Below are 109,793 nucleotides of genomic sequence, written 5' to 3' on the forward strand. Positions count from 1 at the left end.
CAGCGCCTTGGTGTAGGGGTGCCGCGGGTCCTGGAAAAGGAGGGTCGCGGGCCCCTGCTCGACGATCCGGCCGCGGCGCATCACCGCCACCCGGTCCGCGAGATCGGCCACCACCGTCAGGTCGTGGCTGATGAAGAGGTAGCTCAGCCCCAGCTCGTCGCGCAGGTCCTTGAGCAGCGCCAGCACCTGCGCCTGCACCGAGACGTCGAGCGCCGAGGTCGGCTCGTCGCAGACCAGCAGTTCGGGCTGCAAGGCCAGCGCGCGGGCGATCGAGATGCGCTGCCGCTGGCCGCCGGAGAAGGCGTGGGGGAAGCGGGAGAGATGTTCGGGGGAAAGCCCCACCTGGCGCATCAGCTCGGCCGCGCGCTCGCGCCGTTCGCGGTCGGCGCCGCGGTGGTGGACGCGCAGGGGCTCGGTCAGGATGTCCATCACCGCCATGCGCGGGCTGAGCGAGGCGTACGGGTCCTGGAAGACGATCTGCACCTTGGAGCGGAAGTTCTTCAGCGCCTCGCCCGACAGCTGGGTGACGTCGACGGTCTTGCCGTCGGCGCCCTTGAAGCCGACCTCGGCGCCGGGATCGGGCTCCTCCGCGCGCAGCATCAACTTGGCGATGGTCGACTTGCCCGAGCCGCTCTCGCCCACGATGGCCAACGTCTCGCCGCGGCCGACCGCGAGCTCGACGTCCTGCACCGCCTTCACGTCGGGGGGCGGGGCGCCGAAGCCCTTGCGGCGGCCGGGGTAGGTCTTGGAGAGGTTCTTGGCCCAGAAGATCGGGTCGTTCACCCCGCCGCGGCGCACCGGCTTGCCCTCGGGCAGTTCCGGCGCAGCGGCGATCAGGGCCTTGGTGTAGCCGTGGCCCGGACGCTCGAGGATGTCCTTGACGGGCCCCGCCTCGACCACCCGGCCCTTGCGCATCACCGTCACCCGGTCGGCCATGTTGGCGACCACGCCCAGGTCATGCGTGACCAGGATCACAGACAGGCCCATCTCTTTCTGCAATTGCTTGATCAGGTCGAGGACCTGGGCCTGGGTGGTGACGTCGAGCGCGGTGGTCGGCTCGTCGGCGATCATCAGGTCGGGCTTGCAGACCATGGCCATGGCGATCATCGCGCGCTGGCGCAGGCCGCCGGAGAGTTCGAACGGATAGGCCGACCAGGCGCGGTTGGGGTCGGGGAATCCGACCTGGTCGAAGATCTCGAGGCAGCGCTCCTTCGCCGCCGCGCCGCGCAGCGAGGAGTGGAGGCGCACCACCTCCTCGGTCTGGGCGCCGACGGTGTGGAGCGGGGAGAGGGAGCTCATCGGCTCCTGGAAGATCATCGAGATGCGCCCGCCGCGGATGGCGCGCAGCTCGGGGCCGGGAAGGGAGAGCAGGTCCACCGGCGCGCGGTCGGGCAGGTGGAAGCGCGCCTCGCCGCCGGTGACCCAGGCGCCCTTGGGCAGGATGCGCAGCAGCGCCTTGCCCGACACGGTCTTGCCCGAGCCGCTCTCGCCCACGATGGCCAGCGTCTCGCCCCGGCGGACCGAGAAGGCGACGTCGGAGACGACCTCCATCGCCATGCGGCCGTGGCCGAAGGAGACGGAGAGGCCGGACACCTCGAGCAGGGGGGGACGCGGGGACGGCGCGGCGCCGCTGGACGCGGGCGCGCGATCAGGCTCGGCGGCGGCCATGGCCGGCCGGCCGTCGGGCGTCTCGGGCGGTTCGCTCCCCACTTGTCCTCCCTCTCGCCTTTCCGCTGCGCCCGCGGAGAATGGCCGGGCGGGGACGATAGGGCAACAGGTTTGGTGAACAAGACCCTGCGGCGGCGCGCGTCCGTCGCGCCGCCGCGACGCCCGCCGGGCGCCCCGACGGCGGACGCATGCGGCGCCGCGGACCGCGTCGCGAAGGCCGGGAGCCTGCGCAGGGCGGCTCCGCGCGCCCCGAAAGCCCGCGGCCGCGCGCCGCGCCGGACGATTTCGCCGCCGGCTCAAGCGGCTGCGCGGCGCCGCAACGGCGGGGAGGGGGTGCGCAGAGGTCGCAGGGGAGACCGCGGCCCGGGCGGCCTCGAGGGCCGCGGCGACCCTCAGTCCGCGGCGGCGTGCAGGGCCAGCACCTCGTCGAGCGCGGCCTCGATCAGCGCCAGCTCGGCAGGGCCGGAGAAGCGGTGGTCGGCGTCCTTGACCAGCGTCAGGCGGATGTCGGGCCCGTCGGCGTGGTCGAGCAGGCGCAGCGCCCAGTCGACCGGCACGTCCTCGTCCGCCGTCCCCTGCAGCAGGCGCACCGGGAAGGGCAGGGAGAGGGGCGTGCGCAGCACCAGCTGGGCGCGCCCGTCCTCGATCAGCTTCTGGGTGATGACGTAGGGCTCGTCGGAATATTCCGAGGGCAGCTCGACGCGGCCGGTCTTCGCCATCTCCGCCTTCTGGTCGTCGGTGAAGGCCGCCCACATCCCGTCCTCGGTGAAGTCGGGGGCGGCGGCGATGGTGACCAGGGCGGCCAGCCGCTCGGGCCGGGCGCGGGCGGTCAGCAGGCTGATCCAGCCGCCCATGGAGGAGCCGATCAGCACCTGCGGCCCCTCGGTCAGCGCGTCGAGCGCATCGAGCGCGTCGCGCGCCCAGTCGCCGATGCAGCCGTCCTCGAAGTCGCCGGAGCTCTGGCCGTGGCCCGTGTAGTCGAAGCGCAGGAAGGCGAGGCCCCGGGCGCGGCAGGCGTCCTCGAGGAAGGTGGCCTTGGTGCCGGTCATGTCGGACTTGAAGCCGCCCAGGAACACCACGCCGGGGCGCGCGGCGCCTTCGGCCGACTCGTCGCTCGCGCGGGTCCTGTGGTATGCGATCCTGCGGCCGTCCTCGAGCGCGAGGAAATCCGGGAGGTCAGACGGTTTGGTCATGGATGGAACGGGCTCCGCTTCCAATGCGCGCGCCGGCGGGGCGTCCGGCGATGCGCCCTCCGGCGCGGGGGCGCAGACTACCGCCCCGCGGGGCGATGTCGACCCCGCGGCGGGCGTCGGCGCGGGGAGCGGGACGGCGTCCGCGGCCGGCCGGGGCCCGGTCGTGCTGCAGCTGACGCCGGCGCTCGATGGCGGCGGGGTGGAGCGCGGCACGGTCGAGATCGCGCAGGCGGTGGCGCGCGCCGGCGGCGTGGCGCTCGTCGCCTCGAAGGGCGGTCGGATGGAAAGCGCGCTCGCCCGCGCCGGCGGCCGCCTGATCCGGATGGAGGTGGGGCGCAAGGCCCCCTGGGCGATCCGGGCGAACGCCAAGGCGCTGGCCGAGCTGATCCGGGCCGAGGGGGTGGAGGTGGTTCACGCCCGCTCCCGCGCCCCCGCCTGGGCGGGCTGGTTCGCGGCGAAGGCGACGGGCGTGCCGTTCGTGACCACCTGGCACGGCGTCTACAAGGAGAACTTCCCCGGCAAGTCGCTGTGGAACGGGATCATGGCCCGCGGCCGCCCGGTGATCGCGGTGTCGGAGTTCATCGCGGAGATGATTCGGGTCCGCCATCCCTCGGCCGAGGTGGTGACGATCCCCCGCGGCGCCGACGTGGCGGCCTTCGATCCGGCCGCGATCTCGGGCGCGCGCACGGCGGAGCTGGCCGAGCGCTGGGGCCTGGTCGAGGATCCGCGCCCGGTGGTGATGCTGCCCGGCCGCCTGACCCGCTGGAAGGGCCAGGCGCATTTCATCGACGCCTGCGCGACGCTGCGGGAGCGGCGGGGCGCGGACGACTTCCTGTTCCTGATGGTCGGGGGCGAGCCCGACTCCCCCTACGGCCGCGAGATGGCCGCCCGGATCCGGGAGCGCGGGGTCGAGGGCTGCTGCGCGCTGGCGGGGCATTGCGACGACATGGCCGCGGGGCTGAAGCTGGCCTCGGTGGTGGTGTCGGCCTCGTTGGAGCCGGAGGCCTTCGGGCGCGTGGCGGTCGAGGCGCAGGCCATGGGCCGCCCGGTGATCGCCACCGACCACGGCGGCGCGCGCGAGACGGTCGAGGACGGGCTGACCGGCTGGCGCTATCCGCCCGGCGACGCGCAGGCGCTGGCCGACGCGGTGCAGGCGGCCCTGTCGATGGACGAGAGCGCGCGCGAGCACATGGGTCTGGCGGGACGCACCCGCGTCATGCAGCGCTTCTCGACCGAGGGGATGCAGCGGGCGACGCTGGAGATCTACGACCGGGTGACGGGGCGCGGCTGAGCGGGCGCGCCGCGGTTCTGCGCGCGTCCCCGCCGGCGGCCGGCGGCGGGGGAGGCCCCGGGTCGAGCCCGGGGCGCCTTGCGGCTGGGCGGACGCCCAGTGGACCGCAGGGCGCGCCGGGATGGGGCGCACGCGGCACGCCGCCGGCGTCGTTCCTCAGGCGGCGAGGTCCTCGAGGTCCAGGCGCAGCGTGGCCATGCCGCGGCGGCGGGACAGCTCCTCGTAGCCTGCGGCGCGGTAGGCGTTCAGCGCCGGGGCGTTGTCGAGCTCGACCTTCAGGGTGACGGTGAGGGCGTCGAGCGCCTCGGCGGCCTCGCGCACCAGCTCGGTCATCCGCCGCCCGGCGCCGCCGCGATAGGCGGGGTCGAGGCACAGGTAGGCCAGGTGGCGCACCTCCGGCCCCACGCCCACGCGCAGCGCGAAGAAGCCGACCTCGCGGCCCTGCGGGTCGGTCACGTAGAAGGCGGCGTCGTCGGGATCGCCCAGCCACTTCTCCTGCCATTCGACCGGGTCGAACGGATGGGCGGCGTTGGGGTTCGCCAGCGTCAGGTCGTCGGGGTCGGCCAGCAGGCGGCCCAGCGGCCCGGGATCGGGCGGCAGGCTGCGGCGCAGCGACAGGTCGGGTCCGGCCTCGGCCGGGCGAGGGGCGTGAACGTCGGTCATCGGGGCCTCCGCGGGGTCCGGTTTTAGCGACGGGAGCGGCGCTCGGGCGCCGCGCGCCTCCCATGCCGGGCGGGCGGGACGCAACCGGGCCTGCCGCGGCGTCCCGCATTCCCGAAGCGCTTTCCGCATCGTGGAACCGCGCCCTGCGACGTCGCCCCGCGGACCCGCCTGGCGGCGAAGCGCCCCCGCGGCCCAGCCCTTCCTTGACAGGAAGCCCGCCCCCCATATGGTGCGCGCCACGCGACGCGGGACGGTCCCGCGGCGCCGAAGATCCTTTGGAGACACCCCATGTCCGACGCGCACGCCGCCCGTCCCGAGTCCTCCTCGGTCGAGGCCCGGCAGGTCACCGTGACCCTGCCGGACGGCGCCACGCGGACTATGCCGGCGGGGGCCTCCTCCGCCGACCTCGCCGCCGACATCTCCAAGTCGCTCGCCAAGGCCGCCATCGCGGCCAAGGTCGACGGCAAGCTGACGGACCTGTCGGCGCCGCTTGAGGACGGCGCCCAGGTCGCGCTGGTGACGATGAAGGACGAGGCCGAGGCGCTCGAGCTGGTGCGCCACGACTGCGCGCACATCATGGCGCGCGCGGTGCAGGAGCTGTGGCCGGACGTGAAGGTCACCATCGGCCCGGTGATCGAGAACGGCTGGTACTACGACTTCGACCGCGAGGAGGCGTTCTCGACGGAAGATCTCGAGGCCATCGAGAAGAAGATGCGCGAGATCATCGCCAAGCGCGATCCGGTGCGCACCGAGGTCTGGGAGCGCGAGCGCGCCATCGCCCACTACGAGGGCAATGGCGAGCCTTACAAGGTCGAGCTCGTCGGCATGATCCCCGAGGGGCAGCCGATCCGCATGTACTGGCACGGCGACTGGCAGGACCTCTGCCGCGGCCCGCACCTGGTGCATACGGGGCAGGTGCCCCCCGATGCGTTCAAGCTGATGTCGGTGGCCGGCGCCTACTGGCGCGGCGACCACCGCAACAAGATGCTCCAGCGCATCTACGGCGTGGCCTTCCGCAACCGCCAGGACCTCGACGCCTACCTCCACCAGCTGGAGGAGGCCAAGCGCCGCGACCACCGCAAGATCGGCAAGGAGATGGACCTGTTCCACCTCCAGGACGAGGCGCCGGGCATGGTGTTCTGGCACCCCGACGGGTGGACGGTCTACCGCGCGCTCGAGGACTACATGCGCCGTCGCCTGACCAAGGCGAACTACAAGGAGATCAGGACGCCGCAGGTCGTGGATCGGAAGCTCTGGGAGGCCTCGGGCCACTGGGAGAACTACCACGAGAACATGTTCATCACCGAGATCGACGAGACCTCGGAGGCCGGCGCCCACGCGAACGAGAAGCGCGTGAACGCGCTGAAGCCGATGAACTGCCCCTGCCACGTCCAGGTCTACAACCAAGGCCAGAAGAGCTATCGCGACCTGCCGCTGCGGCTGGCCGAGTTCGGCTCGTGCCATCGCTACGAGTCCTCTGGCTCGATGCACGGGCTTATGCGCGTGCGCGGCTTCACCCAGGACGACGCCCACATCTTCTGCACCGAAGACCAGATCGAGAGCGAGTGCGCCGACTTCATCCAGCTGCTGAGCTCGGTCTACGCCGACCTCGGGTTCGAGAAGTTCGACATCAAGCTCTCGACCCGGCCGGAGCAGCGGGTGGGCTCGGACGAGGTCTGGGACAAGGCCGAGGCGGCGCTGGAGAAGGCGATCCAGGCGCTGGGCCTGCCCTATGAGGTGGACCCGGGCGAGGGCGCCTTCTACGGGCCGAAGCTGGACTTCAAGCTGACCGACGCCATCGGGCGCGAATGGCAGTGCGGCACCTTCCAGGCCGACTTCAACCTGCCGGTGCGGCTGGATGCGGAGTACGTGAACGACGCGGGCGAGAAGGTCCGCCCCGTCATGATGCACCGCGCCATCCTGGGCAGCTTCGAGCGGTTCCTCGGCATCCTGATCGAGAACCACGCCGGCCGCTTCCCGCTGTGGCTCGCCCCCCAGCAGGTGGTGATCGCCACGATCACCTCCGACGCCGACGACTACGCGCAGGAGGCCGCGGCCGCCCTGCGCGCCGTGGGTCTGCGCGCGGTGGCGGACGTCCGCAACGAGAAGATCAACTACAAGGTCCGCGAGCACTCGCTCGCCCACGTGCCCCTGATCCTCGCGGTCGGGCGCAAGGAGGTCGAGGAGCGCACCGTCTCGATCCGCCGCCTGGGCGAGAAGGGGCAGTCGGTGATGCCGCTCGAGGAAGCCGCGGCGATGATCGTCGACGAGGCGACCCCGCCGGACCTGCGCTGACAAGGCCGGGCGCCCGCCGCAGGGCGCCCGCGACCGGACGGCCGAAGCGACCTGCGCCGCCGCGCAGCGGGCATCACGTTCCCGTTGCGCGGCGGCGCTTTTCGTATCCGCGCGTTGAATCCCCGCCGCCCGCCCCCGATCTGCTTCGGGTGCGCTGCGGGGGGACCATCCGCGGACGCGGATGGGACCAGACCGGCGGCGCCCCGCTGCAAGGAGAGGTTCCATGTCCACCCTCAGCCCCGCCCGAGAGCCCTCCGCCCCGGACGCCCGACCTGCCGCCGACCACCCTGCGCCGGAGCCCGACGGCTCCGACCGAAGCGCGCGGGAGACCGCGGCCTTCCGCAAGGCGCTCGAGGACCAGCGCGCCGCCGAGCTTCTGTCCCGCGCCGCCGCCTCCAGCCAGACGCATCCCCACCGCGGCGGCATCGCCCATCCCCACGACGCGGCGGAGGCCGTGGCGGAGGACGAGGACGAGGCCGCGCTGCTGCGCGAGCAGGCCGCCCGCATCGGCGACGGCCGCGCCAGCGCCGGGATGATCGTGTTCGACCGCTCCGGTCACGCCCGCTGGCTGGCGGCCTCCGGCCTCGCCATGGCGGTTCTGGTGGGCGTGTTCCTCGTCCTCGGCTGACGCCCGCGGACCCTCCCGCCGACCCTCCGCTTCGCCCGTCCCGGAAACGATCCTGGAGACCCGAATGACGCGCATCGACCCCCCTCTGCACGCCCCGTCCGCCGCCGCGGCCGCATCGCCGAGAAGCTTCGCGCCCGAGGAGGCGCGCCGCCCGCGCGAACCCGCGCCGAAGGGCGCGCCGGGCGCCGTCTCGGCCCCGGCGGCCGCGAGCGGCCTCGCCGCCGCCGTCGGCGGCGCCCTGGGGCGCGGCCTGTGGCGCGCGACGAAGGTGGCGCTGGGGCTGGCCCTGGGCGCCGCCTCGGCCGTCGCGGCCGCGGCCGCGGCGTTCTCCGCGCTCGCCTGAGCGGCGCGTTGTAGACTGGGGCGCCGGCAGGTCCGGCGCCCCCCTCGCCTGACCCGCCCAGCGGCTCTGCGCCCTGCGGGCGATGGCGGAGGATGCTCCGTCCCGAGGGCGAGGCCCCCGACGACCCTCCTCATTCGTCCGGAGAGCGGGGCTAAGCGCCGGGCCTTCCCCGCGGACTCGACGCGCAACGCGCCCCTGCCTGACTTATCGTCAGGATGTTGGAGCGGCGCGGTCCATTCTCCCTCCCATCCCGGTCGTTTTACTCGAGCGCTACGGCCAGAGCGCGGCCGCGAGGGCGCGCCGGGGGGCGATTTCGCACGCCGGACAGGCCCGGTTGATTGACTTTTCGCGCACTTTGCCCGATGCAGCCCGTTCCGCCCCGCCCGGCCCGGCCGCCCACGCGGGGCGATTTCCATTCTGCGGCCGAATACATACGAGGAGTCCTCGAGTGATCACGCCGGTCCTGCCGACCTATGCGCGGGCCCCCCTTTCCTTCGTGGAAGGGTCCGGTCCCTGGCTGATCGACGACAAGGGTGAACGTTATCTGGATCTCGGCGCCGGGATCGCGGTCAACGTTCTGGGCCATGCCAACCCGCGTCTCGTCGCTGCGCTGGAGTCCCAGGCCCGACGTCTGTGGCACACCTCGAACCTCTACCGAATTCCCAACCAGGAGAAGCTCGCGCAGCTCCTGACCGACAACACCTTCGCCGACACCGTGTTCTTCACGAACTCGGGCACCGAGGCGATCGAGTGCGCGGTCAAGATGGCGCGCAAGCACTTCCACCATAACGGGAAGCCGGAGAAGGTGCGGATCATCACCTTCGAGGGGGCCTTCCACGGCCGCTCCTCGGCGGGCATCGCGGCCTCGGGCGGCGAGAAGATGACCAAGGGCTTCGGCCCGATCCTCGAAGGGTTCGACAAGGTCCCGATGGGCGACGAGGCGGCGCTGCGCGCGGCCATCGGCCCGGAGACGGCCGCGATCCTGATCGAGCCGATCCAGGGCGAGGGCGGCATCCGGATGGTCGACGCGGCCTTCCTGAAGCTGCTGCGCAAGCTCTGCGACGAGCATGACCTGCTGCTGATCCTCGACGAGATCCAGTGCGGCGTGGCGCGGACCGGCAAGCTCTTCGCCTACGAGTGGGCGGGGATCGAGCCGGACATCATGACCATCGCCAAGGGCATCGGCGGCGGCTTCCCGCTGGGAGGGTGCCTGGCCACGGAATCCGCGGCCGACGGCATGGTCGCGGGCACCCACGGCTCGACCTACGGAGGCAACCCGCTGGGCTGCGCGGTGGGCGTCGCGGTGATGGAGGCGGTGCTCGAGGACGGGTTCCTGGCCGAGGTCAACCGCAAGGCCGGCGCGCTTCGCCAGAAGCTCGAAGGCCTGATCGCCGCCCATCCCGACGTCTACGAGGGCGTGCGGGGCGAGGGGCTGATGCTGGGCCTCAAGTGCAAGGCCCCCAACACCGACGTCGTGGCCGCCGGCTACGGCGCCCATGTGCTGGTGGTTCCCGCCGCCGACAACGTGGTGCGCCTGCTGCCGCCGCTGAACATCACCGACGAAGAGATGGCCGAGGCCGTCGAGCGCCTCGACGCGACGGCGGTCGCGGTGGAGGGCAAGCTGAAGGAGGCGACCGGATGACCCGGCACTTCCTCGACCTGGACAAGGTCCCCGCCAAGACCCTGCGCGCGATCATCGAGGACGCCCGCGCCGTGAAGGACGCCCGCGCCGGCCGCCCCAAGGGCACGCCGGACGACGACCTGGCGCTGGCCGGCAAGATGGTCGCCCTGGTGTTCGAGAAGCCCTCGACCCGGACCCGCGTCTCCTTCGACGTGGGCATCCGCCAGATGGGCGGCGAGACGATGATGCTGACCGGCGCCGAGATGCAGCTGGGCCACGGCGAGACGGTGGCCGACACCGCCCGCGTGCTGAGCCGCTACGTCGACGCGATCATGATCCGCACGTTCGAGGAGCATACGCTGCTGGAGCTTGCGGAGCATGCCACGGTCCCCGTCATCAACGGGCTGACCAACCGCTCGCACCCCTGCCAGATCATGGCCGACGTGATGACCTACGAGGAGCATCGCGGCTCGATCGCGGGGCGCAAGGTGGTGTGGTCGGGCGACGGCAACAACGTCTGCGCGTCGTTCCTGCACGCCGCCGGCCGCTTCGGCTTCGACATGACCTTCACGGGTCCCGAGACGCTGGACCCCGACCCCAAGGTGGTCGACTGGGCCCGCGGCGAGGGCGCCGAGGTGGTGATCGAGCGCGACGCGCTGAAGGCGGCCGAGGGGGCGGACCTGGTGGTCACGGACACGTGGCTGTCGATGCACGACGACGCCTCGGCCCGCGACCGCCGCCACAACCAGCTGCGCCCCTACCAGGTGAACGGGGCGCTGATGGCGAAGGCCAAGCCCGACGCGCTGTTCATGCACTGCCTGCCCGCCCACCGGGAGGAGGAGGCGACCTCCGAGGTCATGGATGGACCCCATTCGGTGATCTTCGACGAGGCCGAGAACCGCCTGCACGCCCAGAAGGCGATCCTGCGCTGGTGCCTGGCCGGCTGAGGGCGCAGCGCGCCTGACGGATCCAGAGAGCGGGCCCCACGGCCCGCTCTTTTCGTTCTAGGGGGCCTCGCCGGCCCGGCGCCCGCTCCGCCAACCCGGTCCTCGTGCCGCTGGCGCTCGGCCCTCGGGCCTCCGCCGCGTCCCGGCCCGCTCTGGGCGCGGGCGGTCGGGGACCGTGGCGCCGAATCCCGGGCCTTCCGACGATTCTCTCCGGCGGCGCCGGCCGCGTCGGAACCGCGGGGCAGGGCGCCCGGAACGGAGCCGAGGCGCCCGGCGGAGGCGCTCCGGGCGGGCGTCGCGGCCCGCGGGGCCGCTTGCGGGCGGGGCGTGCGGCCGCGGACGCTGCGGAACTTGCACGCCGCCGCTTGACCTCCCATCTGACGAGCGGTAGAGACCGCCTCCGCTGGAGGGGTGTAGCTCAGTTGGTAGAGCATCGGTCTCCAAAACCGAGGGCCGGGGGTTCGAGTCCCTCCGCCCCTGCCAGCGAATTCTCCGCGCGCCGCCGGCGCCGGAGGCCAGGGTCCCGCCGACGGGCGGGCGACCGGATCGAGGAGACCTCCGAATGGCCCGCGCGAATCCCCTGCAGTTCATCCAGCAGGTGCGTTCCGAGGCCGCCAAGGTGGTCTGGCCCACCCGCCGCGAGACCGTCGTGACCACCATCATGGTGTTCGTGATGGCGGCGCTGGCCGCGGCCTTCTTCTTCGGCGTCGACACGCTGATCGGCTTCGGGATCGACCAGATCCTGCACCTGGGCGCGACCAGCCTCTGACCTCGCGGGCCCGCCCGCCGGTCCCGCTCCTCTCCCCTGTCTCGCGGACGCGGCGCCGCCTCTCGCGCAGGCCGGCCCGTCCGTCCCGGATCGGAGCGAACCGCCTCGGGCCGACGCAACGGCCTCGGGGCTTGCCATAGAGCGTCGCCGCCTGTAGTGGGGGCGCTCCCATCAGGAAGTACGGCGCGCAGCGATTCGGGGAACGTCCCCCGAGGCCGCGCGCCTGATGCTTTGAGAGAAGACGGCGTCCGGCAAGGACGCGAAGGGCGAGGTTCGGCAGGCGGCATGGCGAAGCGCTGGTATACGGTCCACGTGCTCTCCAACTTCGAGAAGAAGGTCGCCGAGGCGATCAAGGAGGGCGCTCGTCAGAACGGGCTCGAGGACGAGATCGAGGACGTGCTGGTCCCGACCGAGGAAGTCGTCGAGCTGCGTCGCGGCAAGAAGGTGCAGACCGAGCGCCGATTCATGCCGGGCTACGTTCTGGTGAAGATGCAGATGACGGACGAGGCCTATCACCTCGTCATGGGCACGAACCGGGTGACCGGCTTCCTCGGCCCGATGGGGCGCCCGACGCCCCTGCGGGACTCCGAGGTCGAGCGCCTGATCAGCCAGGTCGCCGAAGGGGTGGAGCGTCCGCGCCCCGCCATCACCTTCGAGATCGGCGAGCAGGTGAAGGTCACCGACGGCCCGTTCGAGAGCTTCACCGGCATGGTCGAGGAAGTGGACGAGGCGAACGCCCGCCTGAAGGTGGCGGTCTCGATCTTCGGCCGCTCGACCCCGGTCGAGCTGGAATACGCCCAGGTCCAGAAAGAGGCCTGAGCGAAAGGCGCGGGAGGCGAGGGCGACGCGTCGTCCGGACCGCACCGCTAACCGAAAGCCGCCGGATCGCGTTCCGGGGGCGGGATGAAGGAGAGGCCATATGGCCAAGAAGATCATCGGCAGCCTGAAGCTGCAGGTGCCGGCGGGCAAGGCGAACCCCTCGCCGCCGATCGGCCCGGCGCTGGGTCAGCGCGGCATCAACATCATGGCGTTCTGCAAGGAATTCAATGCGGCGACGCAGGGGATGGAAGTCGGCGCCCCGTGCCCGACCATCATCACCTACTACCAGGACAAGTCCTTCACCTTCGAGATCAAGACGCCCCCGGCGTCGTTCTTCCTCAAGAAGGCCGCGGGCCTGAAGTCGGGCGCCAACAAGCCCGGCCGCGACACCGCCGGCTCGGTCACCGCCAAGCAGGTGCGCGAGATCGCGGAAGCGAAGATGAAGGATCTGAACGCCAACGACATCGACGCGGCGATGCAGATCATCCTCGGTTCCGCCCGGTCGATGGGCATCGAGGTGAAGGGCTGAAACGATGGCTAAGCTGAGCAAGCGCGCGAAAGCGAACCGGGCCGCCGTCGACGGCAAGGAGAACCTCGGTCTCGAAGAGGCCGTGGCCCTGATCAAGGCCAACGCCAAGGCGAAGTTCGACGAGTCCGTCGAGATCGCGATGAACCTGGGCGTCGACCCCCGTCACGCGGACCAGATGGTGCGCGGCGTGGTGACCCTGCCCAACGGCACCGGCAAGACCGTGCGCGTCGCCGTCTTCGCCCGCGGCCCGAAGGCCGACGAGGCGCAGGCCGCCGGCGCGGACATCGTCGGCGCCGAGGACCTGATGGAGACGATCCAGGGCGGCACGATCGACTTCGATCGCTGCATCGCGACCCCGGACATGATGCCGCTCGTCGGCCGTCTCGGGAAGGTGCTGGGCCCCCGCGGCCTGATGCCGAACCCCAAGGTCGGCACCGTGACCATGGACGTGGCCCAGGCGGTGAAGAACGCCAAGGGCGGCGAGGTGCAGTTCCGCGTCGAGAAGGCCGGCATCATCCACGGCGGCGTGGGCAAGGCCAGCTTCGACGCCGACGCGCTGGCGCAGAACGTGCGGGCCTTCGTGGCCGCCGTCGCGCGCTCCAAGCCGACCGGCGCCAAGGGCACCTACCTGAAGAAGATCTCGCTCTCCTCGACGATGGGGCCGGGCGTGTCGGTGGACGTGGCTTCGGCCTCCGCCGAGTGATTTCGGGGGCGTCTCCCGCAGGGGGGGCGCCGTCGAGCAGAGGTTCGCCGGAGGGTCCTCGGACCCGAAGGCGGCAGCCGGGCCTCCGGGGGCATCCCCGGGCGCCCATCTCGTCCGAGACGGCGGGTGAGGATCACCTTCGGGGGGTCTTCTTAATTGCCCGCCATAGACGGGGAACGAGTTCCGGAACCGCTCCGCAAGGCGCGGTCTTGGCTCGGGACCCGGACGGGACCTGAACGTCGTCGGGGGCAACCCTGGCGGCCATGGAGCCGGGGGGCGCAAGCCTCCCAAACTTGGAGTGCACCTGTGGACAGAGCGCAAAAAGAGGCCGTGATCGCGGACCTCGACAAAGCTTTCGCCGAGTCCGGGTCGGTCGTGGTGTGTCACTACGCCGGTCTCACGGTCGCGCAGATGTCGGACCTCCGCATTCAGATGAAGAATGCGGGCGGACAGGTCCGGGTCGCCAAGAACACGCTCGCCAAGATCGCCCTGGAAGGCAAGCCGTGCGAGGGGCTCAAGGAGCACCTCGTCGGTCAGACCGTCCTCGCCTATTCCGAAGATCCCGTCGCCCCGGCGAAGGTGATCGAGGCCTATGCCAAGAAGAACGAGAAGCTCGTTATCATTGGCGGGGCCATGGGTGCGGAGGTCTTCGACGCCGAAGGCGTGAAGCAGCTGGCCAAGATGCCGAGCCGCGAGGAGGTTCTCGCCTCCATCGTCGGCGCGCTGCTCGCTCCTGCGTCGAACCTTGCCGGCGCGATCACGGCCCCCGCGAGCAACATCGCGGGCATCCTCAAGACCATCACGGAAAAAGAGGACGCGTGATCGAGGCATCTGCCATCGAGAGATCGACCGCGGATACGCGACGATCGCCTGAACGCAAACTTACGGAAACGGAACTGAAAAATGGCTGACATCAAGTCCCTCGCCGAGCAGCTGGTGAACCTGACCCTGCTCGAGGCCAACGAGCTGAAGAACCTCCTCAAGGACGAGTACGGCATCGAGCCCGCCGCCGGCGGCGCCGTCATGATGGCCGCTCCCGCCGGGGAGGCCGCGGCCGCCGAGGAAGAGAAGACCGAGTTCGACGTGATCCTCGTCGAAGCCGGCGACAAGAAGATCAACGTGATCAAGGAAGTCCGCGCCATCACCGGCCTGGGCCTCAAAGAGGCCAAGGAGCTGGTCGAGGCCGGCGGCAAGGCCGTGAAGGAGCAGGCTCCGAAGGCCGAGGCCGAGGAGATCAAGAAGAAGCTCGAGGAAGCCGGCGCGAAGGTCGAGCTTAAGTGAGCTTGCGCGCGGCCGCGGCTGCGCCTTACTGAAACAAGGGCTGGCCCCGCGTGCGCGCGGGGCCGGCTCGTCCGTTTCCGAACGACGGGGCAGGGCCCCGTTCCAGGAGGCGGGGGTCCCGATCGCCGCTCCGGCGCCCCATATGATGGGGCTCGCTCCGGAAAAGACGAGGGGGACCAGACGATGACCGAGCGTCCTCCGGGACGCCCGCGGGAAGGGCAGGGACCTTTTCCGCAGGCGCCCCGGAGGGCGCGCGGGATCCGGGACGCGGGCCGTGGGACGCCCGCACGAATATGGATCCGCGCCCATTGCGGACGCGTCGCGGCCGGACCGCCCCGCCGGACCGACGACGCCGAAGGCCGAGGTTGAGCATGACTCAGACGCATTCCGTTCGCAAACGCATCCGCAGGAGCTACGGCAAGATCCGTGAAGTCGCGAAGATGCCGAACCTGATCGAGGTTCAGAAATCTTCGTACGACCTGTTCCTGGATTCGGGCGACGGCGCGGTCCCCATGGACGGGGAGGGCCTCCAGGGGGTCTTCCAGTCCGTCTTCCCCGTCAAGGACTTCAACGAGACCGCGGTGCTGGAGTTCGTGAAGTACGAGCTCGAGGCGCCGAAGTACGACGTCGAAGAGTGCCAGCAGCGCGACATGACCTATGCCGCGCCGCTGAAGGTCACCCTGCGCCTGATCGTGTTCGAGGTGGACCCCGACACCGAGGCGAAGTCCGTCAAGGACATCAAGGAGCAGGACGTCTACATGGGCGACATGCCCCTGATGACGAAGCACGGCACCTTCGTCGTCAACGGGACCGAGCGGGTCATCGTCTCCCAGATGCACCGCTCCCCGGGCGTGTTCTTCGACCATGACAAGGGCAAGACTCACTCCTCGGGCAAGCTCCTGTTCGCCTCGCGCGTGATCCCCTACCGCGGCTCCTGGCTCGACTTCGAGTTCGACGCCAAGGACATCGTCTTCGCGCGCATCGACCGGCGCCGGAAGCTGCCGGTGACGACGCTGCTCTATGCCCTGGGCCTGACGCAGGACCAGATCATGGAGGAGTTCTACGGCATGGTGCCGTATCGCCGGGTCAAGGACGGCTGGGCGGTGCCGTTCCGCGGCGAGCGTCTGAAGGCCACCAAGCCCGACTTCGACATCATCGACGCCGCCTCCGGCGAGGTGCTGTTCGAGGCCAACAAGAAGATCACCCCGCGCAAGATCAACCAGCTGCTCGAGCGCGGCGACGTCGCCGAGACGCTGGCGCCGTTCGAGACGCTGTACGGCCGCTACGTCGCGCAGGACCTGATCAACGAGAAGACCGGCGCGATCTACGTCGAGGCCGGCGACGAGCTGAACGAAGAGAACGTCCAGGAGCTGCTCGACGCGGGCTTCGACGAGATCCCGACGCTGGACGTCGACATCTCGATCGGCCCGTGGATGCGCAACACCATGGCCGCCGACAAGAACATGAACCGGGAGCAGGCGCTTCTGGACATCTACCGCGTCATGCGCCCCGGCGAGCCGCCGACCGTCGACGCGGCCGAGACCATGTTCAACGGCCTGTTCTTCGATAGCGAGCGCTACGATCTTTCCGCGGTCGGCCGCGTGAAGATGAACATGCGCCTCGACCTCGACGCCGATCCCTCGATGCGCACCCTGCGCACCAAGGACATCGTCGCGGTCATCAAGGCCCTGGTCGAGCTGCGCGACGGCCGCGGCGAGGTGGACGACATCGACCACCTCGGCAACCGTCGCGTGCGCTCCGTCGGCGAGCTGATGGAGAACCAGTACCGCGTCGGCCTGCTGCGCATGGAGCGCGCGATCAAGGAGCGCATGTCCTCGGTCGACATCGACACGGTCATGCCGCAGGACCTGATCAACGCCAAGCCCGCGGCCGCCGCGGTGCGGGAGTTCTTCGGCTCCTCGCAGCTGTCGCAGTTCATGGACCAGACCAACCCGCTGTCGGAAGTGACCCACAAGCGGCGTCTCTCGGCCCTCGGGCCGGGCGGTCTGACCCGTGAGCGCGCCGGCTTCGAGGTGCGCGACGTGCACCCGACGCACTACGGCCGCATGTGCCCGATCGAGACGCCGGAAGGGCCGAACATCGGCCTGATCAACTCGCTGGCCTCGTTCGCGCGCGTGAACCGCTACGGCTTCATCGAGACGCCCTACCGCAAGGTCATCGACGGCAAGGTCTCGGACGAGGTGGTCTATCTCTCGGCCACCGAGGAGATGCGCTACACCGTCGCCCAGGCGAACGCGAACCTCACCGAGGACTACGAGTTCGTCAACGACCTGGTCTCCACCCGCAAGGGCGGCGAGTTCATGCTCAGCCCGCGCGAGAACATCGACCTGATCGACGTCTCGCCCAAGCAGCTGGTGTCGGTCGCGGCCTCGCTGATCCCGTTCCTCGAGAACGACGACGCGAACCGCGCGCTGATGGGCTCGAACATGCAGCGCCAGGCGGTGCCGCTGGTGAAGGCCGAGGCCCCCTTCGTGGGCACCGGCATCGAGGAGATCGTGGCGCGCGACTCCGGCGCGGCGATCACCGCGCGGCGCGGCGGCATCATCGACCAGGTCGATGCGGTCCGCATCGTCGTGCGCGTCACCGACGACATGGACCCGGGCGATCCGGGCGTGGACATCTACCGTCTGCGCAAGTTCCAGCGCTCGAACCAGAACACCTGCATCAACCAGCGTCCGCTGGTGAAGGTGGGCGATCGGGTCGCGGCGGGCGACGTGGTGGCCGACGGCCCGTCCACGGACCTCGGCGAGCTGGCGCTCGGCAAGAACGTGCTCGTCGCGTTCATGCCGTGGAACGGCTACAACTACGAGGACTCGATCCTGATCTCCGAGCGCATCGTGAAGGACGATGTGTTCACCTCGATCCACATCGAGGAATTCGAAGTCATGGCCCGCGACACCAAGCTCGGGCCGGAAGAGATCACGCGGGACATCCCCAACGTCGGTGAAGAAGCGCTGCGCAACCTCGACGAGGCGGGCATCGTCTACATCGGGGCCGAGGTCGGGCCGGCGGACATCCTCGTCGGCAAGATCACGCCGAAGGGCGAAAGCCCGATGACGCCGGAGGAGAAGCTGCTCCGCGCCATCTTCGGCGAGAAGGCCTCCGACGTGCGCGACACCTCGCTGCGCCTGCCGCCGGGCGACCACGGCACCGTCGTCGAGGTGCGCGTGTTCAACCGGCACGGCGTCGAGAAGGACGAGCGCGCCCTGCAGATCGAGCGTGAAGAGATCGAGCGTCTGGCCCGCGACCGCGAGGACGAGACGGCGATCCTGGAGCGCAACATCTACGCGCGCCTCAAGGACCTGATCCTCGGCAAGACCGCGGTGAAGGGGCCCAAGGGCGTCAAGGCCGGCTCGGAGATCACCGAGGAGCTGCTGGGCACGCTGTCGCGCGGCCAGTGGTGGCAGCTGGCGCTCGCCGAGGAGGCCTACGCCTCCGAGATGGAAGCCCTCAACAAGCAGTTCGACGCGCAGAAGAAGAACCTCGAGCGCCGCTTCGACGACAAGGTCGAGAAGGTGCGTCGCGGGGACGACCTGCCGCCGGGCGTGATGAAGATGGTCAAGGTGTTCGTCGCGGTGAAGCGCAAGCTGCAGCCGGGCGACAAGATGGCCGGCCGTCACGGCAACAAGGGCGTCATCAGCCGCGTGGTTCCCGAGGAGGACATGCCCTTCCTCGAGGACGGCACGCCGGTCGACTTCGTGCTCAACCCGCTGGGCGTGCCCTCGCGCATGAACGTCGGACAGATCCTCGAGACGCATATGGGCTGGGCCGCGCGCGGCCTGGGCGCCCAGATCGGCGAGGCGCTGGACAACTACAAGCGCTCGGGCGAGTTCGCCGAGGTCGAGGCCAAGATGCGCCACGCCTACTCCGACGAGGTGTACGAGGCCGAGACCTCGCACATGACGCAGGAGGAGATCCTGGAGGCCGCCGAGAACGTCCGTCGCGGCGTTCCCATCGGCACCCCGGTCTTCGACGGCGCCAAGGAGCCGGACGTCAACGACGCGCTGGAGCGGGCGGGCTTCCACGTCTCGGGCCAGTCGACCCTCTACGACGGCCGCACGGGCGAGGCGTTCGCCCGTCCGGTGACCGTGGGCGTGAAGTACCTGCTGAAGCTGCACCACCTGGTGGACGACAAGATCCACGCGCGCTCCACGGGCCCGTACTCGCTCGTCACGCAGCAGCCCCTGGGCGGCAAGGCCCAGTTCGGCGGCCAGCGGTTCGGCGAGATGGAGGTCTGGGCGCTGGAGGCGTACGGCGCGGCCTACACGCTGCAGGAGATGCTGACGGTCAAGTCGGACGACGTGGCCGGGCGCACCAAGGTCTACGAGTCCATCGTCAAGGGCGAGGACGACTTCGAGGCCGGCGTGCCCGAGAGCTTCAACGTTCTGGTCAAGGAGATCCGTTCTCTGGGCCTGAACATGGAGCTGCTCGACAGCGAAGGCTCCGAGTGAGCGCGATCCGGATTTCTGGCGCGGCGGGTCGACCCCGCCGCGCCGACCGGGCCGCCATTGAATTCGAGCTCTATGGGAGCTGACGCATGAACCAGGAAGTCTCCAACGTCTTCGCGCCGGTGCAGGCCCCCCGCACCTTCGACGAGATCAAGATCACCCTGGCCTCGCCCGAGCGGATCCTCAGCTGGTCCTTCGGCGAGATCAAGAAGCCCGAGACCATCAACTACCGCACGTTCAAGCCGGAGCGGGACGGTCTCTTCTGCGCGCGCATCTTCGGTCCGATCAAGGACTACGAGTGCCTGTGCGGCAAGTACAAGCGCATGAAGTATCGCGGGATCACCTGCGAGAAGTGCGGCGTCGAGGTCACCCTCCAGAAGGTGCGCCGCGAGCGGATGGGCCATATCGAGCTGGCCTCCCCCGTCGCGCACATCTGGTTCCTCAAGTCGCTGCCCTCCCGCATCGGCCTGATGCTGGACATGACGCTGCGCGACCTCGAGCGGATCCTCTACTTCGAGAACTACGTCGTCATCGAGCCGGGCCTGACGGACCTCAAGCACGGCCAGCTGATGTCGGAGGAGGACTACCTCGACGCGCAGGACCAGTACGGCGAGGACGCCTTCCGCGCCGGCATCGGCGCCGAGGCCATCCGTGAGATGCTGGCCGAGATCGACCTCGAGCGCGAGGCCGAGCAGCTGCGCGTGGACCTCTCCGAGGCCACCGGCGAGCTGAAGCCCAAGAAGATCATCAAGCGCCTGAAGCTGGTCGAGAACTTCATCGAGTCGGGCAACCGGCCCGAGTGGATGGTGATGACCGTGGTGCCGGTGATCCCGCCCGAGCTGCGCCCGCTGGTGCCGCTGGACGGGGGCCGCTTCGCGACCTCGGACCTCAACGACCTGTATCGCCGCGTCATCAACCGCAACAACCGCCTGAAGCGGCTGATCGAGCTGCGCGCGCCCGACATCATCATCCGCAACGAGAAGCGGATGCTGCAGGAGTCGGTGGACGCGCTGTTCGACAACGGCCGTCGCGGCCGCGTCATCACCGGCGCCAACAAGCGCCCGCTGAAGTCGCTCGCCGACATGCTCAAGGGCAAGCAGGGCCGGTTCCGTCAGAACCTGCTCGGCAAGCGCGTCGACTTCTCGGGGCGTTCGGTGATCGTGACCGGTCCCGAGCTGAAGCTGCACCAGTGCGGCCTGCCCAAGAAGATGGCGCTGGAACTGTTCAAGCCCTTCATCTACGCGCGCCTCGACGCCAAGGGCCTCAGCTCCACCGTCAAGCAGGCGAAAAAGCTGGTCGAGAAGGAGCGTCCCGAGGTCTGGGACATCCTCGACGAGGTGATCCGCGAGCATCCGGTTCTGCTGAACCGCGCGCCCACGCTGCACCGCCTCGGCATCCAGGCCTTCGAGCCGGTGCTGATCGAGGGCAAGGCGATCCAGCTGCATCCGCTGGTCTGCTCGGCCTTCAACGCGGACTTCGACGGCGACCAGATGGCCGTGCACGTTCCCCTGAGCCTCGAGGCCCAGCTGGAAGCGCGCGTCCTGATGATGTCGACGAACAACGTCCTGTCGCCCGCCAACGGCAAGCCGATCATCGTTCCCTCGCAGGACATGATCCTCGGCCTCTACTACATCTCGATCGCGCGTGACGGCCTGCCCGGCGAGGGCATGGTCTTCGGCTCGATGGACGAGGTCGAGCATGCGCTGGCCGCCGGGATCGTGCAGATGCACACCAAGATCCAGGCCCGCGTGCGCCAGATCAACCCGGAGACGGGCGAGCCCGAGGTGAAGCGGTTCGAGACGACCCCGGGCCGCATGCGGCTGGGCCAGCTCCTGCCGATGAACGCCAAGACCCCGTTCGACCTGGTCAACCGCCTTCTGCGCAAGAAGGAGGTCGGCGAGGTCATCGACACCGTCTACCGCCACTGCGGTCAGAAGGAGTCGGTGATCTTCTGCGACCGGATCATGGGCCTGGGCTTCACCGAGGCGTTCAAGGCCGGCATCTCGTTCGGCAAGGACGACATGGTGATCCCCGACACCAAGTGGCCGATCGTCAACGAGACGCGCGAGCTGGTGAAGGAGTTCGAGCAGCAGTACCTCGACGGCCTGATCACCCAGGGCGAGAAGTACAACAAGGTGGTCGACACCTGGGCCAAGTGCACCGACCGCGTCGCGGCCGAGATGATGGCCGAGATCTCGTCGGTCAAGAAGGACGACGCGGGCATGGAGCTGGAGCCCAACTCCATCTACATGATGTCCCACTCGGGCGCCCGTGGCTCGCCGACCCAGATGCGTCAGCTGGCGGCCATGCGCGGCCTGATGGCCAAGCCCTCGGGCGAGATCATCGAGACGCCGATCACCTCGAACTTCAAGGAAGGCCTGACCGTGCTCGAGTACTTCAACTCGACCCACGGCGCCCGCAAGGGCCTGGCCGACACCGCGCTGAAGACCGCCAACTCGGGCTACCTGACCCGTCGTCTCGTCGACGTGGCGCAGGACTGCATCGTGCGCGAGTTCGACTGCGGCACCGACAAGGGCATCCAGGCCTCGGCGGTGGTGGACGGCGGCGAGACCATCGCCTCGCTCGCCGAGCGCATCCTGGGCCGCGTGCCGGTCGAGGACGTGGTCGAGCCGATCTCGGGCGAGGTGATCCACCCCGCCGGGACCATGATCGAGGAGCATCACGCCGACGCCATCGAAGAGGCCGGCGTGCAGACGGTGCACATCCGCTCGCCCCTGACCTGCGAGCTGCAGGACGGCGTCTGCGTGCAGTGCTACGGCCGCGACCTGGCCCGCGGCACGCAGGTGAACGAGGGCGAAGCGGTGGGCATCATCGCGGCGCAGTCGATCGGCGAGCCCGGCACCCAGCTGACGATGCGGACCTTCCACATCGGCGGCGCGGCGAACGTGGCCGACAACTCCTTCATGGAGTCCTCGCATGAGGGCACCCTGGAGTTCCGCAACCGCAACCTGATCACCGATCAGGACGGCAACATCATCGTGCTGGGCCGCAACATGACCCTGGCGGTGATGGACAACCGCGGCGCGGCGCCGATCGAGCGGGCGACCTTCAAGCTGCCCTACGGCGCCCGTCTGCTGGTCTCGGAAGGGGATCAGATCGCGCGCGGCCAGAAGCTGGCCGAGTGGGATCCCTACACCCTGCCGATCATCGCCGAGAAGGCGGGCCGCGCGCGGTTCGTCGACCTCAACCTCGGGGTCTCGGTGCGCGAGGTGACGGACGATGCGACCGGCATCTCCCAGCGCATCGTGATCGACTGGCGCTCGGCCCCCAAGGGGAACGAGCTGAAGCCCGAGATCCTGGTGCTGAACCCCGAGACCGGCGAGCCGGTGCGGCTGGAGAACGGCAACCCGGCGCACTACCCGATGTCGGTGGACGCGATCCTCTCGATCGAGGACGGCCAGGACATCCGGGTCGGCGACGTGCTCGCCCGTATCCCGCGCGAGGGCGCGAAGACCAAGGACATCACCGGCGGTCTGCCGCGGGTGGCGGAGCTGTTCGAGGCCCGGCGTCCGAAGGATCACGCGATCATCGCCGAGGTGGACGGCACGGTGAAGTTCGGCCGCGACTACAAGAACAAGCGGCGGATCACCATCGAGCCGGCGGACGAGAGCCTCGACCCCGTCGAGTACCTCGTGCCCAAGGGCAAGCACATCGGCGTCCAGGAGGGCGACTTCATCCAGAAGGGCGAGTACCTGCTGGACGGTCACCCGGCCCCGCACGACATCCTCCGCATCATGGGGATCGAGGCGCTGGCCGACTACCTGGTCAACGAGGTGCAGGACGTCTACCGACTGCAGGGCGTGAAGATCAACGACAAGCACATCGAGGTGATCGTTCGCCAGATGCTGCAGAAGATCGAGATCCTGGACGGCGGCGAGACGACCTTCCTGGCGGGCGAGCAGGTGGACCGCGTCGAGTTCGACGAGATGAACGAGAAGGCGCACGCCAAGGGCCTGAAGCCCGCGACGGGCGAGCCGGTCCTGCTGGGCATCACCAAGGCCTCGCTGTCGACCCGGTCCTTCATCTCGGCCGCCTCCTTCCAGGAGACGACCCGGGTGCTGACCGAGGCGGCCGTGCAGGGCAAGCGCGACAAGCTGGTGGGCCTGAAGGAGAACGTCATCGTCGGCCGCCTGATCCCGGCCGGCACCGGCGGGGCCACCGCGCGGGTGAAGAAGGTCGCCGCGGATCGCGACGCCAAGATCATCGCGGCCAAGGAGGCGGAAGCCGCCGCCGCCGCGGTGGAGATGGGCGCCGAGATGGCGGTGGAGACCGGCGCCGGCGGCTCGTCCATGGACATCCTGGACGTGACCCCGGAGGACGACTCCGACCTGAGCTGAGCGGCAGGCGCCGGGGGCCCCCTCCGGCGCGGGACCGCCTGAAGACGACCGCGGCCCGCCTCCCCTCGAGGCGGGCCGTTCTCGTTCGCCGCGTCGGTCGGCCGCGCGGACTGGACGTCGAGACGTCACTATTTCGAGCGCCAGTTTCATATTTGTACTAGCGTATTCTTCGCCTTGAAGTTTCAATTCAAATCCAAAAACGTTTTTTGTCTTGAGATAGATCAAGGGAGCGCGCCGGCGAAACGTTATTTTGCCGGAATCGCGGCCCCTTTGCCGTTCCCCAACGCACGGAATCGCCCGGATGATGCAGGAGACGAACGACGCCTCTTTCTCGAACGCGCATATCGAGTTCGACATCGGGGAACGGAATTCATCGGAAGACGCCTCGCGTCTGCCCAAGATCCGCAGCGCGGCCGAGGACCTCGCCCTGGCGCTCGAGGGGCTGGCGGGGCTCCGGCGGCGAATCCGGCCGTCCAGGGGGCGGCCGCACGCGCTCGAGGATCTGGCCCAGGCGCTGAGCCGGGTCGACGAGGCGCTTGCGGAAGCCGTGCGCGAACTCTATGAAGCGGAACCCGAAAACGGGGGAGATTGACCCCGTCGCGCCGCGCTTGAGGCGCGGCGCGGTCCCCCGGTCCGGCAGGCCTCGCGGCATTCGCCGCCGCCTGTTGACACCGTCGGGGACCCTGCGTAGGTTCCGCGCACTTCCGGTACGGCGAGTCGCCGTCATCCGGAGGGAAGCCGACCACTGGCGGTCATGATCCGGGCCTCTTCGGGGCGCCCCGATCCTCTGCAAGGCGCCGCAGGCGGCCCGGACACGGGGCGTCGCGGTGTTTCGCGCATTCGCGGGGTCTCCCGCGAATCGTGATGAATAAGTTTTTGCGTCGTCGAGCCATGGGGGCCGCGGCGCGTACGAGGGAAGCAGCGAAAGGGTCTGGGCCTGATGCCGACCATTCAGCAGCTGATCCGGAACCCCCGGCAGCCGAAAGTCAAACGCCAGAAGGCGATGCACCTGCAGGCCTGCCCGCAGAAGCGGGGCGTCTGCACGCGCGTCTACACCACCACCCCGAAGAAGCCGAACTCCGCGCTCCGCAAGGTCGCCAAGGTTCGTCTGACCAACGGGTTCGAGGTGATCTCCTACATCCCCGGCGAGGGGCACAACCTGCAGGAGCACTCGGTGGTGCTGATCCGCGGCGGCCGCGTGAAGGACCTTCCCGGCGTGCGCTACCACATCCTGCGCGGCGTGCTCGACACGCAGGGCGTGAAGGACCGCAAGCAGCGCCGCTCCAAATACGGCGCCAAGCGGCCTAAGTGAGGAACTGAGAGATGTCGCGACGTCACCGCGCGGAGAAGCGTGAGATCCTGCCCGACGCCAAGTATGGCGACAAGATCCTCACGAAGTTCATGAACAACCTCATGTACGACGGCAAGAAGTCCGTCGCCGAGGGCATCGTCTACGGCGCGCTGGAGCGGGTTGAGACCCGCCTTCGCCGCGAGCCGGTCGAGGCCTTCCACGAGGCCCTGGACAACGTGAAGCCCTCGGTCGAGGTCCGCTCCCGCCGCGTCGGCGGCGCGACCTACCAGGTCCCCGTCGAGGTGCGCCCCGAGCGCCGCGAGGCGCTGGCCATCCGCTGGCTGATCGACTCGTCGCGCAAGCGCAACGAGAACACCATGGAAGAGCGGCTCGCCGCCGAGCTCATGGACGCCTGTCAGGGCCGCGGCACCGCCGTGAAGAAGCGGGAAGACACCCACAAGATGGCCGACGCCAACAAGGCGTTCAGCCACTACCGCTGGTAACAGACTGCAGGACGCCTCCGACACCGGTCGGGGGCGTCCGTCGCCCTCCGCACCTCCTCGGACCCAAGGACGAGACCGATGGCCCGCGAATATTCGCTCGAGCGCTACCGTAACTTCGGGATCATGGCGCACATCGACGCCGGCAAGACGACGACGACCGAGCGCATCCTCTACTACACCGGCAAGTCCCATAAGATCGGCGAAGTCCACGACGGCGCCGCGACCATGGACTGGATGGAGCAGGAGCAGGAGCGCGGCATCACCATCACGTCGGCCGCGACGACCACGTTCTGGTTCCGCACCGAGGATGGCAAGAACCCGACCGGCATCTACGGCGACACGCCGGACGAGGCCCGCTTCCGGTTCAACATCATCGACACCCCCGGCCACGTCGACTTCACCATCGAGGTGGAGCGGTCTCTGGCCGTGCTCGACGGCGCGGTGTGCGTGCTGGACGCCAACGCCGGCGTCGAGCCCCAGACCGAGACCGTCTGGCGCCAGGCCGACCGCTACAAGGTCCCGCGGATCGTGTTCGTCAACAAGATGGACAAGATCGGCGCCGACTTCTTCAACTGCGTGCACATGATCAAGGACCGCACCGGCGCCCAGCCGCTGCCGATCCAGTGCCCCATCGGCTCGGAGACCGAGCTGGAGGGTCACGTCGATCTGATCACCATGAAGGAGTGGGTCTGGAAGGGCGAGGACCTCGGCGCCTCCTGGGTCGTCACGGAGATCCGTGACGAGCTGAAGGACAAGGCCGAGGAAATGCGCGCCGAGATGATCGAGCTCGCCGTCGAGATGGACGACGAGGTCATGGAGAAGTACCTGGAGGGCGAGGAGCCCGACCAGGCGACCCTGCGTCGCCTGATCCGCAAGGGCACGCTCTCGATGGCCTTCGTTCCGGTCCTCTGCGGCTCGGCCTTCAAGAACAAGGGCGTGCAGCCGATGCTGAACGCCGTGATCGACTTCCTGCCGGGCCCCCTCGACGTTCCGCCGTACATGGGCTTCCTGCCCGACGACGAGTCCGAGACCCGCAACATCGCGCGTCACGCCGACGACTCCGAGCCGTTCTGCGGCCTGGCCTTCAAGATCATGAACGACCCGTTCGTCGGTTCGCTCACCTTCACCCGCGTCTACTCGGGCATCATCTCCAAGGGCGACTCCGTGCTCAACTCGACCAAGGGTCGGAAAGAGCGCATCGGCCGCATGATGATGATGCACTCGAACAACCGCGAGGAGATCGACTGGGCCGGCGCCGGCGACATCATCGCGCTCGCGGGCCTCAAGGAGACCACGACCGGCGACACGCTCTGCGACCCCTCCAAGCCGGTGGTCATGGAGACGATGACCTTCCCCGATCCGGTGATCGAGCTGGCCATCGAGCCCAAGACCAAGGCCGACCAGGAGAAGATGTCTCAGGGTCTGCAGCGTCTGGCGGCCGAGGATCCCTCCTTCCAGGTCTCGACCGACATCGAGTCCGGCCAGACCATCATGAAGGGCATGGGCGAGCTTCACCTCGACATCCTGGTCGACCGCCTGAAGCGGGAGTTCAAGGTCGAGGCGAACATCGGCGCCCCGCAGGTGGCCTACCGCGAGACGATCTCGCACGACGCCGAGATCGACTACACGCACAAGAAGCAGTCCGGCGGTTCGGGCCAGTTCGCGCGCGTGAAGATGGTGATCAAACCGACCGAGCCGGGCGAGGGCTACTCGTTCGAGTCCAAGATCGTCGGCGGCTCGATCCCCAAGGAGTACGTGCCCGGCGTCGAGAAGGGCATCAAGTCGGTGATGGACTCCGGTCCGCTGGCGGGCTTCCCGGTCATCGACTTCAAGGTCGAGCTGATCGACGGCGCCTTCCACGACGTCGACTCCTCGGTGCTGGCGTTCGAGATCGCGGCCCGCGCCGCGATGCGCGAGGGCCTGCGCAAGGCCGGCGCGAAGCTGCTCGAGCCGGTGATGAAGGTCGAGGTCGTGACGCCGGAGGAGTACACCGGCGGCATCATCGGCGACCTGACCTCGCGTCGGGGCCAGGTGACCGGCCAGGACAGCCGCGGCAACGCGGTGGCGATCAACGCCTTCGTGCCGCTGGCCAACATGTTCGGCTACATCAACAACCTGCGCTCCATGTCCTCGGGCCGCGCGCAGTTCACCATGCAGTTCGACCACTACGAGCCGGTGCCGTCGAACATCAGCCAGGAGATCCAGGCGAAATACGCCTGATCCGCGACACGCAAAATCGCCGCCGGGCGCCCAACGGGGCGTCCGCGCTGGCTTGACGATTTACGGAGAAGACCCATGGCCAAGGCCAAGTTCGAGCGCAACAAGCCGCACGTCAACATCGGGACCATCGGTCACGTCGACCACGGCAAGACGACGCTGACGGCTGCGATCACCAAGTACTTCGGCGAGTTCCGCGCCTACGACCAGATCGACGGCGCGCCGGAGGAGAAGGCGCGCGGCATCACGATCTCGACCGCGCACGTGGAGTACGAGACCGAGGCGCGCCACTACGCCCACGTCGACTGCCCCGGCCACGCCGACTACGTGAAGAACATGATCACCGGCGCGGCGCAGATGGACGGCGCGATCCTGGTGGTGAACGCCGCCGACGGCCCGATGCCGCAGACCCGCGAGCACATCCTGCTCGCGCGCCAGGTCGGCGTGCCCGCGCTGGTGGTGTTCATGAACAAGGTCGACCAGGTCGACGACGAGGAGCTGCTGGAGCTCGTCGAGATGGAGGTGCGCGAGCTCCTCTCGTCCTACGAGTTCCCCGGCGACGACATTCCGATCGTGGCGGGCTCGGCGCTCGCCGCGATGGAGGGCCGCGACCCCGAGATCGGCGAGAACAAGATCCGCGAGCTGATGGCCGCCGTGGACGAGTACATCCCGACCCCTGAGCGTCCCATCGACCAGCCGTTCCTGATGCCGATCGAGGACGTGTTCTCGATCTCGGGCCGCGGCACCGTGGTGACCGGCCGCGTCGAGCGCGGCATCGTGACCGTGGGCGAGGAGATCGAGATCGTCGGCATCCGTCCGACGAAGAAGACCACCGTCACCGGCGTCGAGATGTTCCGCAAGCTGCTGGACCGCGGAGAGGCGGGCGACAACATCGGCGCGCTGCTGCGCGGCGTGGGTCGCGACGACGTCGAGCGCGGCCAGGTGCTGTGCAAGCCCGGTTCGGTCACCCCGCACACGGACTTCGAGGCCGAGGCCTACATCCTCACGAAGGAAGAGGGCGGCCGTCACACCCCGTTCTTCACCAACTACCGCCCGCAGTTCTACTTCCGGACCACCGACGTGACCGGGACCGTGGCGCTGCCCGAGGGCACCGAGATGGTGATGCCGGGCGACAACCTGAAGTTCACCGTCCAGCTGATCGCCCCGATCGCGATGGAAGAGAAGCTCCGCTTCGCCATCCGTGAAGGCGGCCGCACCGTCGGCGCGGGCGTCGTCTCGAAAATTCTGAAGTAAAACCCGGCAGTTCTGCTCCTTGGCGGCCGGGGCCCAAACCCCGGCCGCCTACGTTGAGTTCCCTGCCTTTCGGAGAGCCAGAGCCATGCAAGGCCAGAACATCAGGATCCGCCTGAAGGCGTTCGACTACCGGGTGCTGGATGCCAGCACCCAGGAGATCGTCGACACCGCCAAGCGGACCGGCGCGCAGGTGCGGGGGCCCATTCCCCTGCCCAACAAGATCGAGAAATTCACGGTCCTGCGCGGCCCGCACATCGACAAGAAGTCTCGCGAGCAGTTCGAGATCCGCACCCACAAGCGGCTCCTGGACATCGTGGACCCCACGCCGCAGACGGTGGACGCGCTGATGAAGCTCGACCTCGCCGCCGGCGTGGACGTCGAGATCAAGCTCTGAGGGGGTTGAGATGCGCTCCGGAGTGATCGCCAAGAAGCTGGGCATGACCCGGCTGTTCATGGAAGACGGCCGCCAGATCCCGGTGACCGTTCTCCAGATGGAAAACGTTCAGGTCGTGGCTCAGCGCACGTCCGAGAAGGACGGCTATTCGGCCGTTCAGCTCGGCGCCGGCGCCGCCAAGGCCAAGAACACGCCCGCCCCGATGCGCGGCCACTTCGCCAAGGCGAACGTGGCGCCCAAGCGCAAGCTGGCGGAGTTCCGCGTGGCCCCCGAGAACCTGATCGGGGTCGGCGAAGAGATCACGGCCGACCACTACTTCGAGGGTCAGTTCGTGGACGTCGCCGGCACCTCGATCGGCAAGGGCTTCGCGGGCGCGATGAAGCGGCACAACTTCGGCGGCCTGCGGGCGTCGCACGGCGTGTCGATCTCGCACCGCTCGCACGGCTCCACCGGCCAGTGCCAGGACCCGGGCCGCGTGTTCAAGGGCAAGAAGATGGCCGGTCACATGGGCGCCGCCCGCGTGACCGTTCAGAACCTGCAGGTGGTCAAGACCGACTCCGAGCGCGGTCTGATCATGGTCAAGGGCGCGGTTCCCGGTTCGCGCGGCGGTTGGGTCACCATCCGCGACGCGGTCAAGAAGCCGACCCCTGAGAACGTGATCCTGCCGGCCGCCCTGCGGTCCGCCGCCGAGGAGGCCCGCAAGGCCGCCGAAGCCGCCGCCGCCGAAGCCGCCGCCGCCGAGGCCGCGGCCGAGGAAGAGCGGCTCGCCGCCGAGGCCGCCGCTCAGGAGGCCGCGCTGAAGGAAGCCCAGGCGTCCACCGATGAGGGCGACGCCGAGGGTCAGGCCCCCGAAGGAGGCGATGAGAAATGAAGACCGAAGTGGTCACTCTCGACGCCGGCGCCGCGGGCGAGATCGAGCTCGACGACGCGATCTTCGGGCTCGAGCCGCGCGCCGACATCCTGCACCGCGTGGTGCGCTGGCAGCTCGCCAAGCGCCAGGCGGGCACGCACAAGACCAAGACCCGGGGCGAGGTCTCCTACTCGACGAAGAAGATCTATCGTCAGAAGGGCACCGGCGGCGCGCGTCACGGCGACAAGGCCGTCTCGCAGTTCCGTCACGGCGGCACCGTCAAGGGCCCGGTCGTGCGCTCCCACGCGCATGACCTGCCCAAGAAGGTCCGCAAGCTGGGTCTGAAGATGGCGCTGTCCGCGAAGGCGCGCGACGGCAAGATCATCGTCGTGGACAAGGCGGAGCTCGACGAGGGCAAGACCAAGTCGCTGAAGGCGAGCTTCGAGAAGCTCGGCCTGAAGCGGGTCCTGATCCTCGACGGGGCGGAGATCCAGGAGAACTTCTCCCGGGCTGCGCGCAACATCGCCGACGTGGACGTGCTGCCCACCGCGGGCGCGAACGTCTACGACATCCTGCGGCGCGACACGCTGGTTCTGACCAAGGCCGGCGTCGAGGCTCTGGAGGCTCGACTGAAATGACCGCGAAGCACGAGCTCTACGACGTGATCCGCAAGCCGATCATCACCGAGAAGTCCACGATGGCGTCCGAGCAGAACGCCGTGGTCTTCGAGGTGGCGATCGACACGACGAAGCCGAAGATCAAGGAAGCCGTCGAGACGCTGTTCGGCGTGAAGGTGAAGGCCGTGAACACGACCGTCACCAAGGGCAAGACCAAGAAGTTCAAGGGCGTGCCCGGTCGCCGCAAGGACGTCAAGAAGGCGTACGTCACCCTCGAAGAGGGCAACACGATCGACGTGACGACCGGGCTCTGAGCCCGGTCATCACGCTGAACCCCATCCCCAGGCGCAAGCCTGGACGGCAACGGAAGACAGCAAGATGGCGTTGAAAACTTACAACCCCACGACGCCGGGCCAGCGCGGGCTGGTTCTGATCGACCGTTCGGAGCTGTACAAAGGCCGCCCCGAGAAGAAGCTCACCCACGGGCTTACGAAAAAGGGCGGTCGCAACAACACCGGACGGATCACGGCGCGTCGGATCGGCGGCGGGGCCAAGCGGCTCTACCGCATCGTCGACTTCAAGCGTCGCAAGTGGGACGTCCCCGCGACGGTCGAGCGGATCGAGTACGATCCCAACCGGACCGCGTTCATCGCCCTGGTGCGCTACCAGGACGGCGAGGTGGCCTACATCCTGGCCCCGCAGCGCCTGGCGGTCGGCGACACCGTCGTCGCCGGCTCGAAGGTCGACGTGAAGCCCGGCAACGCGATGCCCTTCTCGGGCATGCCGGTCGGCACGATCGTGCACAACATCGAGCTGAAGGCGGGCAAGGGCGGGCAGATCGCGCGCTCGGCCGGCGCCTACGCCCAGTTCGTGGGTCGTGACGGCGGCTACGCCCAGATCCGTCTGAGCTCGGGCGAGCTGCGTATGGTCCGCCAGGAGTGCATGGCCACGGTGGGCGCGGTGTCGAACCCCGACCACTCGAACCAGGACTTCGGCAAGGCCGGCCGCACGCGGCACAAGGGCAAGCGTCCCTCGGTCCGCGGCGTCGCGATGAACCCGATCGACCACCCCCATGGCGGCGGCGAAGGCCGCACCTCGGGCGGCCGCACGCCGGTCACCCCCTGGGGCAAGGACACGAAGGGCCGCCGGACCCGCAAGAACAAGGCGACCCAGAAGTACATCATTCGCTCGCGGCATGCCCGCAAGAGCGGCCGCTGAGGAGGGACGATAGATGGCACGTTCCGTCTGGAAAGGTCCGTTCGTCGACTCCTACGTCCTGAAGAAGGCGGAGAAGGCGCGGGAATCCACGCGAGCCGAGGTGATCAAGATCTGGTCGCGTCGCTCCACCATCCTGCCGCAGTTCGTGGGCCTCACGTTCGGCGTCTACAACGGCCAGAAGCATATCCCGGTGAACGTCACCGAGGACATGATCGGCCACAAGTTCGGCGAGTTCTCGCCGACGCGCACGTACTACGGCCACGCCGCCGATAAAAAAGCGAAGCGGAGGTAACGGGCGATGAGCAAGTCTTCCAACCCCCGCCGCGTGGCGGACAACGAGGCGATGGCGGTCTCCCGCATGCTTCGCATCAGCCCGCAGAAGCTGAACCTGGTTGCGGGCCTGATCCGCAAGAAGCCGGTCGGCAAGGCGCTGAACGAGCTGGCGTTCTCGAAGAAGCGGATCGCGCATGACGTGCGCAAGACGCTGCAGTCGGCGATCGCCAACGCGGAGAACAACCACGGGCTCGACGTCGACGAGCTGATCGTGGCCGAGGCCTGGGTGGGCAAGAACCTGGTCCTGAAGCGCGGGCGTCCCCGGGCGCGCGGCCGCTTCGGGCGGATCGAAAAGCCGTTCAGCCAGATCACCATCAAGGTCCGGCAGGTCGAGGAGAGCGCCTGATGGGCAACAAGGTCAATCCGATCGGGCTGCGCCTGCAGGTCAACCGCACCTGGGACAGCCGCTGGTACGCGAACGCCAAGGACTACGGCGCGCTGCTTCACGAGGACATCCGTATCCGGGAGTTCATCAAGAAGAAGTGCGCCAACGCCGGCGTGTCGCGCGTCGTGATCGAGCGCCCGCACCGCAAGTGCCGGGTGACGATCCACACCGCGCGTCCGGGCGTGATCATCGGCAAGAAGGGCGCCGACATCGAGAAGCTTCGCAAGGACGTCGCGAAGCTGACCTCGTCGGAGCTGCACCTCAACATCGTCGAGGTCCGCAAGCCCGAGATCGACGCGCAGCTGGTCGGCGAGAACATCGCCCAGCAGCTCGAGCGTCGCGTCGCCTTCCGTCGCGCCATCAAGCGTGCGGTGCAGAACGCCATGCGCATGGGCGCGCTGGGCATCCGCATCAACGCCGGCGGCCGTCTCGGCGGCGCCGAGATCGCGCGCACCGAGTGGTACCGCGAGGGCCGCGTGCCCCTGCACACCCTGCGGGCCGACATCGACTACGCGCATGTCGAGGCGAAGACCGCCTACGGCATCATCGGGATCAAGGTCTGGATCTTCAAAGGCGAGATCATGGAGCACGATCCCCAGGCGCGCGACCGTCGCCAGCAGGAGCTGCAGGAGGGCGCGGCGCGCCCGGCCCGCGCCTGAGCCTGAGGAGCTAAGAAGATGCTTTCTCCGAAACGCACGAAGTTCCGCAAGCAGCACAAGGGCCGCATCCACGGCCTGGCGAAGGGCGGCACGGAGCTGAACTTCGGGTCTTACGGGCTGAAGGCCATCGAGCCGGAGCGCATCACCGCGCGCCAGATCGAGGCCGCCCGCCGCGCCATGACGCGTCACATGAAGCGTCAGGGCCGCGTGTGGATCCGGATCTTCCCGGACGTCCCCGTGACCCAGAAGCCCACCGAAGTCCGCATGGGCAAGGGCAAGGGTTCGGTCGAATACTGGGCCGCGAAAGTGAAGCCCGGCCGCGTCATGTTCGAGATTGACGGGGTGTCCGAACCTGTGGCACGGGAGGCCCTCCGGTTGGCGGCGATGAAGCTGCCGATCAAGAGCCGATTCGTGCAGAAAGAAGACTGGTGATCCCGGGTCCGCTCCGGCGGACCACGGCGGTCGCCTGACTGCTGCGAACAGGCGCCCGACGAGGGGCTGGCTATGCCGGCCCCCCGTCGTCGTCAGATGAGATCGCCGGGGCGGATCCGGCAGGTGAATTCAGGGCTCGACGCCGCCCGAAGAGGGAACGGTCGAGACCCATTGGGATGCGAGAGGACGTAGGCTCATGAAAGCCGCCGATCTGCGCGAGAAGACGCCCGACCAGCTGCGCGACGAGCTCGCGGCGCTGAAGAAGGAGCAGTTCAACCTGCGCTTCCGGGCCGCCACCGGCCAGAACGAGAACACCGCGCGGATGAAGACCGTGCGCCGTGATGTGGCGCGCGTTCTCACCGTGCTGAACCAGAAGGCCGCCGCCGCGGTCTCGCAGGAGGCCTGACATGCCCCGTCGCATTCTCCAGGGCACCGTCGTCTCGAACAAGAACGACAAGACCATCACCGTGCTGGTGGAGCGCCGCTTCACCCACCCGCTGATGAAGAAGACCGTGCGCATGACCAAGCGGTACCATGCGCATGACGAGACCAACGCGTGCCAGGTGGGCGAGACCGTCCGCATCGCCGAGTGCCCGCCGCGTTCGAAATCGAAATCTTGGGAAGTCCTGACCGGCGAAGCCGGAGTCTCTCGGGACTGACGACCCAATTGTCGAAACCGCAGGGCCTCGGAACACCGAGTGAGGTCCCTGCAGGTCGGGAGAAACTGCCATGATCCAGATGCAGACCAACCTGACGGTGGCCGATAATTCGGGCGCCCGTCGGGTCCAGTGCATCAAGGTGCTCGGCGGCGCGAAGCGCAAGTACGCTTCGGTCGGCGACATCATCGTGGTCTCCGTGAAGGAGGCCATTCCGCGCGGCCGCGTGAAGAAGGGCGATGTCCGCAAGGCCGTCGTCGTGCGCACCGCCAAGGAAGTTCGTCGTGCCGACGGCACCGCGATCCGCTTCGACGACAACGCCGCCGTCCTGCTGAACAACCAGGGCGAGCCGATCGGCACCCGCATCTTCGGCCCGGTCGTGCGCGAGCTGCGCTCGAAGAACTTCATGAAGATCATCTCGCTGGCGCCGGAGGTGCTGTGATGGCCGCGAAGCTCAAGAAGGGCGACAAGGTCGTCGTGCTCGCCGGTCGTGACAAGGGCAACGAGGGCGAGATCCTCAAGGTCATGCCGACCGAGAACAAGGCGCTGGTCTCCGGCGTCAACATGGTCGTGCGCCACCAGCGCCAGACCGCGCAGTCGCAGGGCGGCCGCATCTCGAAAGAGGCCGCGATCGACCTGTCGAACCTGGCGCTGATCGACCCCAAGACCGGCGGCGCCACCCGCGTCGGGTTCAAGATGGTCGACGGCAAGAAGGTCCGCTTCGCCAAGAAGTCGGGGGAGGTGATCGATGCTTGACGCCGCCGCTTACACGCCGCGCCTTCGCGCCCACTACCGCGAGGTGGTGCGTCCCGCGCTGAAGGAAGAGTTCGGCTACAAGAACGACATGCAGATCCCCCGCCTGGACAAGATCGTCCTGAACATGGGCGTGGGCGAGGCCGTGTCGGACTCGAAGAAGATCAAGGCCGCCCATGACGACCTGATGGCGATCGCCGGCCAGAAGCCCGTGATCACCAAGGCGCGCAACTCCATCGCCGGCTTCAAGGTCCGCGAGGGGATGCCGCTGGGCGTCAAGGTGACCCTCCGCCAGGATCGCATGTACGACTTCCTGGACCGCCTGATCACCGTTGCGCTGCCCCGCGTCCGCGACTTCCGCGGCGTGAAGGGCTCGGGCTTCGACGGCCGCGGCAACTTCGCCATGGGCCTGAAGGAGCACATCGTGTTCCCCGAGATCGCCTACGACAAGATCGATCAGATGTGGGGCATGGATATCGTGATCGCCACGACCGCGCCGACCAACGCGGAAGCGAAGAGCATGTTGAAGCTGTTCAACATGCCCTTCATGAGCTGAGCGCGGGAAAGGATTTCGACATGGCCAAGACGAGCATGATCGAGCGCCAGAAAAAGCGCGAGAAGCTGGTGGAGCAGTACGCCGCCAAGCGCGCCGCGCTCAAGGAGCAGATGAAGGACGAGAATCTTTCGCTCTCCGATCGCGTGAAGCTCTCGATGAAGCTGGCGAAGCTGCCGCGGAACTCTTCCGCCACTCGCCTGCACAACCGCTGCGAAGTGTCCGGGCGTCCCCGGGCCTACTACCGCAAACTGAAGATGTCGCGCATCGCGCTGCGGGATTACGCCTCCGTGGGCCAGATCCCCGGCATGGTGAAGTCGAGCTGGTGAGGAGCGCACTATGAACGTGAACGATCCCATCGGCGACATGCTGACCCGCATCCGCAACGCGCAGATGCGTTTCAAGTCGACCGTCCGCACGCCCGCCTCGAAGCTTCGGGGTCGCGTCCTCGAGGTTCTGGTGGCCGAGGGTTACATCCGCGGCTACGAGACCGTGACCGTGGACAACCACGCCGAGTTCGAGATCTCGCTGAAGTACTTCGACGGCATGCCGGCCATCAAGGAGATCAAGCGGGTCTCCAAGCCGGGCCGCCGCGTGTACTCGCCGGTCGAGACGCTCCCCTCGGTCCGTCAGGGCCTGGGCGTGGCGATCGTCTCGACCTCCAAGGGCGTCATGTCCGATGCGCAGGCCCGCGCCGACAAGGTCGGCGGCGAAGTCCTGTGCACGGTGTTCTGAGGAGGCTGGAATGTCCCGCATCGGAAAGAAGCCGATCGAGCTTCCCAAGGGCGTGACCGCGTCGGTCTCCGGGCAGACGGTCGAGGTCAAGGGCCCCAAGGGCGCGCGCAGCTTCACGGCGACGGACGACGTCGACGTGAAGGTCGAGAACGACGCCATCTCGGTCACCCCCCGCGGCCTGTCCAAACGGGCTCGCCAGCAGTGGGGCATGTCCCGCACCCAGGTCGCGAACCTGGTGACGGGCGTGACCGAGGGCTTCAAGAAAGAGCTCGAGATCCAGGGCGTCGGTTACCGCGCCCAGGTCCAGGGCAAGGTCCTGAAGCTGGCGCTCGGCTATTCGCATGACGTGGAGTACGCGATCCCCGAGGGGATCGACATCGTCTGCGCCAAGCCCACGGAGATCGCGATCACCGGCATCGACCAGCAGCAGGTCGGCCAGGTGGCGGCGAACATCCGCGATTGGCGGCGGCCGGAGCCCTACAAGGGCAAGGGCATCCGCTACAAGGGCGAGTACATCTTCCGCAAGGAAGGCAAGAAGAAGTAAGGAGGCGTCGAAATGGCTTCGACCAAGCGCGAACTGTTTCAGCGGCGGCGCCTTCGCGTGCGCAACCGTCTGAAGAAAGTGGCGAACGGCCGGCCCCGGCTGTGCGTTCACCGCTCGAACAAGAACATCTCGGTCCAGGTGATCGACGACGTGCAGGGCAAGACCCTGTGCGCCGCCTCGAGCCTCGAGTCCGCTCTGGGCGTGATCGGGAAGAACAACAAGGACGCCGCCGCCAAGATCGGCGCCGCGATCGCCGAGCGCGCCAAGGCCGCCGGCATCGAGGAGGTCGTGTTCGACCGCGGCGGCTACCTCTTTCACGGGAAGGTCAAGGCGCTCGCCGACGCCGCCCGTGAAGGCGGCCTGAAGTTCTGAGGAGGCGATAATGGCCAGGGAAGACAACCGGCGTGATCGTCGCCGCGACCGCGACGAGGATCCTGAGTTCCAGGATCGTCTCGTCGCCATCAACCGCGTCTCGAAGACCGTGAAGGGCGGCAAGCGCTTCGGCTTTGCGGCGCTCGTGGTCGTCGGCGACCAGAAGGGCCGCGTGGGCTTCGGCAAGGGCAAGGCCCGCGAAGTCCCCGAGGCGATCCGCAAGGCGACGGAGCAGGCCAAGCGCGGTCTGATCCGCGTGCCGCTGCGCGAGGGCCGCACCCTGCATCATGACGTCAATGGTCGTCATGGCGCCGGCAAGGTGGTGATGCGCACGGCCGAGGCCGGCACCGGGATCATCGCGGGCGGCCCGATGCGCGCCGTCTTCGAGATGCTGGGCGTTCAGGACGTGGTGGCGAAGTCCATCGGGTCCCAGAACCCCTACAACATGATCCGCGCCACCATCGACGGGCTGAAGAACGAGGCGTCTCCGCGCCAGGTCGCGTCCCGTCGCGGCAAGAAGGTCGCCGACATCCTGCCCAAGCGTGAGAACGCGCCGGCGGATGCCGAGGCCGCCGAGGCCTGAGGAGCGAGATCATGGGCAAGACCATCGTGGTGAAGCAGATCGGTTCGCCGATCCGCCGTCCGAAGGTTCAGCGCGAGACCCTCAAGGGTCTCGGTCTGAACAAGATGCACAAGACCCGCGAGCTGGAGGACACCCCCTCCGTGCGCGGCATGGTGAACTCGATCCCGCACCTCGCGGTGATCGTCGAGGAGAAGGGCGAGTAATCGCCCGCTCCGCCCGGACGCGTCCCGCGCGTCCGGGCCTCATTTCCCCCAGGTCGATGGTCCGCCGCGGATGACGCCGCAGGACGGATCCGACACAAGGAACAAGCGTCATGAAGCTCAACGAACTCCGCGACAATCCCGGCGCCACGAAGCCGCGCAAGCGCGTCGGCCGGGGCCCCGGCTCGGGCATCGGCAAGACCGGCGGCCGCGGCATCAAGGGTCAGAAATCCCGCTCCGGCGTGGCCATCAACGGCTACGAGGGCGGCCAGATGCCGATCTACCGGCGTCTGCCCAAGCGCGGCTTCACCAAGCCGTTCCGCGACGAATTCGTGGTGATCAACCTCGACGGCCTGGCCAAGTTCATCGAGGCCGGCAAGATCGACGCCTCGGCGAAGATCGACGAGGACGTGCTGGTCGCCTCGGGCCTGGTGCGCCGCAAGCGCGACGGCGTCCGCCTGCTGGGCCGCGGCGAAGTCACGCAGGCCCTCACGATCGAGGTCACCGGCGCGTCGAAATCCGCCGTGGCGGCCATCGAGAAGGCCGGCGGCACGGTCACCGTCCTCGCCCCGGCCAAGGCCGCGGCCGAGAGCGACGCCGAATGACATTGCGGGCCTCCAGCCCCTCCTTTAACTAAACCGCGACGCCGCCGCGGGGCCTCGTCCCCCGGCGGCGTATGCATGACAGCCTGCGGGAGAGAAGCATGGCGTCCGCCGCCGAGCAGATGGCCCAGAACCTGAGCTGGAGCGCCTTTGGCAAAGCCAAGGAGCTCAAGAGCCGGATCCTCTTCGCGTTGGGCCTGCTGGTGATCTACCGGCTCGGGACCTACATCCCGATGCCGGGCATCGACCCGGTTCAGCTCGCGCGATTCATCGAACAGACGCAGTCCGGCATCCTGGGCATCTTCAACATGTTCGCCGGCGGCGCCGTGAGCCGCATGGCGATCTTCGCCCTGGGGATCATGCCCTACATCTCCGCGTCGATCATCATGCAGCTGATGAGCTCCATGATCCCGTCGCTGGAGGCCCTCAAGAAGGAGGGCGAGGCCGGACGTCGCAAGATCAACCAGTACACGCGCTACGGGACGGTGATCCTGGCCGCGGTGCAGGCCTACGGCATCGCCGTGGGGCTGGAGGGGCAGGGCCTCGCGCTCGATCCCGGCTGGTATTTCCGCGCATCCACCGTGATCACCCTGGTGGGCGGCACGATGTTCCTGATGTGGCTGGGCGAGCAGATCACCGCCCGCGGCATCGGCAACGGCATCTCGCTGATCATCTACGTGGGCATCGTCGCCACCATGCCGAGCGCGCTGGCGCAGCTGTTCGAGCTGGGCCGCACCGGGCAGCTGGCGGCGGGGATCATCATCGCGGTGATCGTCGGCGCCGTCGCGGTGATCGCGGCCGTGGTCTACATCGAGCGCGCGCAGCGCCGGATCCTGGTGCAGTATCCCAAGCGCCAGGTCGGCCAGAAGATGTACGGGGGCGAGAACTCGTTCCTGCCGCTGAAGGTCAACACCGCGGGCGTGATCCCGCCGATCTTCGCCTCGTCGCTGCTGCTGCTGCCCGCCACCGTGGCCGGCTTCTCGGCCGACGGCGGCGCGGGCGGGGTGATGAGCTACGTCTCGGCCTACCTGGGACGCGGCCAGCCGCTGTACCTGGTGACCTTCGTGGCGCTGATCGTCTTCTTCGCCTTCTTCTACACCTCGGTCGTCTTCAATCCCGACGACGTGGCCGACAACCTGAAGAAGAACGGCGGCTATGTTCCGGGCATTCGTCCGGGCGCCAAGACGTCCCAGTACCTCGACTATGTGCTGACTCGACTCACCCTGGTCGGCGCGATCTACCTGTCCATCATCTGCGTCATGCCCGAGATCCTGATCTCGAACGTGGGCATACCGTTCTACTTCGGCGGCACCTCGTTGCTGATCGTGGTCTCGGTGACGATGGACACCGTCACGCAGGTGCAGAGCCATCTGCTGGCGCACCAGTACGAAGGACTGATCGAACGGTCCCGTCTTGGACGGCGAGGGAAGAGGAAGAAATGAACATCATTCTGCTCGGGCCGCCGGGCGCCGGGAAAGGCACCCAAGCGAAGCGCCTGGTCGACGAGCTGGGCATGGTCCAGCTCTCCACCGGCGACATGCTGCGGGCGGCCCAGGCCTCCGGCTCCGAGATGGGCAAGGTGGTGGCCGACGTGATGGCCCGCGGCGACCTCGTGACGGACGAGATCGTCATCGGCCTGATCAAGGAGCAGCTCGAGTCGGGCGCGGCCTCCAAGGGCGCGATCTTCGACGGCTTCCCCCGCACGCTGGCCCAGGCCGACGCGCTGGGCGAGCTGCTCGCCTCCGAGGGCCTGGCCCTCGACCGGGTGATCGAGCTGCAGGTGGACGACGAGACGCTGGTCAAGCGCGTGGTGAACCGCGCGAAGGAGGCCGAGGCCGCCGGCGAGAAGGTTCGGGCCGACGACAACGCGGACGCCATGCGCACGCGGCTGCTGAACTACTACAAGGACACCTCGCCGCTGATCGGCTACTACCATGCGCAGGGCAAGCTCGCGCGCATCGACGGCATGGCCTCCCAGGAGGAGGTCGCGGCCCAACTGAAGGCCGCGATGAACGGCTGACGGGCTCTTGGCGGCGCGGAGACGGAAAAAGGACGCGACTCCCGGCCCGGCTGGGTTGACGCGGGACCTTCCCTTCATATACTCCGCGCCTCCGAACAAGGGGAGTCGTCGGACGGCGCTTCGGACAGGATCCGGAGAATCGCCGGGCCGGCGCTCGTTCGCAGGCCGGGCCTGGCGCGACGCGCCGGGGCTCGGTCCGACCCGCGGACAGGATTTCAGCCCGACGGCGCCGCCGGGGGCGACGACAGGACAGTGGAACCTTCGGCCCCCCGGGCGGCGGACCGGATCGAGATACGGAGCAGGACCTTGGCGCGCATCGCTGGCGTGAACATCCCCACGAACAAGAGGACGCACATCGCCCTCACCTACATCCACGGCATCGGGCATCACTCCGCGAAGGAGATCTGCTCGGCCGTCGGCATCGCAGACGAGCGTCGCGTCAATGAGCTTTCCGACGCCGAAGTTCTGGCGATCCGCGAGTTCATCGACGGCAACCTGACGGTCGAGGGCGACCTCCGCCGCGAGGTGGCCGTGAACATCAAGCGGCTGATGGACCTGGGCTGCTACCGCGGCCTGCGTCACCGTCGCCAGCTGCCCGTCCGCGGCCAGCGCACCCATACGAACGCCCGCACCCGCAAGGGCAAGGCGAAGCCGATCGCCGGCAAGAAGAAGTAAGGAGTAGGCGGAATGGCTCGCGACAAGCAGCGCGTGAAGCGCAAAGAGCGGAAGAACATCACGTCGGGCGTCGCTCACGTGAACTCTTCGTTCAACAACACCAAGATCCTGATCGCCGACGCGCAGGGCAACGCCATCGCGTGGTCCTCCTCCGGCGCCATGGGCTTCAAGGGTTCGCGCAAGTCGACCCCCTACGCGGCCCAGGTCGCCGCGGAGGACGCCGGCAAGAAGGCCGCCGAGCACGGCATGCGCACCCTCGAGGTCGAGGTTCAGGGCCCGGGTTCGGGGCGCGAGAGCGCGCTGCGCGCCCTGCAGGCCGTCGGCTTCACGATCACCTCGATCCGTGACGTGACCCCGATCGCCCACAACGGCTGCCGTCCGCCGAAGCGCCGGCGCGTCTGACGCGCCGCCTTTCGATGGCCCCCGGCCCGCGCCCGCCGCGCGGGCCTTCGGCCGTTTACGTGGACGGAAATCAATTCCTCGGGACGCCAGGACGGTCTGCGGATCCCGCCCCGGCACGGATGGAGGACCATCGCATGATCCACAAGAACTGGCAGGAGCTGATCCGGCCGACCGCCCTGGACATCCGTCCGGGCGCCGACGCCCAGCGCCAGGCCACCGTGATCGCCGAGCCGCTCGAGCGGGGCTTCGGCCTGACGCTCGGCAACGCCCTGCGTCGCGTCCTTCTGTCGTCGCTCCAGGGCGCCGCGATCACCTCGATCCAGATCGACGGCGTGCTGCACGAGTTCTCGTCCGTCGCCGGCGTCCGTGAGGACGTGACCGACATCGTCCTGAACATCAAGGGCGTCGCGGTCAAGATGGACGTCGAGGGACCCAAGCGCCTGACGCTGCGCGGCGAGGGCCCCGGCCTGGTCGTCGCCGGCGACATCCAGGAGACGGCGGGGATCGAGATCCTGAACCCGGATCACGTGATCTGCCACCTCGACGAGGGCGCCTCGTTCCACGTCGAGCTCGTGGTGGACACCGGCAAGGGCTACGTCCCCGCGGACCGCAACAAGTCCGAGGACAGCCCCATCGGCCTGATCCCGGTCGACGCGCTGTTCAGCCCGGTCAAGAAGGTCAGCTACAAGGTCGAGCCCACCCGCGAGGGCCAGGTGCTGGACTACGACAAGCTGACCCTCCAGATCGAGACCGACGGCTCTCTGACCCCGGACGACGCCGTGGCCTACGCCGCGCGCATCCTCCAGGACCAGCTGTCGATCTTCGTGAACTTCGACGAGCCCGAGGCCGCCGGCCGGTCGGACGACGAAGAGCTGCCGGGCGGCATCAACCCGATCCTCCTCAAGAAGGTGGACGAGCTGGAGCTGTCGGTGCGTTCGGCGAACTGCCTGAAGAACGACAACATCGTCTACATCGGCGATCTCGTTCAGAAGACCGAGGCCGAGATGCTGCGCACGCCGAACTTCGGCCGCAAGTCGCTGAACGAGATCAAGGAGGTCCTCACCCAGATGGGCCTCCACCTCGGGATGGACGTGCCGGACTGGCCACCGGACAACATCGAGGACCTGGCCCGCAAGTACGAGGACCAGTTCTGAGATCCGGCCCCCGGGCCTCTCGAACCACATCCGCGACCGGCGCCCAGGCGCCGGTCGTTTTCGTTTCCGGCGCGCTTGCCTCGCGTCGGGGGGCGCCTAGGCTTGCCCGCGCCGGCCGCCGCTCGGGCCGCCGCGCGCAGGAGCCGCCCATGCCCGTCGCCGTCCGGCCCGCCCGCCCGTCCGACATCCCCGCGATGACGGGGCTGCTCGCGCGCGACGCCGACCGTCGCCACGCCTGCGATCCAGCCCTCTGGGCGCTGGCCGAGGACGTGGCCGCGCGCATCGTCCAGGCGCTCGCCGCCGCGCTCTCCGATGCGCCGCAACCCGTCCGCCAGACCTGGCTGCTGGCCGAGGCGCAGGGGCGGCCCGTTGGGCTCACCCATGTCCTGCACGTCCCGGTGCCGCCGATCTACCTGGGCGCCGAGGGCCCGCCGGGCCTGGTGATGCCGGAGATCGCGCTGGCCGAGGACGCGCCGGCCGGGACCCGCGCGGCGCTGGCCGACGCGGCCGAGGCGGCCCTGCGCGCCGACGGCGCGCGGATCCTGCTGGCCTCCCAGGTCGGCGATCCGCCCTGCGAGCCGGCCTGGGCGGAGGCCTTCGCCGCCCGCGGCCATGCGCCCCTCACCCTGTATCTTGCGAAGACGGGCCTCGCCCCGGCGGTCCCCGACGGCCCGCGCCCGGCCGAGCCGGCCGACATCGCCGGCCTCGTCGCCTGCAGCGCCGAGCATCAGGCGACGCTCGAGGCCCTGGACCCGTTCTGGCGCCGCCACCCCGACGCCGACGCCCGGTTCGAGGCCTGGATGCGCCGCAGCCTGACGCTGGAGGACCGCGACATGCGCGTCGCCGGCCCGCCGGAGGCGCTGGAGGGCTACCTGGTCGCGCAGCCTGCCTCGCGCCTGCATGTCCCGCCGGCCCATGACATTTCGCGCATCGGGGTGATCGACGACTTCCACCACCGCGACTTCGCCGATCCCGGGACCCTCGCCGACGAGGGGCAGGGCGCCCTCGCGCTCCTGCAGGCCGGCGAGGCCGCCTTCGCCGCGCGCGGCGTCGACACGGCCTTCGCGGTCTGCCCGGCCGCGTGGCGCTCGAAGGCGGATCTGTTCGCGGCGGCGGGCTACCGCACGGCGATGGTCTGGACGATCCGACGCGAGCCGTCCTGAGCCGCCGGGGCGCCGCAGGGTTGCGTCCGCCCGCCCGATCCTGTATCGCGCGCGGGCTCGGGCCGCTTCGGCCCCAAGGAGGGAGACGCCATGGACGTCTCCCGGACAAAGCATAACGCGAAAGGATCTACCCCATGCGCCACGGTCACGGTTACCGCAAGCTCAACCGCACCCATGAGCATCGCAAGGCGATGTTCGCCAACATGGCCTCGTCGCTGATCGAGCACGAGCAGATCAAGACGACCCTGCCCAAGGCCAAGGAGCTGAAGCGGATCATCGACAAGCTGATCACGCTCGGCAAGCGCGGCGACCTCCACGCCCGCCGTCTGGCCCATGCCGAGATCAAGCAGGACGCCGCCGTCAAGAAGCTCTTCGACGTGCTCGGCCCCCGCTACAAGGAGCGCCAGGGCGGCTACTGCCGCGTGCTCAAGGCCGGCTTCCGCTATGGCGACATGGCCCCGATGGCCTTCATCGAGCTGGTCGAGCGCGACGTGACCGCCAAGGGCAAGGGCGACAAGGAGCGTGTCGCCGCCGAAGAGGCCGCCGCCGAGTGATTTTCGCGCGGGCCCGGTCCTGACGGACCGCCGCCCGCCGCGACGCCCGCCCGTCGGGCCAGGAAGCCGCTCCCTCGGGGGCGGCTTTCTCGTTCCCGCCAGGCGCCCCGGCGCGACGCCGGCGGCCCTCGCGAAGCGCCTGTTCTCCGGAGCCGTCTCTCGCTGATGCCGATCAGAGCGACTCGGCCCCCGGGGTCAGGGATCGCGAAGCGACCCCGCGCAAGCGGGGCTTGTCCTTGACCCCGGGGGCCGAGTCGCTCAGGCATCTTCAGCGAGAGACGGATCCGGAGAACAGGCGCGGGCCTCTGTTCTTGGGTGAGTCAGGAGCGTCCTGCCCCTCGTTCCCATTCCCGCGACCCTGCTTCTCTTTCCCGCGCGGCGCGCCTAGGTTCGCACCCGCGCGGCGTCCGCTCCGGCGCCGTCCCCCGACCCATCCTTCGCCAGGAGGCGTCCAGATGCCGTTCGTCCGACCCGTCCTCGTCCCCGCGCTCGCCCTCGCGCTCGTGCTCGCGGCGCCGCCGGGACGGGCGCAGACGACGGGGTCGGAGGCGAAGGTTCCCGAGACGACGGCCGAGATCCAGCTCTCCTTCGCGCCGGTGGTGAAGGCCGCCGCGCCCTCGGTGGTGAACATCTACGCCAAGCGCGTGGTGGAGCGGCCCGGCGGGCTCGCCGGGCCCTTCGCGCAGGATCCGTTCTTCCGCCGCTTCTTCCAGGGCATGGGCCGGCCCACCCAGCAGGTGCAGAACTCGCTGGGCTCGGGCGTGATCGTGCGCGAGGACGGGCTGGTGGTCACCAACCTGCACGTCGTCGGCCAGGCGACCGAGATCCGCGCCGTGCTGACCGACGGGCGCGAGTTCGAGGCCGAGATCCTGCTCGCCGACAAGGACAGCGACCTGGTGGTGCTGAAGCTTCAGGAGGCCGAGGGCCTGCCCGCCCTGCCGCTGCGCGACACCGCCGAGGTCGAGGTCGGGGACCTGGTGCTCGCCATCGGCAACCCGTTCGGGGTGGGGCAGACGGTGACCTCGGGGATCGTCTCGGCGCTCGCCCGCACGCGCGAGGCGCCGACGGGCGGCTCGGGCTACTACCTGCAGACGGACGCGGCGATCAACCCGGGCAACTCCGGCGGCGCGCTGGTGGACATGCGCGGGCGGCTGCTGGGGATCAACACCGCGATCCTGTCGCGCTCGGGCGGCTCGATCGGGATCGGCTTCGCGGTGCCCTCGGACCTGGTGGCGCAGGTGGTGGCGCAGGCCGAGGCCGGCCGCTCCACCCTGACGCGGCCCTGGGCCGGGCTCTCGGGCCAGCCGGTCGACGGGGCGCTGGCCGAGGCGCTGGGGCTCGACCGGGTGCAGGGGCTCGCGGTCTCGGAGCTTCATCCGCTGTCGCCCTTCGCCCGGGCCGGGCTCGCGCGCGGGGACGTGCTGCTCAGCGTCGACGGCCGCCCGGTGAGCGCGGAGACCGAGCTCGAGTTCCGCCTCGCGACCCTGGGCGTGGGGCGGGAGGCGGAGATCGCCTGGATCTCGAACGGGGAGGAGCGCCGCGCCACCCTGCGCCTGACCGCCGCCCCCGACGAGCCCGCGCGCGACGAGCGCGAGCTGCCGGGCCCCTCGCCGCTGGGCGGGCTGACGATCTCCAACCTCAACCCGGCCGTGGCGATGGAGACGGGGCTGCCCGACGACGCGCTGGGCGTGGTGGTGCTGGACGTGGCGGAGGAGTCCGCGCGGGCGGGCTTCCGCAAGGGGGACCGGATCCTCGAGATCAACGGCGCCGAGATCGCCGACACCGAGGCGCTCGACGCCATCGCCGCGAAACCGCCCCGGGTCCTGGAACTGACCGTCGAGCGCGCCGGGCGCCGCGGCAAGATGCGCTTCTCGCGCTGATCCGATGGCGGACCTGTTCGACAGGGGCGGCGACGAGACGCCGAAAAGCGGCGGGACCGAGCGCGCGCCTGCGCGCTCCGCCGCCCGCCCGCTCGCCGACCGTCTGCGCCCCGCCGCGCTCGACGAGGTGATCGGCCAGCCGCAGCTTCTGGACGAGGGCGCGCCGCTGGCCGCCATGGTCGCGGCCCGCGAGCTGCCGAGCCTGATCCTCTGGGGGCCGCCGGGCGTGGGCAAGACCACCATCGCCCGCCTGCTGGCCGAGGCGACGGACCTCGCCTTCGTGCAGATCTCGGCGATCTTCACCGGGGTCGCGGACCTGCGGAAGGTCTTCGACGCGGCGCGGGTGCGGGCCGGAAACGGGCAGGGCACGCTGCTCTTCGTCGACGAGATCCACCGCTTCAACAAGGCCCAGCAGGACGGGTTCCTCCCGCACATGGAGGACGGGACCATCACCCTGGTCGGGGCCACGACCGAGAACCCGTCCTTCGAGCTGAACCGCGCGTTGCTCTCGCGCGCGCAGGTGCTGGTGCTCAACCGGCTGGAGGACGACGCGCTGGAGGCGATGCTGGCCCGGGCCGAGGCGCTGGAGGGGCCGCTGCCGCTGACGCCGGATGCGCGCCGGGCGCTGGTGAACCTCGCCGACGGCGACGGGCGCGCGCTCCTGAACCTCGCCGAACAGGCCTACCGCATGGGGCCGGGGCCGGTCGACGCCGACGCGCTGGCGAAGCGCCTGACCCGGCGGGCGGCGCAGTACGACAAGACCGGCGACGGGCACTACAACCTGATCTCGGCGCTGCACAAGTCGGTGCGTGGCTCCGACCCCGACGCCTCGCTCTACTGGCTGGCGCGGATGATCGAGGGGGGCGAGGACCCGCGCTTCCTCGCCCGGCGGATCACCCGCATGGCGGTCGAGGACATCGGCCTCGCCGATCCGCAGGCGATGACGCTGTGCCTCGACGCCTGGGAGACCTACGAGCGGCTCGGCTCCCCCGAGGGGGAGCTGGCGCTGGCCCAGGCGGTGGTGCATCTCGCGCTCGCGCCCAAGTCGAACGCGGTCTATTCGGCCTGGAAGCAGGCGGTGTCGCTGGCCAAGAAGTCGGGGTCGAGCGCGCCGCCCGCCCATATCCTCAACGCGCCGACGAAGCTGATGAAGGAGCAGGGCTACGGCGCGGGCTACGCCTACGACCACGACGCGCAGGACGGATTTTCGGGCCAGAACTATTTCCCCGAAGGCATGGAACGCCCGACCTTCTACCGCCCCGTCGAGCGCGGCTTCGAGCGGGAGCTGGGCAAGCGGGTGGAGTATTTCGCCCGCCTGCGCGCGAAGCGCCGCGGCGAGGACTGAGCGCGCGGCCGGACGGGACTCGCCGCCGCTGCGCGCCGGCCTCGCCCGCCCCGGCCGCCCGCCTTCAGGCGCCGGACGGAGGGGCGGCGACTGGCGGGCGGGGCGGCCGCGAGGCTCCCGCAAACGCGCGAAGCCGACGCCGCGGGTCCTCCGCCGCATCGCGGCGCCTTGACCGCGCGGGCCGCCCGGCGCAGAAGCGGGGCCATGACGATCCTCTACGTTGCGCTCGGCGGGGCCTGCGGCGCCTCGCTTCGGTGGCTGTTCGGCCGCTGGACGCTGCGCGTGCTGGGCGCCGACTTTCCCTGGGGCACCTTCGGGGTGAACGTGATCGGCTCCTTCGTGATGGGGATCGCCGCGGTCCTGCTGATGGAGCGGATGGAGGGCGGATGGGCGCGGTTCGCGCCCTTCGTGATGACCGGGCTGCTGGGCGGGTTCACCACCTTCTCGGCCTTCTCGCTGGACGCGCTCTACCTGGTCGAGCGCGGGCGGATGGCGGCGGCGGCGGTCTACGTGGCGGGCTCGGTGGCGCTGTCGGTGGCCGCCCTGTTCGCGGGGCTGGCGCTGGCGCGGGCGGCCTGGGGCCAGGGCTGAGGACGCCCGGCGAGACGACGTGGCGGGCGCGGCCCGCAGGCTGAAGGAGGATCGGGCGATGCCCGGCGTGCAGACCGTGACCGTGGCCCCGGACGAGGCCGACAGCCGGATCGACCGCTGGCTGCGCCGCCGCTTTCCGCAGCTGACCCAGGGCCGCATCGAGAAGATGCTGCGCAAGGGCGAGCTGCGCGTGGACGGGGCGCGGGCCAAGGCCTCGACCCGGCTCGAGGCGGGGCAGAGCGTGCGCGTGCCCCCGATCCCCGACGAGATCCTCGAGAACGAGAAGCCCGCGCCGCGCCCCGAGATCTCGGCGGCCGACGCGCGGATGATCCAGGACTGCGTGATCTATCGCGACGACCACCTGATCGCGCTGAACAAGCCTGCCGGCCTGCCGGTGCAGGGCGGCACGGGGCAGGGGAACCGGCACGTGGTGGGCCTTTCCTCGGCGCTGCGCTTCGGGCGGGACGACGATCCTCACCTCGTGCACCGGCTGGACCGCGACACCTCGGGCGTGATGGTCCTGGCGCGCTCGGCCAACGCGGCCAAGGCGCTGGCGGGCGCCTTCCGGGCGCGGGCGACGCGCAAGATCTACTGGGCGGTCTGCGCCGGCGTGCCGGAGCCGCGCGCCGGCACCATCAAGTGGGGGTTGGTCAAGGCCGGCGGCCACGGCAAGGGCGGCGAGGGCGAGAAGATGCGCATCGTCCACCCCGACGAGATCGAGGCGACCGAGGGCGCCAAGCGCGCCGTGACCGACTACATGACCATCGACGCCGCCGCCAAGCGCGCCGCCTGGGTCGCCCTGAGCCCGATCACCGGGCGCACCCACCAGCTGCGCGCCCACATGGCCGCGCTCGGCAACCCGATCGCGGGCGACGGCAAGTACGGCGGCTCGGGCCAGACCAACGAGGGCGAGGGCTGGGGCGCGCAGCTGGGCGGCGTGATCAGCCGCAAGCTGCACCTGCACGCCCGCTCGCTGACCATCGCCCACCCGGCCTCGGGCAAGCCCCTGCGCCTGGTGGCGCCGCTGCCCGAGCACATGGCCCGCACCTGGGAGGTGTTCGGCTGGCGGCCGGAGGATGCGTCGGACGATCCGTTCCTCGACGAGGAGTGATCGGGGGCGCGGGGGCGCCCTGCTGGCGGGCTTGGGCCTGCGCCTTCGGGCGCGACCGGTTCTGAGAGTGCGGGAGCTTCCGGCGGGCTCCTGACTCACCAAAGAACAGGGCCGCGCCTGTCCTCCGGATCCGTCTCTCGCTGACGATGCCTGAGCGACTCGTCGGGAGGGGTCAAGGACAAGCCCCGCGCAAGCGCGGGGTCGCTTCGCGATCCTGGACCCCTCCCGCCGAGTCGCTCTTCACGGCATCAGCGAGAGACGGCTCCGGAGAACAGGCGCTTTGCGTCCGGGTTCGGGCGTCGCGCCGGGGCGCCTGGACGGGGCGGGGGCGCGCCGGCTGGACAGAGGGGGCGGGGGGGGCTACGCCTCCCCGGTCCGTCACGACCCTCCGGAGCCCGCCCTTGGCCACCTCGCTGCGTCCCGACCGGCTCAAGCTCGCCGTCTTCGACATGGACGGGACCATCATCGACAGCCAGCGCATGATCGTGGCGGCCATGGTCGACGGCTTCGCCGACGCCGGCCTGCCGCCGCCCACGCGGGAGGAGACGCTCTCGATCGTGGGCCTTTCGCTGCCCGTCGCGGTGGCGCGCCTCGCGCCCGGGCTGACGGCGGCGGAAGTCGAGCACGTGGTCGAGCGCTACAAGCAGGCCTTCATCCGCCTGCGCAAGGAGACGGGGGGCGAGGCGGCCTCGCCGCTCTATCCCGGCGCGAAGGCGGCGCTGCACAGGCTGGCGGCGCGCGACGAGGTGCTGATGGGCGTCGCCACCGGCAAGGCCATGCGCGGGCTGACCCATGCGCTGGCGGCCCATGAGCTCGCGCCCCTGTTCCAGACCCTGCAGACCGCCGACGGACACCCCTCCAAGCCCCATCCCGCCATGCTGCTCGACGCGCTGGCCGAGACCGGGGCCGAGGCGGAGGACGCGGTGATGATCGGCGACACCGAGTTCGACGTCGAGATGGCCCGCGCCGCCGGCATGACCGCCATCGCCGTCACCTGGGGCTACCATCCCGAGGCGCGCCTGCGCGACGCGGGCGCCCACCATGTCATCCACGGCTGGGACGAGCTCGACGCCGCCCTGGCGCTGGTCTGGGGAGAGGTCTGATGGCCGCGCCCAAGCGTTTCTGGAAGCAGGCCGCCGCGGCCGAGACCCCCGAGGGCTGGGGCGTGACGCTCGACGGCCGCCCCCTGCGCACGCCCGGGCGGACCGCGCTGCTGGCCCCGACGCGCGCGCTGGCCGAGGCGCTGGCCGCCGAATGGGACGCGCAGGTGGAGGTGGTCGACCCCTCGACCATGCCGCTGACCCGCAGCCTCAACACCGCCATCGACCGCGTCGCCGACAAGCACGCCGAGGTGGTGGACGCGGTGGCGGCCTACGGGGGCTCGGACCTGCTGTGCTATCGCGCGCCGCACCCGCAGGGGCTGGCCCGCCGCCAGGCCGAGGCCTGGGATCCGCTGCTCGACTGGGCCGCCCGCGCCCATGGCGCGCGGCTCCTCTGCGCCGAGGGCGTGATGCACGTGGCCCAGCCGGAGGAGGCGCTGGCCCGCCTGCGCGCCGCCGTCGGCGCCCACGACCCGCTGGCGCTGGTCGCGCTGCATGAGCTGACCGTGCTGTCCGGCAGCCTGGTCATCGCGCTCGCCGTCTCGGCGGGCGAGATCGGGGCCGAGGACGGCTGGGCCCGCTCGCGCGTGGACGAGACCTGGCAGGCCGAGCAGTGGGGCGAGGACGCGGAGGCCGCGGCGCTCGCCGCCGCCAAGCGCGCCGACTTCCTCGCCGCGCGCCGCCTGCTCGACCTGATCGCCGACCGAACCGACGCCTGACGGGACCCCTGCCGATGACCGACGCCGCCGCCGAAGCGCTTGCCGCCGCCTCCCCCCGCTGGCCCGAGACGCTGGACGAGATCCCCAGCCTCGCCGAGGCGGCTAAATACACCGGCATCGAGATGCTGGAGGCGCTGCGCACGGGCCGGCTGCCCGCGGCCCCGATGTCGCGCACGGCGGGCTTCCTGATCCACGAGGTCGCGCCGGGGCGGGTGGTGTTCCGGGGGGAGCCGAGCTTCGACGTCTACAACCCGTTGGGGTCGGTGCATGGCGGCTGGTACGGGGTGCTGCTCGACAGCGCCATGGGCAGCTCGATCCACACCCATCTGCCGGCGGGAAAGGCCTATACGACGCTGGAGTACAAGGTGAACATCCTGCGCGGGGCGCGGGCCGACAGCGGCCCGATGCTGGCGATCGGGGAGTCGATCCACGTCGGCCGCTCGACCGGGACGGCGCAGGGACGGCTGGTGGGAGAGAAGGACGGCAAGCTCTACGCCACCGCCACCACCACCTGTCTGATCATGGACTTCGCCTGAGAGGGCGCGAAACGGGCGGGAAGCCCGGAGGGAGGACGCGATGAAACTGCTGCGCTGGGGCCCCAGGGGGGCCGAGAAGCCGGGGATGCTGGACGCCGAGGGCGCCGTGCGAGATCTTTCGGGCGTGATTGACGACCTGACGCCCGCGACGGTGACGCTCGAAAGCCTCGAGCGGCTGCGCGCGGTCGACCCGGCCTCGTTGCCCGTCGTGACGCCCGAGCGCATCGGCGCGATCCTCTCGCGGGTCGAGACCTTCCACGCGATCGGGCTGAACTACGGCCTGCACGCGGACGAGACCGGCTCCCCCCATCCCAAGGAGCCGATCGTCTTCGCCAAGGCGGCCTCGTGCCTCGCGGGGCCGGACGACACGCTGGTGATCCCCAAGGACAGCGTGAAGACCGACTGGGAGGTCGAGCTGGGCGTGGTGATCGGCAAGGTGACCGAGCATGTCTCCGAGGCCGAGGCGCTGTCCTGCGTGGCGGGTTATTGCGTGGCCAACGACGTCTCCGAGCGGGAGTGGCAGCAGGAGCGGGGCGGCACCTGGTGCAAGGGCAAGGGCGCGCCGGGCTTCGGCCCGCTGGGGCCCTGGCTGGTGACCGCCGACGAGGTGCCGGACCCGCAGGCGCTGGGCATCTGGCTGAAGCTCAACGGCGAGACGGTGCAGAACTCCTCCACCTCGGACATGATCTTCTCGGTCGCCGAGATCGTGAGCTATCTCAGCCGCTTCGTGCGCCTGGTGCCGGGCGACGTGATCGTCACGGGCACGCCCTCGGGCGTGGGGCTGGGGATGAAGCCGCAGCGCTTCCTCAAGCCCGGCGACACGCTGGAGCTGGGGGTCGAGGGCCTGGGCGTGCAGCATCAGTCGGCGGTGGCCTGGCCGGGCTGAGGTCGGCGGCGACGGGGCAGCGGAGGACGCGGCGATGGCGACCTGGGAGCGGCTGGCGATCTACTACGCCCCGCCGGCGGACTCGGCCCTGTGGGCCTTCGGCTCCGCCTGGCTGGGCTGGGACGCGGAGGCGGGCGCGGTCCCGCCCCGCCCCGCGGTCGAGGGGCTGTCGGACGAGCCGCAGGCCCTGACCGTCTCGCCCCGCCGCTACGGCTTCCACGGCACGCTGAAGCCGCCGTTTTTCCTGGCCGAGGGAACCACGGCCGAGGAGCTGGAGGCGGAGGCGGAGGCGCTGGCCGCCTCCCTCGCGCCCTTCGACGCGCCGCCGCCGGCGCTGCGGGCCGAGAGCCGCTTCGCCTACCTCGGCCTCTCCGAGCGCTGCCCGCGGATGGAGACGCTGGCTTCGGCCTGCGTCGAGCGGCTGGACCGCTTCCGCGCGCCCCCGTCCGAGGCCGAGCTGGCCCGCCGCCGGCGGATGACGCTGAGCCCCGCGCAGGAGTCGCACCTGGCGCGCTGGGGCTATCCCTACGTCTTCGACCAGTTCCGCTTCCACCTGACGCTGACCTCGGCGCTGGCGCCCGAGACGCTGGCCGCGACCGCGGCGGCGCTGGCCCCCCATGTCGCGCCGTTCTGCGAGGCGCCGCTGCCGGTGCGCGAGATCGCGCTGTTCGGCGATCCGGGCGGCGGGGCGCCGTTCCGGCTGCTGCGCCGGCTGCCGCTGGGGGGCTGAGCGGGCGGAGGGGACGGACCTGCGGCGCGCTGAACCGTTACTTTGCGAAACGGTCGGATGCGCTAGATTGAGGAGGGTTCGACCATCGGCGCGCCTGCCGCGCCCCCTTCGCCGGGATCGCCCTATGAACCACGTCGCCGCAAAACAGGTCGCCGTCCGCGCCGTCGTCCTCGGGCGCGTGCAGCGGGTCGGCTATCGCGACTGGACCTGCTGCACCGCCGACCGGCTCGGCGTGTGGGGCTGGGTGCGCAATCTTCCCGACGGCGCGGTCGAGCTTCTGGCCGTGGGGCCCGAGGCCCAGGTGCAGGCGCTGCTGGCGGCCTGCGCCGAGGGTCCGCCCCATGCGGCGGTCGAAAAGGTCGAAAGCCGCCCCTGGCAGGCCGAGCCGCGGATGCCCGACGGCGCCCCCCTGGGCGGGTTCCTGCGCGCCCGCTGATCCTCAACCCAAGGTTTCGCAACGGCGCCTCCGCGCTGGCGCGAATCGCTTGTTTCATTGAGACTTGCTCAACGCCTGCGAATGAGGCGCCCTGTGGTTGGGGCGCCTGAAGGGCCGGCGTTTTTCGCAGCAGGACGGTCGTATTTCGGCGCCGCGGCACGGGGGGTTGACCTTCTGTGAAGCCCTTGTTCATTCTCTGTGATGGGCTCGGGGGGAGCCCAGGCCGAGAGGCCGAAATACAAAAGATGTCGTCCGCGGTCGGAGGGGCCGTGGAGACCCATGCCGGCGTCGGCCCGTCCCCGGGCGAGACGCTGGACCCACAGGAAGAGGTATTCGGACATATGAAACGCAACCTTCTGATCGGCGCGCTGGCCGCCGCCGCCGGCCTTTCCGCCGGCGCCGCCTCCGCCGCGACGCTCGACGACGTGAAGGCCAAGGGCTTCGTCCAGTGCGGCGTGGCGACGGGCGTTCCGGGCTTCGCCTACACCGAGGCCTCGGGCGAATGGACCGGCTTCGACGTCGCCGTCTGCCGCGCGGTGGCCGCGGCCGTCTTCGGCGACGCGCAGGCCGTCAAGTTCACGCCGACGACCGGCAAGACGCGCTTCACCGCCCTCGCCTCCGGCGAGATCGACATGCTGGCGCGCAACACCACCTGGACCTTCAGCCGCGACGTCGACCTGAAGTTCACCTTCGTGGGCGTCAACTACTACGACGGCCAGGGCTTCATGGTGCCCAAGGCGCTGGGCGTGACCTCGGCCAAGGAGCTCGACGGCGCCACGGTCTGCATCCAGACCGGCACCACCACCGAGCTGAACCTGGCGGACTACTTCCGCATCAACGGCATGTCCTACGAGCCGGTGCCGATCGAGACCAACGCCGAGGCCCAGCAGAAGTACCTGGCCAACGCCTGCGACGTGTACACCACCGACGCCTCCGGCCTCGCCGCCACCCGTTCGACCTTCGAGGCGCCCAAGGATCACGTGATCCTGCCCGAGATCATCTCGAAGGAGCCGCTGGGCCCGCTGGTCCGTCACGGCGACTCCGAGTGGGGCGACATCGTGCGCTGGACCTTCAACGCGATGGTCATCGCCGAGGAGCTGGGCGTCACCTCCGAGAACGTCGAGGAGATGGCGAAGGGCACCGACAACCCCGAGATCAACCGTCTGCTCGGCGCCGAGGGCGAGTACGGCGCGATGATGGGCCTGTCCAAGGACTGGGCCGTCAACGTGATCAAGTCGGTGGGCAACTACGGCGAAGTGTTCAACGCCTTCATCGGCCCGGACACCGCCATCGGCCTCGAGCGCGGCCTGAACGCGCTGTGGACGCAGGGCGGGCTGATGTACGCCCCGCCGTTCCGCTGATCGGCTGACGACGACGGGGCGCGCCGGGAACGGCGCGCCCCTCTCGCTTTGCACAACATGACGCCCGCCACGGCACGACCGGATCAACCGGCGGCCAAGGGGAGGCCGGGCGCGACGACAGGCGAAGGGAAAGCCGAATGACGGCGATTACGGACCCGCCCCGCGGGGACTTCCGGCTCGGCATGCTTTGGACCGACACGCGATACAGGTCGCTGACCATCCAGGTCATCGCCCTGATCCTGGTCCTGCTGGGCGCGAGCTACCTGGTCTCGAACGTGCTCGCCAACCTCGCGGCGCTGGGAAAGACGTTCAGCTTCTCCTTCATGGACGAGCCGGCGTCCTATGACATCAACCAGCGCCTGATCGACTACACCTCCCGCTCCTCGCACGCGACCGCGGCGGTGGTAGGGATGCTCAACACCCTGCTGGTGGCGGTGATGGGCTGCCTGCTGGCCACCGTGATCGGCGTGGTGGCGGGCGTGCTGCGCCTGTCCAACAACTGGCTGATCGCCAAGCTGATGACGGTCTACATCGAGACCGTCCGCAACATCCCGGTCCTGATCCAGATCCTGCTGCTGGCGGCCGTCTTCGACGAGTTCCTGCCCTCGCCCCGCCAGGCGGGCGCGGATGCGCACATGCTGGGGATCGTGGCGACCAACCGCGGCTTCTACATCCCCGGGCCGGTCTTCGGCGCCGGCTCGATTTTCGTGGTCGCGGCCTTCATCATCGGCATCGTCTGCTCGATCTGGTACACGCGCCACGCCAAGCGGATCCAGCAGGACACCGGCCAGATCCTGCCGGTGCTGCGGGTGCGCCTCGCGCTGGTCATCGGCCTGCCGGTGCTGGTCTGGGCGATCCTGGCGCTGATCTCCGGCGCCCCGATCACGCTGCAGTATCCCGAGCTGAAGGGTTTCAACTTCGACGGCGGCATCTACATGCGCAACAGCCTCGTGGCGCTGTGGCTGGCCCTGTCGATCTACACCGGCGCCTTCATCGCCGAGAACGTGCGCGCCGGCATCCTCTCGGTCTCCAAGGGCCAGACCGAGGCGGCCTTCGCGCTGGGCCTGCGCGCCAACCGCACGATGAGCCTGGTGATCCTGCCGCAGGCGCTGCGGGTGATCATCCCGCCGCTGATCTCGCAGTACCTCAACCTGACCAAGAACAGCTCGCTCGCGATCGCGGTGGGCTACATGGACGCGACCGGCACCCTGGGCGGCATCACGCTGAACCAGACCGGCCGCGAGTTCGAGACGCTGCTGCTGCTGATGGCGTTCTACCTGTGCATCTCGCTGACGATCTCGATGATCATGAACCTCTACAACGAGCAGGTGAAGCTCGTGGAGCGGACCTCGGCGAGCGGCGCGGCCTTCACGCTGGCCAAGGCCTTCGACAAGATGACCGGCCCGTGGGAGACGCTGAAGAAGGGCGACGCGGCCCACCAGCCCAACTTCGGGGTGGCGAGCTGGCTGAACCTGGTGGTCCTGCTCTACGCCGGGATGCTGGCGGCGGAGCTGGCCTACCTGTTCCTCGCCCAGGCGCCCGAGACCCGGCTGCCCTATGTCGAGTGGTCGGGCGCGCGGCAGATCACCTTCCTGCTGCTGATCGTCTTCACCCTCGCGACCCTGCTGACGGCGGTGTTCAAGCACTTCCGGGTCATCGACCTGGCGGCGCTGACGCTGGTGGCCTGGATCGTGGCGCTGCTGGCGGGCAACCCGCTGGGGGGCCTGATGCCCAGCGTCTCCGACCCGGTGGTGATCGTGGGCTGCGCGGCCGCGCAGCTGGGCGCGATCGCCTACATGCTGTTCGGCGCGAGGCCGAACGTCACCTACCTGTGCCGCGTTCGGAGGGCTGAGTGATGTCGGACGTCCACGCGCAGACCGTCGCCTACGTCGCGCCGAGCCAGATCCCTCCCTCGCCGCCGCCCGCCAAGGACCGGGGCGCGATCAAGTGGCTGCGGGAGAACCTGTTCTCCTCGGTCTCCAACGGGATCCTGACGGTGATCGCCATCCTGGTGATCGCCTACGCCCTCCCCGCCCTGATCCAGTGGGCCTTCATCGACGCGGTGTGGAAGGCCGACAGCCTCTCCCAGTGCCGCGAGATCGCGGCGGCCAACGGGGTCGAGGGCTCCTTCGCCTGCTGGGCGGTGATCAACGAGCGCTTCAACCAGTTCCTGTTCGGCTTCTACCCCGAGGAGCTCTACTGGCGCCCGATCCTCACCTTCGTGCTGATGTTCGGGGCGATGGCGCCGGTGCTGTTCAGTTCGGTCCCGCGGCAGACGCTGATCCTGTCGGCGCTCTACCCGTTCGTCGCCTACTGGCTGCTGTGGGGCGGGCCGGTGCTGCCGATCCTGCTCGCCATCGCGGGGCCGGCGGTGGGCTACGCGGCCTTCCGGGGCGTGGAGAAGGCGATGTCCGGCGACGCGGGCGCGACCGGCATGGTCGTGGGCGTGCTGGTCGCCATCGTCTGGTGGGCCTTCGTTCCGGGCCTGCTCGATACGGGCCCCGGGCTCGAGCCGGTGGAGAGCGCCAAGATGGGCGGCTTCATGCTCGCGCTCATCATCGGCGTGACCGGCATCGCGGCCTCGCTGCCCTTCGGGATCCTGCTGGCGCTGGGGCGCAAGTCGGACCTGATCTTCATCAAGACGCTGTCGGTGATCTTCATCGAGTTCATCCGCGGCGTGCCGCTGATCACGCTGCTGTTCGTCGCCTCCTCGGTGCTGAACTACTTCTTCCCGCCGGGGACCGCGCTGGACCTGATCCTGCGCGTGGTGATCATGGCCACCCTGTTCGCGTCGGCCTACATGGCCGAGGTGATCCGCGGCGGCCTCGCGGCGCTGCCCTCGGGCCAGTACGAGGCGGCCGACAGCCTCGGCCTCGACTACTGGAAGTCGATGCGCCTGATCATCCTGCCGCAGGCGCTGAAGATCTCGATCCCCGGCATCGTCAACACGTTCATCGGGCTCTTCAAGGACACCACGCTGGTGTCGGTGATCGGCCTGCTGGACCCGGTGGGGATCATCGCGCCGATCCGGGCGGACTCGAACTGGAACGGCATCGTGTGGGAGTTCTACGTGTTCGTGGGCCTGTTCTTCTGGGTCTTCTGCTTCGGGATGTCCCGCTATTCCATGTACCTGGAGAAGAAACTCCAGACCGATCGTCGCTGACGGAAGAGGAGACGAGACCATGACCGATACGGCCTTCTCGACCGGGAGCCCCGTCGACGCCGGACAGATGAAAGTGTCCAACGAGGTCGCCATCCAGATCTCGAACATGAACAAGTGGTACGGCGAGTTCCACGTGCTGCGGAACATCGACCTGACCGTCTATCGCGGGGAGCGGATCGTGATCTGCGGCCCCTCGGGTTCGGGCAAGTCGACGCTGATCCGCTGCATCAACCGGCTGGAGGAGCATCAGCAGGGCACGATCACGGTGGACGGGACCGAGCTGACCTCGGACCTGAAGAACATCGACACGATCCGGAAAGAGGTCGGGATGTGCTTCCAGCACTTCAACCTCTTCCCGCACCTCACGATCCTGGAGAACTGCACCCTGGCCCCGATCTGGGTCCGCAAGATCCCCCGCCGCGAGGCGGAGGAGACGGCGATGCATTTCCTCGCCAAGGTGAAGATCCCCGACCAGGCCCACAAGTATCCGGGCCAGCTGTCGGGCGGTCAGCAGCAGCGCGTGGCGATCGCCCGCTCGCTATGCATGAAGCCCCGCATCATGCTCTTCGACGAGCCGACCTCGGCCCTCGATCCCGAGATGATCAAGGAGGTGCTCGACACCATGATCGAGCTCGCGCAGGAGGGCATGACCATGATCTGCGTGACGCACGAGATGGGCTTCGCCCGCCAGGTCGCCAACCGCGTGATCTTCATGGACCAGGGCCAGATCGTCGAGCAGAACGAGCCGGAGGAGTTCTTCAAGAACCCCCGCTCGGACCGCACCAAGCTGTTCCTGAGCCAGATCCTGGGTCACTGAGCGACGCGCCTCGCAGGCGCCGGAAGGGCGGGCCCCCGGGCCCGCCCTTTTCGTTTGAGCAGGGTGACTCGTCCCCCCGGCCGCGGAACGCGGCGCGTTGGCGGGATGAGCTTTCGCCTGACGAAAAGTCATTCATCTTCGCGTCAGGTAGATTGCCGGTTGGTGAATCTATCGCTACGGAAATAGGCGATCAGTGCGTTTTGGGGACGGAATTGAAACGGTCTTGGCGCCGCGGGCGGCTATTTCCAGCCGCCTGATGATCTCTGGGGACAAGCGAATGACGAACTTCTTCGCCGCGGCGACGCTCGCCGCGACGGTCGGACTCTGCGCGGCCGGCGCCGCCCAGGCCACGCCCGTCGCCATCTACGATTTCGAGTCGGGCACGCCGCTGGTCGATCAGACGGGCAACTTCGGGACGATGCAGCTCCACGGGACCGCGACGCTCGAGGCCACGGGGCTGCGGGTGAGAGGGTCCGGCACCACGCCCACGGGCTACGCGTCCGCGGACTATGTCGTCGGGTCGGCCATCTTCGAGTCGATGACCCTGATCAGCTGGGTGACGCTGCTGGACTATTCCGCGCGCGCCGGCTCGGCCCTGACGCTGGACACCGTCGCCTACGACCGGTTCAACGGCATCGTCTTCGGCGAGTCCGTGCTGCAGGAATGGACGGTGGGCAGCAACAACTTCCGCCGGCAGGGCGACTCGGTGAACTGGGACGCCACGCAGCCGCTGAACCAGAAGGTGCAGATGGCCTACACGTTCGAGAGGACGGACGTGAACAAGACCCGGGTCACCGGCTACCGCGACGGCGCGCTGCTGGGGACCTACGAGGTCAACAGCTTCGAGCAGTTCGACGTGACGGACGGCGTGATCTGGCTGGGCGCCCGGCACCAGTCGGGGGCCAGCATGGTCGGCGGGCTGAACGCGATCATCCACCGGGTCGAGATCCACGACAACCCGCTGAGCAGCACGGAAGTCGAGGAGAACTTCGAGACCGGCGCCGCCGTTCCCGCCCCCGCGGCCCTGCCGCTGGCGGTGATGGGCATGGGCGCGCTGGTCGCCGTCGCGCGTCGCCGCCGCAAGGCCTGAGCCGCGCGCCGCGCGCCCTGCGCGCAGGCGGAGAACGAGAAGGCCCCGGCGAGGATCTCGCCGGGGCCTTCGCGCGTCTCGGGGGCGAGGCGGGCCCTCACCGCTCCTTGAGCTTGGTGTACTTGGCGCCTTCCAGGCTGACGCCGGCCATCAGGCCCTCCTGCCCGTAGATCACCGCGATCACCGGGTGCTGGGTGGTGCGCGAGGTGACGGTGCCGGCGAGGTTGTTGTTCATCGCCGTCACCTCGGCGTCGGCCGCAAGCTCCCACCCCGAGGAGCGGCGGAAGTTCTCCAGCGCGGCGGTGGTCATGAAGAACAGCGCCTGGTCGAACTTCTGCACGCCCGCCTGAAGCCCGATCGAGGCCGCGCCGACCGAGTAGTAGCCCACCGACTGCCCGCCGATGCGCAGCGCGCCCTCGCCGTACATGCCGCCCACCAGCAGGCCCGCCTTGGTGATCGAGGGCATGATCAGCACGCCCTTGGCGCGGGACATGAGCTCGCGCGCGCCGGCGACCGAGTTCATCAGGTCGTCGATCGAATGCTGCACCCGCAGGTCGATCACGTCGGCCGGATCGGCGGCGCGGGCGGGGCCGGAGGGCATGGCGACGGCGGCGAGCGCGGCGGCGGCGAGCCCCGCGCCCAGCAGGCGGCGGCGAAGGGGATCGGGGCCGACGGCGGCGTCGGCGCGGGTGGCGCGGGTCATGGGAACTGCTCCTGTCCTCATGGGTCGCCGGTCGTTGCGGCGATGGAATTGGTTGGACGGCGCCGGCCCGCGACAGGCCCCGCCGCCGGGGAAAAGCATACATGGGGCCTGCGCGCTTGTCCCGCCATCCCTCCCGCGTCCATGCCGCCGCAAGCGCCGAGAGGCCGGCGCTTGCGGCAGGCCGTGGAGACGCCCCGGCTCGAAGGCCGGGGCGCCGTGGAGAGGCGCCGTCGCGCCGGCCCCATGCGGCCGCGGAGGACGGGTTCAGTCCGCGGGGGCCATGCGCAGCAGCCGCCCCTCGGCGGCGTCGGTCAGGAACCAGATCGCGCCGTCGGGCCCCACGCGCACGTCGCGGATGCGGCCGTAGGCGTCGGGGACCAGGTCCTCCGACCCCGCGATCTCGCCCCCCTCGACGTCGAGGCGCACGATCTTCTGGAACTTCAGCGCGCCCACCAGCAGGTCGCCGTCCCATTCGGGGAACAGGGCGCCCCGGTAGACCGCGAGGCCCGAGGGCGCGATGGACGGGTCCCAGTAGTGCGCCGGCGGCTCGATCCCCGGCGCGGTCGCGCCGCGGGGGAACTCGCGGCCGGAGTAGTGGGTCCCGTAGGAGACCTCGGGCCAGCCGAAGTTGCCGCCCGGCACGGGCCGGTTCACCTCGTCGCCGCCGCGGGCCCCGTGCTCGACCACCCACAGCGTGCCGGTCTCGGGGTCGACGGCCGCGCCCTGGGGGTTGCGATGGCCCAGCGACCAGACCGAGGCGAGCCCGCCGCCCTGGGCGAAGGGATTGTCCTGCGGGATCCGCCCGTCGGGGAAGATCCGGTGCACCTTGCCGTTGGCGACGTCGGGATCCTGGGCGGAGGGACGGTTCCCCCGCTCCCCCATCGTCACGAACAGGGTCCCGTCAGGAGCATGGGCGAGGCGGGAGCCGAAGTGCCGCCCGCCCGTCTCATGCGTCTGCATGGCGAGCACGACCTCGAGGTCCTCGAGCCGCCCGGCCTCACGGTCCAGCCGGGCGCGGGCGACATGGGTGTCGGCGCCGCCGCCCTCGGCGGGGGCGGAATAGGTCAGGTGCAGCAGGCCGGTCTGCGCGAAATCGGGCGAGAGGGCCACGTCGAGCAGCCCGCCCTGGCCGCGGGCGTAGATCTCGGGCAGGCCCTCGATCGCGCGGGCGCCGTCGCGGGCGACCAGCACCAGGCGGCCGGGCCGCTCGGTCACCAGCAGGGCGCCCGTCTGCGCGAAGTCCGGCAGGAAGGCGACGGCCCAGGGGTTCTCGAAGACCGGGCCGACGGGCGAGACCTCCACCGGCCCGGCGGAGGTCTCGAAGGTCTCGGCGCGGGCGGGAGCGGCGAGCGAGGCGGCCGCGGCGAGAAGGGCGAGCGCCAGGGCGGCGCGGATCGGGCGGGCGGTCATGGCGGTCTGCGTCTCCTCCGCTTCGGTCGGGGGCCTTGAGCGGGACGTGGGCGGAGAACGCGGCGGGGCAAGGGCTGGGCGGGCCCTCAGGCCGGCGCGTCGCCCTCGGGGGCCGCAAGACAGATCACATGTCCGTCAGGATCGCGCAGATAGAGCTCCCGCATCCCGTACCAGGCGGTCTCGGGGCCCTTGAGGATCGCCTCGCGGGGCAGGGCGGGCAGGGCCGCGTCGGGGGAGACGTCTCGCAGATAGACGGCGGCGCCGGGACGCCCGGGCAGGCCGCCGGCGAAGGCCTCGGGCAGGTCGTGCGCCAGGCTCTCGACCGTCTGCAGCATCAGCTGGCCGCCGTGGCCCTCGAGGATCGTGAAGACCGCGGTCTCGGGCGCGGCGTCGGGGCCGAAGCGCGTCTCGCGCCCCGCATCCACCCCCAGCACGACCGTGAAGCCGAGCGCGTCGCGGTAGAAGGCGACCGCGCGGGCCATGTCGGCGACCATCAGGTTGGGAACGATCATCGCAGGCTCTCCAGGTGGGAACAATTGGAGAACATCCTGCGCGATTCCCCCCGGCGCGTCGAGGGGGGCGACGGACGGGCGCTCGCGCTGCGCGCCTCGCCCCGCCCGCCGTCCCCCACGCCCGGAGGCCGGCGCGCGGCGCCTGGGGCGTGGCGAGATGGGAGGCGGCGCCGAGGACGCAGGGCCCTCGGCACGACGCGAAGGAGCGTCGGGCGGCCGGCCCCGGTCCGGGGCAGGCCTCAGCCGGCGCTGTCGAGGATCTCGGCGGCCTGGGGGGCGAAATAGGTGAGGATCCCGTCGCAGCCCGCCCGGCGGAAGGCGCCCAGGCTCTCGAGGATCACCCGGTCGCCGTCCAGCCAGCCGTTGGCGATGGCGCCGGCGATCATCGCGTACTCGCCCGACACCTGGTAGGCGAAGGTCGGGACCTGGAAGGTCTGCTTCACCCGGGCGCAGACGTCCAGGTAGGGCATGCCGGGCTTCACCATGACCATGTCGGCGCCTTCCTCGAGGTCGAGGGCGACCTCGCGCAGGGCCTCGTCGGTGTTGCCGTAGTCCATCTGGTAGGTCTTCTTGTCCCCCTTCAGCGCGCCCGTCGCGCCGACCGCGTCGCGGAAGGGCCCGTAGAAGGCCGAGGCGTACTTGGCCGCGTAGGACATGATCATCGTGTCCTGGAACTCGTTCTCCTCCAGCGCGCGGCGGATCACCCCGATGCGGCCGTCCATCATGTCCGAGGGGCCGAGGATGTCGCAGCCCGCCTCGGCCTGGGCCAGCGCCTGCTTCTCCAGCGCCAGCAGCGTCTCGTCGTTCACGATCACCCCGTCGCGCACGATCCCGTCGTGGCCGTCGGAGTTGTAGGGATCGAGCGCCACGTCGAGCAGCACGCCCATGTCGGGGACCGAGGCCTTGATCGCGCGCGTGGCGCTGTTCACCAGGTTCTCGGGGTTCCAGGCCTCCTCCGCCTCGGGGCTCTTCTTCGAGGCGTCGGTGTAGGGGAAGAGCGCGATGCACGGGATGCCGAGGTCGGCGGCCCGGCGCGCGGCCTCGACGGCTCGGTCCACCGTCAGGCGGGAGACGCCGGGCATCGAGGGGATCGGCTCCTCGGCGTCCACGCCCTCGCGCACGAAGATCGGCCAGATCAGGTCCTCGGGGCGCAGCCGCGTCTCGCGGACCAGGTCCCGGATCCAGCCGGCCTGGCGCAGGCGGCGGGGACGCGAGAACGGAAAGGGCGCGAGGCGGGCGGGGCTCATGGCTGCGATCCTCCTGGAGCGGGTCCAGCGGAGATGCCACGAGAGCGGGGGGCGGGACAAGCGCCGCGGGGAGAGGGGGCGCCCGGGACTGGGAAGGGGGGAGCCTCCGGCGGGCTCCTGACTCACCAAAGAACAAAGCGCCCGCGCCTGTTCTCCGGATCCGTCTCTCGCTGAAGATGCCTGAGCGACTCGTCGGGAGGGGTCAAGGACAAGCCCCCTTCGGGGGTCGCTTCGCGATCCCTGACCCCTCCCGCCGAGTCGCTCTTAACGGCATCAGCGAGAGACGGCTCCGGAGAACAGGCGCTCCCGGGGACGCGTGGGGCCAGGGCGCCTGGGGCGGGCGTTTCGCAGGAACGCGCTAGGCGGGGCGCCTTGCGTGGGGAGGGGGCGCCGAGCGCGGCGACGGGGGGCGCTGCGCTCGGCGGGAGGGCGGGGCGGACGGCCGGCGGGGGTCAGCGCGCGGCGCGGGCCTGGGCCATGAACTCGGCGCGCAGGGCGGCGTCGGTCTCGAAGGCGCCGGTCAGGCGGGTGGTCACCATGTTCACCCCGGGGCGGTGGACGCCGCGGGTGGACATGCAGTGATGCTCGCCCTCGATCATCACCGCCACGCCGCGGGGCTTCAGCGCCCGGTCGAGCGCGCCGGCGATCTGCGCGGTCATCTTCTCCTGCACCTGGAGGCGCTTGGCGAAGGCGTCCACGACGCGGGCGAGCTTCGAGATGCCCACCACCCGGTCCGTGGGCAGGTAGGCCACATGCGCGCGCCCGATGATCGGCGCCAGGTGATGCTCGCAATGGCTCTCGAAGCGGATGCCGGTCAGCAGCACCATCTCGTCGTAGCCCTCGACCTCCTCGAAGGTGCGCTGGAGCATCGCCTCGGGGTCGTGCTCGTAGCCCGCGAACCACTCGCCATAGGCGCGGGCCACGCGGGAGGGAGTGTCGAGCAGGCCCTCGCGGGCGGGATCGTCGCCGGCCCAGCGCAGCAGGGTGCGCACGGCGGCCTCGGCCTCCTCGCGGCTGGGGCGAGGGGCGGAGGGCTCGGCGGCGAGCTCCTCGGCGGGCGGGAAATCGGCGTGACGGACGTTCATCGGCAGGTCTCCGCAGGGGGCGGCGCTTCGGCGCGCGGCGGCTATCCCTGCGGATACGTCGGAGGGGGGGCGGATGGATCAACCCCGCGGGACGAAATTTCGCCCCGCGGAGCAGGACCCGGGACGCCTCAGCCCAGGATGGCGCGCGCGGCGGCCTCGACCCCGGCCATCGCCTCGCGCCAGGGGCGGGGGCCGTAGGTGATCCGCCCCACGCCCAGCGCGGCCAGCCTGGCCACGCCCTCGGCGCCGCCCGGCGGGCCGAAGATGTTGGTGGGAACCGGGCACTCGGCGCAGAAGCGGCGGACGAGGTCCGGGTCCGAGAGGGTGATGGGGTAGATCGAGCCGGCGCCGGCCTCGGCATAGGCGGCGGCGCGTTCCAGCGCCTGGTCCATCAGGCCGGCATGGAGGGCGGGGTCGCCCGCGCGGATGAAGAGGTCGATGCGCGCGTTCACGTGCAGCGGCAGGCCCGCCTCGGCGCAGGTCTCGACGATGGCGGCGATGCGCGCGGCTTGGGCGGAGGCCGGGTGGAGGCCGTCGCCGCCGACCACGCCGTCCTCGAAGTTCACGCCCACCACCCCGGCGCGGGCGAGGCGCAGGGCGTTGGCGGCGGCTTCGGCCGGATCGGCGGAATAGGCGCCCTCGAAGTCGATCGAGACGGGCAGGTCGCCCGCGACTTCCGCCACCCGCTCCGCGACGGTGACCAGCAGGTCGAGGGGCAGCGCCTCGCCGTCCGGGAAGCCCAGGGCGCCGGCGACCGCGGCGCTGCCGGTGGCCACGGCCTTGGCGCCCGAGCGCGCCACCGCGGCGGCCGAGCCCGCGTCCCAGGCGTTCCACAACACCAGCGGGTCGCCCGGGCGGTGCAGGGCGGCGAAGCGGGCGAACTTCTCGTCGCGGGTCAGGGGCGCGGTCATAGGGGCAGGGTCTCCTGTCGGGGGCGGGACGCGGCGGGGGCGAGGGGCGCCTCGTGCGCCAGCAGGGCGCGCTTGCGCCACAGGCCGCCGCCGTAGCCGGTCAGCGTGCCGTCGGCGCCGATCACCCGGTGGCAGGGGATCAGCACGGCGATCGGGTTGGCGCCGTTCGCCGCCGCCACGGCGCGCGTGGCGGTGGGCCGCCCGATGCGGGCGGCGACGTCGGAATAGGAGGCGGTGGCGCCGGCCGGGATCTCCCGCAGGGCCGCCCAGACGGCGCGCTGGAACTCGGTGCCCAGCGGCGCGAGCGGCAGGTCGACGGGCGCCGCGGGGTCGGCGAAGAACGCCTCCACCACCGCCCGGGCGCGATCCAGCATCGCCGACGCGCCCTCCCGCACCGGGCCCAGGGCGGTGCGCAGGCGGCGGAACTCGGCGTTCAGCACGGCGCGCTCGGGGAACTCCAGCAGGCGCAGGGCGTCGTCGTCGGCGACGGCGAGCAGGGGGCCGAGGGGGCTTTCGATCCAGGTCGCAAGCGCGCCCGAGGGGACCTCGCCCGGTGGGTCGAGATGCGCGCTCGCCTCGGCGCGGGCGGCGGCGAAGGCGGCGTCGTCGGGGCGCCGGGCATGAGGGTCGGAGGGGCGAATCGCGATCATGGCGTCAGGGATAGCGCGGAACGGAGGGCGGGGGCGCCCGGAAGATGGTGCGTGGGGGCGGCGGCCCCGCTTCCGGACTCACCAGGGAACAAGCCCCGCGCCAGCTCCCCGAAGCCGTCCATCGCTGGATGATGCCTGAGCCGCGGGGCCGAGTCGGTCAAGGACAAGCCCGCGCAAGCGCGGGTCGCTTCGCGATCCTGGACCGACTCGGCCCCGCAGCTCTTTACGGCATCAGCGATGGACGGCTCCGGGGAACAGGCGCTCCGCGAGGAGAGCCCGGCGCGGCGCCCGGGGCGCGCGGGGGCGTCCTGGGGGCGGTGGGCGCGAGGGCGCAGGCGGCGGGCTTCCGCGCGAACCGTCGACCGGCGGCCCGACGCTCGGCGGTCCCGCGCTCAGAGGCTTGGCGCCCGGGGTTCGGCGCAGCCGGGGCCTGCGCCCGGTGGGGCGCCCTCTGGGCTCAGCATTCGGGAACGTTGACGGCCAGGCCGCCGCGGGAGGTCTCGCGGTACTTCTCGTTCATGTCGAGGCCGGTCTGGCGCATGGTTTCGACCACCTGGTCCAGCGTCACCCGGTGCTGGCCGTCGCCCTGCAGGGCCAGCGAGGCCGCGAGGATCGCCTTGGTCGCGCCGAAGGCGTTGCGCTCGATGCAGGGGATCTGCACCAGGCCCGCCACCGGATCGCAGGTCATGCCCAGGTGATGCTCCAGCGCGATCTCGGCGGCGTGCTCCACCTGCTCGGGCGTGCCGTCCTGGGCTGCGGCGAGGCCGGCGGCGGCCATGGCGGCGGCGGTTCCGACCTCGCCCTGGCAGCCCACTTCCGCGCCCGAGATCGAGGCGTTGCGCTTCACGATCCCGCCGATGGCGGCGGCCGAGAGCAGGAAGCGGCGCGGCCCCTCGCGGTCGACCAGCGGGCAGAACTCGCGCGCATAGCGCAGCGCGGCGGGGATCACGCCCGCGGCGCCGTTGGTGGGGGCGGTGACGACGCGGCCGCCGGCGGCGTTCTCCTCGTTCACCGCGATCGCCCAGGCGGCGACCCGGCGCATCGGCCCGTCGGCGGGCTGCATGTTCACGCCCGAGGCCTGGTCCATTCCCTCGGTCAGCGCCCGCGCCCGCCTGCGCACCCGCAGGCCGCCGGGCAGCATCCCCTGCGCGCTCAGGCCCCGGTCGATGCAGGCCAGCATCTCCTCGGCGATGCGGTCGACCAGCGCCAGGGTCTGGGCGCGGGGGCGGAAGCGGTCCTCGTTGACCAGCGCCATCTCGGCGAGGCTGAGGCCCGACTCCCGCGCCGCCTTCAGCATCCCCTCGGCCGAGATCCAGCGGTGCGCGGGGTCGGGCACGGGGGTGGCGGCGGCGCTCTCGTCGCCCTCCCGCTCGATGAAGCCGCCGCCGACGGAATAGTACATCGCCTCGGCGATCGCGGCGCCGGCGGGGGAGACGGCGGTCAGCGACATCGCGTTGGGATGGCGGGGCACATGGGTGCGCCGGTCGAGGTGGATGTCGGCGTCCGGGTGGAAGGGGATCGTCTCGCCGTGGGGCAGGGTCAGGGTCCGGCTCTCGCCGATCTCGCGCCACAGGCGCTCGGCCTCGGCGGGGTCGATCTCGTCGGGGCGGGCGCCGGTCAGCCCCAGCGCGATGGCCTTGTCGGTGCCGTGGCCCTTGCCGGTCCAGGCGAGCGAGCCGTAGGCCGTCACCTGCAGCCGCGCCACCGGCGCCCCGGCGAGGCCGGCGACGAAATCCGCCGCCGCCCGCATCGGCCCGACCGTGTGCGAGGACGAGGGGCCCAGGCCGATCTTGAACAGGTCGGCGAAGCCGGCGGGCCATCCGGCGGCGGCCGGACCGGGCAGGGGGGCGGCGTGGGTCATGGGGTCTCGAACGGCCTTCGCGCAGAAACGGGGGAGGGGCGACGCAGGGCAGCCTGCCACGCCGGGCCGCCCGCGCGAAGGGCGCATGCGACGCCGCGTCCGCCCCGCGCGACGCGATGCAGGCGCAGAGCGGGAGGGGGAAGCGGGGCGCGGAACGAAAAAGGCCCTCCCGCGGGGGGGGGGAGGGCCTTTCGGCGCGCGAGGCCGGGAATTGGCTCCGGCGGTAGGATTCGAACCTACGACCAGCGGATTAACAGTCCGATGCTCTACCACTGAGCTACGCCGGATCAGGTCCGGCCTCGCGGCGCGGTCGGCCTATAGCAATCGTGCGAGGGCGCGTCCAGAGGGGTTTCGCAACATCTCGCATCAGGCGACGCTACGGCGCCCGTCGCGCGGCGCCCGAGCGGCGCGGAACCGGCGCCCGGGACGGGGCCGCCGGGGGCGCGTCCGCCCTCAGCTTCCGGCGGGTCGGCCGCCGTATTCGCGGGTCACTTCCGAGACGATCCGGCCGACCGCGTCGCGCAGCTGGTCCAGCCGCTCGTCGGTGATCCGGCTGCGCGGGCCCGAGACCGAGATCGCCGCGGCGGCCGTGCCGTTCTCGCTCAGCACCGCGGAGCCGACGCAGCGCAGGCCGTCGGCATGCTCCTCGTCGTCCACGGCCACGCCCTCGGTGCGGATCTTCTCGAGCTCGGCGGCCAGCGCCGCGGGTTCGGTCAGGGTGCGGGCGGTGGCGCGGGGCATGCCCTGCTCCTCCAGCACGCGGCGGGCGCGTTCGGGGCGCATCTGGGCCAGGATCGCCTTGCCGGCGGCCGACCAGTGCATCTTGGTGCGCCCGCCCACCCGGGTCAGGGCGCGCATGGCGTGGCGGCTCTCGACCTGGCCCATGCAGACGATCTCGCCCCCGGACTCGAGGAAGATGTTCGCCGTCTCGCCCGTGGTTTCCATCAGGCGGCGCATGTAGGGCTTGGCCAGCACGATCACGTCGCGGGTCCGCGCGAAGGCCGCGCCGACGGTGAAGGCGGCGACGCCCACGTGCCAGCAGCCGCTCGCGGTTTCGAAGCGGACGAATCGTTCGCTTTCCAGCGTGGTGAGGATGCGGTGCGCGGTCGACGCGGCCAGTCCGGACTGCGCGGCGGTTTCGGACAGGGTCAGGCCGTCCGCGCTCTCGGACAGGGCGCGCATCACGGACACCGCCCGGGTGATGGCCCGGACCTGTCCGGCGCGTCCATTGGTGTCCTTCGGAGACATTCAGCAGCTTCCTTTTCTGTTCGAAGTCTTATCTAGCGCGTCCTGACGTGGGAGCCATGGCCGCCTCTACATGGCCCCGCTTGCATTGAGATCGCCCTTAAATGGCCGTGGATGGGCTCGACAGCGGCGGGATCTGGGCGATAGCTCTAGGAAACGCCGACGTCTCGCGAAGGCGTCGGTCACGAGCGGGCCGCGCGTCCGCCGCAATCCGGGGGAGGAAGCCGATGCAGGCGATGCGCGCCAGGGGCGGCGTCATCCACTATCGCGACCAGGGCGACCGCGGCGGTCTGCCGGTGGTCTTCGCGAACTCGCTGGGCTCGGACCTGCGGGTCTGGGACAAGATGGCCGCGGCCCTTCCGGCGCGCCTGCGCCTGATCCGCTACGACAAGCGCGGCCACGGCCTGTCGGACTGCCCGCCCGGTCCCTACGCGATCGAGGAGCTGGCCGACGACCTCGCCGCGCTGCTCGATCATCTCGAGGTCTCGAAGGCGCTGGTGGTGGGGCTGTCGATCGGCGGCCTGATCGCGCAGTCGCTGGCCGCGCGCCGGCCCGAGCTGGTCCGCGCGCTGGTGCTGATGGACACCGCGGCGAAGATCGGCGACGCGACGATGTGGAACCAGCGCATCGAGCAGGTGCGCGCCCACGGGATCGAGGCGCTGGCCGACGGGCTGATGCAGCGCTGGTTCTCGGCCGCCTTCCGCAAGGACCGCCCCGAGGAGCTGGCGATCTGGCGCAACATGGTCTGCCGCCAGACGGCCGAGGGCTATGCCGGCTGCTGCGCGGCGCTGCGCGACGCGGACCTGCGCGACGCGGCCCGGCGGCTTTCGCTGCCGGTGCTCGCCATCGCCGGGGACGAGGACGGCGCCACGCCGCCGGCGCTGGTCGAGGAGACGGCCGAGCTGATCGCCGGCGCCCGCTTCGAGCTGATCGAGCAGGCCGGCCACATCCCCTGCGTCGAGCATCCGCGCACCTGCGCCGCGATGCTGCTGTCCTTCATCTCGGAGCACAACCTTGACTGACCGCCGCGCCCTCGGAGAAGCCACCCGCCGCAGCGTGCTGGGCGACGCCCACGTGGACCGCAGCCAGGGGACGGCGACGCCCTTCGACGCCCCCTTCGTCGACTTCATCACCGAGGGCGCCTGGGGCACGGTGTGGTCGGGCGACCAGTTGACCAAGCGCGAACGCTCGCTGATCACGCTGGCCCTGCTGGCCGGGCTGGGGCGGGAGGAGGAGTTCCAGCTCCACTGCCGCGCCACCGAGAACACGGGCGCGAGCCCCGAGGACATCCGCGAGATGCTGCTGCACGTCGCCGTCTACGCCGGCGTGCCCGCGGCCAACACCGCCTTCCGGCTGGCCAAGAAGGTGCTGGCCGAGCGGATCGAGGAGGCGGACGATGCGCAATAGTCCGGGCGGCCTGCCGGGCGCCTTCTTCACCCGCGACCGCGACCAGCACCCCCCCGCTTACGCGCCGGGCTACAAGACCTCGGTCACCCGCTCGCCGACGAAGCCGCTGATCGCGCTGGACAACACCCTGTCGGAGATGACGGGGCCGGCGTTCGGGCACGACCGGCTGGGGCCGCTCGACGACGACCTGATCCTGAACTTCGCGAAGCCGGGCGAGCTGCCGGTGGGCCCGCGCATCGTCGTCCACGGCCGCGTTCTGGACGAGAACGCCCGCCCCGTGCCCGGCGCGCTGGTCGAGGTCTGGCAGGCCAACGCCGGCGGGCGCTACCGGCACAAGAAGGAAAGCTACCTCGCCCCGCTCGATCCCAACTTCGGCGGCTGCGGGCGCTGCATCACCGACGAGGAGGGCTGGTATCGCTTCCGCACCATCCAGCCCGGCGCCTACCCCTGGCCCAACGGGCCGAACGACTGGCGCCCCGCCCACATCCACTTCTCGGTCTTCGGCCACGGCTTCGCGCAGCGGCTGATCACCCAGATGTACTTCGAGGGCGATCCGATGATCTGGAAATGCCCCATCGTGCGCACCATCGCCGACCCGGCGGCGATCGAGCGGCTGATCGCGCCCCTCGACTGGGCCAACACCATCCCGATGGACGCCCGCGCCTACCGCTTCGACATCGTGCTGCGGGGGCGCCGCTCGACCCTGTTCGAGAACCGGCTGGAGGGGAACTGAGATGCGCCTGCCCGACCAGCTGAAGGAGACCCCCTCGCAGACCGCCGGCCCCTACGTGCACATCGGCTGCTTCCCACGCATGTGCGGGATCGACGTCTACGAGCACGAGATCGGGGCCGAGATGGTCTCGGACGCAACCAAGGGCGAGCGGATCGAGATCCGGGGGACCGTCTACGACGGCACCGGGACGCCGCTGCGCGACGCGCTGATCGAGATCTGGCAGGCCGACGCCGACGGCCTGCACCCGGGCCGGGGCGAGATGCGGGGCGAGGCCGACCCCGCCTTCGCCGGCTTCGGCCGCTCGGCCGGCGACCCCGACACCGGCGAGTTCGTATTCCGCACCATCAAGCCAGGCCGGGTGCCCTTCAAGACCGGCGCCGCGATGGCCCCGCACATCACCTTCTGGATCGCCGCGCGGGGCATCAACATCGGCCTGCACACGCGGATGTATTTCCCCGACGAGGCGGCCGCCAACGCCGAGGACCCGGTGCTGGCCCGCATCGAGCTGAAGAGCCGGATCCCCACCCTGATCGCGAAGCCCGAGGGCCCCGGCGTCTACCGCTTCGACATCCGCCTGCAGGGGGAGGGGGAGACCGTCTTCTTCGACATCTGACGCGGGGCCCGCGGCGGACCAGGGGCGCGGGGAGGCGCCCCCTCGTCCGCCGCCGGCCCCATCACTTGCCCGACCCCGCTCCGCGTGGAATAGAAGGGTCGACCGCACACCAACAAAAACCGCGGACCACAGGGAGGAAAGACCATGAAACCCGCAATGCTTGCGGCGGGCGCCGCGCTCGCCTTTTCGCTGACGACCGTTCCGGGCTGGGCGGCCGACCTGACCATGCGCATCTCGCTCCAGCTGCCGCTGAAGTCCCACCTCGGCCAGAACCTGGTGCTGTTCAAGGACGAGGTCGAGAAGACCTCCGACGGCGCCATCGCGGTAGAGATCTACGACAGCGCCCAGCTCTACAAGGACAAGGAGGTCCCGCAGGCGGTGGGTTCCGGGTCCATCGAGGCGGGCGTCGCCTCGCTGACGCGCTACGTGGGCGACATCCCGGCGGTGGACATCTTCTACCAGCCCTTCCTGCTCGATACCGAGGAGAAGGTCCGCAAGGCCACCGCCAAGGGCGGCCCGATCCGCGGCCCCATCGACGAGGCGATCAAGGACACCGGCGCCACGGTCCTGTGGTGGCAGGCCTACGGCGGCGCGATCCTGCTGTCGAACGGCGGCCCGCTGAAGACCCCCGCCTCGATGGAGGGCAAGAAGGTCCGCGTCTTCGGCAAGACGCTGGGCGACTTCACCGAGGCCGCCGGCGGCGCGCCGACGATGATCTCGGGCTCGGAGCAGTACCTCGCCTACCAGCGCGGCACCGTGGACATCGGCATGACCGGCGTCTCGGGCGTGAAGTCGCGCAGCCTGTGGGAGGTGATGGACACGATCACCGTGACCAACCACGCCGACATCGAGTTCATCGTCGTGGTGAACACCGACTGGTGGGAAGGCCTGACGGACGACCAGCGCGCGATCATCACCGCCGCCGCCGACAAGGCCGACGAGAGCGTGCGCAACGAGATGTCCCAGATCGAGGCCGCCGCCTACGCCGCGGCCAAGGAGAACGGGATGACCGTCTACGAGCCCACGGCCGAGGAGATGGAGGCCTGGCGCGCCACCGCCCAGCCCGTCTACGACGAGTACATGGAGAAGGCCGGCGACCTCGGCAAACAGCTGATGGAGGCCGCGAAGGCTCTCTGAGCCCCCGCGGACCAAGCGCGGACCGGGCGCCGCCTCGCGGCGCGGGGCGGCGGGCAGGGCAGGGGGCGCCGGCGTAAACGCCCCGCACCCGACCTCCGGCGGTCCCGGCGCCCGGCGGCCACTCGCGGACGGCGCCCCGGGCCTGACCCGGGGCTTCGCGCGGCGGGCGGCATGGGCGCCGGCAGCTCGGGGTGCTCCACCCAGGCTCCTGCCGCCGGCGACAGGGGCGAGGCCCCGGGTCGAGTCCGGGGCGCCCCCGGTCCCGACCGTCGCGCCGCAGGGCGGGGCGCCGGGACGGGCTCTCCGCCCCTGCGCCCCGCCCTTCGCGGCCGCGATCCGCTCCATGGCCCCCCGCCTCCGCGTGGGGCCGCTCCTCTCCGCCTCGCGAGCCGGCCGGCGGGCCGGACCGCTCCGCCCCCGCGCCCGTCGTTCCCTCGTCGCCCCGGACCTTCTGGATGACCCCTCTCTTCCGCCTCGCCGCCGCGATCCGCCTGGGCCTCGCCTGGGTCGGGGCGCTGCTGTTCGCCGCCTCGGGCGCGATGCTGACCTGGGAGGTCGTGGCGCGCTATTTCTTCACCCGGCCCACGATCTGGGCGGCCGAGCTCAGCCAGCTCTGCCTGATCTGGGGCGTGCTGATCTCGATGGCCTGGGCGCTGGAGGCGCGCCGCCACATCGCCGTGGACGCGCTGGTCGCCAACATCCCCGCCCCGGCCCGCGTCTGGACCGAGGCCGTCGCCATGGTCTGCGTCGCCGCCTTCGCCGGCGTCACCACCTGGTACGGGTGGGAGATCTTCTGGGACAGCTTCGTGCGCGGGCGCACCACCGGCTCGATGCTGGACCTGCCGACCTGGGTCTCCGAGCTCTCGGTCCCGCTCGGCTTCGGCCTGCTGTTCCTGCAGGCGCTGGCCGAGACCGCGAAATCCTTCCGCACCGACTGGGCGACCCACCGCGAGGGCCTGCACGAATGACCGTGATCCTGATCCTGGCGGCGCTGTTCGCGCTGCTCCTGATCCGCGTGCCGGTGGCCTTCGCGCTGGGCGGGCTGGGGCTGGCGCTGCTGATGATCGGCGGGTTCTCGCCGCTGATGGCGCCGCAGGCGGCGCTGTCGACGCTCGACGGGTTCATCCTGCTGGCGGTGCCGCTGTTCCTCCTGATGTCCAACGTGCTGCTCAAGGGCGGCGTGGGCGCCGACCTGTTCGCCGCGGTCCACGCCTGGGTCGGCCACTGGCCCGGCGGGCTGGCCGTGGCCACGATCCTGTCGTGCGGGATCTTCGCGGCCATTTCCGGCTCCTCGGTCGCCACCGCCGCCACCATCGGCACCGTGGCGATACCCGAGATGATCTCGCGCGGCTACGACCGACGCTTCGTCTACGGCCTGATGGCCGCCGGCGGCACGCTGGGCATCCTGATCCCGCCCTCGATCCCGATGATCGTCTACGGCTTCATCACCGAGGAATCGGTCATCGCTCTGTTCCTCGCCGGCATCGGCCCCGGCATCCTGCTGGTCGCGCTGTTCATCGTCTACGCGATGATCCACGCCCGCTTCTTCGGCGGCCAGCGCCCCGAGCCCGCCGCCACCTGGGAGGAGCGTCGCCGCGCCACCCTGCGCGCCGCCCCCTCCCTCGCCCTCTCGGCCCTGATCATCGGCGGCATCTACTCCGGCGCCTTCACCCCGACGGAGGCCGCCGCCATCGGCTTCGCCGCGGCGCTGCTGATCACCGCGGTCATCCTGCGCTCGCTGAGCTGGCGGGGACTGCGCGAGGCGATCTTCGAATCCATGGCCACCACCACCGCGATCCTGCTGATCATCGCCGGCGCCAAGATCTTCGGGAAGGCGATCACCCTCTACCGCGTCCCCCAGGACATCTCGGCCTTCATCTCCGAGACGATCCACACCCCGCTCGCCTACATCGTGGTGGTCGCCGCGATCCTGCTGGTGATGGGCCTGGTGTTCGAGGCGCTGTCGATGGTGCTGATCATGACCCCGGTGCTGCTGCCTGCGGCGCTGGCGATGGGCTTCGATCCGATCTGGTTCGGCGTCTTCATGGTGATCATGGTCGAATGCGCGCTGATCACCCCGCCGGTGGGGCTGAACCTCTACGTCATCCAGGCGGTGGCGCGCACATCCCTGGCGGAAGTCTCCCGCGGGGTGATCCCGTTCCTGATCATCATGTTGCTCACCGTCGCGATCCTCTACATGGTCCCCGACCTCGCCACCTACATCCCGTTCAAGCTCTAGAGGCCGACATGACCCCTCCCGACCGTCTCCGCGCCCTGCTGGCCCAGGAGCGCCTGCTGGTGATGCCCTGCTGCTTCGATCCGCTCTCGGCCAAGCTGATCGAGCAGGCGGGCTTCCCGCTGACCTTCATGTCGGGCTTCGCCGCCTCCGCCGCCCGGATCGGGGAGCCGGACCTGGGCCTGATGAGCTACGCCGAGGTCGCCGACCAGGCCCGCGCCATCGCCGACGCGGTGACCCTCCCGCTGATCGGGGACGGCGACACCGGCTACGGCAACGCGATGAACGTGCGCCGCACGGTGCGCGGCTTCGCCCGCGCCGGCTGCGCGGCGGTGATGATCGAGGACCAGAAGGCCCCCAAGCGCTGCGGCCACACGCCGGGCAAGGAGGTGGTGGAGCGCGAGGAGGCCTTCGACCGGATCCGCGCCGCCGCCGACGCGCGCGCCTCGGACGACATCCTGATCCTCGCCCGCACCGACGCCCGCCACGAGCACGGGCTCGCGGAGGCCATCGACCGCGCCCACCGCTTCCACGAGCTCGGCGCCGACATCCTCTTCGTCGAGGCCCCGAAGTCGGTCGAGGAGATGCGCACGATCTGCACCGAGCTCCCGGGCCCGAAGATGGCCAACATCGTCGAGGGCGGCGAGACGCCCGGCCTTTCCCATGCCGAGCTGCAGGACATCGGCTTCTCGATCGCCGCCTATCCGCTGACGCTGCTCGCCGCCGCCATGCAGGCGATGACCCGCGCCCTCGACCAGCTCGCCTCCGACGCCCCGCGCGAGGGCCTGATGGACTTCGCCGAGCTCCGCCGCCGCATCGGCTTCGACGCCTACTACGACGCCTCCGAAACCTACCGCTCCTCCGCCCGCGCCCGCTGAGCTCGCCCCCCGATCCGGGCGCCCCGGCGCCCCGCGGGAGGCCCTCGCGGAGCGCCTGTTCTTCGGAGCCGTCCGTCGCTGATGCCGTTAAGAGCGACTCGCCCGCCGGGGTCAGGGATCGCGAAGCGACCCCGCGCTTGCGCGGGGCTTGTCCTTGACCCCGGCGGGCGAGTCGCTCAGGCATCTTCAGCGACGGACGGATCCGAAGGGCAGGCGCGGCCTTGTTCTTTGGTGAGCTCCCGAAGCGACCTTCCGGGCGCGCAAGCGCCCCCGCGCAGCGGCCAGCCGACGAGCCCCGCCTCGGAGGCCCCGCCCGTCACGAAGGCGCATCGGCGCCCGGCACTGGCGCGACGCCCCCCCTCGCCCTTATGTATTCCTTCAGTCAGGCGCCGCGGCGGCCCGTCTTGGTCCCCTAGCGCGCCCCTCGCCCCGTTTCCGCGCCCCTGTCCGGGAGGACGCCATGTCCGTCGCAGACCACGACCGCATTCCCGAGATCGCCCTCGACTGGATCGCCGCCGGCAAGCGCGCCGCGATCGCGACGGTGGTCCAGACCTGGGGCTCCGCCCCCCGCCCCGCCGGCTCCCAGCTGGTGATCTCCGCAGACGGCGAGATCATGGGCTCCGTCTCCGGCGGCTGCGTCGAAGGCGCGGTGATGGTCGAGGCGATGGACGCGCTCGAGGACGGGACCTGCCGGATGCTGGAGTTCGGCGTCTCCGACGACGAGGCGTTCGCCGTGGGCCTCGCCTGCGGCGGCACCATCCGGGTGATGGTCGAGCCGATCGGCGTGGGGCAGGGGCCCTCGGTCGAGGAGATCCAGGCCCTGGCCTCCGCCCGCGCCGCCCGCCGCGCCGTCGCCTGGGCGGTGAACCCGCAGACCTGGGAGCGGGCGCTGCCCGACGGGACCGGCGCCGGCCCGCTGGAGGCCGAGGCCGCGCAGCGGCTGCGCACCGACCGCTCCGGCATGTCCGAGGACGGCTGGTTCCTGGGCGTCCACAACCCGCCCCTGCGGCTGGTGGTGGTCGGCGCGGTTCACATCGCGCAGGCGCTGATGCCCATGGCGAAGGTCGCGGGCTACGACGCCACGCTGGTCGATCCGCGCGACGCCTTCGGCTCCCAGGCCCGGTTCCCGGGGGAGACCATCTCCCACGACTGGCCGGACGAGGCGCTGGAGGCGATCGGCCTCGACGCGCGCACCGCGGTCATCACCCTGACCCACGATCCCAAGCTGGACGATCCCGCCATCGCGCGGGCGATCCGCTCGCCGATCTTCTACCTGGGCTGCCTCGGCTCGAAGAAGACCCACGCCAAGCGCGTGGCGCGGCTGGAGGCCGAGGGCTTCTCGGCCGAGGAGATCGCGCGCATCGACAGCCCGCTGGGCGCCGACATCGGCTCCGCCACCCCGGCCGAGATCGCCATCTCCGCCCTCGCCCAGATGACCGAGCGGCTGCGCCGCCCCGACACCCGCCCCGGCGCCAGGGTCCCGGCCCCCGCCGCGCAGGACGCGGCCTGAGGATCGGCATGAGGGGGCAGGGCATCGGCGTCAGGCGCGGCGCGCCGCGCTCCGGGAGCGCGGCATGAAGTTCGGCCGCCTCCCGCTGGAGGAGGCCGAGGGCGCGATCCTGGCCCATTCGCTGACCGCCGCGGGCCGGCGCCTGAAGAAGGGCGCGGCGCTGGGGCGCGAGGATCTCGAGGCGCTGCGCGAGGCGGGCATCGGGCAGGTGACGGCCGCCCGCCTCGGCCCCGACGACCTCTCCGAGGATCAGGCGGCGGCGGCGCTGGCCGCCGCGCTAGCCCCCGATCCGCTGGCCGTGGGCGTCAGCCGCGGGGCGCCCTTCACGGGGCGCGCGAACCTGCATGCGCTCGCGACCGGGGTGCTGCGCATCGACCGCGCGCGCATCGACGCCGCCAACGCGGTGGACGAGGCGATCACCGTCTCGACGCTGGCCGACTGGTCCCGCATCTCGCCGCGGATGATGGTCGCCACCGTGAAGATCATCCCCTACGCCGCCCCGCGCGAAGCGGTGGAGCGGGCGGCCGCGATCCTCTCGGGCGCCTGCGGCGTGGGCACGGCGCCCGAGGGCGCCTCGCCTCCGCCGGGCCCCGCCGTGCGCTGCCATCCCGTGCGCCTGCGGCGCGCCAGCCTCGCGCTGACCCACGTGCCGGGCCTGAAGCCGCGCCTGCTCGACAAGGGCGCCGAGGCGCTGACCGCGCGCCTCGCGGCGCTGGGCATGAGCGTGGCGGACGAGGCCCGCACCCCCCACGACATCGACGCCCTGGCCGAGGCCCTGCGCGCGGCGACCGGCGAAATGATCCTGGTGCTGGGGGGCTCGGCCCCCTCCGACCGGCGCGACGTGGCCCCGGCGGCGGTCGAGGCCGCGGGCGGCCGGCTGATCCGCTTCGGCATGCCGGTCGATCCCGGCAACCTGATGTTCCTGGGCGAGCTCGACGGCCGCCCGGTGCTGGGCATGCCCGGCTCCAGCCGCTCGCCTGCGCTGTCGGGCACCGACTGGGTGCTCGAGCGCCTGGCCTGCGGGCTGGAGGTGACCACCGCCGACATCGCCGGCATGGGCGTGGGCGGCCTCCTGAAGGAGATCCCCTCCCGCCCCCAGCCCCGCGCGGGCGGCGCCGGGGCCGCAGAAAAACCCTACGTCACCGCGCTGCTGCTGGCCGCTGGCGCCTCCTCGCGCATGCAGGGACGCGACAAGCTGCTGGAGGAGGTGGGCGGCGAGCCGGTGCTGCGCCGCTCGGCGAAGGCGCTGGCGGCGAGCGGGGTCGACGACCTGGTCGTGGTCCTGCGCCCCGGCGACGCGGCCCGGCGCGCGGCGCTCGAGGGGCTGGACCTGACCCTCGTCGAGAACCCCGAGGCGGCCGAGGGCATGGCCGCCTCGATCCGTCGGGGCCTCGCCGCCATCGACCCCGAGACCGATGCGGTGCTGCTGGCGCTCGCCGACATGCCCGAGGTCTCCGCCGCCCACGCCGACGCCCTGATCGCGGCTTTCGACCCGGCCCGCGGCGCGGCCATCTGCCGGGCGGCAGACGCCCAGGGACGGCCCGGGCACCCCGTCCTCTTCGGACGGCGCTTCTTCGAGAGCCTCTCCCGCCTGACCGGGGACGAGGGGGCGCGGGACATCCTGCGCGCCAACGCCGACTTCGTGACGCTGGTGACGACGGAAGGCCGCGCGGCGCGGCTCGACCTCGACACGCCGGAGGCCTGGGCGGCCTGGCGGGCGGAACGCGGGAGTTGAGCGGAGCGGATTTTGGGGACGGAGGCGCCCTGCGGGCGGGCTTGGGCCTGTTGCTGGGGGCGCGCCTGCGTGGGGAGCGCGGGAGCCTCCGGCGGGCTCCTGACTCACCAAAGAACAGGGGCCGCGCCTGTCCTTCGGATCCATCTCTCGCTGTTGATGCCTGAGCGACTCGCCCGCCGGGGTCAAGGACAAGCCCCGCCAAGAGGCGGGGTCGCTTCGCGATCCCTGACCCCGGCGGGCGAGACGCTCTTTACGGCATCAGCGAGAGACGGCTCCGAAGAACAGGCGCTTCGTGCGGGCCTGCGGGCGTCGCGCCGGAGCGCCTGGGGCGGCGGGGGTCAGGCGGGCTTGAGGTCGAGGACGGGGGTGCCGTCGACGCAGTCGAGGCCGCGGACGACCAGCGTCGCGCCCTCGACGCGCAGGAGCGCGACCTCGGAGGCGGCGATGGGGTTGGGGCGCATGGGCGAGCGCAGGGCGAAGGTGCCGCGCACCGGGCCCTCGCGGCGACGGCGCTGGGTGGCGAGGTCGCGGCGCGCGCGGTGCATCCAGTAGAGGACCAGCAGGCGCTGCTTCTCCGCCACGCCCTCCAGCAGGGGCGCCCAGCGGGGATCGAGCTCGATCCGGCATTCGGGGCCCGTCTCGCGGTCGCCGCCCTTGGGGCAGTCGCGCGGCTCGGTCCAGGGGGTGCGGATGCGGCCGAGGAACCAGAGCTCGGCGTCGAAGCTCTCGGGCGTCTCGACGGTGGTCTCGCCGGGGCGGACGGCGCCGAAGGGCAGGGGGGCGTCGGTCATCGGGCGGGCTCCTGCGCGGGCGAGGGGGTGGGCTCTCCTCCCACGTCCTCGGGGGCGATGGCCACCGTCTTGACGATGGCGTGGACGGGCAGGCCGGGGGCGAGGGCCAGCGCCTCGGCCGAGCGGCGGGTGACGCGGGCCAGCACCACGCCCGCCCGCGTGCGGACCGAGACGATGGCGCCGGGGCCCTGGCCGGCATGGATCGCCTCGACCACGCCCGGCAGGACGTTGAGCGCGGAGATGCCCCGCGGCGCCTCCAGCGACAGCATCACCTCCTGCGCCGCCACCCGCACCCGCAGGGCCGCGCCCAGGGGCTGGGGGACGCGGGGCAGGAACAGGCGGTCGCCGGCGGCGTCGAGTTCGCTCAGCCCGTCGGCGTGGTGGGCGGCCACGCGCGCCTCGAGCACAGCGCCCACGCCGCGCACGCCGGTGGGGGCGACCGAGGGATCGCCCAGCACCTCGGCCGCCGGCCCCTGGCGGATCACCCGGCCGTCCTGCAGGGCGACGACGGTGGTGGCGAGGCGCGCAACCTCGGCCGCGGAGTGGGAGACGTAGAGGATCGGGGCCGTCGCCTCGTCGCGCAGCCGCTCGAAATAGGGGAGGATCTCGGCCTTGCGCGCCTCGTCGAGGGCGGCCAGCGGCTCGTCGGCGAGGATCAGGCCGGGGGAGGCGAGCAGCGCGCGGCCGATGGCGACCCGCTGCTTCTCCCCGCCAGAGAGGGCGCCGGGGCGGCGGTCGAGCAGGGGGCCGACGCCCAGCATCTCGACCACCCGCTCGAACTCCGCCCGCGGGGCCTTCACGGGCGCGAACCAGCGGCCGTAGAGCAGGTTGCGGCGCACGGTCAGGTGCGGGAACAGCCGCCCCTCCTGGAAGACGTAGCCCAGACGCCGGCGGCGGGGGGGCAGGTTCACCCCCGCGGCGGTGTCGAGCAGCGTGCGGCCGTCGACCGTCACCCGCCCCTCGTCCGGGGCGAAGAGGCCCGCGACCGCGTTCACGATCGTGCTCTTGCCCGAGCCCGAGCGGCCGAACAGCACCGTGATCCCCGGCGGCGCCTCGAACGCGGCGTCGAGCGAGAAGGCGCCGAAGCGGTGGCGCAGCGAGACCTCCAGCATCGCCTCAGCCCCCCGCCACGCGGCGCGCGATGCGCGTCGCCACCCATTCCGAGATCAGCAGCGCCCCCATCGCGACCGCGACCGAGACGCCCGCCAGCGCCAGCGCCTGGGTTTCGCCCCCCGGGGTCTGCAGGAAGGCGTAGATGGCGCTGGGCAGGGTGCGCGTCTCGCCGGGGATGTTGGAGACGAAGGTGATCGTGGCCCCGAACTCCCCCATCGCCTTGGCGAAGGCGAGCACCGCGCCCGCGAGGATGCCGGGCAGGATCAGCGGCAGGGTGACGGTGGCGAAGATCCAGGGGCGCGAGGCGCCGAGCGTGCCGGCCGCCTGCTCCAGCTTCGGGTCCACCGCCTCGATCGACAGGCGGATGGCGCGCACCATCAGGGGGAAGGCCATGACGGCGGCCGCCAGCGCCGCGCCGGTCCAGCGGAAGGCGAAGACGATCCCGACCTCGGCGAGCAGCGCGCCGACCGGGCCGCGCGTGCCGAAGGCCATCAGCAGCAGCCAGCCGGTGACGACGGGGGGCAGCACGAGGGGCAGGTGCACGAGGACGTTGAGAAGCTGGAGCCCCGGAAAGCGCCAGCGCGCCAGCGCATGGGCCGCGAGCAGCGCGACCGGCAGGCTGGCCGCCGTCGCCCAGGCCGAGACCTTGAGCGACAGCGCCAGCGCGTCGAGCGCCTCAGGGCCCAGCGCGGCGATCAGCCGTCCGCTCCCGGCGCGTGGGGGGCGGGGATCACCGCGAAGCCCTGGCGCTCGAAGGCCGCGCTGGCCTGCGGGCCCTGGAGGTAGGCGAGGAAGGCCTCGGCGGCCGGGGCGTCGGCGCCGGCCACCCGGGCGGCGGGGTAGACGATGGGCGGGTGCGAGCCCTCGGGGAAGGTTCCGACCACGCGCACCGCCGGCTCGGCGGCGGCGTCGGTGGCGTAGACCACGCCCAGCGGCGCCTCGCCGGCCGCCACCAGCGCCAGCGCCGCGCGCACGTTGTCGGTCTGCGCCACGCGGGGGGCGACGGAGGACCAGAGGCCCAGGCTCTCCAGCGCCGCCTTGCCGTAGATGCCGGCGGGCACCGCCTCGACCAGCGCCATGGCGAGCCGACCCTCGCCCAGCAGCGCCGCGAGGTCGAGATCGGGGCCGATCTCGACGGGGGCCGCGCCGTCGACGGGGGCGACCAGCACCAGCGTGTTGCGCAGGAGGTCGAGGCGCGAGCCGGGGGCGATCAGCCCGTCCGCCTCCAGCCGGTCCATCCAGGCGGCGTTGGCCGAGACGAACACCTCCGCCGGCGCCCCCTGCTGGATCTGGCGCGCCAGCGCCGAGGAGCCGGCGAGCGAGACGCGCGCCGCGTCGCCCGTCGCCGCCTCGAACCCCGCCGCGATTTCGTCCATCGCGTTCTTCAGGCTGGCGGCGGCGAAGACCGTGACCTCGCCCGCCCGCGCCGCGGCCGGCGGCAGCACGGCGGCCGCAAGCCCGGCGCCGAGCGCGAGCCCGGCCAGGGCCGCGCGGCGGAGAAGGGCGGGGCGGGAGCGGCGGAACATGGCGGTCTTCCGGTCAGGGGGGACGGCGTCGTTATGGTTCGCGGGGAATATCGGTCTCGGCCGTCCCCGGCGCAAGCGTCATGTCTCCTCGGGACCCTCCCGCATCATCGCCTGGAGGCGGCGGACATGGGGGGCGCCGGCGCTCTCCGCCCGGGTCTCCAGCGCGCGATACTCCGCCAGCACGGCCTGGCCGGCCTCGGTCACCACCGCGCCCCCGCCGCGTGCGCCGCCGCGGGAGCTGCGCACCAGCGGCTCGCGGAACATGGCGTTGAGGGTCTCGACCAGCTGCCAGGCGCGCTTGTAGCTCATCCCCATCTCGCGGCCCGCGGCGGCGATCGAGCCGGTGTTCGCGATCCGCTCCAGCAGCTCGGCCTTGCCGGGGCCGATCATCTCCTCGGGGCCGAAGACGATGCGGATGCGGTAGCGCGGGGGGGCGGCGGGATCGGACATGGGGCGGAGGATGGACCGGCGCCGGGGGCGCGGCAAGCCGGGCGCGGGCGCGCGGCGGGCGTCCTTGCCGACGGCCGGGCCTTGCCCCGGCGCGCGCAAGCGGCGATGCATGGGCGCGAAACATCTCCGCGCCCCGACGCGGCGCACCCCGCGGGACGGCCCCGCGCACCAGAAAACCCGGAGGAGCCCCCATGTCCGACCTTCCCGAAACCATGCGCGTGGTCGAGATCTCGGAGCCCGGCGGGCCCGAGGTGCTGGTCCCCGGAACCCGCCCCGTGCCGAAGCCCGGCGCGGGCGAGATCCTGATCAAGGTCGCCGCCGCCGGCGTGAACCGCCCCGACGCGCTGCAGCGCGCGGGCAACTACCCGGTGCCGCCGGGCGCCTCGGACCTGCCGGGGCTCGAGGCCGCGGGCACGGTCGCGGCGGTGGGCGAGGGCGTCGGGCGCTGGAAGCTCGGCGACAAGGTCTGCGCCCTGCTGCCGGGCGGCGGCTACGCCGAATACGTCGTCACCCCCGCCGACCACGCCCTGCCGGTCCCCGAGGGCCTGTCGATGGAGGCCGCGGCCTGCCTGCCCGAGACGGTCTTCACCGTCTGGATCAACGTCTTCCAGCGCGTCGGCCTGAAGGGCGGAGAGACCTTCCTGGTGCATGGCGGCAGCTCGGGCATCGGCTCGACCGCCATCCAGCTGGCCAACGCCCGCGGCGCGCGCGTGTTCACCACCGTGGGCAACGCCGAGAAGGCCGAGTTCTGCCTCGGGCTCGGCGCGGAGGCGGCGATCAACTACCGCGAGCAGGACTACGTGAAGGAGGTCAAGGCGCTGACCGACGGCCGCGGCGTGAACGTGATCCTGGACATGGTGGGCGGCGACTACATCAACCGCGATCTCCAGGCGCTGGCCGACGACGGGCGGCTGAGCTTCATCGCCTTCCTGGGCGGCCCCAAGGCCGAGGTGAACTTCGCCCAGGTGATGATCCGCCGCCTGACGATCACCGGCTCGACCCTGCGTCCGCGCACGGTGGCCTTCAAGGCCGAGATGGCCCGCGAGATCGAGGCCGAGGTCTGGCCGCTGGTCGCCTCCGGCCGGCTCGCCCCGGTGATCCACGCCCGCTTCCCGCTGGAGGAGGCCTCCAAGGCCCACGCGCTGATGGAGAGCTCGGCCCACATGGGCAAGATCGTCCTGACCTTCTGATCGGGTCGAAGGATCGCGGTCGGCGCCTGTCGCAGGGCGCCGACCCTTGCGGCCGCCGGTGCGCCCTGCCGCTCCTGGCGCTGCGCGCCTCAGGCCTCGGGCAGGTCCAGCGCCGCGATCGCCTCGTGCAGCAGGTCGGAGGTTTCGCCGAGCTCCATGGCCGCGGCCTCCCGTTGCGCCCAGATCAGCACCCGGACCAGCGCCAGGCGGCGCCGGGCGCGTTCCTCGTCGGTTTCGCCGGAAACTGCGGCGGGCGAGCTAGGCTTGCGACTCAATGCGTGAACCCGTCACTGGTTGGGAGCGGTCCAGGCGACGACGCCCGGGTCCGGTCCCTCGCTTCGTCATGTCCCGCATCCGAAAATCCGAATGCGCTTCCTGGAACAAGGGCCGCCTCCATGGCGGCAGCACGTCTGTTCATCGGATTTTCCACATCGTTGGTTGAATCGCAAGCCATCGTGAACATCCGTTGCGTGCAGGGGATGTAGGGCGGCGGTTCCGCGCGTCGAGGCGGCGTCCGATGCGCCCGAACCCGCCCCCTGCGGGCGAGCTCCGGCCAGCTGGCGGCGCCCCTGCGCGAGGGGGGCCTTTCCTCGGCGTCCCAAACCGATTATATCACGGCCGCCTCCCTATCAGAACAGGGTCGGCCGCCGGGAAACCGGATGCGGCCGGGTTCTTCGGAACCGAGGATGACGTCTTGCCGGGAGAGGACCCGAGACCGATGAGCGATTCGCTGCCGCTGATGCCGAAAGCCACCGCCGTCTGGCTGGTGGACAACACGACCCTGACCTTCACCCAGATCGCGTCCTTCTGCGGCCTGCACGAGCTCGAGGTCAACGGCATCGCCGACGGCGAGGTCGCCCAGGGCATGAAGGGCTTCGATCCGGTCGCCAACAACCAGCTCGAGCAGTCGGAGATCGACCGCTGCGAGAAGGACCCGACCCTGCGCCTGCGCCTGAAGCGCACCCAGGCGATGGAGGGCGAGGCCCGCCGCAAGGGCCCCCGTTACACCCCGCTGTCGAAGCGCCAGGAGCGTCCGGCCGCCATCGCCTGGCTGGTCCGCTACCACCCGGAGCTCTCGGACGGCCAGATCTCGAAGCTGGTGGGCACCACCAAGCCGACGATCCTGTCGATCCGCAACCGCACCCACTGGAACGCGCAGAACATCCAGCCGGTCGACCCGGTGGCGGTGGGCCTGTGCTCGCAGTCGGAGCTGGACGAGGCCGTGCGCAAGGCCGCCGAGCGCAAGCGTCGCGAGCGCGAGGAGGTGATGTCCCACGAGGAGCGGATGTCCCTGCTCTCGACGGACGAGAGCCTCGCCGCCCGGCCCGAGCCGCGGATGCCCTCGAACATCTCGGGGCTCGAGAACTTCTCGCTGATCGAGTCGAACGACGACGACGATCCCCGCGTCGACCCGCGCGAGACGCTGGACCCCGACGCGCTGTTCAACCTGCCCGGCGGCTCGGACGACGACGACGAGGACGAGCAGCCCCGCTGAGCGCCCGCCGCCGCGGCGGCGCGCCTGCGGATCTGAAAGCGCCCGGCCCGACGGCCGGGCGTTTCGCGTATCCGGGCGCAGGTTCCGTGGCCGCGATTTCAGCGACCGCCCCGTCAGTGCCCGCAGGTCTGGCGCATCGCCGCGACGCCCCAGGCGCTGCCGTCGAGCGAGAAGTTCGCCGCCACGCCGCTGGGGCCGATCAGGCGCATCCGCCGGCCGGCGGCCATCGCGTCCATCAGCCGTCGCGCCTCGACCTGGGGGGAGGCCCAGAGGTTCTCCTGCTCCCCGATCGCCGCGAAGGGCAGCACGAAGCGGCGGCTGCCCAGGGTCAGCAGCACCTCGATCTGCAGCCCGAAGGCCTCGGCCGCGTCGCGGGGCAGGGCGTCGCCGGGATAGCCGCGCAGGGCGAAGGCATAGCCGCGCACGTCCCGCAGGCAGACGGCGTGAAAGCGGGTGCGCCCGTCTTCGGCCAGGCCGCTCAGCTCGCTCGCATCGATCAGGCGAACCGGCTCCCAGTCGCCGGCGGCGGCCCTGGGGGCGCAGGCGAGAAGACAGGCCGTCGCCGCAACGAGGGCGGCGAGGCGGCGGGCGGTTCGGCGGGGCTGGGGCTCGAGCATGGGACCGTCGCGCAAGGCGCCTCCGTCGTCGCCGGATCTGCCGCGCGCATGCCGCGCCGCCCCGGCCGGATGCCTCAACTTTTCAGCGATCAGCGTTAAAATGCGCTTAATCGGTGAGTGGCGCCGGACGAGTTCTCCGGCGCGCCTGCGCCTCTGCCCCGACGGCTCCCAGCGCTCGTCGCCGCGGGTCTCGGCCGGCGTCCCGCCGCCCTGCGGCCGGGCCGGGCGCCCCTCGCCCCGAGCGCCGAGGCCGGGCCGTGCCGCGGGCGCAGGGCCGGCCCCGGGCGCGGGGCCCGACGCGGCGCCTGCGCGCCGGGGCAGGGGGGCGCAAAAGGAAAGGGCCGCGCCCGGAGGCGCGGCCCTTCGAATTCGTCCCCGCGGGGCGGCGTCAGTGCAGCTTGGCGCCCACGGTGGCGATGCCCTCGTCGGTCAGACGGGCGCGCGCCTCGGGCGACATCGAGTCCTTCAGGACCTCGGAGGTCGCCTCGATCGCGACCCGGATCGCCTCGTTGCGCACCGCGCGCACCGCGCCGTCCTCGGCGGCCTGGATCTGCTCCTCGGCCGACTTCAGGCGGCGGGCGATCGAGACCTCGAGGTCCTTCTTCGCCTGCACCGCGGCCTCCTCGGCCTCGGTCCGGGCGTGGGCGACGATGTCGGCGACCTGGCCCTCGACCTCCTTCTGCTTGCGCTCGTAGGACGCCAGCAGGGACTGGGCCTCCTCGCGCAGGCGGCGGGCCTCGTCGAGCTCTTCCTTGATGCGCAGGGCGCGCTTGTCGAGCGCCGCGGCGATCATCTTGGGCACCTTGAAGTACCAAAGGACGCCCAGGAAGATGACGAAGGCGACGAAGACGACGAAGTTGGAGTTATGCCACATGGGTTCAGCCTTCCACGCGCTTGGACACGGCGGCGCTCAGCGCGGCGGGGTCGGCGGCGCCGGGGGCGACGGCCTCGGCCAGCGCGGCGGCGACGTCCTGGGCGACTTCCTTGACCGCGGCGGAGGCCTCGGCGCGCACCTCGGCGATGCGGGTCTCGGACTCGGCGGTCTTGGCGGCGATCTCGGCGTCGGCCTTGGCGACCGCGGCGTCGATCTCCTTCTGGATCTCGGCCTTGGTGGCGTCGGCGATGGCCTGCGCTTCGGCGCGGGCGTCGGCCAGCGCCTTCTGCCAGGCGGCTTCGGCCTCCTCGGCGCGGCGCTTGAAGTCGGCGGCGCGGTCGAGGTCGTCCTCGATGGCGTCGTGACGCTCCTCGATGATGCCGCCGATGCGCGGCAGGACCACGCGGGTGAACATCAGGTAGAGGACGACCAGCGCCACCACCAGCCAGAAGATCTGGGACGGGAAGGAGGCGAGGTCGAGCTGGGGAAGGCCGGCGGAGCCATGCTCGCCGCCGTGCTCGACGCCCTCCTCGATGCCGACGGCCTCGGTCGCGGCCTGCGCGGCGGAGATGAACAGACCCATCGGTCTCTCCCGGGCTCGGGCCCCGCGGGCGGCGCGCAAAAGGCGCGGCCGAACGGCGGGGCGGAAACTGGCGCCGCGCGGCCGGCGTTCAACCGGCCGCGCGGGATCTTCGAGAGGGCGCGCTCAAGCCCGAGGGCGGCGCGCCCCGGTCCCGATCACACCGCGAACAGCAGCAGCAGCGCGACGAGGAACGAGAAGATGCCGAGGGCCTCGGCGAAGGCCATGCCGACGAAGAGCATCGCCTGCTGCTCGCCCGCGGCGGCCGGGTTGCGCAGGGCGCCGGCCAGGTAGTTGCCGGCCACGTGGCCCACGCCGATGCCGGCGCCGCCCAGACCGATCGTGGCGAGGCCCGCGCCGATGTACTGGCCCATGTTCGCGATATCGCCTTCCATAGTCCTGGCTCCTTCGTAGTCCTGGAAGTCGTTGAGGGTGACCGGGGGACGACCTCGCCGCCCCGGCCGGTCGAAACTCAGTGCATGTGCAGCGCGTCGTTGAGGTACACGCAGGTGAGGATCGTGAAGATGTAGGCCTGCACGAACGCCACCAGCAGTTCCAGCGCGAACATGCCGGTCATCGCCCCGATGGGGATGATGCCCGCGATCCCGAGGGCCGGAACGAAGGCGGCGAACACCTTCAGAACCGCATGGCCCGCCATCATGTTGCCCGCAAGTCGGACGGAATGGCTGAGGGGTCGCACGAAGTAGGAGATCAACTCGATCAGGAACAGCACGCAGCGCAGCGCCACCGTGGGCGCGCTCTTCACCCAGAACAGGGTGATGAAGTGGGCGCCGTGCTTCACGAAGCCGATCACCGTGACCGAAATGAACACGGTCAGGGCGAGCACGCCGGTGACCGCGATATGCGAGGTCGTGGTGAACGAGGTCGGGATCAGGCCCGCCACGTTCGAGATCATGATGAACACGAAGACGGTGAAGATGTAGGGGAAGTACTTCGCCCCCTCTTCGCCGAGCACGTCGGCCACCATCTTGCGCACGAACATGTAGAGGCTCTCGGCCACCGACTGCATGCGGCCGGGCACCAGCGTCGCGTTGCGCGTGGGCAGCGCGAACAGGGCGAAGGCGATCAGAACGCCGATCGCCAGCCACAGCGTCTGGTTGGTGACCGTGAACAGGCCAAGTCCCTCATCGCCGAACAACGGCTTGATGACGAACTGGTCCATGGGATGGGCTTCGATGCCGCCCGAGCTCGCGCCTTCAGCTCCGCCTGCCACGTTCAGCGTCCCTCGTCCTGCGGCGCGCGCGCGCCTGTCGCTTCGTCTTCACCCGTGCCGCCCTGCGCGGCCCGGGCCTGGTTCCTGCGCTGCAGCTCCTTGGCGGACTGCAGCATGACTTTGACCCCCGAGGCGAACCCCGCCAGGACGAAAACGATCATGAACAGGGGGCCCGTGCCGAACAGCTCGTCGAGCCCCCATCCGATCGCCAGTCCCACCGCGATTCCCGCGGTCAGGTCGATGACCATGCGCCACGCGAACTCGGCTCCCTGCCATCGTGCGACGTCGCGGCGAGGCCGCGCCTCGGCCTTGCGCCGGTCGCGGATCGCCCTGAGCTTCGCATCGATGTCCGAGAGGCTGGCCCCCTTCGGGTCGTGATCCGTCACGTCCGTCCCCGTATTGGCTTCGCGGCGGCGTCCGCCGTGCATCGCCGAACTCCGGGTCCGGTGGATCCGGTCACACCTTCAGCGGCCCCTCCTGCCGGTCCGTCGCGGCCCCCTGGCCAGTCGGGCGGACACTAGAAAGGGGGGGGTGGAGTGTCAAGCTGGGTGCAGACCGCCCCGAAGCGGTGCAGGTGTTTGCAATTCCTGAAGAAATTTCGTGATGCGACCGCACGGCGCAGCGTCCTGGAGCCCCCTGCGCGGCCCCGCGCGCGCCGCCCGCGGGATTCGCGCCCCAGACAGGGGCCCCGGCGGGCATTCCCGGGGCGCTTGGGGCGAGGGGGCCGGACGCTCCGGCGAGGCGCCCGGATGGGCGCCTTCGCGCAGCGTCGGCCAGGCTCCGGCGCCCCGCGACGGCCGCCGGTCCCCGGGCGAGCGCAGGGCCCCAGCGACGGGATCAGGCCGTCGAGGCGGGCTCCGATCTCCGCGCGGCGCGGCGGCCGCAGAGGCGGGCGCGCGCCTCGCCCGGCGCGGCGGCGGGGGCGAGCTCGGCCGGGGCGGCGGAGGGCGCCTCGGCGCAGGGGCGGGCGGGCGCGATCTCGAAGGAGGCGGGGGGCACCTGGCCGGCTCCCCCCAGGGCGGCGCGCAGGGCGCCGCGGCGGCTGACGAAGGCGTGGAACACGAGCGTTCCTCCGGCGCGGATGCGGACGGCCGGGCGGCGACCTTCGCCCCCCATCGAACCTGTCACGCACGAACCCCCCTCGTTCCGTCGCACCCTGACCCGCGAACCCGGCGATTCCACGGCCGGGCCGCGGCGCGCCCGCGGTCCTTCGGCGCCGGAGCGCCTCGCGCCGGGGAAGGGCGCGCCCGTCCCGCGCTCGGGCCGCCCTCGGCCCCCCGTCGGCGCGGCGACGCGGCCGTTGCCCGCCGGGCGGCAGGCGCTTAGATCGCGGACATGGGCGAACGGCTGAACATCAAGGGCGACGACAGGCTGGCGGCGTCCGCGGGCGCGGCCGCGGTCGCCGTCGCGCTGATGCTCGCCGTCGCCAAGCTGTGGGCCCTGCGCGAGACCGGCTCGCTGGGCGTCGCGGCGAGCCTCGCGGATTCGGCCATCGACGCGGTCGCCTCCCTCGCGGGGCTGGCGGCGGTGCTCTACGCCTCCAAGCCGCCGGACGAGGAGCACGCCTTCGGTCATGGCTCGGCCGAGGATCTCGCCTCCCTCGGCCAGGCCGGGCTGGTGGCGCTGTCCGGTCTGCTGATCGGCTGGCAGGCGATCCGGCGCCTGCTGCTCGACGCGCCCCCGCCGCTTGCGCGCGAAGAGCTGGGCATGGGCGTCATGGCCTTCTCGATCGTGATGACGCTGGGGCTGGTCTGGTGGCAGCTGCGGGTCGCGCGCAAGACCGGCAGTCCGGTGGTGGTGGCGGATTCGCTGCACTACCTCTCGGACCTTCTGCCCAACATCGGGGCGATGGCGGCGCTGGCGGCCTCGGCCTGGTTCGGGATCTCGGATCTCGACTCGCTGGTCGGGCTCGCGGCGGCGGGGCTGCTGCTGGCCGGCGCCTTCCGGGTGGCGCGGCGGGGCTGGCGGGCGCTGATGGACCACGGCGCCGACGCGAAGACCCTGCGCCGCCTGCAGGAGATCGCGGACGGGCACCCGGGCCTGTCGGGCTACCACGACCTCAAGACCCGCACCTCCGGCCGGCGCCTGTTCGTGCAGATCCATGTCGAGCTGCCGGGCGACCTCCCCCTGCGCGAGGCCCACGACATCGGCGCGGCCCTGCGCCACCGGATGCTCGACGCCTTCCCCGACGCCGAGGTGATCGTCCACAAGGATCCGGTCTGAGGCGCGCCGGCGCCGCTCCCGACGCTCCGGGGGGCGACAGGCGCCCGCAGGCGCGACCCGCCACGCGATCCTTGACCCCGGCGGGCGAGTCGCCCTTAGAGGCATCGACGAGACGCGCCGGCGGAGCGCAGGCGCGGACCGGCATGGGCGGGAGAGGGGCGGAGAGATGGGGCGTTTCGCCATCGCGGCAGGACATGCGGCCACGGCCGAGGCGGGGGCCGAGGCGCTGCGCGCGGGCGGCACCGCGGTCGACGCCGTCGTCGCCGCAGCCCTCGCCGCCTGCGCGGCCGAGCCGCTGCTCGCGGGCCTCTTCGGCGGCGGCTTCCTGGCGGTGCGCGAGCCCTCGGGCCGCTCCCGCGTGCTGGACTTCTTCGTGCAGACCCCCCGCCGCCGCGTGCCCGAGCGCGAGCTGGACCTGCGCGAGATCGAGGCGGACTTCGGCGACGCCCGCCAGACCTTCCACATCGGCGCCGCCGCCATCGCGACGCCCGGCGTCGTCCCCGGCCTCGCCGAGGCGCACGCCCGCTTCGGCCGCGTGCCCCTGCGCGAGCTGGCGGGCCCCGCGGTTCAGGCGGCCGGGCGGGGCCTGCCGTTCTCGGCCTTCCAGGCCCACGTCCTGCAGGTGATCGCCCCGATCTGCCGCGCCACCCCCGCCGCGGCCGCCCTGTTCTGCCCCGACGGCGAGACGCTGGCCGTGGCGGGCGAGACGCTGGCCAACCCCGCGCTGGCCGACGCGCTCGACGCCTTCGCCCATGAGGGCGCGCGCCTGTTCCAGGACGGCGAGATCGGGCAGGCGCTGGCCTCGGTCGCCGCCGACGGCGGGCACCTCACGGTCGAGGACCTGGCCGCCTACCGCCCCCTCTGGCGCGCGCCGCTGGAGGCCGCCCGCGGGCCCGCGCGCCTGTCGCTGAACCCCGAGCCCTCGCTCGGCGGCGCCCTGATCGCGCTGGCCCTGCGGCTAGCGCCCCGCTCGGCCTCGGCCGCCGAGTGGGCGCAGGCGCTGGCCCTCGTCGCCCGCGCGCGGGCCGAGACGCTGGAGCAGGGCGGCGACGCCGCGGTCTTCGCCCTGCTGGGACCGGAGGGGGAGGCGCGGCTGCGCGCGCTCGCCGCCCGGCCGCCCTCGACCCGCGGGACGACGCATGTCTCGGCCATCGACGCCTCGGGCATGGCCGCGGCGCTGACCCTCTCGAACGGGGAGGGCTGCGGGCGGGTGGTTCCGGGCACGGGGACCATGGCCAACAACATGCTGGGCGAGGCGGACCTGCTGCCGCTGGGGCTCGACCGCTGGGCGACCGACGTGCGGCTCGCCTCGATGATGGCGCCCACGCTGATGGCCTGGCCGGACGGCAGCGTCGCGGCGCTGGGCTCGGGCGGCTCGAACCGCATCCGCTCGGCGATGGCGCAGGCGATCGCGCGGCTGGCGGACGGGGGCGAGGCGCTGGACCGGGCCGTCGAGGCGCCGCGCCTGCATGTGGAGCATGCCGCGCCGCCCGAGGATCCCCGCGCCCCCGCCGGCCCCTCGATCGACTTCGAGGACCGCTTCCCCGAGCGCGAGCGCGCCGAGCTGCTGCGCGCCTTCCCCGCCGCGCGCCCCTGGCCGCAGGACAGCCTGTTCTTCGGCGGCGTCCACGCCGTGCGCCGCGCGCCGGGCGGGGCGGTGGAGGCCGCGGCCGATCCCCGCCGCGACGGCGCCGCGCTGACCGGCTGAAGCGCGGTCCTTCGCGCGCCTTCACTCATCCTTAACCCTGTCGCGAGAGCTTCGGGCGTCCGCCCCTGCTCTCTGCGCACAGGTCCCGATCCGGCATGGCCCCGCGCTCCGGTCCCTCGGCGCGGCGCGTCGCCCTGCGCGGGGCGGCCGCGCTCGCCCCCTCGATCCGCCCCCGTCGTCCGCCGACGGAGCGTCTGGGCGCGCTGCTGGTGCGCGACGGCGGCGCGAGCGAGCTGTCGGTCGCCGTCGCCCTGCGCCGCCAGCGCCGCTTCGGCGCGCCGCTGGGGGAGATCCTGGTGGCCCACGGCCTGACCTCGCCCGAGGCGCTGGCCCGCGCCGTCGCCGCCCAGCAGGACGTGCCGCTGGTCGACCTCGCGCGGGATCCGCCGGACCCGGAGCTGATGGCGGAGGCGTCGGTCGAGGCGATGGTGGCCTGGCGCGCCGTGCCCTGGCGGCGGGATCCCTCGGACCCGCGCCGGATCTTCCTGGCCGCCCCCGACCCCGCCCGCCTGCTGCGCGACCCCGAGGCCGCGCGCCGCGCCTTCGACCTGCCGCGCGACGCGCAGGTCGCGGTCGCGGCCTGCTCCGCGCCCGGGTTCGACGCGGCGCTGTTGTCGCTGCCGGCTGCGCGTCGCGCGGATCGCGCCGCGCGGCGCACGCCCGCGCCGCTCTCGGCGCGCGGCCTGTCGGGGGGCGGCGCGCGGCTGGGCGTGCTGCTGGCGCTGCTGGCGGCGCCGGCGGCCGTCGTCGCGGCGCCGGGCCTGGCGCTGGCCGCGCTGTTCCTCGCGGCCCTGACCCTGAATGCGGCCAACATGAGCGTGCGCATCGCCGCCCTGCTGATGCGGCCCGAGCGTCGCGCGCGGCGCCAGACGCCTCCCGCCGGGGGAACGGCGCTGCTGCCCTGCGTCACCCTTCTGATCCCCCTCTACAAGGAGCCGAAGGCCGCCCCCGGCCTGATCGACGCTCTGCGCCGGCTCGACTATCCGGCCGAGCGGCTGGACGTGATCCTCGCGGTGGAGGCGGACGATCCCGAGACCTGCGAGGCCATCGCCGCGGCCGACCCGCCCCCCTGGCTGCGGGTGATCCCGGCCCCGCCCGGCGCGCCCCGCACCAAGCCCCGCGCGCTGAACCACGCGCTAGACTTCGCGCGCGGGACCATCGTGGGCGTCTACGACGCCGAGGACCGGCCCGAGCCGCAGCAGCTGCGCAAGGCGGTCGAGGCCTTCGCCCGCGCGCCGCCCCGCGTCGCCTGCCTGCAGGCGCGGCTGCGCATCACCAATGGGCGCCGGGGCTGGCTCGCGCGCTGCTTCGCCATGGAATACGCGACCTGGTTCCACCTGGTGCTGCCGGCGCTGGCGCGGCTGGGGGCACCGATTCCGCTGGCGGGCACCTCGCTGTTCCTGCGCCGCCGGGTGCTGGAGCGGCTGGGCGCCTGGGACGCCTGGAACGTGACCGAGGACGCGGACCTGGGCGTGCGCCTGGCGCGGGCGGGCTACGAAACGCGGATGTTCGATTCCGACACGGGCGAGGAGGCCGTCACCCGCCTGCAGGCCTGGCTGCGCCAGCGCTCGCGTTGGCAGAAGGGCTATTTCCAGACCTGGCTGACCCATATGCGCGACCCGATCCGGCTGTGGGGCGACCTGGGCTGGCGCGGCTTCCTGGGGATGCAGATCCATTTCGTGGGCGCCGGCGCCGCCTTCCTGTCGCAGCCGCTGTTCTGGACGGCGCTGCTGGCGTGGCCGCTCGTCTCCTCCGGCGCGCCGCTGCTGAACGCGCCCGGCTGGCTGCTGCTCACTCTGCTGGGGTTCATGCACGCGGGGCAGGGGATCCTGGTCGCCTCGGTGATGGCGGGGCTCAGGCGCGCGGGCTGGCGGGCGAGCGTGTGGAAGGCGCTGCCGCTGCTGGGCTACTGGCCGCTGGCGACGCTGGCGGCCTTCAAGGCGCTGGTCGAATCGGTGGCCGCGCCCGCCTTCTGGGACAAGACTGGCCACGGCGCCGGCCCCGCGGTGGACGAGGCGCCGCCGAGCCGTGCCGAGGGGGGGCGCGGGGCCGCTCGCCCGGCCCGCTCGGTCGCCGCGCGGGAGCTCGCGCTTCGGCTCGCGAAGCTGCGCGCGCGGCAGGGCGGCGCGCTGGGTCCGGCGGCGGAGAGGGCGGTGGCGGGCGAGGCCGGGCTCACCAGTCCCAGCCGCCGCCCTCCATCCAGCGGCGCCGACGCTCCTCGCCGATCAGGCAGTTGATGCGGGGCGCGCGCGTCGCGGGGCCGAGGCCGAGCTGCGCCGGGATCGCCGCCGCCCCGGCCGGCGCCCGGATCGAGGGCGGCGGGCGGGGGACGATCCGCGGCGCCGCGATCTCGAGGATCAGCTTGCGCCGGATGGTCTCGGCGAACCGCGCCGAATCCCACAGCGGCAGCACGAAGCTGAGCGGCCCGCCGATCACGCAGTCCTCGTAATAGACGTCGAGCTCGCGCAGGCTGAAGGGGCCGTCGTTGGCCTTCAGCATCAGCGGCAGGCCGTTGATCACCACGCCCTGCGCGACCGCCTCGTCCCGCGCCTGGGTCACCGGGCGGCCGGCGTTGTTGGGCCCGTCGCCCGAGATGTCGATGACCCGCCGGAACCCCTCGTAGCCGTTGCCCTCGAAGGCGGCGACGCCGTAGTCGATCGCGCCCGAGATCGAGGTGCCCACGGCGGCGGTGATCGGGCCGACCGCGAGATCGTCGGCGAAGGCGTTCGCGGCCTCGGGCCCGTCGAGCAGGACCCAGCCGCTGACGATGCCCCGCCGGCCGGGCCCGGCCCATTCGAAATATTTCAGCGCCACCCGCCCCACCAGCCCGCCCTGGATGGCGCGGATCACCTCCGGGTCGCGCAGGGCGGCGACGTAGCCGTCGCGCTGGAGCTGCAGCTCCTCGATGTCCATCGAGCGGGAGATGTCGACGGCCAGGATCAGCTCCACGTCCACCTCGACCGCGCCCCCCGCCTGCGCCGACGCGCCGGAGGGGCCCGCCGCGAGGGCGGGCAGGAGCAGGGAGAGCAGCAGGGAGCGGATCCGGTTGCGCATGTCCGACGATAGGCGCCCGCATCGCGCAGGGGCAACGCCGCAGGTCGCCCGCGCGCCCCGCCTCACGCAGACGCGAACGGCGGCCGGCGGGCCGGAGGGCGCCTCAGGGCCGGTGCAGGACGTAGACCTGCATGCCGCCCGCCCGCAGGTCGAGCGCTGCGTAGCGCAGGCCGACCTTCTCGAGCGTGCGGATCAGGGCGGCGTCGTCGGGGGCGGCCAGCGCTTCGATCCGGGCGGGGCCGTCCTCGGGATCGGGCGGGCGCGAGACGGGGCGGCGGGTGACCGGGCTGCGCGAGACGGCGGGGCGCGCGAAGGCGGCGATCAGAACCGCGGCGGCGGCCTCTGCGCCCAGGCCCTCGCCGCGATGGGCGGGCGCGACAAGCACGGTCAGCCGCGGCGCTTCGGGAGCGGGGCCGGGGACGATGCCGGCAACGCCCACGAGCCCCTCGCGCCCGCGCCGCTCGATCGCCAGGGCGGCGGGCTCGCCCATGGCAAGGGCCTCGCGCTGCTCCTGCGCCCAGGCCTCGCCGTAGCCGGTGGGGCGGGGTCCGCCGGCCCGGGCCATGGCGAGCGGGTCCGAGAAGATCGCATCCAGCGCCGGCGCGTCGGCCGCCCGCGGCGCGCGCAGGCGCAGGCGCGGGGTGTCGAGCGGCAGGTGGAAGGAGAGGGGCATCGGCGAAACGGCGGTCCGGGAAGGAGGAAGGGCGGCGGCGCGCCGGCACGCGTGATCGAGAGCGCCGTGCGTCGGGAGATAGGCGCGGGAGCCCCGGCTGGCGACCTTTCGCCGGCGCGCGGAGCGGAAAAGGTCCGAAGGCGGCGCGGTCGGGAAGGGCCGCGGGTCAGGCCCGGCGCGTGCCGGCGACCGGCCGTCTGGCTCGACCTCGCAGCGGATCGCGCGGGGCGGCGGGGCGCCGCCAGACGCAGGGTCCCGGCCCTCGCGGCGCCGGGGATGAGGCCGCGCGCGCCCGGCGGGCGCGCGGCGGCGGGGCCGGAAGGCGCGCGGTCTGCGCGCCCTCCGCGGGGGATCAGATGCCGCCGAGGCTCAGGTACTTCACCTCGAGGAAGTCCTCGATCCCGTATTTCGAGCCCTCGCGCCCCAGGCCCGACTGCTTGACGCCGCCGAAGGGGGCGACCGCGGTCGAGGGCAGGCCGTCGTTCACGCCGACGATGCCGTATTCCAGCGCCTCGGCCACGCGGAAGCAGCGGCCGATGTCGCGGGAATAGAAGTAGGAGGCGAGGCCGAACTCGGTGTCGTTGGCCATGGCCACGACCTCGTCCTCGGTCTCGAAGGCGAAGAGGGGGGCGACGGGGCCGAAGGTCTCTTCCTTCGCGACCATCATCTCCTGAGTCACGCCGGTGAGGACGGTGGGGGTGTAGAAGCTGCCGCCCAGCGCGTGGGGGAAGCCGCCGAACTCGATCTCGGCGCCCTTCGAGACGGCGTCCTGCACGTGCTCCTCGACCTTGGCCATACCGGCGGCGTCGATCATCGGGCCGACGGCCACGCCCTCGTCGAATCCGTCGCCGACCTTCAGGTCATGGACCTTGGCGGCCAGCTTCTCGGCGAACTTCTCGTAGACGCCCTTCTGCACGTAGATGCGGTTGGCGCAGATGCAGGTCTGGCCGGCGTTGCGGAACTTGGAGCCCATGGCCCCCTCGACCGCGGCGTCGAGGTCGGCGTCGTCGAAGACGATGAAGGGCGCGTTGCCGCCGAGCTCGAGGCTCAGCTTCTTGATGTCGCCGGCGCACTGCTCCATCAGGATGCGGCCCACCTCGGTCGAGCCGGTGAAGGTCAGCTTGCGCACCTTGGGGTTGGTGCAGAGCTCCTTGCCGATGGGCGAGGCGGAGGACGACGTGATCACGTTGAAGACGCCCGCGGGGAAGCCCGCCCGCTCGGCCAGCACGGCGATGGCGGTGCAGCTGAGCGGCGTCTGCTTGGCCGGGCGCGCGACGACGGTGCAGCCCGAGGCCAGCGCCGGGCCGATCTTGCGGGTGATCATCGCGTTGGGGAAGTTCCACGGCGTGATCGAGGCGACGACGCCCACGGGCTGCTTGAGCACCACGATCCGCTTGCCGGGCGCGGCGGCGGGGATGGTGTCGCCGTAGATGCGCTTGCCCTCTTCGGCGAACCACTTGAGGAAGCTCGCGCCGTACATGATCTCGCCCTTGGCCTCGGTCACGGGCTTGCCCTGCTCGGCGGTCAGGATCGCGGCGAGGTCGTCGGCGTTCTCGACCATCAGGTCATGCAGCTTCTCGACCAGCGCGCAGCGCTCGGAGGCGAGCATCTTGGCCCATTTCTTCTGGGCGTCGTAGGCGGCGTCGATCGCCTCGGTGGTCATGGCGACCGAGCAGTCGGCGACCTCCTGGATCGCCTTGCCGGTGGACGGGTTGGTCACCGGAAAGGTGGCCTCGCCGTCCCCATCGCGCCAGCGGCCGTTGATATAGGCGCGGCCGGTCAGCAGGGACGGGTCCTTGAGCTTGACGGGGAAAGTCACGGCGACGTTCATCTGGGCATCCTCCCATGGGTTCGGGCGACCCTAGCCAAGGGACCGGGCGGCGGCAACGGCGGCCCCGCGCCGCGCGACGACGTCAGGGCCACCCGCGCCGAGCAACGGCGTCAGGCCCCGTTGTGTGGTCCGGCAAAGGTTGATCCCTCGTGAAGATGGCGCCTCGCGAGGGCGGCGCCAGCCCCCCGGCGGCGCCTGGCCGCGGAAAAACCGCCGTCGGCGGTGCCGCTCAGCCCTCCGGCGCGGCCTCGAGGCACCAGCCGGGCAGGGCGTCGCGGTTGCGCCAGGTGCGCAGGACGAAGGTGGTCTTGTAGGCCTGCACGAAGGGCAGGGCGCCCAGAACCTCGAGGGCGAAGTCGTGATAGGCCTCGATCGAGCGGGCCTGGATCATCAGCAGGAAGTCGAAATCTCCCGTCACCACGTGGCACTGCTGGACCTGGTCGTGCTTCAGGATCGCCTGCACGAAGGCGTCCGAGTTGCGGGTGGTCGGCGAGGTCAGGGTGACCGTGACCATCGCCGTCACCGGCCGGCGGAACCGCCTGCGGTCGAGGATCGCCACCGCCCCCGCGATCAGCCCCTCCCCCCACAGGCGCGCCGTGCGCTTGGCGCAGGCCGACATGCTGAGCCCCACCTCCTCGGCGAGCTCGGCGTTGGTGCGCCGCGCGTCCGCCTGCAGGGCCAGCAGCAGGCGGCGGTCGATTCCGTCGAGCATGGGTCTCTCCCGTTTCCTCGCGATCGGTCGAGTTTCTCGCGCAGATCGGGGCGTCGCGAGAGAATTTCTCGCGGGATCGCGAATTTCGACGCCACCGCGCCGCGCCCGTCCGCCATCCTGCGCGAGACCGCACCCCGCCAGGAGAGGCCCCGATGACCGCCGACTTCATGACCCGCGCCCGCAGCCGCATGGTCCGCTACGGGCCCGAGTTCTTCGAGGGCGAGATCGCCTCGGCGCAGGGCACGCGGGTGTTCAAGGCCGACGGGACCCCGATCCTCGACTTCACCTCGGGCCAGATGTCGGCGGTGCTGGGCCACTCGCACCCCGAGATCACCGAGACGATCCGCGACTATGCGGGGCGGCTGGCGCATCTCTACTCCGGCATGCTGAGCGAGCCGGTGGTGGCGCTGGCCGAGGCGTTGGTCGACTCGCTGCCCGAGGGACTGGACCGGGTGCTGCTGCTCTCGACGGGGGGCGAGAGCAACGAGGCCGCGATCCGCATGGCCAAGTGCTTCACCGGCGGGTGGGAGGTGGTCTCCTTCGCCCAGTCCTGGCACGGGATGACCGGGGGCGCGGCGGCGGCGACCTTCTCGGCGGGGCGCAAGGGCTACGGGCCGGGCATGCCGGGGGCCTTCGCGATCCCCGCGCCCTCGGCCTACCGTCCCCGCTTCGGCGAGGACGGGCCGGGCTGGCGGGAGCTGCTGGCCGCCGACTTCCGCCTGATCGACGCGCAGTCGAACGGCGGCCTCGCCGCCTTCATCGCCGAGCCGATCCTGTCGACGGGCGGCATCCTCGACCTGCCCGAGGGCTACCTGCGCGCCCTGAAGGAGGAATGCGAGGCCCGCGGCATGCTGCTGATCCTCGACGAGGCGCAGACCGGCATCGGGCGCACCGGCCTGATGTACGCCTTCGAGCGGGACGGGGTGACGCCCGACATCCTCACGCTCTCCAAGACCCTCGGCGCCGGTCTGCCGCTGGCCGCCACGATCACCTCGGCCGAGATCGAGGAGACCTGCGCCGAACGGGGGTTCCTCTTCTATACCACCCACGTCTCCGATCCCCTGCCGGCCGCGGTGGGGCTTAAGGTGATGGAGATCGTGGCCCGCGACGGCCTCGCCGCCCGCGCCGGCGCCATGGGCGAGGTGCTGCGCGGCCGCCTGCGCGACCTCGGCCAGAAGCACCCCCGCATCGGCGACGTCCGCGGCCGCGGCCTGCTGTGCGGGCTCGAGGTGGTCGAGGACCGCGCCACCAAGGCCCCGGCCAACGCCTACGGCAAGGCGGTGATGAAGCGCTGCATGGAGCTGGGCCTGTCGGTGAACATCGCGGCGCTGGAGGGCATGACCTCGATCTTCCGCATCGCCCCGCCCCTGACCGTGAGCGAGGACGAGGTCGAGGCGGCGATCGCCATCATGGACCGCGCCCTGGGCGAGTGCTGAGGGGCGCGTCGCGCGCGACCAAGGCGCCCCGGGCGCGACCCGGGGCCTCCCGCGGCGGTCGCGGCGTCGGCGTCGCGGCCCGCCGGCCCCGGCTTCCGTGCGTCGTCCCCCGGGGCGGGCGCCCGTCGCTCCACCCCCGTGCCGACCGCCTGCGCCCGCGTGCTGCACCTGCGTTGACAGCGCGGGCGGGGGCGCGCAACTAAGGGGGAGACCGGGGCCGGGGAGGGGCCGTGCGGCCCGCCCTCATGGCCCCCGCGCGAACCGGAGGAGTTGCATGAAGAAGGTCTATGGTTCCGCCGCGGAGGCGCTCGACGGCCTCCTGTTCGACGGAATGACCATTGCCGCCGGCGGCTTCGGCCTGAGCGGCATCCCCGAGAACCTGATCGCCGCGATCCGCGACGCGGGCACGAAGGACCTGACCATCGCCTCCAACAACTGCGGCGTGGACGACTTCGGCCTGGGCGTGCTGCTGCAGACCAAGCAGGTGAAGAAGATGATCTCGTCCTACGTGGGCGAGAACGCGGAGTTCATGCGCCAGTACCTGTCGGGCGAGCTGGAGCTGGAGTTCAACCCCCAGGGCACGCTCGCCGAGCGCATGCGCGCCGGCGGCTGCGGCATCCCGGGCTTCTACACCAAGACCGGCGTCGGCACCCAGATCGCCGAGGGCAAGGAGCACAAGGACTTCGACGGCCAGACCTACATCCTGGAGCGGGCCATCGTCGCCGACCTCTCCATCGTGAAGGCCTGGAAGGCCGACACCACCGGCAACCTCGTGTTCCGCAAGACGGCGCGGAACTTCAACCCGGACGCCGCCATGTGCGGCAAGGTCTGCGTCTGCGAGGTCGAGGAGATCGTCCAGCCCGGCGAGCTCGACGGCGACGCGATCCACCTGCCCGGCGTCTTCGTGCACCGCCTGATCCAGGGCGAGTTCGAGAAGCGCATCGAAAAGCGCACCACCCGCGCGGCCTGACCCGAGGAGAACAGACATGCCCTGGGACCGTGACCAGATGGCCGCCCGAGCCGCGCAGGAGCTCGAGGACGGCATGTACGTGAACCTCGGGATCGGCATCCCGACGCTGGTGGCCAACTACATCCCCGAGGGGGTGGACGTGACGCTGCAGTCGGAGAACGGGATGCTGGGCATCGGCCCCTTCCCGACCGAGAACGAGGTCGACCCCGACCTGATCAACGCCGGCAAGCAGACGGTGACCGAGCTGCCGCACACCGCCTACTTCGGCTCCTCGACCAGCTTCGCGATGATTCGCGGCGGCAAGATCGCCATGGCGATCCTGGGCGCGATGGAGGTGGCCGAGAACGGCGACCTCGCCAACTGGATGATTCCGGGCAAGCTGGTGAAGGGCATGGGCGGCGCCATGGACCTGGTGGCCGGCGTCAACCGCGTGGTGGTGATCATGGATCACGCCAACAAGGCGGGCGAATCGAAGCTGCTGAAGGAATGCACCCTGCCGCTGACCGGCGCGGGCGTGGTCGACCGCATCATCACCAACCTCGGCGTCTTCGACGTGGTCGAGGGCGGGCTGAAGGTGATCGAGCTCGCCGAGGGCGTTGACATGGACGAGGTGCGCGCGAAGACCGAGGCGACGCTGGTGGCCTGACGCCGCCGCTCAGCTTCGCAGACGGGCAGGGGCCTCCGCATCGCGGGGGCCCTTCGCCGTTCTGGGGCGCCGTCCAGGGAGGCGCCGCTCAGCCCCCGCGAGGGCCGCGGGCGGCCAGGGCGGCGGAGGGCGCCAGTTCGACCGAGGGAAGGCACGGATCGCGGAAGCTGGCCGGCGGGGTCTCGCACAGCTCCTGCAGGGCGGCGGCGGCGGCCAGCACCCGGGGGACGTAGCCGCGCGTCTCGGGGTAGGGGGGCACGCCGCCGCTGGTCTGCACCGCGCCCGCGCCGGCGTTGTAGGCGGCCAGGGCGGCCACCGGATCCTCGTCGAAGCGGCGCAGCAGCCCGTCGAGATGGCGCGCGGCGCCGGGCGCCGCCTGCTCGGGCGAGAATGGGTCGCGCACGCCCAGGCCCGCGGCGGTGGCGGGCATCAGCTGCATCATGCCTTGCGCGCCCTTGGGGCTGACCGCGCGCGAATCACCGCCCGATTCCGCGATCGCCACCGCCAGCAGCAGGGTCAGCGACAGGTCCGAGCCTCGCGCCGCCGCCAGCATCGCGGAACCGTGAGCGGCCATGATCCGGCGCGCGACCGCGCGATCGACGGCCGCGCGGGCGCCCGCGCCCGTCGCCGTCGCATGGGCCGCCGCCGCCGCGAGCGCGGGCGCGAGCGGGCGGCGCGGGGTCAGGCCGGGGGCCGTGCCGGGGCGGGCCCAGAACCCCTCCGCCGCGGCGGGCTTCGGCGCGCTAGAGCCATGACTTTGCAAGATGATCCGCTTCCGGGTCCCGGGGGGAGGCGGGGTGACTCGCCGAAAGGTGAAGCTGCTTTCGGTCTGGGTCGTCCCTTGCGCGAACCCCAGCTGCGCCTCCGCCGGCCTCGCCAGAAGCAGCCCCGCCGCGACCGCCAGAGCGAGGGCGCGGCGCCGCCGGGCGGGGGCGGACCCCGCGACCGCGGCCTGTGCGGCGCCTGAAGCCTGAATGGAGACAGGGTTCATATGGCTGAAAGCTCGGCTATGGTGTAGGATATCGCCAGTTGATCGCAGCGGTGCGTACATGTTGCTCGAGTACAAGCACATCCGGTGCCTTCTGGCACGCGACGAAGGCGCGGTGACCGCGGATTTCGTGATTCTGTCGGCGAGCGTCATCATGCTCGCCCTCAGCTTCGGCAGCACGTTCGCCGACGGCATCCAGACTCTCCTCGACGCGGTGACCCAGCTGCTGAACGACGGCGCGGTGGCCGTCGAGGATTCGTGGATCTGAGACCTCCGTTCAGGAACGCGTCGGCCGTTTTTTCGCCCCGGAGCCCGCTCGCCCGACCCGCGCCGCCAGGCCGCCCCGGTTCCGCCCTTCTCCGACGCAGACCGACGGGCCGCCCGCGCGTCGCCGCCGAAGAGCCAGAGTCTTCATGCGGTTATCGGCGCCCCGACACGGTCGAGCAGGAGCTGCGTTGTTCGGGTCTCGCAACTTTCCGACCGGCCGTTCACCAAATATCAATCTAAACATGAGTGGATTTCTTGGTGCCGCAGGCCACGAATCAGGTTGATTTCCCTGATCGAGACGTTCATGTATATGAGCACCGCAGCAGAGGGTATCCAAAGCCGCGAACCAGACCGCCCCCGATGGGGCGCAGTAAAGTGCCCCGGTCCGGGGTTGTGTAGTGTTCGCCCGAGTGGGCGATTAGGGATCCCCAACAGGCATCAGCCGGGACCCCGTGTTGCAAAAGGAAGCCTGAGATGAACATCTTCGCCAAAGCCCGCCGCGCCATTTCCGACGAGTCCGGCGCCGTGACCGTCGACTGGGTCGTGCTGACCGCCGCCGTCGTGATCCTCTCGATCGGCGCGATCACCACCCTGTCGGGCGGCGTCGACGGCCTGATCTCCTCGATCTCGTCCGAGCTCGGCGAGGGCGCCGGCGTCGTCTCCACGCAGACCTGGGAGTGATCCTGACCTGAGCCGCGAGGCTTCCGAGGCTTCGACCGCGTCGCGCATGGCGTGACGCGGCAGCCGGGCGGAAGCCGCGGCCAGGCGCCGATCGGCCGAGCCGCCCTCCGATCAACGGATCGAGGGCGGCTCATGCCATTTTGAAACCCCGGACTGCCGCGAGGTCGCCATGAGATCGCTCGCCGTCTTCATCTTCGTCATGGGCCTGGCGCTCGCAGGGGGCGCGGCCTGGTACGTGTTCGCCAAGGTGCAGGCCGCCGAGGCGCGCGCAGGCGACCCGGTCGCCACCGTGCCCGTGGCCGTCGCCAACAAGGACCTCAAGTTCGGCCAGCCGCTGACGCGCGCCGACGTGAAGGTCGTGCGCTGGCCCGCCGACGCCGTGCCCGAGAACGCCTTCACCTCGCCCACCGACCTGTTCGGCGAGACCGAGGACGAGAAGCCGCGCACCGTGCTCCGCCGCATGGAGCCCAACGAGCTGATCCTTAAGACCAAGATCACCGGCTTCGGCCAGAAGGCCACCGTCGCCACGCTGATCGAGCCGGGGATGCGCGCCTACACGCTGCCCGTCGACGCGGCCTCGGCCGTGGGCGGCTTCCTGCTGCCGGGCTCGCGCGTGGACATCATCCTGACCACCAAGGACCGCGCCGGCCCCACCGCGCGCGTGCTGATCCAGAACATCGAGATCGTGGCCGTCGACCAGGACACCGATCCCGACCGGATCGAGGCCAAGATCGCCAAGACCGTCACCGTGCAGGGCACGCCCGAGCAGGTGCAGGCCCTGACGCTCGCCTCGACCGTAGGCAACCTGTCGCTGTCGCTGCGCGGCTTCGGCGCCGACACCGCCGGCGACTCGGGCGTGCTCGACCGCAACGCCCTGCTGGGCGTGGTCGAGGAGGAGCCCGCGCCGGAGCCCGAGCCCGTCGAGGCCGCCCCGGCCCCCGAGCCCGAGGTGAAGGTGATCGTGCGCCGCGGCAGCCAGGTCGAGGTCAAGACCATGCACTGACCGGCGAGACGGGCCGCGATCGGCCCCTCCCGTCGTTCCATCGCGCCGCGACCCGCCCGGGCCGCGGCGCGTTTCGTTTCGGGGCCCTCCGCCGCGCCGTCGACGCCTCCCGCGCCGCGTTCCCGGCGCGGGGCAGGGCCTCGCCGCGCTGGCGCCGGCCCCACGCCGGTCCCCGTGGCGGCGACGGTCCCCGTGGCGGCGACGGTCCGCCGGCTGTGCGCCCCAGCGTCGCCAATTGGCCACAGTTTGCGAGTCCCGCCGGCAATCCTGTCGGGATCGGCCGCGAACCGTCTTGATCGATGAAATGGAAAAAGGCTTGGTTACCGGGGTTTGCGCGTGACTCTTAAAGCGAGGTATCGGCAGTGAGAGGGACAGCGGCATGAACCGGCGCCGCCACCAAGCGCGATGGACCGCCATCGCGCGCACCCTGACGTCGACCGTCGGGACGCTGCTGGTCGGCGCCTCGGTCGCGCTCGCGCCCCTCGCGGCGCAGGCCCAGGGCGCGCCGGTGATCCGGGTGCTGGAGGGCGCCGCCGCCCCGGACCTCTCCGTCGCCGTCAACCGCGCCATCGTCATCGAATCCGCCGAGGCCTTCGCCGAGGTCTCGGTCGCCAACCCCGCCATCGCCGACGTCGCGGCGCTGTCGAACCGCTCGATCTACATCCTGGGCAAGCAGGCCGGGCGCACCACGCTGACCCTGCTGGGGCCCAACGGGCGGCTGATCACCAACATCGCCGTCTCGGTCGGTCCCGACCTCGCCGAGTTCAAGGAGCGGCTGGCCGACATCCTGCCCAGCGAGCGCATCCAGGTGCGCGCCGCGGCCGACGGCATCGTGCTGTCGGGCAACGTCTCCTCGACCGTGCGCCTGTCGCGGGCGCTGGAGCTGGCCGAGCGCTACGCGCCGGGCCGGGTCTCGAACATGATGACCGTGGGCGGCTCCCAGCAGGTGCTGCTGCGCGTGCGCTTCGCCGAGGTGCAGCGCCAGGCCGCCAAGGAGCTGGGCTTCAACTGGGCCTTCGGCGTGCGCACCGGCAACTGGGGAATCGGGGGCGAGACCTCGGACTTCCTGGTCAACGACAACACCGGCCGCTTCCAGGTCGACGACGATCCCGACACCGGCTACGTCCCCGGCGGCCAGCCCGAGGGCGTGCTGGGCATCAGCCTCGGCGCAGGCGGCGTCTACGCCTCGCTGACCGTCGACGCGCTGGAGAACAAGGGCTATGCGCGCACCCTGGCCGAGCCGAACCTGGTGGCCCTGTCGGGCGACACCGCCAACTTCCTGGCGGGCGGCGAGTATCCGATCCCCGTCTACGGCGGCGACCAGGGCAACATCGCCGTGGAATACCGCCCCTTCGGCGTCAGCCTCGGCTTCACCCCCACCGTGGTCGACGGCGACCTGATCAACCTCGAGCTCGAGGCCGAGAGCTCGGCCATCGACAGCTCGATCGTGATCGAGAACCAAGGCATCCAGTTCAACGGCTTCTCGACCCGGCGCGCGCGCACCACCATCGAACTGAAGGACGGCGACAGCTTCGCCATCGCGGGCCTCCTGCAGGACGACTTCCGCGACAACGCCGCCCAGATCCCCTGGGTGGGCGACGTGCCGATCCTGGGCGCGCTGTTCCGCTCCTCGGGCTTCCAGCGCCGGCAGACCGAGCTGGTGATCATGGTCACCGCCTACCTGGTCGACCCGGTGAAGGAGGACGTGGTCCAGCTTCCCGGCGACCGCCTGCGCGTGCCCTCCGAGCGGGAGCTGTTCCTGCTGGGCAAGCTCGAGATGGCGCGCGATCCCGTGGCCCGCTCCGTCGGTTCGCGCAACTTCGAGGGGGAGTTCGGCTATGTCCTCGAATGAGCGCCGGGCGCCGTCCCCGAACCGGCGTGGCGCGCTGGGGCTGACGCTGGCCGCGGCGCTGGGCGCGGCGGGCTGCGTGGACACGCCCTCGGCCGCGCTGCCCAACCCCGACCTGCATGCCTACGCGAACGAGGAGAACATCCTCGCGATGCGCGGCATCGTCGATCCCGACCGGCTGGCCGCCCTCGCCGCCGCCTTCGCGATCGAGACCGATCCCGCGATCACCTTCGATTTCGACCGCGCCGAGCTGGAGCCCGCGGCCCTCGCCGCGCTGCAGACCCAGGCGGACTGGCTGATCCGGCATCCCTCGGTGCTGGTGGCGATCTACGGCCACGCCGACCTTGTGGGCTCGTCCGCCTACAACGACCGGCTCGGCCTGCGCCGCGCCGCCGCCGCCGCCCGCGCGCTGGTCGAGATGGGGGTCGACGACGACCGCCTGCTGCTGGTCGCCAGCCGCGGCGAGCGCGATCCGATCGTCCCCACCGAGGAGCGCGAGCGCCTGAACCGCCGCGTGGCCACCGTGGTCGAGGGCTACGGCCTGGGCTGGGATCGCCGCCGCTTCGACGGCAAGCGGGCCGAGATCGTCTACAGCCAGTACACCACCGACGAGAGCGAGGTGGTGATCCCGCTTCCGACCGGCGGCGGCTGAGGCCGCGCCTGCTCGTGCCCGGTTCCCCTCGACGCCCGCGACGCGGGCGCGTTCCTCCCCCCGCGAACGGCGCGCCGCGGCTCGGGGTCGGCTTGCGGACCGCGTCCATGTCCGTTAGCGCGTTGGCAAGCGGCCCTGGGCCGCGGGCGGGAAGGGGCGCGACGGCATGATCCTGAAACGCGGCGGGGGCGAAGCGGCCGACATGATGGTCGTGGCCGAGAACCTCGATGCCTTCGACGGACTCAGGCGCGAGCTGGAGGCCGAGTTTCCCGACGGCGGCTGGGCCGCGGTCACGCCCAGGGGGCTGCGCAAGGCGCTCGACGACAAGCCGCCCGCCTATGCGCTGATCGCGGTGGACGCCACCGACCTGGGCCGCATCGACGAGCTTCTGTCGCTGATCTCGCTGGGCCGGGCGCGCGGCTCGATCGTGGTGCTGCTGGTCCAGGACCTGCCGCCGATGGCCGTGCACCGGCTGATGCGCGCGGGGGCCGAGGACTTCCTGCCCGTGCCGCTGCCCGCCGGCGCGCTGGCCGAAAGCCTGAGCGAGCTGGGCGACCTGCGCCAGGAGGGCGAGGCCCGCGTGGCGCGCAACGGGCTGATCTACCCGGTCTACGGCGTGGCGGGGGGCGTCGGCTCGACCACCTTCGCCGTCAACCTCGCCTGGGAGATCGCCAACGAGGCGCGCAAGACCGGCCTGAAGATCGCGATCCTCGACCTCGACTTCCAGTACGGCTCGGTCGCCACCTACCTCGACATGCCGCGCCGGGATTCGGTGTTCGAGCTGCTGACCGGCATCGACCGCGCCGATCCCGCGGGCTTCGCAGCCGCGCTCGAGGATCGGGGCAAGCGCATCTCGGTGCTGACCGCGCCCGCCGACGCGCTGCCGCTGAACATCG

At 71.3% G+C, this 109,793-nt stretch carries 115 protein-coding genes, 2 tRNA genes and 1 pseudogene (2 of these 118 only partly in view); 87 read left to right on the forward strand and 31 right to left on the reverse strand.

The annotated features are described in order from the left end of the window. Together P2H44_RS17250 and P2H44_RS17255 are read right to left on the reverse strand one after the other, a co-directional pair. Positions 1-1,710 carry the 5' portion of an ABC transporter ATP-binding protein gene (locus tag P2H44_RS17250; protein WP_275765315.1) on the reverse strand. 171 nt of this gene lie to the left of the window's left edge, so only the first 1,710 of its 1,881 coding nucleotides appear in the window; the start codon lies at positions 1,708-1,710; the stop codon falls past the left edge of the window. A gap of 350 nt (positions 1,711-2,060) precedes the next feature. Next, positions 2,061-2,861, reverse strand: a complete 801-nt coding sequence (locus tag P2H44_RS17255; protein WP_275765316.1) for an alpha/beta hydrolase — start codon at positions 2,859-2,861, stop codon at positions 2,061-2,063. Between the two features lie 163 nt (positions 2,862-3,024). Here P2H44_RS17255 and P2H44_RS17260 point away from each other — a divergent pair, with 163 nt between their 5' ends. Then, positions 3,025-4,152: a glycosyltransferase family 4 protein gene (locus P2H44_RS17260; protein WP_275765318.1), complete on the forward strand. Its 1,128-nt coding sequence runs from the start codon at positions 3,025-3,027 to the stop codon at positions 4,150-4,152. A gap of 156 nt (positions 4,153-4,308) precedes the next feature. Here the strand turns inward: P2H44_RS17260 and P2H44_RS17265 are convergent, their stop codons facing one another. Beyond that, the gene (locus tag P2H44_RS17265) at positions 4,309-4,815 is read right to left on the reverse strand and encodes a GNAT family N-acetyltransferase (protein WP_275765320.1); all 507 of its coding nucleotides are present in this window, start codon (positions 4,813-4,815) and stop codon (positions 4,309-4,311) included. A gap of 288 nt (positions 4,816-5,103) precedes the next feature. Here P2H44_RS17265 and thrS point away from each other — a divergent pair, with 288 nt between their 5' ends. The 62 genes and pseudogenes from thrS (at position 5,104) to P2H44_RS17575 (ending at position 60,461) form a co-directional block, all read left to right on the forward strand. Then, complete coding sequence (gene thrS, locus P2H44_RS17270) at positions 5,104-7,110, forward strand: threonine--tRNA ligase (RefSeq protein WP_275765322.1); 2,007 nt, start codon at positions 5,104-5,106, stop codon at positions 7,108-7,110. A gap of 223 nt (positions 7,111-7,333) precedes the next feature. Further along, the gene (locus tag P2H44_RS17275) at positions 7,334-7,738 is read left to right on the forward strand and encodes a hypothetical protein (protein ID WP_275765323.1); all 405 of its coding nucleotides are present in this window, start codon (positions 7,334-7,336) and stop codon (positions 7,736-7,738) included. 64 nt (positions 7,739-7,802) lie between these two features. Then, complete coding sequence (locus P2H44_RS17280; RefSeq protein WP_275765325.1) at positions 7,803-8,081, forward strand: hypothetical protein; 279 nt, start codon at positions 7,803-7,805, stop codon at positions 8,079-8,081. A 448-nt stretch (positions 8,082-8,529) separates the two neighbouring features. Then, on the forward strand, positions 8,530-9,723 hold the full coding sequence (locus P2H44_RS17285; RefSeq protein WP_275765327.1) for an aspartate aminotransferase family protein: 1,194 nt from the start codon (positions 8,530-8,532) through the stop codon (positions 9,721-9,723). Then, positions 9,720-10,649: an ornithine carbamoyltransferase gene (gene argF, locus P2H44_RS17290; protein WP_275765329.1), complete on the forward strand. Its 930-nt coding sequence runs from the start codon at positions 9,720-9,722 to the stop codon at positions 10,647-10,649. The genes P2H44_RS17285 and argF overlap by 4 nt, the downstream gene beginning before the upstream one ends. A 407-nt stretch (positions 10,650-11,056) precedes the next feature. Continuing rightward, positions 11,057-11,132, forward strand: a tRNA-Trp gene (locus P2H44_RS17295). 79 nt (positions 11,133-11,211) lie between these two features. Beyond that, a complete protein-coding gene (gene secE / locus P2H44_RS17300; protein WP_275765331.1) occupies positions 11,212-11,418 on the forward strand; it encodes a preprotein translocase subunit SecE in 207 nt (68 codons plus the stop codon). A 285-nt stretch (positions 11,419-11,703) separates the two neighbouring features. Continuing rightward, on the forward strand, positions 11,704-12,237 hold the full coding sequence (nusG, locus tag P2H44_RS17305) for a transcription termination/antitermination protein NusG (protein ID WP_275765333.1): 534 nt from the start codon (positions 11,704-11,706) through the stop codon (positions 12,235-12,237). 100 nt (positions 12,238-12,337) lie between these two features. Next, positions 12,338-12,766 carry a 50S ribosomal protein L11 gene (gene rplK, locus P2H44_RS17310; protein WP_275765336.1) on the forward strand — a complete coding sequence of 143 codons (429 nt, stop codon included), beginning with the start codon at positions 12,338-12,340 and terminating at the stop codon, positions 12,764-12,766. 4 nt (positions 12,767-12,770) lie between these two features. Further along, positions 12,771-13,469 carry a 50S ribosomal protein L1 gene (gene rplA / locus P2H44_RS17315; protein ID WP_275765337.1) on the forward strand — a complete coding sequence of 233 codons (699 nt, stop codon included), beginning with the start codon at positions 12,771-12,773 and terminating at the stop codon, positions 13,467-13,469. Positions 13,470-13,775: 306 nt separating this feature from the next. Beyond that, positions 13,776-14,291, forward strand: a complete 516-nt coding sequence (gene rplJ, locus P2H44_RS17320; RefSeq protein ID WP_275765338.1) for a 50S ribosomal protein L10 — start codon at positions 13,776-13,778, stop codon at positions 14,289-14,291. Between the two features lie 81 nt (positions 14,292-14,372). Further along, positions 14,373-14,750 carry a 50S ribosomal protein L7/L12 gene (rplL, locus tag P2H44_RS17325; protein ID WP_275765340.1) on the forward strand — a complete coding sequence of 126 codons (378 nt, stop codon included), beginning with the start codon at positions 14,373-14,375 and terminating at the stop codon, positions 14,748-14,750. Between the two features lie 371 nt (positions 14,751-15,121). Then, positions 15,122-19,222: a DNA-directed RNA polymerase subunit beta gene (gene rpoB, locus P2H44_RS17330; protein ID WP_275765342.1), complete on the forward strand. Its 4,101-nt coding sequence runs from the start codon at positions 15,122-15,124 to the stop codon at positions 19,220-19,222. 86 nt (positions 19,223-19,308) lie between these two features. Continuing rightward, a complete protein-coding gene (gene rpoC, locus P2H44_RS17335) occupies positions 19,309-23,577 on the forward strand; it encodes a DNA-directed RNA polymerase subunit beta' (protein WP_275765344.1) in 4,269 nt (1,422 codons plus the stop codon). A gap of 301 nt (positions 23,578-23,878) precedes the next feature. Beyond that, positions 23,879-24,169, forward strand: a complete 291-nt coding sequence (locus P2H44_RS17340; RefSeq protein ID WP_275765346.1) for a hypothetical protein — start codon at positions 23,879-23,881, stop codon at positions 24,167-24,169. Positions 24,170-24,517: 348 nt separating this feature from the next. Continuing rightward, positions 24,518-24,889: a 30S ribosomal protein S12 gene (gene rpsL / locus P2H44_RS17345; protein ID WP_092859269.1), complete on the forward strand. Its 372-nt coding sequence runs from the start codon at positions 24,518-24,520 to the stop codon at positions 24,887-24,889. Positions 24,890-24,900: 11 nt separating this feature from the next. Continuing rightward, complete coding sequence (gene rpsG / locus P2H44_RS17350) at positions 24,901-25,371, forward strand: 30S ribosomal protein S7 (RefSeq protein ID WP_092859270.1); 471 nt, start codon at positions 24,901-24,903, stop codon at positions 25,369-25,371. 78 nt (positions 25,372-25,449) lie between these two features. Continuing rightward, positions 25,450-27,591 (forward strand): elongation factor G, encoded by a 2,142-nt coding sequence (gene fusA, locus P2H44_RS17355; RefSeq protein WP_275765349.1) that lies wholly within the window; start codon positions 25,450-25,452, stop codon positions 27,589-27,591. Positions 27,592-27,666: 75 nt separating this feature from the next. Further along, complete coding sequence (gene tuf, locus P2H44_RS17360; protein WP_275764633.1) at positions 27,667-28,842, forward strand: elongation factor Tu; 1,176 nt, start codon at positions 27,667-27,669, stop codon at positions 28,840-28,842. Positions 28,843-28,927: 85 nt separating this feature from the next. Further along, the gene (gene rpsJ, locus P2H44_RS17365) at positions 28,928-29,236 is read left to right on the forward strand and encodes a 30S ribosomal protein S10 (protein WP_092864335.1); all 309 of its coding nucleotides are present in this window, start codon (positions 28,928-28,930) and stop codon (positions 29,234-29,236) included. 10 nt (positions 29,237-29,246) lie between these two features. Then, the gene (gene rplC / locus P2H44_RS17370; RefSeq protein ID WP_275765352.1) at positions 29,247-30,107 is read left to right on the forward strand and encodes a 50S ribosomal protein L3; all 861 of its coding nucleotides are present in this window, start codon (positions 29,247-29,249) and stop codon (positions 30,105-30,107) included. Further along, positions 30,104-30,724, forward strand: coding sequence for a 50S ribosomal protein L4 (gene rplD / locus P2H44_RS17375; RefSeq protein WP_275765354.1), 621 nt, complete (start codon positions 30,104-30,106; stop codon positions 30,722-30,724). The genes rplC and rplD overlap by 4 nt, the downstream gene beginning before the upstream one ends. Continuing rightward, positions 30,721-31,017 carry a 50S ribosomal protein L23 gene (locus P2H44_RS17380; protein ID WP_275765355.1) on the forward strand — a complete coding sequence of 99 codons (297 nt, stop codon included), beginning with the start codon at positions 30,721-30,723 and terminating at the stop codon, positions 31,015-31,017. Before rplD ends, P2H44_RS17380 begins: the two co-directional genes overlap by 4 nt. Positions 31,018-31,081: 64 nt before the next feature. Further along, a complete protein-coding gene (gene rplB, locus P2H44_RS17385; protein WP_275765356.1) occupies positions 31,082-31,921 on the forward strand; it encodes a 50S ribosomal protein L2 in 840 nt (279 codons plus the stop codon). Between the two features lie 13 nt (positions 31,922-31,934). Then, complete coding sequence (rpsS, locus tag P2H44_RS17390) at positions 31,935-32,213, forward strand: 30S ribosomal protein S19 (RefSeq protein WP_275765357.1); 279 nt, start codon at positions 31,935-31,937, stop codon at positions 32,211-32,213. 6 nt (positions 32,214-32,219) lie between these two features. Beyond that, on the forward strand, positions 32,220-32,600 hold the full coding sequence (gene rplV, locus P2H44_RS17395) for a 50S ribosomal protein L22 (protein ID WP_275765359.1): 381 nt from the start codon (positions 32,220-32,222) through the stop codon (positions 32,598-32,600). Then, entirely contained in the window at positions 32,600-33,298 is a 699-nt protein-coding gene (gene rpsC, locus P2H44_RS17400; RefSeq protein WP_092864356.1) for a 30S ribosomal protein S3, read from the forward strand. The genes rplV and rpsC overlap by 1 nt, the downstream gene beginning before the upstream one ends. 18 nt (positions 33,299-33,316) lie before the next feature. Continuing rightward, positions 33,317-33,730 (forward strand): 50S ribosomal protein L16, encoded by a 414-nt coding sequence (gene rplP / locus P2H44_RS17405; RefSeq protein ID WP_275765360.1) that lies wholly within the window; start codon positions 33,317-33,319, stop codon positions 33,728-33,730. Between the two features lie 196 nt (positions 33,731-33,926). Next, complete coding sequence (rpmC, locus tag P2H44_RS17410) at positions 33,927-34,136, forward strand: 50S ribosomal protein L29 (RefSeq protein ID WP_092864361.1); 210 nt, start codon at positions 33,927-33,929, stop codon at positions 34,134-34,136. Between the two features lies 1 nt (position 34,137). Next, positions 34,138-34,389, forward strand: a complete 252-nt coding sequence (gene rpsQ / locus P2H44_RS17415; RefSeq protein ID WP_275765362.1) for a 30S ribosomal protein S17 — start codon at positions 34,138-34,140, stop codon at positions 34,387-34,389. Between the two features lie 70 nt (positions 34,390-34,459). Then, positions 34,460-34,828: a 50S ribosomal protein L14 gene (gene rplN, locus P2H44_RS17420; protein WP_092864367.1), complete on the forward strand. Its 369-nt coding sequence runs from the start codon at positions 34,460-34,462 to the stop codon at positions 34,826-34,828. After that, positions 34,828-35,142, forward strand: a complete 315-nt coding sequence (gene rplX, locus P2H44_RS17425; RefSeq protein ID WP_275765364.1) for a 50S ribosomal protein L24 — start codon at positions 34,828-34,830, stop codon at positions 35,140-35,142. The genes rplN and rplX overlap by 1 nt, the downstream gene beginning before the upstream one ends. Beyond that, the gene (gene rplE, locus P2H44_RS17430) at positions 35,135-35,695 is read left to right on the forward strand and encodes a 50S ribosomal protein L5 (RefSeq protein WP_275765366.1); all 561 of its coding nucleotides are present in this window, start codon (positions 35,135-35,137) and stop codon (positions 35,693-35,695) included. The genes rplX and rplE overlap by 8 nt, the downstream gene beginning before the upstream one ends. Before the next feature lie 20 nt (positions 35,696-35,715). Continuing rightward, on the forward strand, positions 35,716-36,021 hold the full coding sequence (rpsN, locus tag P2H44_RS17435; protein WP_275765369.1) for a 30S ribosomal protein S14: 306 nt from the start codon (positions 35,716-35,718) through the stop codon (positions 36,019-36,021). A 10-nt stretch (positions 36,022-36,031) separates the two neighbouring features. Next, on the forward strand, positions 36,032-36,427 hold the full coding sequence (gene rpsH / locus P2H44_RS17440) for a 30S ribosomal protein S8 (protein WP_275765371.1): 396 nt from the start codon (positions 36,032-36,034) through the stop codon (positions 36,425-36,427). Positions 36,428-36,437: 10 nt separating this feature from the next. Next, complete coding sequence (gene rplF / locus P2H44_RS17445; protein WP_275765373.1) at positions 36,438-36,971, forward strand: 50S ribosomal protein L6; 534 nt, start codon at positions 36,438-36,440, stop codon at positions 36,969-36,971. Positions 36,972-36,983: 12 nt separating this feature from the next. Continuing rightward, entirely contained in the window at positions 36,984-37,343 is a 360-nt protein-coding gene (gene rplR / locus P2H44_RS17450) for a 50S ribosomal protein L18 (RefSeq protein ID WP_275765375.1), read from the forward strand. 10 nt (positions 37,344-37,353) lie between these two features. Next, entirely contained in the window at positions 37,354-37,926 is a 573-nt protein-coding gene (gene rpsE / locus P2H44_RS17455; RefSeq protein ID WP_275765377.1) for a 30S ribosomal protein S5, read from the forward strand. Positions 37,927-37,937: 11 nt separating this feature from the next. Then, positions 37,938-38,129 carry a 50S ribosomal protein L30 gene (gene rpmD / locus P2H44_RS17460; RefSeq protein WP_275765378.1) on the forward strand — a complete coding sequence of 64 codons (192 nt, stop codon included), beginning with the start codon at positions 37,938-37,940 and terminating at the stop codon, positions 38,127-38,129. A 110-nt stretch (positions 38,130-38,239) separates the two neighbouring features. Continuing rightward, positions 38,240-38,731, forward strand: a complete 492-nt coding sequence (gene rplO, locus P2H44_RS17465) for a 50S ribosomal protein L15 (protein ID WP_275765379.1) — start codon at positions 38,240-38,242, stop codon at positions 38,729-38,731. Between the two features lie 98 nt (positions 38,732-38,829). Continuing rightward, on the forward strand, positions 38,830-40,170 hold the full coding sequence (secY, locus tag P2H44_RS17470; protein WP_275765381.1) for a preprotein translocase subunit SecY: 1,341 nt from the start codon (positions 38,830-38,832) through the stop codon (positions 40,168-40,170). Beyond that, complete coding sequence (locus tag P2H44_RS17475; RefSeq protein WP_275765382.1) at positions 40,167-40,748, forward strand: adenylate kinase; 582 nt, start codon at positions 40,167-40,169, stop codon at positions 40,746-40,748. Before secY ends, P2H44_RS17475 begins: the two co-directional genes overlap by 4 nt. Before the next feature lie 306 nt (positions 40,749-41,054). Beyond that, positions 41,055-41,423 carry a 30S ribosomal protein S13 gene (gene rpsM / locus P2H44_RS17480; protein WP_275765384.1) on the forward strand — a complete coding sequence of 123 codons (369 nt, stop codon included), beginning with the start codon at positions 41,055-41,057 and terminating at the stop codon, positions 41,421-41,423. Between the two features lie 12 nt (positions 41,424-41,435). Next, positions 41,436-41,825, forward strand: a complete 390-nt coding sequence (gene rpsK / locus P2H44_RS17485) for a 30S ribosomal protein S11 (RefSeq protein ID WP_092864403.1) — start codon at positions 41,436-41,438, stop codon at positions 41,823-41,825. A gap of 134 nt (positions 41,826-41,959) precedes the next feature. Continuing rightward, positions 41,960-42,979, forward strand: a complete 1,020-nt coding sequence (locus tag P2H44_RS17490) for a DNA-directed RNA polymerase subunit alpha (protein WP_275765386.1) — start codon at positions 41,960-41,962, stop codon at positions 42,977-42,979. Between the two features lie 149 nt (positions 42,980-43,128). Beyond that, a complete protein-coding gene (locus P2H44_RS17495; protein ID WP_275765387.1) occupies positions 43,129-44,142 on the forward strand; it encodes a GNAT family N-acetyltransferase in 1,014 nt (337 codons plus the stop codon). Positions 44,143-44,276: 134 nt separating this feature from the next. After that, the gene (gene rplQ / locus P2H44_RS17500) at positions 44,277-44,696 is read left to right on the forward strand and encodes a 50S ribosomal protein L17 (protein ID WP_275765389.1); all 420 of its coding nucleotides are present in this window, start codon (positions 44,277-44,279) and stop codon (positions 44,694-44,696) included. A 455-nt stretch (positions 44,697-45,151) separates the two neighbouring features. Then, a complete protein-coding gene (locus P2H44_RS17505) occupies positions 45,152-46,576 on the forward strand; it encodes a trypsin-like peptidase domain-containing protein (protein ID WP_275765392.1) in 1,425 nt (474 codons plus the stop codon). Between the two features lie 4 nt (positions 46,577-46,580). Beyond that, a complete protein-coding gene (locus P2H44_RS17510) occupies positions 46,581-47,921 on the forward strand; it encodes a replication-associated recombination protein A (RefSeq protein WP_275765394.1) in 1,341 nt (446 codons plus the stop codon). Between the two features lie 204 nt (positions 47,922-48,125). Continuing rightward, positions 48,126-48,512, forward strand: a complete 387-nt coding sequence (gene crcB, locus P2H44_RS17515) for a fluoride efflux transporter CrcB (protein ID WP_275765396.1) — start codon at positions 48,126-48,128, stop codon at positions 48,510-48,512. Between the two features lie 58 nt (positions 48,513-48,570). After that, entirely contained in the window at positions 48,571-49,623 is a 1,053-nt protein-coding gene (locus tag P2H44_RS17520) for an RluA family pseudouridine synthase (protein WP_275765397.1), read from the forward strand. Positions 49,624-50,024: 401 nt separating this feature from the next. Then, positions 50,025-50,726: an HAD-IA family hydrolase gene (locus P2H44_RS17525; protein WP_275765399.1), complete on the forward strand. Its 702-nt coding sequence runs from the start codon at positions 50,025-50,027 to the stop codon at positions 50,724-50,726. Beyond that, positions 50,726-51,442 (forward strand): ATP12 family chaperone protein, encoded by a 717-nt coding sequence (locus P2H44_RS17530; RefSeq protein ID WP_275765400.1) that lies wholly within the window; start codon positions 50,726-50,728, stop codon positions 51,440-51,442. Before P2H44_RS17525 ends, P2H44_RS17530 begins: the two co-directional genes overlap by 1 nt. Positions 51,443-51,456: 14 nt before the next feature. Beyond that, positions 51,457-51,978, forward strand: coding sequence for a PaaI family thioesterase (locus P2H44_RS17535; RefSeq protein WP_275765402.1), 522 nt, complete (start codon positions 51,457-51,459; stop codon positions 51,976-51,978). 40 nt (positions 51,979-52,018) lie between these two features. Further along, a complete protein-coding gene (locus P2H44_RS17540; protein ID WP_275765403.1) occupies positions 52,019-52,864 on the forward strand; it encodes a fumarylacetoacetate hydrolase family protein in 846 nt (281 codons plus the stop codon). A 34-nt stretch (positions 52,865-52,898) separates the two neighbouring features. Beyond that, positions 52,899-53,594: a DUF1045 domain-containing protein gene (locus tag P2H44_RS17545; RefSeq protein WP_275765405.1), complete on the forward strand. Its 696-nt coding sequence runs from the start codon at positions 52,899-52,901 to the stop codon at positions 53,592-53,594. A 124-nt stretch (positions 53,595-53,718) separates the two neighbouring features. Then, positions 53,719-54,030, forward strand: a complete 312-nt coding sequence (locus tag P2H44_RS17550) for an acylphosphatase (protein WP_275765407.1) — start codon at positions 53,719-53,721, stop codon at positions 54,028-54,030. A 341-nt stretch (positions 54,031-54,371) separates the two neighbouring features. Then, complete coding sequence (locus P2H44_RS17555) at positions 54,372-55,391, forward strand: amino acid ABC transporter substrate-binding protein (RefSeq protein ID WP_275765409.1); 1,020 nt, start codon at positions 54,372-54,374, stop codon at positions 55,389-55,391. 137 nt (positions 55,392-55,528) lie between these two features. Beyond that, a pseudogene (locus tag P2H44_RS17560) lies at positions 55,529-56,737 on the forward strand (amino acid ABC transporter permease); the annotation flags it as partial. Positions 56,738-57,246: 509 nt separating this feature from the next. Then, positions 57,247-58,554, forward strand: a complete 1,308-nt coding sequence (locus P2H44_RS17565; protein WP_275765411.1) for an amino acid ABC transporter permease — start codon at positions 57,247-57,249, stop codon at positions 58,552-58,554. A 19-nt stretch (positions 58,555-58,573) separates the two neighbouring features. After that, complete coding sequence (locus P2H44_RS17570; protein ID WP_275765412.1) at positions 58,574-59,371, forward strand: amino acid ABC transporter ATP-binding protein; 798 nt, start codon at positions 58,574-58,576, stop codon at positions 59,369-59,371. 277 nt (positions 59,372-59,648) lie between these two features. Continuing rightward, entirely contained in the window at positions 59,649-60,461 is an 813-nt protein-coding gene (locus P2H44_RS17575; protein WP_275765414.1) for a hypothetical protein, read from the forward strand. 97 nt (positions 60,462-60,558) lie between these two features. Here the strand turns inward: P2H44_RS17575 and P2H44_RS17580 are convergent, their stop codons facing one another. From P2H44_RS17580 to P2H44_RS17625, 10 genes are all read right to left on the reverse strand, one after another. Further along, complete coding sequence (locus tag P2H44_RS17580) at positions 60,559-61,164, reverse strand: lipid-binding SYLF domain-containing protein (RefSeq protein WP_275765415.1); 606 nt, start codon at positions 61,162-61,164, stop codon at positions 60,559-60,561. A 264-nt stretch (positions 61,165-61,428) separates the two neighbouring features. After that, complete coding sequence (locus P2H44_RS17585; RefSeq protein WP_275765416.1) at positions 61,429-62,574, reverse strand: PQQ-dependent sugar dehydrogenase; 1,146 nt, start codon at positions 62,572-62,574, stop codon at positions 61,429-61,431. An 86-nt stretch (positions 62,575-62,660) separates the two neighbouring features. Beyond that, positions 62,661-63,086, reverse strand: coding sequence for a VOC family protein (locus P2H44_RS17590; protein ID WP_275765418.1), 426 nt, complete (start codon positions 63,084-63,086; stop codon positions 62,661-62,663). Positions 63,087-63,325: 239 nt separating this feature from the next. Then, positions 63,326-64,333: a porphobilinogen synthase gene (gene hemB / locus P2H44_RS17595; protein ID WP_275765420.1), complete on the reverse strand. Its 1,008-nt coding sequence runs from the start codon at positions 64,331-64,333 to the stop codon at positions 63,326-63,328. A 452-nt stretch (positions 64,334-64,785) separates the two neighbouring features. Then, positions 64,786-65,418 carry a GTP cyclohydrolase I FolE gene (folE, locus tag P2H44_RS17600; protein WP_275765422.1) on the reverse strand — a complete coding sequence of 211 codons (633 nt, stop codon included), beginning with the start codon at positions 65,416-65,418 and terminating at the stop codon, positions 64,786-64,788. A 128-nt stretch (positions 65,419-65,546) separates the two neighbouring features. Further along, positions 65,547-66,329, reverse strand: a complete 783-nt coding sequence (locus P2H44_RS17605) for an isocitrate lyase/PEP mutase family protein (RefSeq protein ID WP_275765424.1) — start codon at positions 66,327-66,329, stop codon at positions 65,547-65,549. Next, positions 66,326-66,979, reverse strand: coding sequence for a methylated-DNA--[protein]-cysteine S-methyltransferase (locus tag P2H44_RS17610; protein WP_275765425.1), 654 nt, complete (start codon positions 66,977-66,979; stop codon positions 66,326-66,328). The genes P2H44_RS17605 and P2H44_RS17610 overlap by 4 nt, the downstream gene beginning before the upstream one ends. A gap of 457 nt (positions 66,980-67,436) precedes the next feature. Then, positions 67,437-68,840 carry an L-serine ammonia-lyase gene (locus P2H44_RS17615; RefSeq protein ID WP_275765426.1) on the reverse strand — a complete coding sequence of 468 codons (1,404 nt, stop codon included), beginning with the start codon at positions 68,838-68,840 and terminating at the stop codon, positions 67,437-67,439. A 212-nt stretch (positions 68,841-69,052) separates the two neighbouring features. Then, positions 69,053-69,127 (reverse strand) — tRNA-Asn (locus tag P2H44_RS17620). Between the two features lie 166 nt (positions 69,128-69,293). After that, on the reverse strand, positions 69,294-70,088 hold the full coding sequence (locus P2H44_RS17625) for an IclR family transcriptional regulator (RefSeq protein ID WP_275765428.1): 795 nt from the start codon (positions 70,086-70,088) through the stop codon (positions 69,294-69,296). 224 nt (positions 70,089-70,312) lie between these two features. Here P2H44_RS17625 and pcaD point away from each other — a divergent pair, with 224 nt between their 5' ends. The 10 genes from pcaD to P2H44_RS25505 all read left to right on the forward strand — a co-directional run bounded on the left by pcaD (position 70,313) and on the right by P2H44_RS25505 (position 80,334). After that, the gene (gene pcaD, locus P2H44_RS17630; RefSeq protein ID WP_275765429.1) at positions 70,313-71,107 is read left to right on the forward strand and encodes a 3-oxoadipate enol-lactonase; all 795 of its coding nucleotides are present in this window, start codon (positions 70,313-70,315) and stop codon (positions 71,105-71,107) included. Further along, a complete protein-coding gene (gene pcaC / locus P2H44_RS17635) occupies positions 71,100-71,492 on the forward strand; it encodes a 4-carboxymuconolactone decarboxylase (RefSeq protein ID WP_275765431.1) in 393 nt (130 codons plus the stop codon). Before pcaD ends, pcaC begins: the two co-directional genes overlap by 8 nt. Next, positions 71,482-72,225 (forward strand): protocatechuate 3,4-dioxygenase subunit beta, encoded by a 744-nt coding sequence (gene pcaH, locus P2H44_RS17640; RefSeq protein ID WP_275765432.1) that lies wholly within the window; start codon positions 71,482-71,484, stop codon positions 72,223-72,225. Before pcaC ends, pcaH begins: the two co-directional genes overlap by 11 nt. A gap of 1 nt (position 72,226) precedes the next feature. Beyond that, entirely contained in the window at positions 72,227-72,838 is a 612-nt protein-coding gene (gene pcaG, locus P2H44_RS17645) for a protocatechuate 3,4-dioxygenase subunit alpha (protein WP_275765434.1), read from the forward strand. A gap of 144 nt (positions 72,839-72,982) precedes the next feature. After that, positions 72,983-73,975, forward strand: a complete 993-nt coding sequence (locus tag P2H44_RS17650) for a TRAP transporter substrate-binding protein (protein WP_275765436.1) — start codon at positions 72,983-72,985, stop codon at positions 73,973-73,975. A 455-nt stretch (positions 73,976-74,430) separates the two neighbouring features. Continuing rightward, positions 74,431-74,943 carry a TRAP transporter small permease gene (locus P2H44_RS17655; RefSeq protein WP_275765438.1) on the forward strand — a complete coding sequence of 171 codons (513 nt, stop codon included), beginning with the start codon at positions 74,431-74,433 and terminating at the stop codon, positions 74,941-74,943. Next, the gene (locus P2H44_RS17660; protein ID WP_275765440.1) at positions 74,940-76,214 is read left to right on the forward strand and encodes a TRAP transporter large permease; all 1,275 of its coding nucleotides are present in this window, start codon (positions 74,940-74,942) and stop codon (positions 76,212-76,214) included. The genes P2H44_RS17655 and P2H44_RS17660 overlap by 4 nt, the downstream gene beginning before the upstream one ends. Before the next feature lie 8 nt (positions 76,215-76,222). Beyond that, on the forward strand, positions 76,223-77,089 hold the full coding sequence (locus P2H44_RS17665; protein WP_275765441.1) for an isocitrate lyase/PEP mutase family protein: 867 nt from the start codon (positions 76,223-76,225) through the stop codon (positions 77,087-77,089). Positions 77,090-77,549: 460 nt separating this feature from the next. After that, a complete protein-coding gene (locus P2H44_RS17670; RefSeq protein WP_275765442.1) occupies positions 77,550-78,599 on the forward strand; it encodes an XdhC family protein in 1,050 nt (349 codons plus the stop codon). A gap of 64 nt (positions 78,600-78,663) precedes the next feature. Next, positions 78,664-80,334 (forward strand): molybdopterin-binding/glycosyltransferase family 2 protein, encoded by a 1,671-nt coding sequence (locus P2H44_RS25505; RefSeq protein WP_345799007.1) that lies wholly within the window; start codon positions 78,664-78,666, stop codon positions 80,332-80,334. A gap of 338 nt (positions 80,335-80,672) precedes the next feature. Here the strand turns inward: P2H44_RS25505 and P2H44_RS17685 are convergent, their stop codons facing one another. From P2H44_RS17685 to P2H44_RS17705, 5 genes are all read right to left on the reverse strand, one after another. Further along, complete coding sequence (locus P2H44_RS17685) at positions 80,673-81,125, reverse strand: SAM-dependent methyltransferase (protein WP_275765443.1); 453 nt, start codon at positions 81,123-81,125, stop codon at positions 80,673-80,675. Next, positions 81,122-82,237 carry a molybdenum ABC transporter ATP-binding protein gene (gene modC, locus P2H44_RS17690; protein WP_275765444.1) on the reverse strand — a complete coding sequence of 372 codons (1,116 nt, stop codon included), beginning with the start codon at positions 82,235-82,237 and terminating at the stop codon, positions 81,122-81,124. The genes P2H44_RS17685 and modC overlap by 4 nt, the downstream gene beginning before the upstream one ends. 4 nt (positions 82,238-82,241) lie before the next feature. Then, positions 82,242-82,934 carry a molybdate ABC transporter permease subunit gene (modB, locus tag P2H44_RS17695; RefSeq protein WP_275765688.1) on the reverse strand — a complete coding sequence of 231 codons (693 nt, stop codon included), beginning with the start codon at positions 82,932-82,934 and terminating at the stop codon, positions 82,242-82,244. Further along, positions 82,934-83,764 (reverse strand): molybdate ABC transporter substrate-binding protein, encoded by an 831-nt coding sequence (modA, locus tag P2H44_RS17700; protein ID WP_275765445.1) that lies wholly within the window; start codon positions 83,762-83,764, stop codon positions 82,934-82,936. Before modA ends, modB begins: the two co-directional genes overlap by 1 nt. A 78-nt stretch (positions 83,765-83,842) precedes the next feature. Further along, complete coding sequence (locus P2H44_RS17705; RefSeq protein WP_275765446.1) at positions 83,843-84,214, reverse strand: winged helix-turn-helix domain-containing protein; 372 nt, start codon at positions 84,212-84,214, stop codon at positions 83,843-83,845. Between the two features lie 191 nt (positions 84,215-84,405). Here P2H44_RS17705 and P2H44_RS17710 point away from each other — a divergent pair, with 191 nt between their 5' ends. Next, positions 84,406-85,404: an NAD(P)H-quinone oxidoreductase gene (locus tag P2H44_RS17710; RefSeq protein ID WP_275765447.1), complete on the forward strand. Its 999-nt coding sequence runs from the start codon at positions 84,406-84,408 to the stop codon at positions 85,402-85,404. Between the two features lie 89 nt (positions 85,405-85,493). Here P2H44_RS17710 and P2H44_RS17715 read toward each other — a convergent pair whose 3' ends face one another. Continuing rightward, entirely contained in the window at positions 85,494-85,679 is a 186-nt protein-coding gene (locus P2H44_RS17715; RefSeq protein WP_275765449.1) for a hypothetical protein, read from the reverse strand. Positions 85,680-86,122: 443 nt separating this feature from the next. Between P2H44_RS17715 and P2H44_RS17720 the strand changes: the two genes are divergently transcribed. Then, a complete protein-coding gene (locus tag P2H44_RS17720) occupies positions 86,123-86,899 on the forward strand; it encodes a DUF1013 domain-containing protein (protein WP_275765451.1) in 777 nt (258 codons plus the stop codon). 113 nt (positions 86,900-87,012) lie between these two features. Here P2H44_RS17720 and P2H44_RS17725 read toward each other — a convergent pair whose 3' ends face one another. From P2H44_RS17725 to P2H44_RS17755, 7 genes are all read right to left on the reverse strand, one after another. Next, positions 87,013-87,531 (reverse strand): hypothetical protein, encoded by a 519-nt coding sequence (locus tag P2H44_RS17725; protein WP_275765453.1) that lies wholly within the window; start codon positions 87,529-87,531, stop codon positions 87,013-87,015. A 373-nt stretch (positions 87,532-87,904) separates the two neighbouring features. Beyond that, positions 87,905-88,390 (reverse strand): F0F1 ATP synthase subunit B family protein, encoded by a 486-nt coding sequence (locus P2H44_RS17730; protein WP_275765455.1) that lies wholly within the window; start codon positions 88,388-88,390, stop codon positions 87,905-87,907. Positions 88,391-88,394: 4 nt separating this feature from the next. Then, on the reverse strand, positions 88,395-88,973 hold the full coding sequence (locus P2H44_RS17735) for a F0F1 ATP synthase subunit B' (RefSeq protein WP_275765457.1): 579 nt from the start codon (positions 88,971-88,973) through the stop codon (positions 88,395-88,397). A gap of 155 nt (positions 88,974-89,128) precedes the next feature. Continuing rightward, complete coding sequence (locus P2H44_RS17740; protein WP_275765459.1) at positions 89,129-89,365, reverse strand: F0F1 ATP synthase subunit C; 237 nt, start codon at positions 89,363-89,365, stop codon at positions 89,129-89,131. Positions 89,366-89,442: 77 nt separating this feature from the next. Beyond that, positions 89,443-90,153 (reverse strand): F0F1 ATP synthase subunit A, encoded by a 711-nt coding sequence (locus P2H44_RS17745; protein ID WP_275765460.1) that lies wholly within the window; start codon positions 90,151-90,153, stop codon positions 89,443-89,445. Positions 90,154-90,206: 53 nt separating this feature from the next. Further along, positions 90,207-90,632: an AtpZ/AtpI family protein gene (locus P2H44_RS17750; protein ID WP_275765461.1), complete on the reverse strand. Its 426-nt coding sequence runs from the start codon at positions 90,630-90,632 to the stop codon at positions 90,207-90,209. A gap of 409 nt (positions 90,633-91,041) precedes the next feature. Beyond that, positions 91,042-91,266, reverse strand: coding sequence for a hypothetical protein (locus P2H44_RS17755; protein WP_275765463.1), 225 nt, complete (start codon positions 91,264-91,266; stop codon positions 91,042-91,044). Between the two features lie 273 nt (positions 91,267-91,539). Between P2H44_RS17755 and P2H44_RS17760 the strand changes: the two genes are divergently transcribed. From P2H44_RS17760 to P2H44_RS17770, 3 genes are all read left to right on the forward strand, one after another. Beyond that, on the forward strand, positions 91,540-92,427 hold the full coding sequence (locus tag P2H44_RS17760; protein ID WP_275765465.1) for a cation diffusion facilitator family transporter: 888 nt from the start codon (positions 91,540-91,542) through the stop codon (positions 92,425-92,427). Positions 92,428-92,593: 166 nt separating this feature from the next. Continuing rightward, entirely contained in the window at positions 92,594-94,135 is a 1,542-nt protein-coding gene (locus P2H44_RS17765) for a gamma-glutamyltransferase (RefSeq protein WP_275765467.1), read from the forward strand. A 95-nt stretch (positions 94,136-94,230) separates the two neighbouring features. Continuing rightward, positions 94,231-96,372: a glycosyltransferase family 2 protein gene (locus P2H44_RS17770; protein ID WP_275765469.1), complete on the forward strand. Its 2,142-nt coding sequence runs from the start codon at positions 94,231-94,233 to the stop codon at positions 96,370-96,372. Here the strand turns inward: P2H44_RS17770 and P2H44_RS17775 are convergent. From P2H44_RS17775 to P2H44_RS17790, 4 genes are all read right to left on the reverse strand, one after another. Then, positions 96,308-97,189 carry a DUF1194 domain-containing protein gene (locus tag P2H44_RS17775; protein ID WP_275765471.1) on the reverse strand — a complete coding sequence of 294 codons (882 nt, stop codon included), beginning with the start codon at positions 97,187-97,189 and terminating at the stop codon, positions 96,308-96,310. The genes P2H44_RS17770 and P2H44_RS17775 overlap by 65 nt on opposite strands. A gap of 103 nt (positions 97,190-97,292) precedes the next feature. Continuing rightward, entirely contained in the window at positions 97,293-97,862 is a 570-nt protein-coding gene (locus tag P2H44_RS17780; protein WP_275765473.1) for a GNAT family N-acetyltransferase, read from the reverse strand. Positions 97,863-98,214: 352 nt separating this feature from the next. Continuing rightward, the gene (locus tag P2H44_RS17785) at positions 98,215-99,693 is read right to left on the reverse strand and encodes an NAD-dependent succinate-semialdehyde dehydrogenase (protein ID WP_275765474.1); all 1,479 of its coding nucleotides are present in this window, start codon (positions 99,691-99,693) and stop codon (positions 98,215-98,217) included. A 229-nt stretch (positions 99,694-99,922) separates the two neighbouring features. Then, complete coding sequence (locus P2H44_RS17790) at positions 99,923-100,405, reverse strand: Lrp/AsnC family transcriptional regulator (protein ID WP_275765475.1); 483 nt, start codon at positions 100,403-100,405, stop codon at positions 99,923-99,925. A gap of 152 nt (positions 100,406-100,557) precedes the next feature. On the opposite strand from P2H44_RS17790, the gene P2H44_RS17795 reads away from it, so the two are divergent. From P2H44_RS17795 to P2H44_RS17805, 3 genes are all read left to right on the forward strand, one after another. After that, positions 100,558-101,841 carry an aspartate aminotransferase family protein gene (locus P2H44_RS17795; protein WP_275765476.1) on the forward strand — a complete coding sequence of 428 codons (1,284 nt, stop codon included), beginning with the start codon at positions 100,558-100,560 and terminating at the stop codon, positions 101,839-101,841. A gap of 274 nt (positions 101,842-102,115) precedes the next feature. Beyond that, positions 102,116-102,811, forward strand: a complete 696-nt coding sequence (locus P2H44_RS17800; protein WP_275765477.1) for a CoA transferase subunit A — start codon at positions 102,116-102,118, stop codon at positions 102,809-102,811. A gap of 16 nt (positions 102,812-102,827) precedes the next feature. Further along, a complete protein-coding gene (locus P2H44_RS17805; RefSeq protein ID WP_275765478.1) occupies positions 102,828-103,457 on the forward strand; it encodes a CoA transferase subunit B in 630 nt (209 codons plus the stop codon). An 88-nt stretch (positions 103,458-103,545) separates the two neighbouring features. On the opposite strand, the gene P2H44_RS17810 is transcribed toward P2H44_RS17805, so the two are convergent. Continuing rightward, positions 103,546-104,031: a lytic transglycosylase domain-containing protein gene (locus tag P2H44_RS17810; RefSeq protein ID WP_275765480.1), complete on the reverse strand. Its 486-nt coding sequence runs from the start codon at positions 104,029-104,031 to the stop codon at positions 103,546-103,548. Positions 104,032-104,506: 475 nt separating this feature from the next. Here P2H44_RS17810 and P2H44_RS17815 point away from each other — a divergent pair, with 475 nt between their 5' ends. The 6 genes from P2H44_RS17815 to P2H44_RS17840 all read left to right on the forward strand — a co-directional run. Then, positions 104,507-104,713 (forward strand): hypothetical protein, encoded by a 207-nt coding sequence (locus P2H44_RS17815; RefSeq protein ID WP_275765482.1) that lies wholly within the window; start codon positions 104,507-104,509, stop codon positions 104,711-104,713. Between the two features lie 473 nt (positions 104,714-105,186). Then, positions 105,187-105,393, forward strand: a complete 207-nt coding sequence (locus P2H44_RS17820) for a pilus assembly protein (RefSeq protein ID WP_275765484.1) — start codon at positions 105,187-105,189, stop codon at positions 105,391-105,393. A 169-nt stretch (positions 105,394-105,562) separates the two neighbouring features. After that, a complete protein-coding gene (gene cpaB / locus P2H44_RS17825) occupies positions 105,563-106,396 on the forward strand; it encodes a Flp pilus assembly protein CpaB (RefSeq protein WP_275765486.1) in 834 nt (277 codons plus the stop codon). Positions 106,397-106,775: 379 nt separating this feature from the next. Continuing rightward, positions 106,776-108,248: a type II and III secretion system protein family protein gene (locus P2H44_RS17830; RefSeq protein ID WP_275765488.1), complete on the forward strand. Its 1,473-nt coding sequence runs from the start codon at positions 106,776-106,778 to the stop codon at positions 108,246-108,248. After that, positions 108,235-108,897 carry an OmpA family protein gene (locus tag P2H44_RS17835; RefSeq protein ID WP_275765490.1) on the forward strand — a complete coding sequence of 221 codons (663 nt, stop codon included), beginning with the start codon at positions 108,235-108,237 and terminating at the stop codon, positions 108,895-108,897. Before P2H44_RS17830 ends, P2H44_RS17835 begins: the two co-directional genes overlap by 14 nt. A gap of 166 nt (positions 108,898-109,063) precedes the next feature. Then, on the forward strand, positions 109,064-109,793 hold the 5' portion of the coding sequence (locus P2H44_RS17840) for an AAA family ATPase (protein ID WP_275765492.1). Its footprint extends 470 nt past the window's final position; the window shows 730 of its 1,200 coding nt (coding positions 1-730); it begins with the start codon at positions 109,064-109,066; its stop codon lies off the right edge, out of view.

The organism is Albimonas marina, from assembly GCF_029223255.1.
Taxonomy (GTDB): domain Bacteria; phylum Pseudomonadota; class Alphaproteobacteria; order Rhodobacterales; family Rhodobacteraceae; genus Albimonas.

What these genes read in the sequence shown, in the direction of transcription:
- P2H44_RS17255 (WP_275765316.1), bottom strand. Translation starts at nt 2,861, where the DNA reads ATGACCAAACCGTCTGACCTCCCGGATTTCCTCGCGCTCGAGGACGGC.
- P2H44_RS17265 (WP_275765320.1), bottom strand. Translation starts at nt 4,815, where the DNA reads ATGACCGACGTTCACGCCCCTCGCCCGGCCGAGGCCGGACCCGACCTG.
- thrS (WP_275765322.1), top strand. Translation starts at nt 5,104, where the DNA reads ATGTCCGACGCGCACGCCGCCCGTCCCGAGTCCTCCTCGGTCGAGGCC.
- P2H44_RS17275 (WP_275765323.1), top strand. Translation starts at nt 7,334, where the DNA reads ATGTCCACCCTCAGCCCCGCCCGAGAGCCCTCCGCCCCGGACGCCCGA.
- P2H44_RS17280 (WP_275765325.1), top strand. Translation starts at nt 7,803, where the DNA reads ATGACGCGCATCGACCCCCCTCTGCACGCCCCGTCCGCCGCCGCGGCC.
- argF (WP_275765329.1), top strand. Translation starts at nt 9,720, where the DNA reads ATGACCCGGCACTTCCTCGACCTGGACAAGGTCCCCGCCAAGACCCTG.
- secE (WP_275765331.1), top strand. Translation starts at nt 11,212, where the DNA reads ATGGCCCGCGCGAATCCCCTGCAGTTCATCCAGCAGGTGCGTTCCGAG.
- nusG (WP_275765333.1), top strand. Translation starts at nt 11,704, where the DNA reads ATGGCGAAGCGCTGGTATACGGTCCACGTGCTCTCCAACTTCGAGAAG.
- rplK (WP_275765336.1), top strand. Translation starts at nt 12,338, where the DNA reads ATGGCCAAGAAGATCATCGGCAGCCTGAAGCTGCAGGTGCCGGCGGGC.
- rplA (WP_275765337.1), top strand. Translation starts at nt 12,771, where the DNA reads ATGGCTAAGCTGAGCAAGCGCGCGAAAGCGAACCGGGCCGCCGTCGAC.
- rplL (WP_275765340.1), top strand. Translation starts at nt 14,373, where the DNA reads ATGGCTGACATCAAGTCCCTCGCCGAGCAGCTGGTGAACCTGACCCTG.
- rpoB (WP_275765342.1), top strand. Translation starts at nt 15,122, where the DNA reads ATGACTCAGACGCATTCCGTTCGCAAACGCATCCGCAGGAGCTACGGC.
- rpoC (WP_275765344.1), top strand. Translation starts at nt 19,309, where the DNA reads ATGAACCAGGAAGTCTCCAACGTCTTCGCGCCGGTGCAGGCCCCCCGC.
- P2H44_RS17340 (WP_275765346.1), top strand. Translation starts at nt 23,879, where the DNA reads ATGATGCAGGAGACGAACGACGCCTCTTTCTCGAACGCGCATATCGAG.
- rpsL (WP_092859269.1), top strand. Translation starts at nt 24,518, where the DNA reads ATGCCGACCATTCAGCAGCTGATCCGGAACCCCCGGCAGCCGAAAGTC.
- rpsG (WP_092859270.1), top strand. Translation starts at nt 24,901, where the DNA reads ATGTCGCGACGTCACCGCGCGGAGAAGCGTGAGATCCTGCCCGACGCC.
- fusA (WP_275765349.1), top strand. Translation starts at nt 25,450, where the DNA reads ATGGCCCGCGAATATTCGCTCGAGCGCTACCGTAACTTCGGGATCATG.
- tuf (WP_275764633.1), top strand. Translation starts at nt 27,667, where the DNA reads ATGGCCAAGGCCAAGTTCGAGCGCAACAAGCCGCACGTCAACATCGGG.
- rpsJ (WP_092864335.1), top strand. Translation starts at nt 28,928, where the DNA reads ATGCAAGGCCAGAACATCAGGATCCGCCTGAAGGCGTTCGACTACCGG.
- rplC (WP_275765352.1), top strand. Translation starts at nt 29,247, where the DNA reads ATGCGCTCCGGAGTGATCGCCAAGAAGCTGGGCATGACCCGGCTGTTC.
- rplD (WP_275765354.1), top strand. Translation starts at nt 30,104, where the DNA reads ATGAAGACCGAAGTGGTCACTCTCGACGCCGGCGCCGCGGGCGAGATC.
- P2H44_RS17380 (WP_275765355.1), top strand. Translation starts at nt 30,721, where the DNA reads ATGACCGCGAAGCACGAGCTCTACGACGTGATCCGCAAGCCGATCATC.
- rplB (WP_275765356.1), top strand. Translation starts at nt 31,082, where the DNA reads ATGGCGTTGAAAACTTACAACCCCACGACGCCGGGCCAGCGCGGGCTG.
- rpsS (WP_275765357.1), top strand. Translation starts at nt 31,935, where the DNA reads ATGGCACGTTCCGTCTGGAAAGGTCCGTTCGTCGACTCCTACGTCCTG.
- rplV (WP_275765359.1), top strand. Translation starts at nt 32,220, where the DNA reads ATGAGCAAGTCTTCCAACCCCCGCCGCGTGGCGGACAACGAGGCGATG.
- rpsC (WP_092864356.1), top strand. Translation starts at nt 32,600, where the DNA reads ATGGGCAACAAGGTCAATCCGATCGGGCTGCGCCTGCAGGTCAACCGC.
- rplP (WP_275765360.1), top strand. Translation starts at nt 33,317, where the DNA reads ATGCTTTCTCCGAAACGCACGAAGTTCCGCAAGCAGCACAAGGGCCGC.
- rpmC (WP_092864361.1), top strand. Translation starts at nt 33,927, where the DNA reads ATGAAAGCCGCCGATCTGCGCGAGAAGACGCCCGACCAGCTGCGCGAC.
- rpsQ (WP_275765362.1), top strand. Translation starts at nt 34,138, where the DNA reads ATGCCCCGTCGCATTCTCCAGGGCACCGTCGTCTCGAACAAGAACGAC.
- rplN (WP_092864367.1), top strand. Translation starts at nt 34,460, where the DNA reads ATGATCCAGATGCAGACCAACCTGACGGTGGCCGATAATTCGGGCGCC.
- rplX (WP_275765364.1), top strand. Translation starts at nt 34,828, where the DNA reads ATGGCCGCGAAGCTCAAGAAGGGCGACAAGGTCGTCGTGCTCGCCGGT.
- rplE (WP_275765366.1), top strand. Translation starts at nt 35,135, where the DNA reads ATGCTTGACGCCGCCGCTTACACGCCGCGCCTTCGCGCCCACTACCGC.
- rpsN (WP_275765369.1), top strand. Translation starts at nt 35,716, where the DNA reads ATGGCCAAGACGAGCATGATCGAGCGCCAGAAAAAGCGCGAGAAGCTG.
- rpsH (WP_275765371.1), top strand. Translation starts at nt 36,032, where the DNA reads ATGAACGTGAACGATCCCATCGGCGACATGCTGACCCGCATCCGCAAC.
- rplF (WP_275765373.1), top strand. Translation starts at nt 36,438, where the DNA reads ATGTCCCGCATCGGAAAGAAGCCGATCGAGCTTCCCAAGGGCGTGACC.
- rplR (WP_275765375.1), top strand. Translation starts at nt 36,984, where the DNA reads ATGGCTTCGACCAAGCGCGAACTGTTTCAGCGGCGGCGCCTTCGCGTG.
- rpsE (WP_275765377.1), top strand. Translation starts at nt 37,354, where the DNA reads ATGGCCAGGGAAGACAACCGGCGTGATCGTCGCCGCGACCGCGACGAG.
- rpmD (WP_275765378.1), top strand. Translation starts at nt 37,938, where the DNA reads ATGGGCAAGACCATCGTGGTGAAGCAGATCGGTTCGCCGATCCGCCGT.
- rplO (WP_275765379.1), top strand. Translation starts at nt 38,240, where the DNA reads ATGAAGCTCAACGAACTCCGCGACAATCCCGGCGCCACGAAGCCGCGC.
- secY (WP_275765381.1), top strand. Translation starts at nt 38,830, where the DNA reads ATGGCGTCCGCCGCCGAGCAGATGGCCCAGAACCTGAGCTGGAGCGCC.
- P2H44_RS17475 (WP_275765382.1), top strand. Translation starts at nt 40,167, where the DNA reads ATGAACATCATTCTGCTCGGGCCGCCGGGCGCCGGGAAAGGCACCCAA.
- rpsK (WP_092864403.1), top strand. Translation starts at nt 41,436, where the DNA reads ATGGCTCGCGACAAGCAGCGCGTGAAGCGCAAAGAGCGGAAGAACATC.
- P2H44_RS17490 (WP_275765386.1), top strand. Translation starts at nt 41,960, where the DNA reads ATGATCCACAAGAACTGGCAGGAGCTGATCCGGCCGACCGCCCTGGAC.
- P2H44_RS17495 (WP_275765387.1), top strand. Translation starts at nt 43,129, where the DNA reads ATGCCCGTCGCCGTCCGGCCCGCCCGCCCGTCCGACATCCCCGCGATG.
- rplQ (WP_275765389.1), top strand. Translation starts at nt 44,277, where the DNA reads ATGCGCCACGGTCACGGTTACCGCAAGCTCAACCGCACCCATGAGCAT.
- P2H44_RS17505 (WP_275765392.1), top strand. Translation starts at nt 45,152, where the DNA reads ATGCCGTTCGTCCGACCCGTCCTCGTCCCCGCGCTCGCCCTCGCGCTC.
- P2H44_RS17510 (WP_275765394.1), top strand. Translation starts at nt 46,581, where the DNA reads ATGGCGGACCTGTTCGACAGGGGCGGCGACGAGACGCCGAAAAGCGGC.
- crcB (WP_275765396.1), top strand. Translation starts at nt 48,126, where the DNA reads ATGACGATCCTCTACGTTGCGCTCGGCGGGGCCTGCGGCGCCTCGCTT.
- P2H44_RS17520 (WP_275765397.1), top strand. Translation starts at nt 48,571, where the DNA reads ATGCCCGGCGTGCAGACCGTGACCGTGGCCCCGGACGAGGCCGACAGC.
- P2H44_RS17530 (WP_275765400.1), top strand. Translation starts at nt 50,726, where the DNA reads ATGGCCGCGCCCAAGCGTTTCTGGAAGCAGGCCGCCGCGGCCGAGACC.
- P2H44_RS17535 (WP_275765402.1), top strand. Translation starts at nt 51,457, where the DNA reads ATGACCGACGCCGCCGCCGAAGCGCTTGCCGCCGCCTCCCCCCGCTGG.
- P2H44_RS17540 (WP_275765403.1), top strand. Translation starts at nt 52,019, where the DNA reads ATGAAACTGCTGCGCTGGGGCCCCAGGGGGGCCGAGAAGCCGGGGATG.
- P2H44_RS17545 (WP_275765405.1), top strand. Translation starts at nt 52,899, where the DNA reads ATGGCGACCTGGGAGCGGCTGGCGATCTACTACGCCCCGCCGGCGGAC.
- P2H44_RS17550 (WP_275765407.1), top strand. Translation starts at nt 53,719, where the DNA reads ATGAACCACGTCGCCGCAAAACAGGTCGCCGTCCGCGCCGTCGTCCTC.
- P2H44_RS17555 (WP_275765409.1), top strand. Translation starts at nt 54,372, where the DNA reads ATGAAACGCAACCTTCTGATCGGCGCGCTGGCCGCCGCCGCCGGCCTT.
- P2H44_RS17565 (WP_275765411.1), top strand. Translation starts at nt 57,247, where the DNA reads ATGTCGGACGTCCACGCGCAGACCGTCGCCTACGTCGCGCCGAGCCAG.
- P2H44_RS17570 (WP_275765412.1), top strand. Translation starts at nt 58,574, where the DNA reads ATGACCGATACGGCCTTCTCGACCGGGAGCCCCGTCGACGCCGGACAG.
- P2H44_RS17575 (WP_275765414.1), top strand. Translation starts at nt 59,649, where the DNA reads ATGACGAACTTCTTCGCCGCGGCGACGCTCGCCGCGACGGTCGGACTC.
- P2H44_RS17580 (WP_275765415.1), bottom strand. Translation starts at nt 61,164, where the DNA reads ATGACCCGCGCCACCCGCGCCGACGCCGCCGTCGGCCCCGATCCCCTT.
- P2H44_RS17585 (WP_275765416.1), bottom strand. Translation starts at nt 62,574, where the DNA reads ATGACCGCCCGCCCGATCCGCGCCGCCCTGGCGCTCGCCCTTCTCGCC.
- P2H44_RS17590 (WP_275765418.1), bottom strand. Translation starts at nt 63,086, where the DNA reads ATGATCGTTCCCAACCTGATGGTCGCCGACATGGCCCGCGCGGTCGCC.
- hemB (WP_275765420.1), bottom strand. Translation starts at nt 64,333, where the DNA reads ATGAGCCCCGCCCGCCTCGCGCCCTTTCCGTTCTCGCGTCCCCGCCGC.
- folE (WP_275765422.1), bottom strand. Translation starts at nt 65,418, where the DNA reads ATGAACGTCCGTCACGCCGATTTCCCGCCCGCCGAGGAGCTCGCCGCC.
- P2H44_RS17605 (WP_275765424.1), bottom strand. Translation starts at nt 66,329, where the DNA reads ATGACCGCGCCCCTGACCCGCGACGAGAAGTTCGCCCGCTTCGCCGCC.
- P2H44_RS17610 (WP_275765425.1), bottom strand. Translation starts at nt 66,979, where the DNA reads ATGATCGCGATTCGCCCCTCCGACCCTCATGCCCGGCGCCCCGACGAC.
- P2H44_RS17615 (WP_275765426.1), bottom strand. Translation starts at nt 68,840, where the DNA reads ATGACCCACGCCGCCCCCCTGCCCGGTCCGGCCGCCGCCGGATGGCCC.
- P2H44_RS17625 (WP_275765428.1), bottom strand. Translation starts at nt 70,088, where the DNA reads ATGTCTCCGAAGGACACCAATGGACGCGCCGGACAGGTCCGGGCCATC.
- pcaD (WP_275765429.1), top strand. Translation starts at nt 70,313, where the DNA reads ATGCAGGCGATGCGCGCCAGGGGCGGCGTCATCCACTATCGCGACCAG.
- pcaH (WP_275765432.1), top strand. Translation starts at nt 71,482, where the DNA reads ATGCGCAATAGTCCGGGCGGCCTGCCGGGCGCCTTCTTCACCCGCGAC.
- pcaG (WP_275765434.1), top strand. Translation starts at nt 72,227, where the DNA reads ATGCGCCTGCCCGACCAGCTGAAGGAGACCCCCTCGCAGACCGCCGGC.
- P2H44_RS17650 (WP_275765436.1), top strand. Translation starts at nt 72,983, where the DNA reads ATGAAACCCGCAATGCTTGCGGCGGGCGCCGCGCTCGCCTTTTCGCTG.
- P2H44_RS17655 (WP_275765438.1), top strand. Translation starts at nt 74,431, where the DNA reads ATGACCCCTCTCTTCCGCCTCGCCGCCGCGATCCGCCTGGGCCTCGCC.
- P2H44_RS17660 (WP_275765440.1), top strand. Translation starts at nt 74,940, where the DNA reads ATGACCGTGATCCTGATCCTGGCGGCGCTGTTCGCGCTGCTCCTGATC.
- P2H44_RS17665 (WP_275765441.1), top strand. Translation starts at nt 76,223, where the DNA reads ATGACCCCTCCCGACCGTCTCCGCGCCCTGCTGGCCCAGGAGCGCCTG.
- P2H44_RS17670 (WP_275765442.1), top strand. Translation starts at nt 77,550, where the DNA reads ATGTCCGTCGCAGACCACGACCGCATTCCCGAGATCGCCCTCGACTGG.
- P2H44_RS25505 (WP_345799007.1), top strand. Translation starts at nt 78,664, where the DNA reads ATGAAGTTCGGCCGCCTCCCGCTGGAGGAGGCCGAGGGCGCGATCCTG.
- P2H44_RS17685 (WP_275765443.1), bottom strand. Translation starts at nt 81,125, where the DNA reads ATGACCGACGCCCCCCTGCCCTTCGGCGCCGTCCGCCCCGGCGAGACC.
- modC (WP_275765444.1), bottom strand. Translation starts at nt 82,237, where the DNA reads ATGCTGGAGGTCTCGCTGCGCCACCGCTTCGGCGCCTTCTCGCTCGAC.
- modA (WP_275765445.1), bottom strand. Translation starts at nt 83,764, where the DNA reads ATGTTCCGCCGCTCCCGCCCCGCCCTTCTCCGCCGCGCGGCCCTGGCC.
- P2H44_RS17705 (WP_275765446.1), bottom strand. Translation starts at nt 84,214, where the DNA reads ATGTCCGATCCCGCCGCCCCCCCGCGCTACCGCATCCGCATCGTCTTC.
- P2H44_RS17710 (WP_275765447.1), top strand. Translation starts at nt 84,406, where the DNA reads ATGTCCGACCTTCCCGAAACCATGCGCGTGGTCGAGATCTCGGAGCCC.
- P2H44_RS17720 (WP_275765451.1), top strand. Translation starts at nt 86,123, where the DNA reads ATGAGCGATTCGCTGCCGCTGATGCCGAAAGCCACCGCCGTCTGGCTG.
- P2H44_RS17730 (WP_275765455.1), bottom strand. Translation starts at nt 88,390, where the DNA reads ATGTGGCATAACTCCAACTTCGTCGTCTTCGTCGCCTTCGTCATCTTC.
- P2H44_RS17735 (WP_275765457.1), bottom strand. Translation starts at nt 88,973, where the DNA reads ATGGGTCTGTTCATCTCCGCCGCGCAGGCCGCGACCGAGGCCGTCGGC.
- P2H44_RS17740 (WP_275765459.1), bottom strand. Translation starts at nt 89,365, where the DNA reads ATGGAAGGCGATATCGCGAACATGGGCCAGTACATCGGCGCGGGCCTC.
- P2H44_RS17745 (WP_275765460.1), bottom strand. Translation starts at nt 90,153, where the DNA reads ATGGACCAGTTCGTCATCAAGCCGTTGTTCGGCGATGAGGGACTTGGC.
- P2H44_RS17750 (WP_275765461.1), bottom strand. Translation starts at nt 90,632, where the DNA reads ATGCACGGCGGACGCCGCCGCGAAGCCAATACGGGGACGGACGTGACG.
- P2H44_RS17760 (WP_275765465.1), top strand. Translation starts at nt 91,540, where the DNA reads ATGGGCGAACGGCTGAACATCAAGGGCGACGACAGGCTGGCGGCGTCC.
- P2H44_RS17765 (WP_275765467.1), top strand. Translation starts at nt 92,594, where the DNA reads ATGGGGCGTTTCGCCATCGCGGCAGGACATGCGGCCACGGCCGAGGCG.
- P2H44_RS17770 (WP_275765469.1), top strand. Translation starts at nt 94,231, where the DNA reads ATGGCCCCGCGCTCCGGTCCCTCGGCGCGGCGCGTCGCCCTGCGCGGG.
- P2H44_RS17775 (WP_275765471.1), bottom strand. Translation starts at nt 97,189, where the DNA reads ATGCGCAACCGGATCCGCTCCCTGCTGCTCTCCCTGCTCCTGCCCGCC.
- P2H44_RS17780 (WP_275765473.1), bottom strand. Translation starts at nt 97,862, where the DNA reads ATGCCCCTCTCCTTCCACCTGCCGCTCGACACCCCGCGCCTGCGCCTG.
- P2H44_RS17785 (WP_275765474.1), bottom strand. Translation starts at nt 99,693, where the DNA reads ATGAACGTCGCCGTGACTTTCCCCGTCAAGCTCAAGGACCCGTCCCTG.
- P2H44_RS17790 (WP_275765475.1), bottom strand. Translation starts at nt 100,405, where the DNA reads ATGCTCGACGGAATCGACCGCCGCCTGCTGCTGGCCCTGCAGGCGGAC.
- P2H44_RS17795 (WP_275765476.1), top strand. Translation starts at nt 100,558, where the DNA reads ATGACCGCCGACTTCATGACCCGCGCCCGCAGCCGCATGGTCCGCTAC.
- P2H44_RS17800 (WP_275765477.1), top strand. Translation starts at nt 102,116, where the DNA reads ATGAAGAAGGTCTATGGTTCCGCCGCGGAGGCGCTCGACGGCCTCCTG.
- P2H44_RS17805 (WP_275765478.1), top strand. Translation starts at nt 102,828, where the DNA reads ATGCCCTGGGACCGTGACCAGATGGCCGCCCGAGCCGCGCAGGAGCTC.
- P2H44_RS17810 (WP_275765480.1), bottom strand. Translation starts at nt 104,031, where the DNA reads ATGGCCGCTCACGGTTCCGCGATGCTGGCGGCGGCGCGAGGCTCGGAC.
- P2H44_RS17815 (WP_275765482.1), top strand. Translation starts at nt 104,507, where the DNA reads ATGTTGCTCGAGTACAAGCACATCCGGTGCCTTCTGGCACGCGACGAA.
- P2H44_RS17820 (WP_275765484.1), top strand. Translation starts at nt 105,187, where the DNA reads ATGAACATCTTCGCCAAAGCCCGCCGCGCCATTTCCGACGAGTCCGGC.
- cpaB (WP_275765486.1), top strand. Translation starts at nt 105,563, where the DNA reads ATGAGATCGCTCGCCGTCTTCATCTTCGTCATGGGCCTGGCGCTCGCA.
- P2H44_RS17830 (WP_275765488.1), top strand. Translation starts at nt 106,776, where the DNA reads ATGAACCGGCGCCGCCACCAAGCGCGATGGACCGCCATCGCGCGCACC.
- P2H44_RS17835 (WP_275765490.1), top strand. Translation starts at nt 108,235, where the DNA reads ATGTCCTCGAATGAGCGCCGGGCGCCGTCCCCGAACCGGCGTGGCGCG.